A 115343-nucleotide genomic window follows, 5' to 3' on the forward strand; every position below is an offset into this window, starting at 1 on the left:
GCCAGAACCGCCGCCAGGCCGCCCGCGCCCGCCTCCCGCACCTGCCCGCCTGACCGGGCACCGGCCGACCGCACCACACGGTCCGCTGCAGGTGCCACCCGGTCTGCCAGACTGGCGCCCGTGATCGCCGACGCCCCGACCGCCCGCCGTCCCTGGCACTGGCGGACGCTCGACACCGCCGCCGGCGGGCTCGCCGTCGACCTCAGCCTCTACGCCGTCTCGACCATCTTCGCCGCGATCACCGCGGTCACGTCGACCCTCCTCCCGCACCGGGCCTGGGGCGCGGTCGCCGCCGTCGGATACCTGGTGGCGACGCTTGCGGTGCTCACCCAACTCCTGCTCCGCCGACACCACCCGACCGCACGGCTGGTCGGTCTCGGAGCCCGCTGGACGATCACCGGCCTCACCTGGGCAAGCACCGCACTGCTCCCCCTGCTCTGGCAGAGCATCGAGCGGGCCAACGGACGCACCGACCGGGCACAGGAAGAAGTCCTGGTCGTGGAGCACGCCGGCAACCGCCTCCTGGAGCACGGCACTCCGTACCTCGGACCCGACGCGATCGCCGCCCTGCCCCCCGGCGACCAACTGCTCGGCTACACCCCGTACCAACCCGGCATGGCGATGTTCGGCCTGCCCAGGGCACTGGCCGACACCTGGTGGACCGACTCCCGGGTCTGGTTCGCGGTCGGCACCGCGCTGGCGCTCACCCTGGCCGTGACCGCCCTGCGCACCACACCGGCCACCGCCCTCCCCGCCCCGGCGGCTCACCGGCGAGACTCCGCGCTGCTGCGCGGCGTCCAGGCCGCCACCGTACTGCCCATCTGTGCCCTCACCCTCGCCACCGGCGGCGACGACCTCCCCGTACTCGCGCTCTGCCTGCTGGCCCTCGCACTCGCCGCCGCCGACCGACCCGGCCGGGCCGGCCTCGCGGTCGGGCTCGCCGGCGCGTTGAAGCTCTTCGCCTGGCCGGTGGCGCTGGTCCTGATCGTCTGGGGCCTCACCCGGCGCGCCGGCACCCGGGTCGCCGCCGGCGCGATCGGCCTACCCGTCGCCGCCCTGGTCCCCGCGATCCTCGTCGACCGTGACGCGCTCACCGAGAACGTGCTGCGCTTCCCCCTCGGCCACGGCCTGGTCACCAGCCCCGCGCAGTCCCCCTTTCCCGGCTACCTGATCGCCACCGCGCTACCCGCCGGCCGGCTCGTCGCCGCCGCGCTGCTGGTCGCCGCCGGAGCGACCATCGCCGTCCGGCTCGCCCGCCGCCCGCCCCGCACCGCCGTCGCTACCGCGCTCATCTGCGGGTACGGGCTACTCGCCGCCATCGCCCTGATGCCCTCGACCCGCTTCGGGTACCTGCTCTACCCCATGGCCCTGCTCACCTGGGCACCCGCCCTGCACCGCCCGGTCGACACGCCGGCCACCCCGCTTCCCGACCTGCCCGCTCGGACCACATCGGCGTAACTGCTGGGCGGAACGCCCCGCCAGGGCGTAGACCTGAAGGCATGACGACGTACCGCGACCGGGCCGACGCCGGCCGGGTGCTCTCCGAACGGCTCACCGCGCTCGTCGGCGATCCGGACGTGGTCGTCCTCGGCCTCGTCCGCGGCGGCGTACCGGTCGCCCGGGTCGTCGCCGAACGACTCGGCGCACCACTTGACGTGCTCGTCGTCCGCAAACTCGGCATGCCGTGGGCCCGGGAGGTCGCCTTCGGGGCACTCGGGCCGGGCGGGGTCCAGGTGCTCAACGACGCGGTGGCCAGCCGACTCAGCAGCGACGACATCGCCGAGGTCAGCCAACGGGAACAGGCCGAACTGGCCCGGCGGGAACGGCTCTACCGAGGCGGTCGCGCACAACTGGACCTCACCGGCCGGACCGCGCTGATCATCGACGACGGCCTGGCCACCGGTGCGACCGCCCGCGCCGCCGTGCAGGTCGTCCGCCACCTCGGAGCACACCGGGTCGTGGTCGCCGTCCCGGTCGGCGCACAGGAGGCGTACGAACTTCTCGCCGCGGAGGCGGACCAGGTCATCTGTGCCCAACGCCCACCGGACTTCGGCGCGGTGAGCGTCTACTACGACGACTTCCACGAGGTCTCCGACGAAGAAGTCACCGAGGCGCTCACAGCAACTGCATAGGTCCACCAGGTACCGTCGGGCGATGAGTAGTCTCACCTGCCCCAAGTGTCACGGAGAAATGCGTCAGTACGAGCGCAGCGGCGTCGTGATCGACCAGTGCGGGGAATGCCGAGGCATCTTCCTGGACCGCGGCGAGTTGGAGAAGCTGTTCGAGGCGGAGGCCAACTGGAGCCGCCAACAGACCGGTGGCGCACCGCCGCAGCCCACCCACCAGCCGGCCGGCTACCCGCCTCCGCCGCCTCCGCACCAGCCCGGATACGGTGCCGTCCCGCCGCCGCCCCCGCCCGCCCACGGCTACCCGCCGCAGCCGGCCTACGGCCAGCAGCAGCACCACGGCTACCACGGCCACTACCGGCAGAAGAAGCGCAAGGGCTTCCTCGACGACATGTTCGGCTGATCCAGAACGGCCTTCCCGCCCGGGTCGATCCACGTGTCGGCCCGGGCACACCACCCGGGCCGTCGAACGTTGGCGGGCGCGATGGTTCATGCGAGGCTGAATCGCATGACCACGATCCGACCGGACGAGGCGCTTGCCCAGGCGTACGACGGGATCACCGCGGTGGTCCGCGACCTGGACGACGCCGACCTGCAACGAGCCACCCGCTGCCGGGGCTGGCTGGTCGCGGACCTGCTCCTGCACGTACTCGGCGACGCCCAGCGTGCGCTTGTCGCACTCGCCAGCCCCGTTGACGGGCCGGCCGACGTCGACGACGTCAGCTACTGGCGCGACTTTCCGGCCGGCGACGACGAGAGCAACCGGCACGCCTGGTGGGTCCGCCGGTCGGCCGCCGCATTCGACCGTCCGACCGGGATCGTCCAGCTCTGGCGGGACACCGCGCCCGCGGCGGTCCGCGCCGCCAGGTCGGCAAACCCCGAGGGGTACGTGACCACGCAGGGGCACGTGCTGCGCGTACCCGACTTCCTCGCCACTCTGACCACCGAGGCTGTCGTCCACCACCTGGATCTGACCCCGGAACTGCCCGCCGCGCCACCGCCCGGCCCGCTGGCCGCGCGGGTCGCGGTGACCACCATGGAGGGCCTGCTCAGCGACGACACGGTACGCCCCGTTGGTTGGGACGACCAGGACTTCCTGCTGAAGGCCACCGGGCGCGTACCGCTCACCGATCGGGACCGGCTGGAGCTGGGCGAGTCAGCGGGCTGGTTTCCGCTGCTCGGCTGACCGACAGCAGGTGCCGCGCCGGTCAGCCGATGGCCATGTCCACGAACCGCGACAGGTGCAACTGCGCCGCCACGGTCACGGTGTCAGTTGGTCCATTCCGATGCTTGGCAACAATGAAATCCGCCTCGCCCGCCCGCGGCGACTCCTTGTCGTAGTAGTCGTCGCGGTGCAAAAGAATAACAACGTCGGCATCTTGCTCAATTGATCCCGATTCACGCAAATCGGACAGCTGGGGTCGCTTGTCGGTGCGCTGCTCGGGGCCACGGTTCAGCTGGCTGACCGCGATCACCGGGCACTCGACCTCCTTGGCCAGCAGCTTCAGGCCACGGGACAGGTCCGCGACCTCTTGCTGGCGGCTCTCGGTGCGCTTCGGCGAGGTCATCAGCTGGAGATAGTCGACCACGATCATCTTGAGGTCGTGCCGCTGCTTCAACCGCCGGGCCTTGGCCCGGATCTCCATCAGGTTCATGCTCGGCGTGTCGTCGACGAAGAGCGGCGCCTCGCTGATCTCACCCATGCACCGGGCCAGCTTGGTCCAGTCGTCGTCGGAGAGCTGGCCACTGCGCAGCACGTGCAGCGGGACCCGCGCCTCGGCGGAGAGCAGTCGCATGACGATCTCGACCTTGCTCATTTCCAGCGAGAAGATCGCGGCAGCCTGGTTGGCGCGAATAGCAGCATTCCGGGCAAAGTCCATGCTGGCGGTGCTGTTGTGGGTGGGGATCATCGCCCGGCTGGCCAGGTACAGGTGGTCGTCGTTGTCGACGGTCACGCACCGCACCGGAACGCTGGGGACCGGTCGGACGTCGACGATGAACCGCGAGGTGGTTCGAACGTCGGAGGTGGTACGGCGACGTTCGGCGTGTGCGTCTTGCTTGCGCCTCAGCCGGAAGATGACATCGGGGGTGGAGAAGTTCAACGTGTACGCGATCGACGACTCGCGGGTGCGGCCGCGCACCGGCTTCGTGTTGACGGTGCAGCGGTAGCCGAGGCTGACGATGAGTTCGCGTACGTCGTCAGCCAGCCGCTTCGAGGTCGACGTGTACTGCAGGTTGCCGGAGGGAGCGACGGCTCCATCGGTGTCCATCAGCCCGGCGAGCAACGCCCTGCGCTGAGCCTCCGAGGCACGCAGATAGACGCCCGGGATGTGCTTGTTCCCCGCTACCCCGACCTGACGCAGGAGGCCGAGGAAGGAACCGTTCCGGTGACGGCAGTCGGCACACTTCCGGGTCGCTGAGTTCTCTCGCAACGCCCTGGTGGAAACGCCGCAGTCCACGCAGACACCGTTCCCCGGAGCAGCGGACGTGGGCTGCGGCAGAATGGTGTAGACCATCGGTCCGTTGGGCCGCACGACGAAGCCGTCCGCCTCCACGTGCGTGACCATCTCCGGATCTGCCGTTGTGAAGCGGCTGGCGTCGCTGTGCCCATCACCGAGCCACGTCCCCAAGGTGTAGGGCGGGACCAGCAGCTCACGGTCCGGAAGTTGGATGGGAGCGCAGTTCCGTACGGCATGGTTGAGCCGCCGCTGGGCGGTGTCGGTGCGCAGCGTGGCTGCGATCTCGGCGGTGGTGACGACGCCGTCGTGGTCGACCCGGCTGCCGGCGTTGACCTCCCGCTCGGCTCGTTCCAGGAGCGCGCCCAGGAGCGGACCAGCCGGATAGCCGGGCGCAGTCCAGTTCTGCGGCTTGCCGTTGCGAACGATGGGACGGCTGATCCGACCGACCGATCCGACCTCACGGGCCACGGTGTGCAGGACATGCCGAAACTCTGGGCCGACCTGTTCAATCGTGTCGAAGAGAGTGATCGGCTGATTCCGCAGGGAGCTCAGCCGCTCGTGTGCCGTGCGAACGTTGGTCAGCGCCGATTCGGACCAGTGCCGCCTCTGCCGCGCCGGCCCCTGCCGCCGGCTGGCCCGACTGGTCGTCTTCCACAGGTGTTCCGCGTCGGCCACGATGACCGTGCCGTCGGAGAACTCCACCTCGTAGCAGGGGCGGTCGTGCATGACGTCGAAGGCGTGTGTGACCGTGGTGGGTCTGCCGTCCGCCGCCAGAAGTTGATCGCCGGCCTTGACCTCACCCATGGTGGTCCAGCCATCCGGGGTCGGCAGTGGGGTGTCGAGCGCGAGCGCCTTGCCCAAACCCGGCCTGCCGGCCACGATGATCAATTGGCCGGCGTGCAGGCCGTTGAGCAGTCGGTCCAGGTCGCTGAAGCCGGTGGGGACGCCGGTCATCATGCCGCCGGTCGCGCCCACCGCCTCGATCTCGTCGAGCGTCGGCTGCAACATGTCGGCCAGGATCGCGAAGTCCTCGCTGACCCGCCGTTCGGTGACGTCGTAGACGGCCTGCTGGGCGAGGTCCACGACGTCGTCGACGTCACGGCTGCCGCCGCTGGCGGTGCCGTAGCCCAGCTGCACGATCTTGGTGCCAGCCTCGACCAACCGGCGCAGCACAGCGCGTTCGCTGACGATGCGCGCGTAGTAGGCCGCGTTCGCGGCGGTCGGCACGCTGGCGATGAGGGTGTGCAGGTAGGGCGCGCCGCCGATGCGGGCCAGATCGCCGGAGTCGGTCAGGGCGGCGGCCACGGTGATCGGGTCGGCCGGCTCACCCCGCCCGTAGATGTCGAGGATGATGTCGAAAATGGTGGCGTGCACCGGCCGGTAGAAGTCGTTGGTCTTGAGGATCTCGACGACGTCGGCGATGGCGTCCTTGGAGAGCAGCATGCCGCCGAGGACGCACTGCTCCGCGGCGACGTCCTGGGGTGGAGTCTTGTCGAACTGACCGTCGCGCGGCGCGGATGTCTGGCCGCCGCCGGATCGTGACTCCGCCCGCCTGTCGTCGGTGACCGACACGGGTCCCCCTCCAGTGCGTCGGATCTGATTCCAGCTCTACCGCTGGGGTCTGACACTTCCGTCCGACCGGGCCGGTCGATCGGGGGCCATCGCGCCGGCGGTCGGGGGCCAACCATACGGACCCCGAGGTCAGAGACTCAACAACGCCGGTGGACGAGCCTCGGGACAACCTGTGGATGCCGGGGGACATGATGTGCGCAGGGTGTGCACAGCCTGTGGATAACCATTGGGGAATTCTCGGCCCTAGGCCGCTGACCTGCTGGAACATACTCCCCAGCCTGTGGAGGAGAATATTTCGGTCGGGCCTGTGACACGATCGTCCCGTACTATCTCCAGCGAACGGCTACACCTGGACAGCGGATTCCGCTTTCGGTTCAGAAGGGTCACACTCCGGCCGTGAGTTACCGGGACTGGGGACGCGGGGATGGCAGCCCGCGCGAGCGCCAGCCGACCGCCTCGTGGGGTGAGCGCGCGGCGTCTCTTCCGGTTGATCCGTACGACGAGGACGGTCGCTACCGCACCTCCAGTCGACGGCGCGCATTGGACCGCGGCCAGGACGAGCCCGTCGACGCCTACCTGCCCCGGTGGGCTCTGGAGTCGGGTGTCCGGCACGCTGACGGCGGCGGTCGCCACGCGGCACCGGACGAGGATGAGGCCGAGCCCGAACGCGAGGCCGAGCCCCCGATTTCCGGTGCCGGAAGGCGGTCCATCGAGTCGTCGGGCAGTCGTCGGCGGGGCAGCGAGACGAGTTGGCGGGAGCAGGCGGCGATCGGCGCGGCCCCCGAGTCGGACCACACCCGGGAGTGGACGCTCGACCGTCCGCAGGACCAGGGGTACGCGGGCCGCCGACGCGCCAACGCCGGGGAGGACGAGCCGGTTTCCGGCGTTTTCCCGGACCGCCGTCCCCGCCGCGCGCCGGCTGGCCGTCCGCAGGTGATCTGGTCGGGCGGGGAGTTGGAGTCCGCTCCGAGCAAGCCGGTGCCGGATCCGGAGCCGACCCGACCCACCCGGCGCAGCCGTCGCGCGGCGGAGGAGTCGTGGTCCCGGCCGGCGGCCGACCCGTGGGCACGGGGGTCGGATCGGGTGGTCGAGCCGGAGCCGTCGTACCCGCCCGCGGTGGATCCGTGGGACGCCTCGGGGGTGCACGCGTGGCCGCCCGGTGCCGGTGCTGACGGCACGGATCTGAGCGAGCAGTGGTCGGCGGTGGAGAGCGTCGGTGGTTGGGAGCGGTCCGACCGCACCGGTCAATGGGAGCGGTCCGTCGTCGAGGACGACAGTTGGGACCGTACGCTGCCGCCGCGCTCCGATCGGGCTGCCGAGGCGGAGGGTTGGCCGGCCCGGGACGACAGCTTCTGGCCTGGCACCCGGCTGGCCGGCGATGACCCCCGCTGGACTGATCCGCTGCCGTCTGCGCCCCGCTCGCCGGTGGTGGGCTACACGGCCCCGAGGCCGCGCAGCGCGGCTGTGCCACCTGTGGGTGCGCCACGGCGTCGGGCGGACCGGCCGGCGGCCGGGGCGGCGTCGGTGCGTCGGCGGGTCGAGTCGGCGGCCACGGGCGCGTGGGCTCGCCGCTTGGAGGACGACCTGCTCGACCCGGATCCGGGTGGGCCGTTCCGGCCGTTGCTGTACACGGCGGCCTGTTACCTGACGCCGGCGGTGCTGATCTTCGTGTGGCTGTTGACGTTGGACAGTCAGGCGCCGGCTGGTTGTGTGACCGACATCAGCGGGGGCGGGTGTGACTCACCTCGGTCCCGTGCGTTGGGGTCGCTGCTCGCCGGCTCGCCGCGTTTCGGGTTGGCGCTGGTGAGCAGTCTGGTGGTGGCGGCGCTGCTGCGTCGGGTGGGCACGACGTGGCGTTCGGCGACCATCGCGTTGGCCGCGGCGGTGGTGGGTGGTGGCCTGTCCACGGTGCTGATCAGCGTGGTGACCGGTCAACCGATCGGGTGAGCGGCTGAGAGTCGGGGCCGTGTCGCGCGGGGACAGCACCTGAGCGTGGTGCGGACGACGTACGCACGAGGGCCCGCACCGATCGCTCGGTGCGGGCCCTCGTGGTGGTGTCGCGGACGTCAGCCCTGAAGGACGTTCAGGTTGAACGACGCGGTCACGTCGGGGTGCAGCTTGATCTTCACCGGGTAGGTGCCGGTCGACTTGATGTGACCGGGCACCTCCAGCCGGCGACGGTCGAGGACCGGGCCGCTGGCCGCCTTGACGGCGTCGACGATCTCGGCCGGAGTGACCGAGCCGAAGAGCCGCCCGCCGTCGCCGGCGCGGACCTTCAGGTTGACCTTGAGACCCTCGAGCTGAGCCTTGACCTCGTTGGCGTGGTCGAGGTCGCGGATCTCGCGGGCCCCACGGGCCCGCTTGATGACCGTGACCTGCTTTTCCGCGCCCTTGGTCCAGGCGATCGCGAAGCCCTGCGGCAGCAGGTAGTTACGGCCGTAGCCGTCCTTGACCTCGACGACGTCGCCCGGGGCACCGAGGCCGGACACTTCCTGAGTCAGGATGATCTTCATATCGGTGCCTCCTCTCAGCGGGTGGTGGCCGTGTAGGGCAGGAGCGCCATCTCACGGGCGTTCTTGACCGCACGGGCGATCTGCCGCTGCTGCTGCGAGGTCACGCCGGTCACCCGACGAGCGCGGATCTTGCCGCGATCGGAGATGAACTTGCGCAGCAGCGCGGTGTCCTTGTAATCGATGTAGGCGATCCCGTCCTTGTCGAGCGGGTTCACCTTCTTCTTCGGCTTGCGCAGTGCCGCAGCCTTGGCCGTTGCACGTGCTCCTGGTTTGCGATCGCGAGCGCTAGGCGCCATTAGAACGGTGGCTCCTCGTCAAAATTGGCGCCCGAACCGGCACGCGCGGGAGAAGGAGCAGCCGAAGCCCAGGGGTCGTCGAAGTTGCCTCCGCCGCCGCCCTGGTTGCCACCGCCACCGCCGCCACCGAAGCCGCCGCCACCGCCGCCGGAGCGGGACATCTTCTGCACCTTCGCCGTGGCGTAGCGCAGCGACGGGCCGATCTCGTCGACCTCAAGCTCGATGACAGTGCGCTTCTCACCCTCGCGGGTCTCGTACGACCGCTGACGCAGCCGGCCCGACACGATCACCCGAGCGCCACGCTGCAGCGACTCGGCGACGTGCTCGGCGGCCTGCCGCCACACGGTGCATGCGAGGAACAGCGGCTCGCCATCCTTCCATTCGTTCGACGCCTTGTCCATGAAACGGGGCGTCGAAGCGACTCGGAACTTGGCGACCGCAGCCCCGGAGGGGGTGAACCGCAACTCGGGGTCATCGGTCAGATTGCCGATGACCGTGATGGTGGTGTCTCCTGCCATGACCATCTCCTCGCGCACTCAGCGTCTCGTCGTACAGGCTCGCAGAGCCGTACGACAGAGTCGCGGAGGCTGATCCGGACGAACCGGGGTTGGATGCTCTAGCGCATTTCCGGTCGGATGACCTTGGTGCGCAGCACGGACTCGTTGAGCCGGAGCTGACGGTCCAGCTCGGCCACCGCAGCAGGCGTGGCCTGCAGGTCGATGACGGCGTAGATGCCTTCGGCCTTTTTGTTGATCTCGTACGCGAGGCGCCTGCGGCCCCACACGTCGGTCTTCTCAACCGAGCCACCCGCGGTCCGAATCACGTTCAGGTACGTGTCGAGCGACGGTGCGACGGTGCGCTCCTCGAGGCTGGAATCGAGGATGACCATTAGTTCGTAGTGACGCAAGACGTGCTCACCTCCTGTGGGCTAAGCGGCCACGGTCCTTCCGTGGCAGGAGGTCTTGTGTCGTTGCCCGCACGCGCCGAGGGAACCCGACCGGACGCGGACAACCTGACCAGGATACCCGGTCCGAACGATCATGCCCGGGGAGGTCGGGTCGGCACCCGGACAGGCTGACGGGGGTCCACCGTCCGACCGTGCACCGGTCGGTGGTGGACCCCCGTCCTACGAGGCCGCGGGGCGTCCCGTCCGCATTCCTTGGGTGGGACCTGGGGAGGAACGACCACACCGATGAGGTTGGACCGGAGACGCCCCGCGGAGCTTTATCGTGTTGTTATCTGACGATACAACAGCACTCGTACCTTGTCGGAGGAAAAAGCACAAATTTCCGAGATTCTTCAACGGTCGGAATCTGCCGGACGAGGGGGCCGCCCCCGCCGCGCCGGGCCGCGTGGCGGAGGCAACCTCGCTGTCGGCCGTCGACCCCGGTCGCCGTACGCGGCGCTCGCGCCGCCTGCTGACCGGGCAGTGGTCGCCGGTTCAATCCCATCAACGACCGTCGGTCCGAGCGGTGACGTCGACGACCCACGACACCGCCCCGACCGTCGCGGCGGCGGTCAGGGTCGCGACGTAGGCTCGCTCGCATGCGTATCGGAGCCCACGTCGATTCGACCGACCCGCTGGCGGAGGCGGCTGCCCGGTCCGCCGACACCGTGCAGTTCTTCCTCGCCGACCCGCAGGGGTGGAAGGCGCCCAAGCCTCGGGAAGACGCCGAGCGGCTGCGCGCGGCCGAGGTCGACCTCTACGTGCACGCGCCGTACGTCATCAACGTGGCGACCCTCAACAACCGCATCCGGATTCCGAGCCGGAAGCTGCTGCTCGGGCATGCCAATGCCGCGGCCGCGATCGGCGCCAAGGGCCTGATCGTCCACGGCGGGCACGTCAACGCCGGGGACGACCTGGCCGTCGGCTTCGACAACTGGCGCAAGACCTTCGCGTACGCCGCCGACTCCGGCGGCTTCGGCGTGCCGGTCCTGATCGAGAACACCGCCGGGGGCGACAACGCGTGCGCCCGACGACTGGACGCACTCGCCCGACTCTGGGACGCCATCGGTGATCACGAGGTCGGCTTCTGCCTGGACACCTGCCACGCGTACGCGGGCGGCGAGGAGCTGCTCGGGCTCGTCGACCGGGTCAAGGCGATCACCGGACGGATCGACCTGGTCCACGCCAACAACTCCAAGGGCGCGTTCAACTCCGGCCAGGACCGGCACGACAACCTGGGCGGCGGAACGATCGACCCGGAACTGGTGGTGGCGGTGATTCGGGCGGCCGGGGCGCCGGTGGTCGTCGAGACACCGGGAGGCGTGGCCGGTCAGGCCGCCGACATCGACTTCCTCCGTCAGCAGCTCGGGACGGAGAGCCGGGCAGCATGACGACCGGACAGCCCGGGACCGGTAAGGCCCAGCCCTCCTCCGCCGGCCCGGACGCCGGGAAGCGACCCGCCACCGCGTCCACGACGGGCAGCCCGACCCGGCCGACCGGCACCTCCGACGCCGACAAGACGCCCGCCTCCACCACCGCTGCGACGACCGCGGACAATCCCGGGCGACCCCCGCGATCGACCGACGGTGCGAAGCCCGCACCAGCGACGAACGGCAGGCCCACGGGTGCCAGCGCCGCCACCGGCGACATCGAACCCGGCCCCGCGAAGGACGACACGACCAAGACCGGCGGTACGGGCAAAGCCAGCGACGCGGCCGAGGTCAGCGGTACGGCCAAGACCAGCGACACAGCCAAGACCAGCGGTACGGCCGAAGCCAGCGGTACGACCCCGGACGTCGCCGGCACGGACGCGCCCAAGCGGGGCTGGATCAACCGCCTGACCCGACGCGGCAAAGCGGCCAAGGGGGAGAGCGCCAAGGCCGGTACCGTCAACGACGGCGACCCGGTCAAGGACGGCGATACCAAAGCAGACGCCACCAAGGTCGATGACGCGGTCAAGGACGGCGACACCAAAGCAGACGCCACCAAGGTCGATGAACCGGTCAAGGACGGCGGCACGAAGGACGACGCGACCAAGACCGGCGGTACGGCCAAGAATGGCAAGGCGGGCGACGCCGACGGTCCGGCACAGGCCGATGGCAAGACGAAGCCGGCCGACCCGGATCGTTGGGAGGCGTTCGCTTCCGCTCCGGAGCCGAAGCCCTCCATCCTCACCCGGTCCAGCCTCGCCGTCGGCCGGTTCCTGATCCACGAGTGGACCCTGGCCGCCCTCGGCGCGCTGGCACTGGCCGTGCTGATGACCTGGCCGACGTTGCGCTACCCGCGCTACACACTCCCGCAGGACTACTGGGATCCGAGCCTGCAGGCCTGGCAGATGGCCTGGTCGGGGCACATCCTGCTGACCGACCCGGCGCACCTGTGGCAGTCCAACACGTTCTTCCCCGAGCTGTGGAGCTTCGCGTTCTCCGACACGCTGCTCGGGTACGCCCCGGCGGGGATGCTCGGCAGCGGCCCCGAGGACGCGATCCTGCGCTACAACATCATGTTCGTGCTGGCGCACGCGCTCGCCACGTTCGGGGCGTACGCCCTGGCTCGGCAGCTCGGCGCCGGCCGGATCGGCGCCGCTGTCGCCGGCGTCACCTACACCTACGCGCCGTGGCTGCTGTCCCAGGCCGGGCATCTGCACGTGCTCTCCAACGGCGGGATTCCGCTGGCGTTGGCGATGCTGGCGCGCGGGCACGGCTGGTCACTGCGGCACGGTTACCGACCCGAGCAGCGGCACGACGGGTGGGTCTACGGCGGCTGGCTGGTGGCGGCCTGGCAGCTCAGCCTCGGCTTCGGCATCGGGCTGCCGTTCGCGTACTTCCTCGGCGGCACGGTGCTGGTCGCCGTCGTCCTCTTCGTCGTGCGGCGGCTGCGCACCCGCCAGGCCGTGCCCTTCGGTCGCCGGTTGATCGTCGCGAACGTGCTCGGTGGGGTGTTGTTCGCCGGTGTGGGTGTGCTCCTGGCGTTCCCGTTCTTCCGGGTCACCGAGCTGCACCCGTACGCCGAGCGCACCATCGACGACGTCAGCATCTTCTCGCCGCCGGCGTCGGGTTTCGTGACGGCGCCGGCGGAGTCGCGGATCTGGGGTGGACTGCACGAGGGTGCCCGTGCGGCGCTGCCATGGCACCCGGAGATGACCCTGTTGCCGGGCTACGTGCTCTACGCGCTCGCCCTGGGTGGGCTGTTCTTCTCGGTCTGGCGGCTGCGGCACCGGCTGCTGCTGCTCGCCGGGGTGCTGGTGACGATGGCCTTCGCGATGGGCACCCGTTTCTTCGACGGCACCTTCACCTACGTGCCGCTCTTCGAGCACGTGCCGGGCTGGAGTGCTCTGCGTACCCCTGGTCGGTTGATGTTGTGGACCACGTTGTTGCTGGGCCTGCTCGCGGCGGGAGCGGTCACCGCGCTCACCGACCGGGTTCGTGAGCTGACCGCGCAGCGGATCCCGTCGTGGCCGGGGCCGTGGCTGCGGATGGCCACGCTGCTGCCGCTGCTGCTGGTGACCGTCGAGGGCCTGAACAGCACCCCGCATCCGGTGGTGCCGACCCAGCCGGCCGCGCTGCGTTCGGCCGAGGGACCACTGCTGGTGCTGCCCAGCAGCCAGAACCTGGATCAGCACGTGATGCTCTGGTCGACCAGCGGGTTCCCCGATGTGGTCAACGGCGGCAGCGGCTTCACACCCCGTCAGCTTGACGACGTCCGTCGGGTGAGCCAGTCGTTCCCCAACCAGACAAGCGTCGACTACCTACGCACGCTCGGCGTCCGGACGGTGGTGCTGCTGCGCGACCAGGTGCCCGGCACGCCGTGGGAGATCACCATCGACGCGCCTGTCGAGTCGCTCGGCATCACCCGCCAGGAAGTCGGGGACGCGGTCGTCTATCGCCTGTGAAGCTTTAGGGCGGGTTTTCGGGGGAGCCCACCCGGCTCCGGGCGGTCAGGCTTGATCCCTGCGCCGGGCGGGCTCCCCCGAAAAACCCCGACGTGGTGCAGGCCGCGTTCGGCCTAATTGTCAGGTAGCTGCGGCGGGCTCGGGTCGGGGTTCGCTGCTCGTCTCTCTGCGGCGCCAGCGGTCCAGCCACGGCGCATCCGGTGCGCCGTCGAGGACGCCGCCGTCCGGGTCGTCCGGGTAGGTGGCCCGCACCACGTCCCGCTCGGGGTGCAGGATCTCCTTGATGACGAACACGCAGAGCACGACCACGGTGGTCAGCCGCAACGTCGAGGCCAGCACGAACACCCCCTCCGGAAAGACCGGGCGGGTGGTGGCCGCGCCGAGCAGCTCACCGTAGAAGGCGACGAAGTAGCAGACCTCGGCGATCTGCCAGGCCAGGAAGGCACCCCACTTGGGTCGGGCCAGCACCACCAGCGGCAGGAGCCACAGCACGAACTGCTGCGACCAGACCTTGCTGAAGATGAGGAACGCCGCGACCACCAGGAAGGCGAGCTGACCCAGCCGCGGTCGGCGCGGCGCCCGCAACGCAAGCACGGCCACACCGAGGCAGGCCAACCCGAACAGCGCGTACGAGAGGTTGTTGAGGGTGGGGATGTTGGCGTTCAGCCACTCGAACGGGCCGAGTTGGCCGGGGTCGTTGCCGACCTTGCCGTCCAGGTAGCGCCCGATGTACCAGAGGGTGCCCCAGTCGATCGGCCGGGTGGTGTTCAGCTCGAAGAACCGGTCCCAGTTGTCCGGGTAGGCCCGTGCGGCGGGCAGGTTCACCAGCACCACGGCGGCGACCGCCGTACCGGTGGCGGTGAGCGCGGCGCGGAGCCGGTCGGCCCGCAGCGCGAGAACGAGGATCGGCCCGAGCAGGAACAACGGCCACAGCTTCGCCGCGCCGGCCAGTCCGAGTAGTACGCCGGCGAGCGCGGGTCGTTTTCGGGCCCAGGCCAGCAGGCCGAAGGCGGCCAGCCCGATGGCCAGCAGGTCCCAGTTGACGGTGGCGGTGAGCACCAGCGCCGGGGCGAGTGCGAACAGCGCGGCGTCCCAGGGTCGTCTGCGGCGCAGCGCCAGGAGCACCGCCACCGTGGCCACCGCCAGCGCGCCCAGCACCAGCGCGTTGAGGTTGTAGAACCACTGGCCCTGGTTGATGCTCGGGTCGCCGGCACCGACGGCGTGCACCGGCAGGCCCAGCGCGCCCATGAAGTAGCCGGTCAGCACCGGGTACTCCACCGGGTGGTCACGGTAGGGCACCTTGCCCTCGTTGAGCCCTTCGGCGTAGTACAGGGCGAGGACGTCGGTGTAACAGAACCGGTTGTACTGGACGTTGTTCTGCCAGGCACCGTCCTGGCAGGGCGACTTCTGCACCCAGTGCAGCGCAAGGGTGAGGCAGGCCAGGGCCAGCACGATCCGGACGGCGGTCCAGAAGCGACGCTCCTGGCCGGCCGGCTGGTCCAGCGCGGTCGCGTGGTCGCCCAGTGGGCCGCCGATGGCGCCGGAGAGGCCGCGGACGAACCCGTCGGATCGGGACGGGTGGTCGGTGGTTCCGGCGTCGTCGATGCCGGGCGTCGACTGGGTGCTCATGAGAAGGCATCCTGCCGTATGACCGGGGTGGTCGTCCCGTCCCGACGCGGAGAGATCTGGGTACGGAAACGCCGCCGCCGGCCGAACAGATCGTCCGGCCGGCGGCGGCGTCGTGCGAAGTTGCGGGTCAGTCCCGGTTCGGTGGCACGCCGGGCAGCAGTCCACCACCGCCGCCGCCACCTGGTCCACCGGGTCCGCCTGGCCCACCGGGACCGCCGGGATTACCGCCCGGGTTGCCACCAGGATTGCCGCCGGGGTTACCACCCGGGTTACCGCCGGGGACCGTGCAGAACGGGTCGGTCAGCGGGTCGCAGCCCGGTTGGCCCGGGAGACCGGGCAGGCCCGGAGTGGGGGGCGGCGGCTCCTTGCCGTTGCCCTTCGTGGCGTCACCCTCGCCGGTGACGCTGGGTAGGGGGATCTCCTCCAGGCCCTTGAGGGCGGAGTTCATGTACTTCTCCCAGATGGGGCCGGGGAGCGTCGAACCACCGATGTCCTTGCCGCTGGCGAGCTTGATCTGCGGCTTCTTCGGGTCCCGGCTGCCCACCCACACCGCGGTGGCATTCTGCGGGGTGTAACCGACCGTCCAGGCGTGCGAGTTGTCCTCGTCGTCGTACTCCCAGGTGCCGGTCTTGGCGGCGGCCTGACGGCCGTCTTCCAGGGAGATGTCGTTGGGGCGCGGGATCTGCTTCAGGACACCTGTGACCTCGTCGGTGATCTTCTTGGGGATCCGCTGTTCCGGCTTGATGCGCTCGCTGCCGACGACCTTCCACTTCCCGGTGTCCGTGTCCTGCTGCTCCACCTTGATGACGAAGTGGGCCTTGATGTACTTGCCGTCGTTGGCGAAGGTGGCCATCGCGTTGGCGTGGTCGAACACGGTGATCGGGTACTTACCGAAACCGGTGTAGTTGTCGAACGGGTTCGGCCCCTTCTTCGACAGGTCGAAGGCCTGCGGCGGGTCGACGCCCCACATGGTGGTCACGCCAGCCTTGTGGGCCATGTCGACGACCTTCTCGACGCCGATTTCCTTGGTGACCCAATAGAAGGGCACGTTGTACGACTGGACCGTCGACTCCTCGAGGGTGCAGTACTTGCCGCACTTGAGGTTGGTGCGGCCCGCGTTTCCGATCGCCACCTTGGAGCCCTCGGGCTTGTACGGCGTGGGGTCCCAGTGCGACTTGACCGAGATGCCCGCCTCGATGGCCGCGGCCAGGGTGTACACCTTCATCGACGAGCCCGGCTGGTGGCCACCGGTCAGGTCGCCGTTCTTGTCGACGTTCTTGCCGGCGTAGTCGAAGTCGGCGCCGCTGTCACCGCCGTAGTAGGCGAGCACCCGACCCTTCGACGGGTCGATCGACACCACCGCCGCCATCAGGTTCTTCGGCTGGTCGTTGAGCTCGGAGCCCTTCTTGGACTGCATCGCCGTGTTCTCGGCGGCGGCCTGGAGCTTCGGGTCGATGGTGGTGGTGATCCGGTAGCCGCCGTCCCGCAGCGCGTCCACGCAGCTCGTCTTGCCCTCCGCGCCGCTGTCGGAGCAGAGGCCCATCGCGTCCATCTCTTCGCGGACGTAGTTGATGACGTTGCCCCGCGGGCTGTCGACACCGAACCCGTTCCCGCCCTTCTTCGGCGGCAGCACCTTCGGGTAGGCGGTCGGCGACGCGGGCTCCCCCGGGGCGTCGACCCAGCCTTCCTTCTTCATGCCGGAGATCACGTAGTCCCACCGTGACTTGGCGTCGGGCATGTTGACCGCGGGATCGAAACCCTTGTGGCTGCTGCTCGCCACCGGCTGCTTGATGACCGCCGCGAGCACCGCGCCCTCGCCCACGGACAGGTCCTTCGCCGCCTTGCCGAAGTACGTCTGTGCCGCGGCCTCGATGCCGTAGGCGCCGCGTCCGAAGTAGATGACGTTGAGGTAGTGCTGCATGATCTCCGGCTTGTCGTACTGCTCGCTCAGCTTGGAGGCGAGGATGGCCTCCTTCACCTTGCGGCCGTACGAGTCGTCCTGGAGGTTCTCGAACGCGTTGCGGGCGTACTGCTGGGTGATGGTCGAGGCACCCTGCTTGTCGCCACCGGTGATGTTGTTCCATCCGGCCCGGACGATGCCCTTGTAGTCGACGCCGGAGTGCCGGTAGAAGTTGCGGTCCTCGGCGGCAGCCACCGCGTGCTGCACGTGCACGGGGATCTGGTTGATGGTGACGAAGGTGCGGTTCTCGCTGCCCAGCTTGGCCAACGGCGTCCTGCCGTCCTTGGCGTACACCGTGGTGGACAGCGGCAGCGGCAACTCGTTGGGCATGACCACGTTCGTCGAGTAGTAGGTGAACCCGACCACGCCGACGCCAGCCAGCATGATGAAGATCGCGACGCCGGCGATCAGCAGGTTCATCCGCTTGCGCTTCTTCGAGCGCGCCGCGCCCGCGCCGCCCGCACCACGACCGCCCCGACCCGGGCCGTTGGGTCCACCGGGACCGTTGGGCCCACCCGGCCCACCTGATCCACCGGAGACCGGAGAGACGCTCGCCCGGGCGACCGCGGCCCGGCCACCCACCGACGCGGAGCCGACGCTGGCTCGACCCGCCGAGGCGGTACCGACCGAGGCGGCACCGACCACCGCCCGACCCGCCGGCGCTCCGGGTGCCGGGGACACCGGCACCGAGGCCCGTCCGGCGCCGGCACGTCCGGCAGCCGCGCCAGGTCCGGGCGACACCGGCACCGAGGCGCGTCCCGGTGCCGGCGACACCGGCACGGAGGCACGTCCTGATCGGCCCGGGGTCGCCGAGCCCACCGAGGCGGATCCGGCTGCCGCGCCACCCCGCGGCGGCACCGACGCCGATCCGCCCACCGTGGCCCGCCCGCCGGCGGCCGGCGGCGTCACCGAGGCGCGAGCCGGTGCTGCCGCTCCGCCCCCCGAAGCCGACCAGCCACTTCCGCCGGAGTCACCGCCGGGCCGGCGGCGCGCGTCGTCCGCGCCCGGCCCGGGGTCGCCCGCCGGGGCCGGGTACTGGGCCCGGCCGCGCGCAGAACTGGGATCGCCGTACGAGTTCATTCCTCACACCCTGCCGGTCGCGGTGGGGCGCGACTGCGCCGCCACCGGGTTGCCGTGAGTTGCTTCACCCGCGACGACGGCACAGGGGTGCCGCCTCGCCGAGGTCAATGCTGTATCAATCGGGCCAATCGGACCAACGAGCGGTCGGCCGTCCCGGGTTTCGTCGATGGCCCCGAGGCCGGTCCAACCTGCTGCGATCACCGTTGCGCCTCTCGCCTCCGCCGACCCGCACCTTCGGCGGCCGCGACACTCTGCTCGCCGGCACCGTCGCTGTCGCCGGTCAGACCATCCCGGCCGAGCAGGTACTGCTCGACGAGATGGTTCCAGTCGCAGCCGAGGCACACCTCCACCACGAAGACCTGAAACTCACGCAGTGTCATCGCCAGCACGGGCAACTCGGTGAGCGTCCGTGCCTGCCCGGCGGACTGCTTGAGCTCGTCGCCATAAATGTAGTGGACGAGGGTCAGGTTTTCACTGCGGCAGATCGGGCAGCGCCGGTCCGTCGGCTCTCCGTGGAACCGGGCGGCGTTCTTCAGGTACGGCGACGCGTCGCACACGTCGTACGTGCCGACCCGGCCGGCCAGGAGCTCACGCAGCACTGCTCGCTTCTGAAGCGAGTAGTCGACGACCTGGCGCTGCGTACGCATGCGAAGAAGGGTACGCGGTCCGGCCCAAGCAGGCGACCATGCTCACGATCCGTGACGACAGGGTCTCAGATTGGGGGGTTTGCCCTGGCCGGCGCAACCCGCTAACGTGCGATGTATCGGTCCGATACATCGCGGCGGTCACCGCTCCACGCCGGAGGGGAAAGAGAGGGTGGCACGTGCTCGAGTTCGCCATCCTCGGCCTCCTGCAGGAGTCTCCGATGCACGGCTATGAGCTGCGCAAGGAGCTGACCGCCAAACTCGGCGCGATCCGGGCGGCGATCAGCTACGGCTCGCTCTACCCGACCCTACGCAGGCTCCAGGCGGCGGGTTGGATCACCGAAGCTGCTGAGACACCCGCCACTGCCGAGGAGGTTCCCGCGCTGACCAGCCGACGAGGTCGGGTGGTCTACAAAATCACCGCGGACGGCAAGGAACGCTTCGCCCAGCTGATCGCACAGGCCGGACCCGAGACGTACGACGACACGGGCTTCGGGGTGCACTTCGCGTTCTTCGCCCGGACCGACCAGGCGACCCGACTGCGCATTCTGGAGGGTCGCCGCCGCAAGATCGAGGAGCGTCGCGAAGGGCTTCGTGACGTGCTGGGCCGGGCAGCCGAGCGCCTCGACGCTTACACCTTGGAATTACAGCGCCACGGCCTTGACGCCTGTGAGCGCGAGGTCCGCTGGCTGGAGGAGCTCATCGCCAACGAGCGCTCCGGCCGAGCCCCGACGGTCCCGCACACCGGGACGGCCGGTGGCCGACGAGAAGACAACAGCCCGCCTCCGCCTGGAGAGACCAGGAATGAGCGGCCGTGACAGAAAAGAAGGAGGCAGACGCTATGGGCTCCGTCCGCGTCGCCATCGTCGGTGTGGGTAACTGCGCCTCGTCCCTGGTTCAGGGCGTCGAGTACTACCGGAACGCCAACCCGAACGACCGCGTCCCGGGTCTCATGCACGTCGCCTTCGGCGACTACCACGTCAACGCCGTCGAGTTCGTCGCGGCATTCGACGTGGACGCCAAGAAGGTGGGCATGGACCTCGCGGAGGCGATCGTCGCCAGCGAGAACAACACCATCAAGCTCTGCGACGTGCCGCCGACCGGCATCACCGTCCAGCGCGGTCCGACCTTCGACGGTCTGGGCCAGTACTACCGCGAGATCGTCGAGGAGTCCGACGCCACCCCCGTCGACGTGGCGCAGGCGCTGCGCGACGCGCAGGTCGACGTCGTCGTCTGCTACCTCCCGGTCGGCTCCGAGCAGGCCGCCAAGTTCTACGCCCAGGCCGCGATCGACGCCGGCTGCGCGTTCGTCAACGCCCTGCCGGTCTTCATCGCCTCCGACCCGGAGTGGGCCCAGAAGTTCACCGACGCGGGCCTGCCGATCGTCGGCGACGACATCAAGAGCCAGGTCGGTGCCACCATCGTGCACCGCGCGCTGGCGAAGCTCTTCGAGGACCGCGGTGTCGAGCTGCTGCGCACGTACCAGCTCAACTTCGGCGGCAACATGGACTTCATGAACATGCTGGAGCGCAAGCGGCTGGTCTCGAAGAAGATCTCGAAGACCCAGTCGGTCACCTCGCAGATCCCGCACGAGATGAGCAAGAGCGACGTGCACATCGGCCCGTCGGACCACGTGCCGTGGCTGGACGACCGCAAGTGGGCGTACATCCGCCTGGAGGGCCGCTCGTTCGGTGACACCCCGCTGAACGCCGAGCTCAAGCTCGAGGTGTGGGACTCTCCGAACTCGGCCGGCGTCATCATCGACGCGGTCCGGGCCGCGAAGATCGCGCTGGACCGGAAGATCGGCGGCCCGATCCTGTCGGCCTCGTCGTACTTCATGAAGTCCCCGCCCGTGCAGTACGCCGACCACGACGCCCACCAGGCCGTCGAGGAGTTCATCGCCGGCGAGGTCGAGCGCTGACCCGCTGAGCGGCAAGTACGGCCGAGGGCCGGGTCCGTCGGGACCCGGCCCTCGCCGCGTTCGATGCCTCGCTTCGCGGTACGGCGGTCGAGCTACGCCCCGCTCGGCCTGTTCTTCATGGCCCGGGCCATCCGCTTCGCCTTGCGATCGGCCAGCGACTCGGCGCTGCGCCCCGTCGCGTTGACGGAGTACGGCAGGAAGTCCGTCTCGACCCAGCCGTAACCGACCACGAACGCCGTGACGTCGAGGACGACGTGTGTGGTCTGGAGCGCGTAGATGGAGATGGCGTCGGCGTCGTACCCGATGCCCGACATGAACGCGTTCGAGTAGACCCCGTTGGCCTCGTGGTTGAGCGACGCGAAGCTCGGCGGACGCGGGGTGCCGTACGGGAAGATCTGCAGGAAGCCCGGGCCGGCCGCGGACGTCGCGGTGACGATGCCGAAGAGCGCGTCACCGGCATGCACGAAGTCATCCAGCGCGACGTGAATCGTCTGACCGCCCCGCAGGCGGCCGGCCGAATCCAGGGTGGTCGCCGAGGCATTCGTGATCCGGCCGCGCCGACCCGCCTCACGGGTGTCGATGACCCGCTGCGGCACGACTGGCACGATCTGGTTCGAGTTGCCGGTGGTGAACACGTAGTCCGGGATGGAGATGTCGCCGTCCCGGAAGGAAATCACCTGGAAGTTGCCGCGCCGGTCCACGCCCATGGAGCCGACCGGCGCTTGTTCACTCAGAAAGTCACCGCTGGGGGTCAGCACGAGCGGCGGGCCGGCCAACTCGAATTCGCCGCTCGCCGCGAGGTTCGTGTTCTCCAACCGCAGGGTCGGTCCGACCGCCGGGTTGACCAGCGCGGTGGTGCCACCGCCGTTGACGACGTTGTTGGCAGCCTGGATCACCGGCTGACCCGGGTCGGCCTGAGCCTGGCCGGCGACTGCCGCACCGACCACCGTGGTGCCGGCGACGCCGGCGGCCACGGTGCCCGCGCGGCGCAGCAACTGCCGCCGGCCGACGGTCTTGTCCTGGTTTTCGGTCATGGGTACCCCCGCGAAAGTGGAAATGACGCCCGATCATGACCGTTCCGGTGACGTACCGACATCGACCGGTCGGCCGATAGTCAGGATCTGGCCCGCGACACCGTGGCCGGTCGGCCGATCAGGACCAGGCGTGACGCAGGGCGACCACGGCCTCCAGCTCCAACAGTTTGACCTTGCGCGGCAGGCCCCCACCGAACCCGACCAGCTTGCCGCCCGCGCCGACGATCCGGTGACACGGCACGATCACCGGCACCGGGTTGCGGTTGCAAGCCACACCCACCGCCCGGGCCGCCCCGGGATCGCCGACCCGCCGCGCCACCTCGCCGTAGGTAAGCGTCTCGCCGTACGGGATGCGCGTCATCTCCCGCCACACGGCCCGCTCGAAGTCCGAGCCGCGCGGCGTCGACACCGGAACGGTGAACGCGGTCAGCTCACCGGCGAAGTAGGCCCGCAGCTCGGCGACGACCTGCCGGGACAGCAGGTCGTCGGGTTCCTCGGTGGCTGCCTCGACCCGGCCGAAATGGGTGCCGCAGACGCTCGTGTCATCGGTGGCGACGGAGAACTCACCGATCGGTGAGTCGAGCACGGTCCAACGCATCGCCCCATTCTCCCCGACCCGGACGACACCGGGCGGACCCGTCGCCCGGCGGCGGCCCGCGTTGCGTGACGTCGATACCGTGCAGGTCGTGGCAACGGGGACGCTCATCTTTCTGATCATCGGCGGGGCGGGCATCGGGGTGCTCGCGCTCGCGCTGCTCGGCACCGAGCTGTTCCAGTTCGGGCACGCCGACGTGGACGGTCCGATCTCGCTCGAAACGGTTGCCGGCTTCGCCGGGGCGTTCGGGTTCGGCGGGGCCATCGTCAACGAACTGCTCGGTGCGCGTACCCCCGGCATGGTCGTCGGTGCGGCGGCCGGCGGCGTGCTCGCGGCCGTGCCCACCGCGTGGTTGGCGTCCCGACTGAGCCGGGCGGCGCGGAACATGCACACCGACCCCACCCCCACCCGCGACGACCTGGTCGGCGCGCTCGGCCTGGTCGTGACCCCGGTGCCGGCGCAGGGCTACGGCGAGGTCCGGGTACGCCTCGCCGGCCAACCGGTGAAGCTCAGCGCCCGCGCGGACCAGCCGATACCGATCGGCGCCCAGGTCTTCGTCGTGCAGGCGCTCAGCGAGACCAGCGTGCACGTCGAGACCTACTGATCTCCTCCTCGTAGACGGGACTCCTCATATGGCCCTGCTCATCGCCATCGGCGGCGCGGTTCTCCTCGCGCTCATCCTGGTGCTCTTCGTGCTCTCCCGGATCAAGGTGGCCGGGCCGAACGAGGCGTTCATCGTGACCGGCCGCAAGGGTCGCACCACGCAGACCGCCGACGGCGGCCGGTCGACCGACAACTCCGGGCAGAAGGTCGTGCTGGGCGCCTCGGTCTTCGTGCTGCCGGTGGTGCAGAAGCTTCAGTCCCTCGACCTGTCCAGCCGCCGGATCGACGTCGGCATCCGGGGCGCGGTCAGCAAGCAGGGCATCCGCGCCGACCTGCACGGGGTGGCGATCGTCAAGGTCGGCGGGACCGAGGACGCGATCCGGGCCGCCGCCCAGCGGTTCCTGCACCAACAGGACGAGATCGACAACTTCACCCGGGAGGTGCTGGCCGGCGCGCTGCGTTCGATCGTCGGCCGGCTCACCGTCGAGGAGGTCATCCGGGACCGGGCGGCGTTCGCCAGCGCGGTCGCCGAGGAGGCCGAGCACTCGATGACCAACCAGGGTCTCGTGCTGGACACCTTCCAGCTCCAGGACATCCTCGCCGAGGGCTCCTACCTGCAGGACCTGGGCCGGCCGGAGGCCGCCCGGGTGCTCAAGGACGCGGCCATCGCCGAGGCGCGCGCCCGCCAGCAGGCGGAGCAGGAACGCCTGCTCGCCGAGGAGGCCATCGCGGAGGCCAACCGGAACCTGTCCCTGAAGCAGGCCGGCATCCAGGCCGAGATCGACGCGGCGAAGGCGAAGTCCGCCGCCGCCGGGCCGCTCGCCCAGGCGGAACGGGATCAGGCGATCCTCTCCGAGCAGCAGAAGGTCGCCGAGCGCAACGCCGAACTCAAGCAGCGCCAACTGGACACCGAGGTGCGCAAGCCCGCCGATGCGGCCCGGTACAAGGTGGAGCAGGAGGCCGAGGCGTCCCGCGCGGCGGCGGTGCTGCACGCCGACGCGCAGCGGCAGTCGGTCATCGCGGCCGCGCAGGCCTCCGCCGAACAGGCGCGGCTCACCGGTGAGGGCGAGCGGGCCCGGCGTGCCGCGCTCGCCGAGGCGAACGCGATCGAGGGCGCCAAGGAGGGTGAGGCCGAGCAGCGCCGCCGTTCCGCGATCGCCGAGGCGGTGGAGCGGGAGGGTCAGGCCGAGGCAGCGGCCATCCTGGCCAGGGGTGAGGCCGAGGCGGACGCGATGGCGCGCAAGGCCGAGGCGTTCGCCGCGTACGGGGAGGCGGCGGTGTTGGACCTGCTGGTCAAGGTGCTGCCGCAGGTGGTGGAGGCGGCCAGCGCGCCGATCGGGGCGATCGACAAGATGACTGTCATCTCGACCGACGGCGCGTCGTCGCTGACGAAGTCGGTGGCTGGCAACGTGGCCCAGGGGCTCCAGCTCGGCAGTGACCTGACCGGGATCGACCTGGCCGGCCTGCTGGGCCGGCTCGGTGCGGCGTCGACCCCGGCCGGCAACGGCACGTCCGCCGGCAAGGGCACCGTCTCCGTCGACGGGACTGCCGTCGAGAGCCGCTGACGACGAACGCCGACGGCGCCGCTTCCGGTTCGGGAGGGGCGCCGTCGGCGTACGCCGGGATGATCGACTCGGTCTCCTGGAAGTCGGGCCATCCGAAAGTGCCGGGATGCCGCGACTTCTCCTAAACCGAGTCGATCATGGCGCGGGTCGCGACGCGACCCGGCGGGGTTAGGTGATCAGGCCCTCCGCGCGGGCCCAGCGCAGCAACTCGGCCTCGGCGGCGTCGCGGTCCAGCGGGCCGTGCTCGAGGCGCTGCTCCTTGAGGTGCTTCCACGCCCGCCCGACGACCGGCCCGGGCGGTACGCCGAGCAACTCCATGATCGCGTTGCCGTCCAGGTCGGGGCGGACCCGGGCCAGGTCCTCCTCGGCCTCGATCCGGGCGATCCGCTCCTCCAGCGCGTCGTAGTCCGCCGCGAGCTGGGCGGCCTTGCGCCGGTTACGGGTCGTGCAGTCCGAGCGGGTCAACTTGTGCAACCGGGGCAGCAGGTCACCGGCATCGGCGACGTAGCGACGCACCGCCGAGTCGGTCCACTCGCCCCGCCCGTACCCGTAGAAGCGCAGGTGCAGCGCGACGAGGGCGGTCACCTTCGCGGTGACGTCCTTCGGGTACCGCATCGCCTTCATCCGGGCCTTGGTCAGCCGGGCGCCGACCACCTCGTGGTGGTGGAAGCTGACCCGACCGTCGGACCCGACCGCCTTCGTCGCCGGCTTGCCCGCATCGTGCAGGAGGGCGGCCATCCGCAGGATGAAGTCGCAGCCCTCCTCCTCGTAGGAGACCGCGTTCTCGACGACCGTCAGGGTGTGCTCGTAGACGTCCTTGTGTTGCGCGTGCTCGTCGATCTCCAGCTTCAGGCCGGTCAGCTCCGGCAGGAACCGCTCGGCGAGGCCGGTGTCGACAAGCAGCCGCAGACCGGTGATCGGGTCGGTGCCGCAGAGCAGCTTGGTGAACTCGTCCCGGATCCGCTCGGCGGTGATCCGGTCCAGGTCGGCGGCCATCTCACTCATCGCCAGGTGCACGTCCGGGTGCACGGCGAAGCGCAACTGGGCGGCGAACCGGGCGGCCCGCAGCATCCGCAACGGGTCGTCGCCGAACGACTCACCCGGGGTGCTCGGAGTCCGGATCACCTTGGCCGAGATGTCCTCCAGGCCACCGTGTGGGTCGGTGAACCGGTGCTCCGGCAGGCTGACCGCCATCGCGTTGATCGTGAAGTCGCGCCGCTTGAGGTCCTCGTCGAGGCTGGTGCCGTACACCACCACCGGATTGCGACTGACCTGGTCGTACGACTCGGCCCGGAAGGTGGTGACCTCCAGCCGGAGGCCGTCGCGCTGCGCGCCGATGGTGCCGAACTCGCGACCGGTCTCCCAGATCGACTCGGCCCAGCCCTTGAGGATCCGCAGCGTCTCGTCGGGATGCGCGTCGGTGCAGAAGTCGAGGTCGTCACCGAGTCGGCCGAGCAGGGCGTCCCGCACCGAACCGCCCACCAGGTGCAACTCGTGACCGGCGCGGACGAACCGGCGGCCCAACTCGTCGGCGACCGGAGAGACCCGGAGCAGTTCGGCGACGGCGTTGCGCTGCGCGGCGGTGAGTTCGCGGCGGTCGGCGGCGTGGGGAGCGGAGGCGTCGGACATGGGATCGCCAGCTTATCGGGCCGGGGTGTGATCCGATCCGCCGGGCGCGGGGTAACGGGTGGGGGTTGACTATGGTCTGTGGCGTGCGGGTCGGTGTCCGGCTCGACGTACCCCTGGGAGGCTGGAGATGAGCGGCGGGCTCTACCGCAGCGCCAACGCCACGCCGGACGGTAACGTGCCGCCGGCTGACGGGGCGATCTTCATCTCCGCGGAGCCGCTGAACCAGCCCGGGGTGGAGGCCACGGCGCCCCCGCCCGAGGTCGTCGGCGAAACCAGCGCCGCCGCGAACAGCGCGGTCATGGCGATCGGCAGCCTGGTGAGCCGGGGCACCGGGTTCATCCGGAACCTGATGATCGGTGCCGCCCTCGGCAACCTGATCGGCAACGCCTACACGACAGCCATCTTCCTCCCCAACCAGGTGTACGAGTTCCTGCTCGGCGGGGTGCTGACCAGCGTGCTGATCCCGGTGCTGGTCCGTCGACGCAAGAGCGACGCGGACCGGGGCGAGGCGTACGCCCAACGGCTGCTCAGCCTCGCGGTGCTGGCGCTGGCCGCGGCAGCCCTGATCGCCGTGGTGTCGGCGCCGGTGCTGACCACCATCTACGCCAGCGGCAAGGACGAGGCCTACACGAAGCTGATCACGCACCTGTCGTGGCTGATCCTGCCGATGCTGTTCTTCACCGGCGTCAGCGCGTTGATCGCCGCGGTCCTGAACACCCGGGGGCACTTCGCCGCGCCGATGTGGGCGCCGATCCTCAACAACCTCGTGGTGATCGGCGTCTTCGGTCTCTACATCCTGGTCTACGGGGCGAAGGGACTACAGCCGTCGGAGATGGGCCTCGGCCGGATTCTGCTGGTGGGTGGCGGCACCCTGCTCGGCGTGGCGGTGCAGACCGCCGGCCTGCTGCCGGCACTGCGCAAGGTCGGCTTCCGCTGGAAGTGGCGGTTCGACTTCCGCGAGCTGGGGCTGCGCGAGCTGGCCAAGCTCGGCGCCTGGATGTTCTGCTACGTGGCCGTCAACCAGCTCGGCCTCTTCGTGGTGGTCAACCTCCTCACCCGTGCCGCGGGCACGGACCAGGCCGGCATCCTGATCTACAACAACGTCTTCCTGTTGCTGATGATGGCGCACGGCATCATCGCCGTCTCGATCATCACCGCGCTGATGCCCCGGATGGCCGCCGCGGCAGCGGACGGACGGTTCCACGACGTCACCGCCGACCTCTCGCGGGGTGTCCGGATGGTGACAGCGGTGCTCGCGCCGATCGCGGTCTGCTACGCCGTGCTGTCCACCCCGATCTCGGTCGTGGTCTTCCGGTACGGCGCGTTCACCGCCGAAAACGCGACGGCGACGTCCACCGTTCTGCTGGCCGCCGCGCTCGCCCTGGTGCCGTTCGCGATCAGTCAGCTCTTCACCTTCGCCTTCTACGCGCTGCCGGACACCCGCACCCCAGCCCTGATCAACATCCCGGTGGTGGCGCTGCGGGTGGGCGTACAGATCGTGCTGTTCGCCGCGTTCGCCGCGCACTTCGCGGCCGCCGGCATGATGATCGGCAACGCGGTCTCGTACGTGGCGGCGGCGGTCGCCTCCGCCTGGTTGCTGCGGCCCCGGGTCGGCCGGATCGGGCTGGGCGCCATCATGCGCACCCTCGGCCGGGTCGTGGTCGCCGCCCTCGGCGCGGCACTTGTCGGATGGTTGGTGATCAGCCTGCTGCCCGGCGGCGACCGGCCAAGTTGGATCGAGGCGGCGATCCAACTCGTCATCGGCGGCGCGGTGGTCGGCGGCAGCTACCTGGGCCTGGCCATGCTGCTGCGGATCGGCGAGATCACCGAGGTGGTCGGCATGGTCCGCCGCCGCCTTGGTCGCTGACCGACAGTGATCGATTACAAAAGTTTGCGAACACACGGAATGTGACCACGGATCACCAGGCTGGGGACACAGCTGTGGATAACTCCGCGATTCGCCGGTCAACCACCGCATCAGCCTGTGGATAACCAACCGTACGGCTGAGGGTGGCCAGCCAATCGGCGGGAACAGGCACGGTGGCGGGAGCGCCACACCAGTCCAGCCCCGGCGTCGGTTACTTGCGGTGAAGCCGTAGATTAGCTAGTACATGTGCCAGCAACGTGGCTGACAACGGTCGTAACCGGACGAGTTCTTCGACTGCCGGAAGCCCGTCGGGTACGGCGGGAAGATGACATGTCGGGGAGACGGGCAACCCGGGTAAGGTCGCTCTCGACGGGTACGGCAGGGGCCGACGCTGCGCGTCGACACCGGTCGGCCGGTTCCTTCAACGGCAGAGCGGGAAGCCACATGCCCAGCAGTGCGGGTCCATCGATCGACACGATCACCGAGGGAGGACGGGTGACCCAGGTCGGCGAGGGTCAGGAGGCGGACGAAAGCGCTCCTCCGGTCATGACCTTCGGTGCTCCCACGGCCGGTGAAGTCCTCGCCGAGCGATACGAGCTGGTTGAGCACATCAACAACGACAGCGCGGGTCGGCTGGTCTGGCGCGGGGTCGACGTCATCCTGCGCCGTCCCGTCGCGGTGGTGCTGCGCTACCCGGGTGGCGACTCCGCCACCGAGATGCTCCAGGCCGCCGTCGCGGCGAGCCGGGTCATCCACCCCAACCTGGTCGGCGTCTACGACGCGATCGACGAGGCCGAGCGGGCGTACGTGGTGCGCGAGTGGGTCGACGGGCAGTCCCTGCGCGACCTGGCGGCCGACGGCCCCCTGGACCCGGCCCGCGCCACCGCGATCGGCAACGCCGTCGCGAGCGCCCTCGCCGCCGTGCACGCCACCGGCATGGTCCACGGCAACGTCCACCCCGGCACCGTCATGATCAGCGACGAGGGCCGCGTGGTCCTGGCCGACGCACGCACCGATGGCGCAGACAGCCAGGAGAACGACATCCGGGCGGTCGGCGGCATCCTCTACTTCGCCCTCACCGGCTCGTGGCCGCACGCCGAGGCACCGCTGCACGGCGCCACCGCCGGTCACGGCCGGGCCGCCATTCCGGACGCCGTTCGGGACGCCGGTGGTGGCATCGCGGCACCACGTCAGGTCCGGGCGGGCGTGCCCGCGTACCTGGACGACCTGACCATGGATCTGCTCGACGCCGAGATCGCGCCGCCGTCCTCCGATGTGCTCGCCGCCGAGTTGGCCCGACTGGACGTGCCGGCCGAGGAGGAGCACTACCTCGACAACAGCGGCCCGCTGCGGTTCGCCGGCGAGACCGGAGAAGAGCCGTCGCCGTTGGCCGCGGCCGGCGGTCGTAAGGTCGCCATCGGCATCGCCGGCCTGCTGGCGGTGGCCCTGGTCGGTCTGCTGATCGGGATCAGCACGCTCGGCGACAAGGAGCCGCAGGCGGGCCAGAGCCCCGTTCCGTCGTCGAGCGCCCCGGCCAACGAGACCACTCCGGCCGCCGTCGCGGTTCGCAAGCTCCCTGTGAAGGATGTTCGGATCATCGACCCGGACAGCCAGGTGCGCGACGAGCTGGACGGCGCCAAACAGGTGACCGACGGCGACCCGGACAAGGTTTGGGGCACCGACACGTACACGACCGCCAAGTTCGGCAACAAGAAGCAGGGCATGGGGGTCTGGCTGGACCTCGGCGCGCCGCACACGGTCAAGTCGGTGCAGGCCGTCCTCTCGGCCCGCGGCGCGTCCGCCCAGCTCCTCACCGGCACCATCAACCCGCCGTCGACCTCCGACGGCGACAAGCAACTGATCACCAACTACAAGACCGAGAAGACCACCATCGGGCAGCCCTTCCAGGACCACGACGGCACCACGATGGCGTTCGACGGCTTCGACGCCGACGCGAAATACCAGTACCTGCTGTTCTGGATCACCGAGTTGCCGGCCAGTGAGCGGGGCTTCCAGGTCGACGTCCAGGAGATCACGGTCCAGGGGTCGTGATCCTGGCAGCTCCGTCGTGGCACCGCATCCGCAGGACGTGGTGATGGACGGGCGCGCCGACGCTTCGGATCTGGAGCTGCTGCGCGCCCACGTCGACGGCGACCGGCAGGCCTTCGCCGAGCTGTTCCACAGGCACCGCGACCGGCTCTGGGCGGTCGCCCTCCGTACGCTCGGCGATCGTGAAGAGGCCGCCGACGCACTCCAGGACGCGCTGCTCAACGCGCACCGGGCCGCCGCCCGCTTCCGTGGTGACTCCGCCGTCACCACCTGGTTGCACCGGATCGTGGTGAACGCCTGCCTGGATCGGATCCGTCGCCGGCAGGCGCACCCGACCGTGCCGCTGCCGGACGGCAACCGCGCGGGGGACGGCTCGGGCACCGGCGGTATCGAGCCGGTCGCGCCCGCACCGGACCACGACACCGCGCTCGTGGTCCGCGAGGCGCTTGCCGCGCTGCCCCTCGAGCAACGTGCCGCGCTGGTGCTGGTGGACGTGCAGGGCTACCCGGTCGCCGAGGTCGCCCGCATCCTCGGTGTCGCCGAGGGGACGGTGAAGAGCAGGTGCGCCCGGGGGCGGGCGCGGCTGGCCGTGCTGCTCGGGCATCTTCGGCCCGCCGGCACCTTGCCGCCGTCGGCCCGCCCGGACCCACCCGGCCCGACCGGGGAGGTGCCGGGCGTCACGCCGGGGAACCCGGGCCCGGCCGAGGGCGTCGGATCGGGGTCGGGTCGATTCCGGCGGGACGCCAACCAGGAGGACACGTGACGACCGAGGGGTTCCGGGAGGTCGACGACGACCTCCTCGCTGACTACCTCGGCGGGGCGTTGGACGGCACCCCGCAGCAGGAGGAAGTCGCCCGGCTGGTGTCCACGGACCCGGCCTGGGCCGAGGCGTACGCCCTGCTGGCACCCGCGCTCGCGGAGGTCCGCGCGGACCTGGACCGCTGGGCCGAGCCGTCGCCGCGGATGCCGCAGGCGATCTTCGACCGTCTCGCCACCGCGCTTGTCGACGCGGGGCCGCTGGTGGAAGACACCACGACCGACGAGGCTGCCGACGTCGACCGCCCTACGACATCGCCTGTCGTACCGGTGCAGGGCGGGTCCGGTCGATGGGCAGCCATCCCCGCACCGGTCCGTTCTGGTCGCCGGGCATCCACCGGCCCAGGTCGTCGGACCGGTTGGCTCCGCCGTGGTGCGCCGGTGGCTGCCGCCGCGATCGCCGTCGTCGCGCTCGCGCTGGGCCTCAACCAGCTGTCGATGCGCGCGGGCGACGACTCCGGCACCAGCGCCCTGGAAGAACCGGTCCGCGCGCCCGCGGACGCCGCGGCGGCCCGCACCATCGGCCCGACACTGCGCAGCGGTACGGACTACACCCCGCAGACCCTCGGCAACGCGCCGAACGTCGACCGGCAGACCACACCCGGCCGGACGAGCGGTGCCGCCCCCGGCTCCCAGCCGGGCGTGGCCACCGAGCAGGAGCGACGCTCGTCGCCCGACGGGCTGGACCAGTTGGCCCGGCTGACCACCGAGGCGGCACTGAGCACCTGCCTGGCCGAGGTGGCGGCGGAGCACGGATCCGCTCCACTGGCGGTCGAAGTGATCGACTACGCGCGTTTCCAGGGCGAGCAGACGCTGATCATCCGTTTCACCGACGCGACCGGGGCCCGCTGGGCCTGGGTGAGCGGCCCGGAGTGCGGAGTGCCGGGGTCCGGCGCGGACAGCCGGTATTCGGCGCGGGTAGGGTGAATCCACGGTCATCGGCACGATGACCACCCACGTGACCTGACCCACCAGATGCCCGTCTCGGGAATCCCCGCTTCGTACGATGACGTTCTGGAAGTCAGCTGTCGACCCCACCCAGGCGTCGGCAACTCGGATCAGCATCGGTGCGCTCACCGGCGCTGAACACACACACTCGGGAGACGGCAGTGGACGAGGTCCGCAACCTGATCATCATCGGCTCCGGGCCGGCCGGCTACACCGCGGCGGTCTACGCCGCACGCGCCAACCTGAAGCCCCTGATCATCGAGGGCGTGCAGTCCGGTGGTGCCCTGATGACCACCACCGAGGTGGAAAACTTCCCCGGCTTCGCCGACGGCATCCTCGGCCCCGAGCTGATGGACAACATGCGCAAGCAGGCCGAGCGGTTCGGTGCCGAGTTCCTCACCGACGACGTGACCCGGGTCGAGCTGGTGGACACCGGCGACGCCGGTTCCGGCGCGGTGAGCACCGTGTGGGTCGGCGAGACCGCCTACCGGGCCCGATCCATCATCCTCTCCACCGGTTCGGCCTGGCGTCCGCTGGGCGTGCCCGGTGAGCAGGAGTTCCTCGGCCACGGCGTCTCCTCCTGCGCCACCTGCGACGGTTTCTTCTTCCGCAACCAGCACATCGTGGTCGTCGGCGGCGGCGACTCGGCGATGGAGGAGGCCAGCTTCCTCACCCGCTTCGCCGAGTCGGTCACCATCATCCACCGCCGCGACTCGTTCCGGGCCAGCAAGATCATGGCCGAGCGGGCGTTGAGCAACGAGAAGATCAAGGTCGAGTGGAACAGCGCCGTCGAGGAGATCCTGGGCGACGACGGCAAGGTCACCGGCGTACGGGTCCGCAACGTGCACACCGGTGACACCAAGGTGTTGGACGTGACAGGTGTGTTCGTGGCCATCGGTCACGACCCCCGCAGCGAGCTCTTCCGTGGTCAGGTCGACATGGACGACGAGGGCTACGTGAAGGTCCAAGCCCCCGGCACCCGCACCAACGTCCCCGGCGTCTTCGCCGCCGGTGACCTGGTCGACCACACCTACCGTCAGGCGATCACCGCGGCCGGCACCGGCTGTGCCGCCGCGCTCGACGCCGAACGGTTCATCGCGACGCTCAGCTGAACCAAGTAACACATCCCGGAGGAGGGGCACAGTGGGAAATACCAAGGCGGTCACCGACAAGAGCTTCGTCGCTGACGTACTGCAGGCCGACAAGCCGGTTCTGGTGGACTTCTGGGCCGAGTGGTGCGGCCCCTGCCGCAAGGTGTCGCCACTGCTCGAGGAGATCGCCGGCGAGATGGGCGACCGGGTCAGCATCGTCAAGCTCAACATCGACGAGAACCCGGAGACCGCACGCGCCTACCGGGTCATGTCGGTGCCGACGCTCACCGTGTTCAAGAACGGCCAGCCGGTGCAGTCGATCGCTGGTGCCAAGCCGAAGGGCGAGCTGGTCCGGCTCATCGAGTCGGCTCTCTGACCAGCAGAAACATTCACCGAACCCCGTACCCGCTCGTCGGGTGCGGGGTTCGGTGTCTTTCCGGCCGACGTTTTTCCCGGCCGTGCCACCTCGCCACCCCGAAACGCATAGCCTCAACCCTGGGCCGCCCGGCCAGCCAGTGTCGTGCAGAGGGGGTCGTGCCGTGCGTCCGATCCGATCCGGTGACCGGGGACCCGCGGTCACGGAGATCCGCAGCATCCTGACCGGCCTCGACCTGCTCGCCGCCGCCGGACCGGCCGCCGACGAATTCGACCTCGACACCGAGCGGGCGGTCCGCGCGTTCCAGCAGTCCCGGGGCCTCAGCGTGGACGGCCGGGTCGGGGCGGAGACCTGGCGCGCCCTGGACGCCGCCCGCTGGCGGCTCGGCGCCCGCACCCTCTACCACGCGGTCCCCGACCCGCTCACCGGCGAGGACGTCCGGTCACTGCAGGAGCGGCTGCTGGAGATGGGGTACGACGTGGGCCGGGCCGACGCCATCTACGGCATCCGGACATCCCGGGCGGTCGCCCAGTTCCAGCGTGAGGTCGGCCTCACCCCCGACGGATCCTGCGGCCCGCACACCATGAACGCGTTGCGCCGGATCGGCCGCAAGGTCGTCGGTGGCCGACCGCAGTGGCTGCGCGAGTCCGACGCGATCCGGCAGTCCGGGCCGGCGTTGGTCGGCAAAACGGTGGTCGTCGACCCCGGGCACGGCGGCACCGACCCCGGGATGGTGGTGCCCGACGGGTCGCTGCGCTGGACGGAGGCGGACCTGATGCACGACCTGGCCAGCCGGCTGGAGGGGCGACTCGCCGCGACCGGGGTACGGGTGCAGCTCACCCGCGGCCCGTCGCCCGACAGGTGCCTGCCGGACACCGACCGGGCGCTGCTGGCCAACTCGCTGGGCGCCGACGTGTTCATCTCGCTGCACCTGGACGGCCACGCCAACCCCGACGCGGAGGGTGTCGCCACCTACCACTACGGCACCGACAACGGCGTGACGTCGGCGACCGGTGAACGCCTGGCCGGGCTGGTGCAGCGGGAGATCGTGGCCCGCACGGGGCTCCGGGACTGCCGTACCCACGCCAAGACCTGGGACCTGCTGCGGCTGACACGGATGCCGGCCGTCCGGGTCGAGGTCGGCTACCTCACCTCGCCCACGGACCGCGCCCAACTGGTCGACCCTCGGTTCCGCGACCGGGTGGTGGAGGCGATCGTGGCGGCCGTGCAGCGGATGTACTACCCGATCGAGCGGGACGTGCCCACCGGCTCGCTCGACGTCAGCGAACTGCGGGCCGTCGTCACCGCCGGCACGGTGATCGACTGATCCGCCGGTTCGGCGATCAGGTGTTGGTGGAGCGGGTGGCCGGAGCGGGCCGGACCGGGCGGAGCAGCGTCTCCGGGCTCATCGAGCCGAGCAGCTTCTCCAGCGCGTACTCGACGTCGGACTTCCAGCTCAGCGCGGTCCGCAGCTCGAGTCGCAGCCGGGGGAAACGCGGATGCGGACGGACGGTCTTGAACCCCACGGAGAGGAAGAAGTCGACAGGTGCCACGCAGCCGCCCACGGGGTCGTCCGCGTCGCCGAACTTGGCGTCGCCGAACGCCTCGATGGCCTTGATCCCCCGCTTGGTCAGGTCCCGGGCGACGCCCTGCACCAGCATCCGGCCCAGCCCGCCACCGGCGAACGCGGCGACCACGTTGGCGGTCATCAGCAGTGCCGCGTCAGCGGAGACCGGCGAGGTCGGGAATGCCATCGAGCGGGGCACGTAGGCGGGCGGCGCGTACGTCACGAAACCCGCCGGCATGCCGTCGACGTACGCGAGTTTGCCGCAGGAGCCCCACTCCAGCAGCGTCTGGGAGACCCACGCCTCCTTCTCCAGGCCCGGATCGCCGGCGGCGCAGGCCCGGTCCGCGGAGACCGGATCAAGCTCCCAGTAGACGCACTGCCGGCACGGGCGAGGGAGGTCTTCCAGGGTGTCGAGGGTCAGGCTGACCAGACGTCGCGACATATGGCGCATCCCCACAATAGGCTCGGTGGTAGGAGCGGCACGCAACGACAGCGCCGCCTTCCTGCTCCGACGAGCGATCGTACGCCGCCGATCGGCGATCCGGGAGGGGACGCGCAGATGCCCACCAGATCGGGGGACGCCGACGAGGGTCCGCCATGTGGTCGATCCGCTTCGGTACGGCGACGACACGACACCGGCGGATTAGGATCGACAATCGGTGTCCCTTCCGCCATGGTCATCAGGGGATGGGGTACCCCGGGGCGGCAGCCACCCGAGCAGCGATCGAGGTGAGGTCATGACCGGCACGACACTCGACGACTACACCGACCGGTACGCCCGGCGGGTACGCGGAATGACCGCCTCCGAGATCCGAGCACTGTTCGCGGTCGCCAGCCGTCCAGAGGTCGTCTCGCTCGCCGGTGGCGCACCGTACATCGCCGCCCTTCCGCTGGACGCGGTCGGTGAGATGCTCGGCCGGCTCGGCTCGGAGCACGGCGTGACCACCCTCCAGTACGGCATCGGCCAGGGCACCCTCGAGCTGCGCGAGCGGATCTGCGAGGTGATGTCCCTCTCCGGGATCGACGCCGCGTGTGGTGCCTCCCCCGAGGACGTCGTGGTCACCGTCGGCGGGCAGCAGGCACTGGACCTGGTGGCCCGACTCTTCCTCGACCCGGGTGACGTGGTGCTCGCCGAAGGCCCGACGTACGTCGGTGCGCTCGGGGTGTTCCAGGCCGCCCAGGCGCAGGTCGTGCACGTGCCGATGGACGCGGACGGGCTGATTCCGGAGGCGCTGGAGGCGGCCATCGCCGACCTGGCCCGCGCCGGGCGGCGGGTGAAGTTCCTCTACACGATTCCCACCTACCAGAACCCGACCGGCGTGACGCTGAGCGAGGAACGCCGCGAACGGGTGCTCGACATCTGTGAGAGCGCCGGCCTGCTCGTCGTCGAGGATGACCCGTACGGTCAGTTGGGGTTCGAGGGTGACGCGCCGGCGCCCCTGCGGGCCCGTCGCCGGGACGGGGTCTTCTACCTCAGCACCTTCTCCAAGACCTTCGCGCCCGGCCTGCGGGTCGGTTGGATCCTGGCGCCGCACGCGGTCCGCGACAAGCTGGTCATCGCCAGCGAGGCGCAGATCCTCTGCCCCAGCGTCTACGCCCAGACCGCCGTCTCGACCTACCTGGGCACGATGCCCTGGCGGCAGCAGCTCAAGGTCTACCGCGAGGTCTACCGGGAACGCCGGGACGCGCTGCTCGACGCGATGACCGACCTGATGCCCGAGGGCACCAGCTGGACCACGCCGGCCGGTGGTCTCTTCGTGTGGGCCACCCTGCCCGACGGGCTCGACTCGAAGGCGATGATGCCCCGCGCGGTCGCCGCCCGGGTCGCCTACGTGCCCGGCACCGGCTTCTACGCCGACGGCACCGGCACCGGCGCGATGCGCCTGAACTTCAGCTTCCCGCCGCCGGAGCGGATCCGCGAGGGCGTCCGCCGGCTGGCCGGTGTGATGGAGCAGGAGATCGCCATGCGCCGGGTCTTCGGCGCCGTGGGTGGCGGCGCCGCCGGCCGACGCGGCCGGGCCGGCTCCGACGTGCCAGGGCCCGACTTGGCATGATGCCGGCATGGGTACGACCGCCGCCGAGCGCCTCCTCGTGACCGATCCCGCCGTTCCGGCCGACCTGCGGGTCGTCGTGCTCGCCGGTGGACTCTCCTACGAACGGGACGTGTCACTGCGCTCCGGTCGCCGGGTGCTCGACGCGCTGCGCGCCATCGGCGTGGAAGCCGAGCTGCGGGACGCCGACGTGGCCCTGCTGCCGGCGTTGGCCGCCGACCCGCCGGACGCGGTCGTCATCGCACTGCACGGCGCCACCGGTGAGGACGGATCGCTGCGCGGCGTGCTGGACCTGTGCGACATCCCGTACGTCGGTTGTGACGCCCGCGCCTCCCGGGTCGCCTGGGACAAGCCGTCGGCCAAGGCGGTGCTCCGCGAGAACGGCATCCCCACCCCGGACTGGGTGGCCCTCCCACACGACCGCTTCTCCGAGCTCGGCGCGGTCGCCGTACTGGATCGGATCGTCGACCGACTGAGCCTGCCGCTGATGGTGAAGCCCGCACAGGGCGGATCGGGGCTGGGGGGCGCGGTGGTCCGGGACGCCGCGGCGCTGCCCGCCGCGATGGTGGGCTGCTTCGCGTACGACTCCACCGCCCTGGTGGAGCGGTACGTGCCCGGGATGGACGTCGCGGTCTCCGTGATCGACCTGGGCAACGGACCGCAGGCGCTGCCACCGGTGGAGATCGTGCCGCGCAACGGCGTGTACGACTACGCGGCCCGCTACACGGCCGGGCGCACCACCTGGCACGCTCCCGCCCGGTTGGACCCGGAGGTGTCCGCCACCGTCGCCGACGTGGCCCTCGCCGCGCACACCGCGCTCGGTCTGCGGGACCTCTCGCGGGTCGACGTGATCGTGGACGCTGCCGGGCAGCCGCACGTGTTGGAGGTCAACGTCTCGCCGGGCATGACGGAGACGTCGCTACTGCCACTCGCCGTGCAGGCAGCGGGGCTGGACTTCGGCCGGCTCCTCGGCACCCTGGTCGCCCGAGCGGCGGCCCGCGTCACCACTGCCTGACCCACCCGCCACCGCCTCGGTGCGACACGGCTCGCGGGCCGAACCGTCTCGGTTGCGACACGGCTCGCGGGCCGAACCGTCTCGGTTGCGACACCGCTCGCGGGCCGAACCGTCTCGGTTGCGACACGGCTCGCGGGCCGAACCGTCTCGTGGTGCGACACCGCTCACGGGCCGACCACAAGGTTTGCCCGGCTGCCGCGAGCCCGGACCGCCGCGCCACCCTCCTGGTCGGTCCCTGCTCAGCGAGCCTTACGTACGTCGGATGCGTCCGGGCCGTTGCCGTGGGCGGGCACGGCAGGTGAAGCACCCGCAGTGTCGCCGTCCGCAGCCCCGCTGTCCGGGTCGGCCCTGTCCGGGTCAAACTCTGGGGCGGTCTCGTTGACTGCGTTGGGGGCGGCTTCGACATCGGTGTTGCCCGCCCGCTCACGAAGGGCTGCGGCACCGCCGAGGTTTGCGGACCCGCCGGGAGCCGACTCGTCGGTACCAACGGCGCCGGCCGCTGAGGCGCCGGATGTGGGCTCGCCGACTGCTCGGGAGCCGGCTGCTGAGGTGCCGGCTGCTGGGTCGGTGGTTGCACCGGGTGGCTCATTGCTGGCGGATGCCGGTCGAGCGGATCCACCCGTCGGTTCGGTATCGACCGACGAGCCGGCGTCCGAGCCCAGGACGACGGGACCGGCTGTGGATGCTCCGTCACCACCGGTCTGATCGGCGCTGGCGTCGGGCTCCGGCGCTGGTTCCGGGATTTCCTCTGCTGCCTCGATGACCGAGGCAGCCAAAGCTGCCTCCGCCGATGCTGCCTGGGCGGCGGCAGCGGCGTCTGCAGCGGCGGACTGGGCCAGCAGACTGGACGGTGCCTGCCATTGAATCCGGGGTGGCTCGGCAAGCGGACGGCCGCCGAACTCGGCAAGCCAGGCCGCGACGAGCGCCAGATTCTCCCGCCACTGTGCCTCGGAGATCGGCGGCAGGATCGAATCCCACAGTGACAGGAAGGTGCCCCGCAACTGGAGGCGACCGTACGGTCGGGCGAGGAACCACATGTGCAGGTGGGCCGAGCCGTCTCCCCACCGGTTGACGTGCACCCGCGCCACACCGTCGAGCGACCGGATGGCCCGTTCCAGCCGTACGGTCATCACGCCCAGCTCGGCGGCGAGCAGGTTCGGCAGGTCGCCGAGGTCGAGGTGGGTTCGCGATTCCAGGATGAGCACCATGGGCAGGCCGGTGGGCCGGTCCATGGCACGGACCCGCCACCGCTCGCCGACCCAGATATAGGCCTCGTCGGGTGCGTTGCAGGCGGTGCATTCCCGGAGACCCTCGCCCTTCCGGGGCGGCTCGACCGGGACCGGATCATCGAGTTGCTTCACGTGGAGGTCCCCCTCGAAGGGAAACGACGGCCACTGCGTGAAGTCCGGGACTGAGGGAGGGGTGTCGTGCACGACGCTGACCCTAACCGAGTCTGGCACCGCTGTCCCTACCTGTTTGACCGCTCCCGACCGACCAGATCAGTGGCCTCGGTCGGCCACGTGTGCCACGTCACCACCGAGCGGTGAACCGATATCCACAGGCTGCCGAGATCCCCAATACAGGCCGTCATCCACAGGCTCACACCCGCTCTCACGCGCTGTTTCACGTGAAACAGGGGGTGCCTGTGGACAAAGGGTGTGGATAACTTTTCGGCCGGTCGGTCGTTGTCCGCGGGTTGCTGGACGAGCGGCAGCAACTGCTCGACTGCGCCGGCCAGATCCGGCCGAACTGCCGTCCGTTGCCGCTGCGGAAGCTGACCTCAGCAACCGCCTACGCCGGCCGCTGGACGCGCCGGCAGTCCTGGTGTCGGTATCGGCAGCGGATAGGTGGTCGACACCCATGGGAAGGACGGGGGTTACGGCGGGCGGCGGCCTCCTCCCGGAGACGATCTCCGTGCCGTGCCGTCGCCCCCCGAGGGTACGTCCACGCCGACACGTCGCTGCGAGGTCGCCGCGCTTCCGCGCGGCGAGCGCCGCGGAGTGAGGGCGAGTGCCGCGTTGGACCGAGGCACGTGGGGCAGCGTCGGTCGCCTGACGCCGCGTCCACGCCTCGGGGAGCGGAGGCCCGCGATCACGGGCGTGGAGCGAGCCGCCTCCGCAACGGACCGATGATGCGTGGCGCATCAGCAACGTCGGAAGCCGCCGGAGATCGGGGAAGCGCGCGGCAGCACCCGGACGACGACGGAGGTGCCGGCCGAGCGTCAAGCACCAACGATCGGAGCCCTCCGCCGAACCTCGGGCACCAACGGCCGGGAAGCCCTCACGGTCATGCACCGACGACCGGATGCCTCTCGCCGAGCCTCAGCGCACCGGCGACCGCATGCCTCTGCCGAGCCTCACCGGTCGGGCACCAACCGCCGGAGCACCTCGCGGGCCGTCGGACAACCGCCGGAGGACCTTGTCCACCGTCAGGAACCGGCGGCAGGCGTACGACGCCAAGTGTCAACCACCGACGGCCGGCGACCCCCGGCCTACCTCAGACCGACCTGAAGGCACCGCCGCCGAGCACCGGAAGGAACGATCGGTGGCAGCAGCCACACGTCGAGCGGTAGAGCGGGGAGTCGCGGCAGAGCCCTCTGAGGCCGCATTCGCGTCGAGAGGCCTGCACGGCGGCGTGGGCCGATGGGAGGTCACCCTGCGGCACGCGAGGCCGCAGCGAGCCACTCAGCGGCCGCAACGACGCCTCATGGTCATTCCCGGGTGGGCCCGAGGGCGTTCCCGTCCAGCGATCTCCGTTTCACGTGAAACGAGCCCGGCCCGGTCCGCCCCGGGCCGACGCCGCACCCTGCACGCCGAGCCGTAGCCCTACCTCGCCCGGATTCGCCGAGCGCCGACTGCTGGCTGGTCCCGGGGGCGCTGACAGGTGACGGCGCGGGGTATCGCGGTCGGCCTCGCGGCGGGGGTCACCGACAACGCCAGCACAGCAGAAACCCGCGTCCCGGAAGCGCGTGAAACGGCGGCCGTTTCACGTGAAACGCGGTGAGCCGGATACGGAACGGCCGCGCTACCCGGAGGGGTGCGCGGCCGTCGGTGGAGAGGGCGGCACTCAGTCGCCGCTCTCCTCCTGCTGCACTCCGATGATCCCGACGATCCGCTCAAGGTCGTCCACGGTCGCGAACTCGATGGTGATCTTGCCCTTGCTCCGGCCGATGTCGACCTTCACCCGGGTGTCGAACCGGTCGGACAGTCGATCGGCAAGATCGGTCAGGGCCGGCGCGTGCGCCTTCGGCCGGCGCTTCGCCGCCTGCCCCTTCGCCGGCCCGTCGTTGAGCGTCAGGGCGACAATCTCCTCGGTCGCCCGAACCGACAGGCCCTCCGCCACGATCCGCAATGCCAACTGCTCCTGCGCCTCGCTGCCGTCGAGGCTCAGCAGCGCGCGGGCGTGGCCCGCCGACAGGATCCCCGCGGCGACCCGGCGCTGCACATGGGCCGGCAGGTTCAGCAGCCGGATCGTGTTGGAGATCTGCGGGCGACTCCGACCAATCCTGCGGGCCAACTCTTCGTGGGTGGCCCCGAACTCCTCCAGCAGTTGCTGGTAGGCGGCGGCCTCTTCGAGAGGGTTCAGATTGGCTCGGTGGATGTTCTCCAGCAGGGCGTCGCGGAGCATGGCGTCATCACGGGTGTCCCGGATGATCGCCGGAATGCTGTCCCGCCCCACCGCCTGGGCGGCCCGCCAACGCCGCTCGCCCATCACCAGCTCGTACTTCTCGTCGTCGAGCTGCCGGACGACGATGGGCTGAAGGAAGCCGACCTCCTGGATGGAGGTCTTGAGCTCCTCCAGTGCCTCCTCGTCGAAGACCTGGCGGGGCTGCTTCGGGTTGGGCAGGATCGCGTCGACGGGGATCTCGGCGAATCGCGCTCCGGGTACCGGACTGAGCGTGGGCTCCGGCTCGTGCACCGTCGGCTCGACGGGCACCGTCGAGACGGCCGCAGTGCCGGTGTCGTCCGCGTACTCGTTCTCCGGCTCCGCCATGACGGTGCCGGCGGCACCCGGAACCGGCCCGGTCGGGATCAGCGCTCCCAGGCCCCTACCCAGACCGCCCCGAGGACGGTTCTTCATGCCTCGCCTCCCAGCGACTCGTCCGCACTACGCATTCCGGCCCACCGGCTCCTTGACGCCTCGCTCGGCAATCTCCTGGGCGGCCTCGAAGTAACTCGTGGCTCCCCGCGATCCGGGATCGTAGGTCATCACCGACTGGCCGTAGCTGGGTGCCTCGGAGACCCGGACGTTGCGGGGGATGACCGCCTGGAGAACCTTGTCGCCGAAGTGGTTCCGGACGTCCTGCTCGACGGCGTCAGCCAGCCGGGTACGCCGGTCGTACATCGTCAGGAGGATCGTGGAGACATCGAGCTTCGGGTTGAGGTGTTGGCGCACCAGGTTGATGTTGTTGATCAGCTGGTTGAGCCCTTCCAGGGCGTAGTACTCACACTGGATCGGGATCAGCACCTCCTGCGCCGCAACCAGGGCGTTGACCGTGAGCAGGCCGAGCGACGGCGGGCAGTCGATGAAGACATAGTCGAACTCGCCCGGGTAGGCGGCGATCGCCCGGTCCAGGCGCGACTCCCGCGCCACCACCGACACCAGCTCGATCTCGGCGCCGGCCAGGTCGATGGTCGCGGGTACGCACCAGAGATTGGGGATGCCCTCGACCGCCTGGGCCACTTCGGCCAGGGGCACGCTGTTGATCAGACAGTCGTAGACGTCCGGGATTCCGGTGTGGTGCGGGACGTTGAGCCCGGTGGAGGCGTTGCCCTGCGGGTCGAGGTCCACCACGAGCACCCGGTTGCCGTGCAGGGCGAGCGCCACCGCAAGGTTGACGGTGGTCGTGGTCTTGCCCACGCCGCCCTTCTGGTTGGCGACGCACATGACCCGGGTCCGGTCGGGCCGAGGCATGGTCACCTCGCCACTGGGATTCAGGATCTGCACGGCGCGCATCGCCTCCATAGCCAACGGTGGGTCATCCTCTTCGCGCGTCGGGGTTTCACGTGAAACGTACGTGGGGTCGGCCGCCACGGCAGCCAACGACTCGGTCGAAGCGACAGGTGGGTCGGCGATCACCGGAGCGGCGTCCCGGACGGCCGCCGCGTTGGGCTGGTGCGGAACCGCCGGCTCGAAGCGAACCGCTCTCGCGGTGTTGCGCCGTCCCAACGTCTGCCGCACCTCCGCGACATTGGCTGGTCGGCTCGACCCCTCCGATGTCCGTCGAGCCGCCGCCGGGTCCACGACCTCGGGCCCGGTCTGTTGAGCCGCCGGCTCTCCGCCGAACACCAGCGGATCGCCGTCCGCGGGTCGGGTCGCCGGCCCGGTCGCGTCCGGCGACCAGCTCGGGTAGTCGGTTTCACGTGAAACGGGATCGCCTGTCGACCCGGTCACGCGTGGATCGTCGTACCTGCCGTCGTCATGCACCTGTCATCCCTGCCCGCTTCGGATGGTCGGTCCGCGCCCCGGTCAACTTGGCCACACCCACGCTCGCAACCCAGAGCGTACGGCTCACGGGAGCGGTCGGAGACCCGCGACGTCCGTCGCCCGCTCCACACTATCGACGCGCGGTCAGCCTACGGCGGACGGGCGCGGCCGGTCCACGTCGGGTTCTCATCCCCTTGTCCATCCGCACCGGTACAACGAGGCAACCCACCCGCCGGAAGCCCGATGACGCGAAGTGTCAGCGTCGACGAGGGCGACCGCTGCGGGAGCGCTTGTTGGCCGCCACGCGTGCCGGGCCGACCATCCGCTCGCGCACGATCTCCACGACGGTGGTGGGTGGATCGATGACCCCGGTCCCACAGAGGTGCACCGCCGGCTCCCCGCCACCGAGTCGCGCCACCACCTCGGCGTGCTCCTCGATCTCGGCCGCCGCGGACGAACCCTTCAACGCCAGCAGCCGGCCACCACGGACCGCCAGCGGGAGACTCCAGCCCGCCAGGCGATCCAGCGGCGCGACCGCGCGGGCGGTCACCACGTCGCCGCTTATGGGTTCCCGACCGCTCGACCCGGTAGCCGCCTCATCCGCCCGACCACGGAACACCCGCACCGACTTGGCCAGACCGAGTCGTTCGACGACCTCGATCAGGAATGACGTGCGTCGCGCCAGCGGCTCGATCAGGGTGACCGTGAGATCCGGGCGCGCGATGGCCAGGACCAGACCCGGCAGGCCGGCACCGGACCCGACGTCGAGGACCGACGCGCCGGACGGGATCCGCTCGGCGACCGCTGCGCAGTTGAGCAGGTGCCGGTCCCAGATGCGAGGTGCTTCCCGGGGGCCGATCAGACCGCGGACCACCCCGTCGGTGACCAACAACTCGGCGTACGAGGCAGCCAGGTCGAGACGATCGCCGAAGAGGGAGAGTGCGGCCGGGGCCAGTTCGGGCGGCAGCGCCGCGTCGGCGGGCGACGGGGTGGTGCCGAGTCGATCTGGGTCGGCACCTTCCCCATCGGGCTGGACAGCGGACGGCCCGAGCGGCGTACCGCCCGGGCCGGTCACGGCGTCGGCCGTGTTGTCGTCGTGGGTCACCCGGTCAGTCCGCTGGCCGTACGACGATGCGCCGGTTCGGCTCCACGCCCTCGGACTCGCTCGCCACCCCGGACATCGCGTTGACCACGTCGTGTACGCACTTGCGCTCGAACGCGGACATCGCCTCCAGGCGGACCGGCTCGCCGTACTCCTTGACCTTCTCGACGGCGTTCTTGGCGACCGCGGCGAGTTCCTTGCGGCGGTTCGACCGGTAGCCACCGACGTCGAGCAGCAGCCGGCTCGGCGTTCCGGTCTGCCGGAAGACGGCGAGGCGGGTCAACTCCTGGAGCGCTTCCAGGGTGGCTCCCCGCTGGCCGACCAGGTTCTGCAGCCGCTCGCCGACGACCTCGACCATCGGGCGCCCCGCGGCGACCAACTCGTCGATGTCACCGTCGTAGTCGAGGATGTCGAGCAGCCCCTCGACGTAGTCGGCCGCGATCTCGCTCTGCCGGAACAGGTCGCTCTCGCTCACTGCCTTCTTCACCCTGCCGCCGGCAGCGGTTTCGGTGTCGTCGTCGGCCGCGCTGTCGTCGTCGGTCTCGGTGTCGTCACCGTCCACCGCGAGCGTTGCGGTCTCCTCCTCGTCCAGGGCCTGCTCGGCGCGGGGGATGCTGGTCTCGGTCACGGTCTCATCTCCGTACTCGCTCGGCCGGACCCTCGGGTCCGACTGGTTTCCCGGGGCCGGCTGGAGGTCGCCGGTGCCCGCGGGCACGTCTGTACGGGCAGTGTCGCCCGTGGCCGCACGATGCGCGGTCGGTTCCGCTCGGCGCCACCGGACGGCGGCTGCGCGGTGCGGAACGGGCCGCCGCCGGTCACCCGGCGACGGCCCTCTGAGCTCAGCCCTGCCGCTTGGCGGGACGGCTCTTCTTCGGGTTGTTCGCCGGCTTGGCACCTGGCTTCGGCCCGGCCACCTTGGGCGCGGTCGCCTTGACCGGCGCCGGCGGGGCCGCCTTGCCGCGACCGAACAGACCACCGGACTTGGCGGGCTGCACCGGGTTGCGGGTGGCCGCGGGGGCGACGGCCTTCTTGGCGGTCACCGGCGGCGGGAACTTCCGCAGCACCCACTGCTGCTGGCCGAGGGTGAAGAGGTTGTTGGTGACCCAGTAGATGATGACGCCGATCGGGAAGATCGCGCCGGAGATCAGCAGCGACGCCGGGATGCCGTAGAGCATCAGCCGCTGGATCATCCGCTGCTGCGGGTCCTCCGCCCAACCGGTCTTGAGGATCATCTGACGGCTGGTCAGGTAGGTGGTCGCGATCATGACCAGAACCAGGATGCCAGCAATGATCTTGACGGTGCTGCCGGTGGCGCCGAGCCGGGCCAGCTCGTCGGCCGTCGAGCCGAACTTGCCGGCGATCGGGGCGGTGAAGAGCTTCGCCTGCGAGGCGCTCTCGAACTGGTCGACGCTCCACCCGTACAGGGTCTTGCCCTGGTTCGCCGGGTCCAGTCGCTTCAACGTGTGGAAGAGACCCAGGAAGACCGGGATCTGAAGGAACATCGGAAGGCAACCCATCAACGGGTTGGCCTTCTCCTTCTTGTAGAGCTCCATCATTTCTTTCTGGAGCGTCTCCCGGTCACCCTTGTGCTTCTCCTGAAGCTCCTTGACCTTGGGCTGGAGCGCCTGCATCGCCCGCTGGGACTTGATCTGCTTGACGAAGACCGGGAACAGGATCACCCGGACGGTGACCACCAGGAAGATGATGGACAGGATCCAGGCGAAGTTGGTGCCGATCACCGCACCAACCGGCACCCCGATGGCGTCCCAGGCGGAGTGCCAGGTCAGCAGGATCCACGAGATCGCGTAGTAGATCCAGTCGAGGCTAAAGTCCACTCTCAGGCTCCAGTCACATCAGCACGACGGCGGCCGCCCGGCTCCGGCACCGGGTCATACCCACCAGGGTGGAAGGGGTGGCAGCGCAACAGCCGCCGGACCGCCAGCGCGGCTCCCCGGAGCGCGCCGTGCCGAGCGACCGCCTCCTGGGCGTACGCGCTGCACGACGGGTAGAACCGACAGCGGGCCGGCAACGCCGGACTTATCCACCGACGGTACGCGATGATGGGCGCGATCAGCACCTTGGCACCGGTTGTCGACGCGCGTGGACTGGTCTTCTCGGCACCGGTCATCGGGACCGCCGCTCGCGGGGGGACCGGGCGACCGCGATGGCGGCATCCAGGTCGGTGGCGAGGCGGGGATACGACGCCTCTGCCGCTGCGGGCAGCGCCCGGACGACAAGCGTGCTGCCGGCGGGCAGGGCGGTCAACCGGTCCTGGACCAGTGCCCGCAGCCGACGCTTGACCCGGTTACGGATCACCGCGTTGCCGACGGCCTTGGACACGACGAAGCCGGCGCGGGGCGACGCGGATGACTGCTCCGCACTGTCGTCCCGCACCGGCTCCGACGAGGTCGAAAGGTTGGGGTCGGCGAGCACCGGCACGGTCAGGTGGACCACGACGGCGCCACGTCCGGCGCGTCGGCCACCGCGAACCGCTGCGGCGAAGTCAGTGCTGCGCCGCAGTCGCTGCGCGGCGGCCAGCACGACTGCCCACGTCCCCTGACCGGCCCGGTCGGCTCAGGCCGACAGGGTGGTGCGACCCTTGGCGCGACGGCTCGAGAGGATGGCACGGCCGGCACGGGTGCGCATGCGCAGCCGGAAGCCGTGGGTCTTCGCGCGCCGGCGGTTGTTCGGCTGGTAGGTGCGCTTGCTCACGTCAGGCTCTCCGTTTTCGTACGCGCCCCGCGCGACGGGATCGCCGGGGTCGTGTGGTGGTGTCCAGGCCACCTCGACGGTGGCCCCCGATCGGTGCTGTCCGGCGGGGCGAGACCTCGACGACGCGGGGCATGCGACCGCGGACAGCAAGCACCCATCACCCTAGCAGAGGGCGAGAAAGCAGCCGTTCCAGCCTACGCAGGGGGGCAATGACCGTCAAACACCCCGAGGAGCGGCCAACAGGACGCGCCCGGGGCAGGAGGGTGGTTTTCGCTGATGCCGAGAAGGGTGCCGCCGCGTCGCCGGTTGATGGCGCAGGGACAACGCTGTTACCGTGCCCGATTGCGGTGAGCGTCGGAAGCTCCGGTCGTCGCACAGGCAAGACCGGACAAGGTAGTGAATCGTTCGGCACGGTGAACCCGCTTCAGCGCCCGGTCAGGCAGGGGGCAGGTCCCACCCGAGTCCGGCAGCGGCCACAATCGGTCGGTACACAGGCTGTGGATAACTTGTGGATGACCACCGGTCGATCGTCCGGGTGGGGTGTTGTTCCACCCGCGAACGCGGCGGGCCCGGGACGGCCGGCTGGCAGACAGCGGCGGCCGGGAGCAGAGGCGAGGGGGTGGCACGACGGTGGCCGGTACGACCGACCTTGCCGCAGTGTGGTTAGCGGCGACCGACGAGCTTGCCGACGAGATCATCTCTGCTCAGCAGCGCGCCTACCTCCGACTGACCCGGCTGCGGGCGATCGTCGAGGACACCGCGCTGCTCTCCGTGCCGGACGCGTTCACCCGTGACGTGATCGAGTCACGGCTGCGCCCGGCGATCACCGAGGCCCTCACTCGCCGGCTCGGCCGGCCGATCCAGGTGGCGGTCACCGTTCGGGTGGCCGAGGATGCCACGGGCCGACCGGCCGGCACCGTCTACCGCAGCGCCCCGGAGCCCAGCCCGTTCGAGGTCGAGGGTCCGACTGCCGCGCCCTTCGACACCGACCACGGCGCACGAGCGCACGCCGACACGATGATCCCCGAGCAGTCACACGCGCCGCGTACGCCCGAGCCGGTCGCGCCACCCGCACCCACGGGTCCGCCGCTCGCGCCGAGCGTCGACTCGCATCGTCCCGGGATGATCCCCGCCAGCAGGGACGGGCAGGAGGCGTTGTTCAGCGCCTCCTTCGCGGAGCCGATGCGGTCGTCCCGACCGGGAGCGGACCGGCGTGGCTACGACGAGCAGGCCGGTCGCCTCGACCCACCCGGCCCGGACACCCGGCCCTACGAGCCGCGCTACCGGGAAGATCCGGGGTCGCCGCGCGACCAGCACGTGATCCGCGCGATGCCCCGCGACGGCGGCACGGACAGCGGCCCGGGGCGCAGCGGAGTGGACCACCGGGCGGGTGGCCGCGACGACCGCCGGCTGCCCGGCGCCGACACCGGCGGCAACCGACTCAACCCGAAGTACATGTTCGAGACGTTCGTCATCGGGTCGTCCAACCGGTTCGCCCACGCGGCGAGCGTGGCGGTGGCGGAGTCACCGGCGAAGGCGTACAACCCGCTGTTCATCTACGGGCACTCCGGGCTGGGCAAGACGCACCTGCTGCACGCCATCGGGCACTACGCCACGACGCTCGGCAACGCCCGCTCGGTCCGGTACGTCTCGACCGAGGAGTTCACCAACGACTTCATCAACTCGCTCCGGGACGACAAGACCAGCGCGTTCCAGCGGCGCTACCGCGACGTCGACATCTTGTTGATCGACGACATCCAGTTCCTGGAGAACCGCGAGCGTACGCAGGAGGAGTTCTTCCACACCTTCAACACCCTGCACAACGCCAACAAGCAGATCGTGATCACCTCCGACCGGTCGCCGCGTCAGCTCGCCACGCTGGAGGACCGGATGCGAACCCGGTTCGAGTGGGGACTGCTCGCCGACATCCAGCCACCGGACCTGGAGACACGGATCGCGATCCTGCAGAAGAAGGCGGCGCAGGAGCGGATGTACGCCCCGCCGGACGTGTTGGAGTTCATCGCCTCCCGGGTGTCGAACTCGATCCGGGAACTGGAGGGCGCGCTGATCCGGGTGACGGCGTTCGCCAGCCTGACCCGGTCGACAGTCGAGCTGTCCCTGGCCGAGGAGGTGCTCCGGGACTTCATGCCCGACGGCGCCGGGCCGGAGATCAACGCCGACCAGATCATGGCCTCGACCGCTGACTACTTCGGGGTGAGTCTGGAGGACCTGCGCGGTCAGTCCAGGTCCCGGGTGCTGGTCAACGCCCGCCAGGTGGCCATGTACCTGTGTCGGGAGCTGACCGAGCTGTCGCTGCCCCGGATCGGGCAGGCCTTCGGCGGCCGGGACCACACCACGGTCATGCACGCCGACCGGAAGATCCGTCAGCAGATGGCGGAGCGTCGCTCGCTCTACAACCAGATCGCCGAGCTGACCAACCGGATCAAGCAGAACAGCTGAGGCGTACGCCGCCGTCGCGGCGGCACGCGGCCCAGGAAACGCCCGACCGGGTCTCCGGTCGGGCGTTTTTTCGGGCCTGGGGCTGGACTCTCGACATGGTGTAGGCCACACATTGAGGCCGTGACCGCCTCGACTCCCACTCGTTGTCCACAGCTCGTTGTCCACCGTCGGTGGATAACTACGGTCCGTCCCTCGCCGGTTACCCACAGGCTGTGGAGAAACCCTGTGTACGGAGCTGTGGACGCCTGGGGACAACCGTCGAGTTATCCACCGACAACCGTCCACCTGTGTACGAGCTGTTGAAGGTTCTGGGGATGACGGCAATGGTGATCTTCATCGTCATCCACAGGCTTGGGGAGAAAGTCGGTGGATTACCGGTGGACAACCGGTGGACAACGGTGGACAACCGAGCGCCGAGATCGGCCTGTGGACAGGCAGGCCGGTTGTACCCCCGGTTCTCCACAGCCAATTCACCTGTAGATAAGGTGTCTGAGCTGCGCAGACTCGGGTTTTCCACAGTTTGCACAGGTGCGATGAAGACGATGAGTTATCTCTTCTAAGAGAACAAAAACCAATCATCACCGTTGGGCTTTCTGTGGATCGTGCCGAACGCTGCCCGATCGACAGGTCAGCACCGACACGAACCATGGGGTCGGGCGCACAGCCGATACCCCCGCGCCCTAAGGTGCGATGGGTACCCGCACGGTCGGGCGGGACGGTAGGCAGCGGTCGGCATGAGAGAGTTGTCGCTGACGTCGACGCGGAGGCATTGATGAAGTTCCGAGTGGAGCGCGACGCGCTCGCCGAGGCCGTGGCGTGGACCGCGAAGAGCCTGCCCAACCGGCCATCCGTACCGGTGCTCGCCGGGGTGATGCTCCGGGTCACCGACGGCAACCTGCGGGTTTCCGGGTTCGACTACGAGGTCTCCAGCCAGGTGACCGTCGAGGTGCAGGGCGACGCCGACGGCGCCGCGCTCGTCTCCGGCCGCCTGCTCGCCGAGATCACCAAGGCGTTGCCGGCCAAGCCGGTGGACATCGCCGCGGTCGGCGCGCACCTTGAGCTGGTCTGTGGCAGCGCCCGGTTCACCCTGCCCACCATGCCGGTGGAGGACTACCCCGCGCTGCCCGAGATGCCGCAGAGCGCCGGCACTGTCGACGCGGCAGCGTTCGCCACCGCGGTTTCCCAGGTGGCCATCGCCGCCGGTCGGGACGAGACGCTGCCGATGATGACCGGCGTCCGCGTCGAGCTCTCCGGCAACACGCTGTCGATGCTCGCCACCGACCGATACCGGCTGGCGCTGCGCGAGATCCAGTGGCAGCCGGACGACCCCGAGGTCAGCATCAACGCCCTGGTGCCGGCCCGCACCCTGAACGACACCGCCAAGGCTCTCGGCCCGCTGGGCGGCGAGGTCACCCTCGCCCTCGCCCAGGGCGCTGCCGGCGAGGGAATGGTCGGTCTGGCCGGCGGCACCCGGCGTACCACCAGCCGCCTGCTCGACGGCGCCAACTACCCGCCGGTGCGTTCGCTCTTCCCGGCCACCCACAACGCCGCCGCCCGGGTTTCGGTGAGCACCCTCATCGAGGTGGTCAAGCGGGTCGCGCTCGTCGCCGAGCGGACCACTCCGGTGCTGCTGAGCTTCAGCGCGGACGGTCTGGTGGTCGAGGCCGGCGGTTCCGAGGAGGCACGAGCCAGCGAGGCGATGGAGGCCACCTTCACCGGTGACGCGCTGACCATCGGGTTCAACCCGCAGTACCTCATCGACGGCCTGGCCAACCTCGGCTCGCAGACCGCCGTGCTCTCGTTCGTCGACGCCTTCAAGCCCGCGGTGATCTCGCCCGCCGGCGAGGATGGAGAGGTCATTCCGGGGTACCGGTACCTCATCATGCCGATCCGCGTCTCGCGCTGATCGCGCCCAGCAACACCCAGATCCACGGAGGTAGAAACACATGCAGCTCGGCCTTGTAGGACTCGGCCGTATGGGCGGCAACATGCGGGAGCGGTTGCGCACCGCTGGTCACGACGTTGTCGGCTTCGACCACAATGCGCAGATCAGCGACGTAACGACCCTCGCGGGCCTGGCTGAGAAGCTCGAGTCGCCCCGCGCGGTCTGGGTCATGGTGCCCGCCGGTGTCACCGACGCCACCATCGACGAACTGGCCGAGGTGCTCGGCGAGGGCGACATCATCATCGACGGCGGCAACTCGCGCTTCAGCGACGACGCACCCCGGGCCGAGCGGCTCAACGAGCGGGGCATCGGCTACATCGACGTCGGCGTCTCCGGCGGCGTCTGGGGTCGGCAGAACGGCTACGGGTTGATGGTCGGCGGCGCCCAGGAGCACGTGGACCGGCTGATGCCGATCTTCAGCGCGCTCAAGCCGGAGGGAGAGTTCGGCTTCGTGCACGCCGGGCCGGTCGGCGCCGGGCACTACTCGAAGATGGTGCACAACGGCATCGAGTACGGCCTGATGCACGCCTACGCCGAGGGCTACGAGCTGATGGCGGCCTCGGAGTTGGTGACCAACGTGCCGGGCGTCATCAAGTCCTGGCGGGAGGGCACCGTCGTCCGTTCCTGGCTGCTCGATCTGCTGGACCGGGCGCTCGACGAGGACCCGGAGCTGGCCGATCTGAGCGGCTACACCGAGGACACCGGCGAGGGCCGGTGGACCGTCGACGAGGCGGTCCGGCTGGGGGTGCCGCTCAACGTCATCACCGCCTCGCTGTTCGCCCGGTTCACCTCGCGGCAGGACGACTCGCCCACCATGAAGGCCGTCTCCGCGCTGCGTCAGCAGTTCGGTGGCCACGCCGTCCACAAGCGCTGAGCGGTATCCACAACCTGTGTATGTCCACCGGCTGGAACTTGTCGACTTCCGCTCGTACGAGCGGGTGGCCGTCGACCTCCAGCCGGGGGCGAACGTCCTGACCGGCCCCAACGGCGTCGGCAAGACCAATCTCGTCGAGGCGCTGGGCTACGTGGCGACCCTGGACTCACACCGGGTCGCCACCGACGCGCCGCTGGTCCGGATGGGCGCCGCCGCCGCGGTCATCCGCTGTGCGGTGGTGCACGACGGCCGGGAGCTGCTGGTCGAGTTGGAGATCGTGCCCGGCAAGGCCAACCGGGCACGGCTGGGCCGCTCACCGGCGCGGCGGGCGAGGGACGTGCTCGGTGCCCTGCGACTCGTGCTCTTCGCCCCGGAAGACCTCGAGCTGGTCCGGGGAGACCCGTCCGAGCGCCGCCGCTACCTGGACGACCTGCTGGTCAACAGGCAGCCCCGGTACGCGGGAGTGCGGGCCGACTACGAGCGGGTCGTCAAGCAGCGCAACGCCCTGCTGCGTACCGCGTACCTGGCTCGCAAGACCGGCGGGTCGCGAGGCGGTGACCTCGGCACCCTCGCCGTCTGGGACACCCACCTGGCCCAGCACGGCGCGGAGCTGCTCGCCGGCCGACTGGAACTCGTGGCCGCGCTCACCCCGCACGTCGCCAAGGCGTACGACGCGGTGGCCGCCGGCCGGGGCGCGGCGAGCATCGCCTACCGACCCTCGATCGAGCTGGCCGAGCCGACCACCGACCGGGCCGCGCTGACCGACGCGCTGACCACCGCACTGGCCGCGTCCCGCTCCGCCGAGATCGAACGGGGCACCACCCTGGTCGGTCCGCACCGGGACGAGCTGGCGCTGACTCTCGGCCCGCTGCCCGCCAAGGGGTACGCCAGCCACGGCGAGTCGTGGTCGTTCGCGCTCGCGCTGCGGCTGGCCGGGTACGACCTGCTGCGCGCCGACGGTATCGAGCCGGTGCTGGTGCTCGACGACGTCTTCGCGGAGCTGGACACCGGCCGTCGGGAGCGACTGGCGGAGCTGGTCGGCGGGGCGAGTCAACTGCTCGTCACCTGCGCGGTGGACGATGATGTGCCAGCCGCTCTGCGCGGTGCCCGCTACCAGGTCGGCGAAGGGACGGTACGCCGTGTCGGATGAGCCACGCCCCAAGCGACCGGAGGCCGGTAAGGGCGACGCCGCTGGCGCGCGTACCCCGGGGGTGGAAGCGGCGGGCGGTGCGGAGGCCAGCGGTCCGGAGCTGGCTCGGGCGGTGCTCGACGCGGCGCTGTCCCGGCGGCAGGCGGCGGCCCGCGCCCGGCGTACCCCTGGCGGTGCGGGCGGCGACGCGGCCGGCGGGTCGGGACGGCGGTTGCGCGGTTACTCCGGCCCCGGCCCCGACCCGCGCGACCCGCAGCCGCTCAGCGCGGTGCTGAACCGGCTGGTGAAGGCGCGGGGCTGGCAGCAGCCGGCGGCCGAGGCCACCGTGTTCGGCGCCTGGGAGCGAGTCGTCGGCGCGGAGGTCGCCCAGCACAGTCGCCCGGTCAAACTGGAGAACGGCGAGCTGACGGTGGAGGCACGCTCGACCGCGTGGGCGACGCAACTGCGTCTGCTCGCCGGCTCGCTGCTCAAGCAGATCGCCAGCGAGGTCGGCCACAACGTGGTGCGCAAGCTGCACATCCATGGCCCGGCCGCGCCCTCCTGGGGCAAGGGGCCGCGCCGGGTACGCGGCCGGGGGCCCCGCGACACGTACGGCTGAGTCGGGCTCCTCAGCCCTTTCCTGCCTCGCGGGCCGCTCGCCTGCGTTCGCGCTGTTCCCGGGTGTAGCGCTTGCGTTCGGCCAGGTCGCGTTTCCACGCCTCGCGAGCCTCGGTCGAACCGCCCTGAACCGCACCCTGGACACCCTCGGCCGGGCCGGCGAGGTGCCGGAAGGCCCAGCTCAGGAGTCGGCCGCCCTCGCCTGGCGCCCTGGTGACCGCACCGTCCTCGCTCATCTTCCGCCCTCTCCCGCCGCGTGTCCGTCCGCCCGTTCCACGAGCAGATGGTTGGGGCACCAATGATTGGTACACCAATGATCGGTAGAGTAGTCACCGTGGCTGGTACGAGCAACCGATGAGCGATCGACCGGATCGCGACGACCCGTTGGCGCTGGAGCAGCAGGTCTGCTTCGCCCTGTCGGTGGCCGCGCGCAGCGTGGTGGCCGTCTACCGGCCGCTGCTGGAACCGATGGGGCTGACCCACCCGCAGTACCTGGTGATGCTGGCGCTCTGGCAGCACGCCCCGCTGTCCGGTCGCGACCTCAGCCGACTGTTGCAGCTCGACCCGGGCACACTCTCACCCCTGCTCAAGCGGCTCGAAGCGGCCGGCTACCTGCGCCGCGAACGCGACCCCGGCGACGAGCGCAGCCTCGCCGTCACGCTCACCGCCAGCGGCGCCGCCCTGCGGAGCCAGGCGGAGCTGATCCCGGCCGCGATCGTGCAGCGGCTCGGGCTGCCGGTCGAGGACCTGCAACACCTGCACGCGGTGCTCACCCAGGTGATCGCCGCCGCCAACCGACCGGCCGCCTCGGAGGCCGACGCGGCGGGTCAGACGTCGGCGTAGACGGCGAACCCGCGCTCCGCGCAGCGCCGGTAGAAAGCGGCGAGCACGCCCATCTCGGCGCAGGTGAAGTTCCACTGCGGCGGGTCGCCGCGCTCGTCGCGCAGCGCGTCGAGGCGGCTCTCCAGCCACCGCAGCTGCTGCTCGGCCAATCTGCCGTCGCCGAGCAGCGAGCGCAGCACCGTACTCACCGACTCGAAGGTGACCACCTCACCGTGCGGGCGGTGCCCGGCCACGAACCGCTCGATGCCGCTGGCGATCCAGGCGCAGCCGTCCGGGTCGATCACCGGGTCCTCGTCCTCGGCGGCGGCATCTGTGGCGTACAACACACCTTCCAGGCCGAGGAGCAGATCCACCAACTCGGTGTACGCCGTGGCCCGGATGGTGCCGGTCTTCGCGATCAGCTCGGCCAGCGCCGCCGTCGGCGCGGAGATCCGTGGCAGATCAACGATCTCGCCGAAGTCGACGAACTCGGCCGGCGCGACCGGATCATAGAAGCGGCCGGTCCGCGGCCAGTGCACCGCGACGTTGTCCAGCCCCATCTGTCACCTCTTAGAGAGCACGTGTCGGGTCGATCGGGTCGATCGTCCCGGTTCCGGCCGGTAAAGATCAAGCCTGGTTCCGGAGCGCCGCAAACGTACGGCACGGGGGCTTCGGCCGCGACCCCCGACCCGCCCGAGCGCGGGTCAACCCGTTCGGGGACGGCGCGTGCGATCGGACCCTGGCGTGTGGGGGGAGTCGCGGGCAACGGGGTTCTGCCGGCTACGGACTTCTCAGCCGCCTCTCTGAGGGTGCCGAGTGGTGGTTCTGTCCCCCGCGCACAGTAGGATTGACAGCGAGACGAAGACCCGGTGCGGGAGAGGGACGGGGCCGGTGGCCCCAGGTTCATTCTCCACGTCGGGTTGAGCCGATCGCGATCCGCGGGCAACCGCGGCGACCGGCGCGTTCGACCCGCTGTCCGGAGGTCTCCGGCACCGGTCCACGCGCCGACGTCGCGTCCTGTCCGCCGAACCCGCGCCCGCCGCGCCCTACCGGCGCGGCTGACGCGAGAAAGTGGCCGAGGGTGGCAGCGCAGGACAAGCAGGAGTACGGCGCAGAGTCGATCACCGTTCTCGAAGGGCTGGAGGCAGTTCGCAAGCGGCCCGGTATGTACATCGGGTCCACCGGCGAGCGCGGTCTGCACCACCTCGTCTGGGAGGTCGTCGACAACGCGGTCGACGAGGCCCTCGCCGGATACTGCGACACCATCGACGTGGTGCTGCTCGCCGACGGCGGCGTCCGGGTCACCGACAACGGCCGTGGGTTCCCGGTCGACCTTCACCCGAAGCTCAAGAAGCCCGGTGTCGAGGTCGCGTTGACCATCCTGCACGCGGGTGGCAAGTTCGACGGCAAGGCGTACGCGGTCTCCGGCGGTCTGCACGGCGTCGGTGTATCCGTCGTGAACGCGCTCTCCACCAAGATGTTCGTCGAGATCCACAAGTCCGGCAACGTGTGGCGGCAGCACTACACCAACTCCAAGCCGAGCCCGCTGGAGAAGGGCGAGACCACCGACAGCACCGGCTCGGCGGTCTCCTTCTGGCCCGACCCCGACGTCTTCGAAACCGTCGACTTCGACTTCCAGACCATCTACCGGCGCCTGCAGGAGATGGCCTTCCTCAACCGCGCCCTGCGCATCCACCTGCTCGACGAGCGGGTGGCCGAGGAGGAGGACGGCCGGCAGCGCGAGGTCACCTTCTACTACGAGGGCGGCATCGCGGACTTCGTCCGGCACCTCAACGCCTCGAAGAGCCCGATCCACAAGACCGTGGTCGAGTTCGAGGCCGAAGAGGAGGGCATGTCCCTCGAGATCGCCATGCAGTGGAACGAGTCGTACGGCGAGTCGGTCTACACCTTCGCCAACACGATCAACACCCACGAGGGCGGCACCCACGAGGAGGGCTTCCGGTCCGCGCTGACCAGCGTGGTCAACCGGTACGGCACCGACAAGAAGCTGCTCAAGGGCGACGAGAAGCTCTCCGGCGAGGACATCCGCGAAGGGCTCGCGGCGATCATCTCGGTCAAGCTGGCCAACCCGCAGTTCGAGGGGCAGACCAAGACCAAGCTGGGCAACACCCCGGTGAAGAGCTTCGTGCAGCGGGTCTGCAACGACCGGCTGGTCGACTGGTTCGACCGCAACCCGGCCGAGGCCAAGATGATCATCACGAAGGCGTCCCAGGCGGCCCGGGCGCGGATCGCCGCGCAGCAGGCGCGCAAGCTGGCCCGACGCAAGTCGCTGCTGGAGTCCGGCTCGATGCCGGGCAAGCTGGCCGACTGCCAGTCGACCGACCCGCGCGAGTCCGAGGTGTTCATCGTCGAGGGTGACTCGGCCGGCGGCTCGGCCAAGCAGGGCCGCGACCCACGGACCCAGGCGATCCTGCCGATCCGCGGCAAGATCCTCAACGTGGAGAAGGCCCGGATCGACCGGGTGCTGAAGAACAACGAGGTCCAGGCGCTGATCACCGCGCTGGGCACCGGCATCCACGACGACTTCGACATGGAGAAGCTGCGGTACCACAAGGTGGTGCTGATGGCCGACGCGGACGTCGACGGCCAGCACATCCAGACGCTGCTGCTCACCCTGCTGTTCCGCTTCATGCGTCCGCTTGTCGAGATGGGGCACGTCTACCTGGCCGCCCCGCCGCTCTACAAGATCAAGTGGAACAAGAAGGGCGACGACGCCCAGTACGCGTACTCCGACCGCGAGCGGGACGGTCTGATCGTGCTGCGCCAGCAGAAGAAGCCGAACGCCAAGCCGGACGACATCCAGCGCTTCAAGGGCCTCGGCGAGATGAACTATCCCGAGCTGTGGGAAACCACGATGAACCCGGCAACGCGTACCCTGCGTCAGGTCACTCTCGACGACGCGGCGACCGCCGACGAGTTGTTCAGTGTGCTGATGGGTGAGGACGTCGAGGCGCGCCGGTCGTTCATTCAGCGCAACGCCAAGGACGTGCGGTTCCTGGATATCTGACGGACTGCGGTGGATCGGCCGGGCAGTGCCCGGCCGATCCGGCGGTCCACAGAGTTATCCACAGCTTGGCCGGTATCCACAGCGGTTATCCACAGCACGAAAACGACTCTGAGTCTGATAAGGGTATACAGTGACCGATTCTCCCGAGTCCACACCGAACGAGCCCGAGGTCCCCGCCGAGGCCATCGCCGCCGTGGTCGCACACGACCGGATCGAACCGGTCGGGCTCGAGGTGGAGATGCAGCGCTCCTACCTCGACTACGCGATGAGCGTCATCGTCGGGCGTGCGCTGCCGGACGTCCGGGACGGCCTCAAGCCGGTCCACCGCAAGATCCTCTACGCGATGTTCGACTCCGGCTACCGCCCGGACCGCGGCTACGTGAAGTGCTCCCGGGTCGTCGGCGACGTGATGGGCCAGTTCCACCCGCACGGCGACTCGGCGATCTACGACGCGCTGGTCCGGATGGCGCAGCCCTGGTCGCTGCGCTACCCGCTGGTCGACGGCAACGGCAACTTCGGCTCGCCCGGAAACGACCCGGCCGCCGCGATGCGTTACTGCGTCACGGCAGATGTCCGTATTCGTACCGCCGAGGGCAGCGTGCGGATCGCCGACGTCGTGCCGGGCGCGGAGCCGTCCAGCGAGACCGACGTCGACCTCAAGGTCCGCGACCGCAACGGCGACCTGGTTCGCGCATCGAAGTTCTTCCACTCGGGCGAGCACCCGACGCTGCGGCTGCGTACCCGCGAGGGGTACGAGCTGACCGGCACCCACAACCACCCGGTGCTCTGCCTGGTGGACGTGGCCGGTGTGCCGACCCTGCTGTGGAAGCTGCTCGCCGAGATCTCCCCGGGCGACCGGGTGGTGCTCCAGCGTTCGGTGCCGGACGAGATCGGCTACCCGATGCTGGAGCACGTCGAGGCGGCGGTCCTCGCCGGCGCGTTTGTCAGCGAGGGCTTGGTCTCCCCTGGGCGGGCCGGGTTCAACAACGTGGACCGGGATTTCTTCGTCCGCGTCCTCGCGGCCTACGACCTGGCGGTGGGCGGCCCTCGTTACGTCAGCGAGCGGGTCATCGCCTCCGGCAGCACTCTGCACGAACTCGACGTGCAGGACCTCAGCGCGCTGCGCAAGAGCCTCCTCGGTGACCTGCTGGGCGCCCGCAGCGCCGCGAAGTTCGTCCCCGAGTTCGTCTGGCAGGGGCCGGCCGCGGTCAAGCGGGCCTTCCTCCAGGCGCTCTTCGAGGGCGACGGCTCGTCCTCGCTGCTGCCGCGCAACACGATCCAGGTCTCGTACTCCACGCGCAGTCAGCGGTTGGCCCGCGAGGTCCAGCAGTTGCTGCTGGAGTTCGGCGTGATCAGCCGGCAGACCCGCTACGACGACGGCGAGATCAAGGTCGTCGTCACCAACCGCCGCGACGCCCGGATCTTCGCCGCGCACGTCGGCTTCCTCGGCCGCAAGCAGGCCAAGCTGGAGGCGGAGCTGGCCCAGGTGCCGGCGAGCAGCACCGCGCTCTCCAGCGACCACGTACCGCTGGTCGGTGAGTTCATCCGCGAGCACGGCGCGCAGCGCTGGACCGAGCGGGACTGGCTTCGCCGGCACAACGTCGACCGGGTGGAGCGGTGGGAGCGGGACCGCGACGAGATCGCCGCCCGGATCAGCAACACCGAGGTGCTCGACGTGGTCGAGCCGTTGGTCGACGGTCGGTTCTACTACGCCGAGGTGGCGGAGATCACGGATGCCGGTGTGCAGCCGGTCTACAGCGTCCGGGTCGACACCGACGACCACTCGTTCGTCTCGGACGGGTTTGTCAGCCACAACACGGAGTGCAAGCTCGACCCGCTGGCCATGGAGATGCTGCGGGACATCGACGAGGACACCGTCGACCTCCAGGACAACTACGACGGCCGGGCCAAGGAGCCCACGATCCTGCCGTCGCGGATCCCCAACCTGCTGGTGAACGGCTCCGAGGGCATCGCGGTCGGCATGGCCACCAAGATCCCGCCGCACAACCTGCGGGAGATCGGCACGGCGGTGCAGTGGTGCCTCGACAATCCCGAGGAGGACGAGGAGACCACCCTCGAAGCCCTGCTCGGCATCGTCAAGGGTCCGGACTTCCCGACCTACGGCCTCATCGTCGGCCAGACCGCGATCCAGGACGCGTACCGCACGGGTCGTGGCTCGATCCGGATGCGCGCCGTGGTGGAGGTCGAGGAGGACAAGCGCGGCCGTCCCTGCCTGGTCGTCAGCGAGCTGCCCTACCAGGTCAACCCGGACAACCTGGCCGAGCGGATCGCCGAGCTGATCAAGGAGGGCAAGCTCGCCGGGATCGCCGACATCCGCGACGAGTCCTCCGGCCGTACCGGTATGCGGATCGTGCTGGTGCTCAAGCGCGACGCGGTCGCGAAGGTCGTGCTGAACAACCTCTACAAGCACACCCAGCTCCAGGAGACCTTCGGCGCCAACATGCTGGCCCTGGTCGACGGGGTGCCGCGCACGCTCAACCTGGCCCAGTTCATCCGCTACTACGTCGAGCACCAGATCGAGGTGATCCGTCGGCGGACCGCGTTCCGGCTGCGCAAGGCCGAGGAGCGGGCGCACATCCTGCGCGGTCTGGGCAAGGCGCTGGACGCGCTGGACGAGGTGATCGCGCTGATCCGGCGGTCGCCGACCGTGGACGACGCCCGGCAGGGCCTGATCCGGCTGCTGGAGATCGACGAGATCCAGGCGACCGCCATCCTGGACATGCAGCTGCGCCGTCTCGCCGCGTTGGAGCGGCAGCGGATCGTGGACGACCTGGCCAAGCTCGAGATCGAGATCGCCGACTTCAAGGACATCCTGGCCAAGCCGGAGCGGCAGCGGAAGATCGTCTCCGAGGAGCTCGGCGAGATCGTCGCCAAGTGGGGCGACGACCGCCGGACGCAGATCATCCCGTTCGACGGTGAGGTCTCGATGGAGGACCTCATCGCCCGCGAGGATGTGGTCGTCACGATCACCCGGACCGGGTACGCCAAGCGCACCAAGGTCGATCTCTACCGCTCGCAGCGACGCGGGGGTAAGGGCGTCAGTGGCGCTACGCTGCGGCAGGACGACATCGTCAGCCACTTCTTCGTCTGCTCGACCCACGACTGGATCCTGTTCCTGACGAACAAGGGCCGTGTGTACCGGGCCAAGGCGTACGAGTTGCCGGAGGCCAGTAGGGTAGCCAAGGGCCAACACGTGGCCAACCTGCTTGCCTTCCAACCCGACGAGCAGATAGCGCAGATCATTGAGATCCCGAACTACCAGGTAGCCCCCTATCTGGTACTGGCCACGAAGAACGGCCTGGTGAAGAAGACGCGGCTCGAGGAGTTCGACTCCAACCGTTCCGGCGGCATCATCGCGATCAACCTGCGCGATGAGGACGAGCTGGTCGGTGCTGCGTTGGTTGCGCCGGAGAACGACCTGCTGCTGGTCTCCAAGAAGGCGCAGGCGATCCGGTTCAACGCCTCGGACGAGGCGTTGCGGCCGATGGGCCGAGCCACCTCGGGGGTGATCGGCATGCGCTTCACGGACGACGACGTCCTGCTGGCCATGGAGGTCGTTCGGGAGGGTCTGGACGTTCTGGTGGCCACGAACGGGGGATACGCGAAGCGGACCCCGATCGAGGAATACCCGGTGCAGGGCCGGGGAGGTAAGGGCGTGTTGACTGCAAAGATCACCGAACGGCGCGGTGGTCTGGTCGGCGCGGTGGTGATCGATCCGGACGACGAGCTGTTCGCGATCACCAGCAACGGTGGTGTCATCCGGACTCCGGTGAAGCCTGTACGCCGTACGCGTGACCGGAACACAATGGGGGTCAAGCTGATGGACCTCCCGGACGGCGTGACTATCGTGGCGATTGCTCGCAATGCCGACGAGCCTGACGAACAGGACTAGTTGAATGACGGAGACACAGGCGAAGTCGGGGAACACGGGGACCTCGGCCAACCCGGTCGACGAGGAGGCCGCCAAGGGCGGCACACCAGCGACCGGCCGCGCGGCCGTAGGCCGGGCGACGGTCCCCGCCGACGCGCCTGCCCCGAAATTCACCAGGGCCCCGGGCATGACACCCCCGCCTGAGCCGACCAGCGATGACGCTGGCAAGGGTGACAAGACCGAGGCGTCCGGAGCCGAGGCGCCGACGTCTGCCGCCACACCCTCGGGTTCGGCGACACCCTCGGCCCGACCGGCGACCACCCAGCCGATCAACGTCCGGCCCGGCCAGGCCGCGTCGACCGGGGCCACCGGCACCCAGCCGCGGATCACACCCGGCATGACCCAGCCGCCGTCGGACGGTGCGCGTACCTCCGCTGGCGGCCGCCCGGTCAGCGGCGGTGGCCTGCCGCCGGGCATCGGCAACGCGTCGGCCGTCGGGGCCGCCCGTGTCGGTGACGCGGTACGCGCGGCACGTACGTCGGTCAGCTCGGCTGCGTCCCGAGGACCCCGCCGGGCTCGGCTGAACCTGAAGCGGATCGACCCGTGGTCGGTGATGAAGTTCGCGTTCGCCGTCTCGGTGGTGCTCTTCATCGTCGTGGTGGTCGCCACCTCGGTGCTCTACCTCGCGCTGGACGCGATGGGTGTGTTCAAGAGCGTCAACGAGAGCCTGAGCGACCTGGTCAACGCCGGCGGTGGGCAGAGCACCAGCGGCTTCCAGATCACCGCCAAGGGCGTGATCCTCAGCTCGGCGCTGATCGGTCTGGTCAACGTGGTGCTGTTCACCGCGCTGGCCACGCTGGGAGCGTTCGTCTACAACGTCTGCGCCGACCTGGTCGGCGGGATCGAGCTGACGCTCGCCGAGCGGGACTGAGCGACCGGGACGCCGGGGCACCGCGAAACGCGGTCGCTCCGGCGTCCCGTACTCGGGTAGGTTTTGGCAGGTGACGACGGCCCGGCTCGTGGGCGCGGACCCCGATTTGGGGCCGGCGCAGCGGATGGGTTAATCTTGCTCGTCGCAACGCGGGGCTATAGCTCAGTCGGTTAGAGCGCAGAGCTGATAACTCTGAGGTCGATGGTTCGATTCCATCTAGCCCCACCGCACGGTCGTCCGACGTTAGTCGAGCACGAGGGGTCGCCCCAATGTTCAAGAAGCTGCTGATTCTGGCTGGCGTCGTCGGCGTGGCCGCCGTCGTGTACAACAAGATCAAGGCCTCGAGCGACGAGCGTGCCCTCTGGCACGAGGCGACCACCGCACCCGACCTGCGCTGACCTCTGAGGCGGCGACAAGCGGTCGTCCACGGGGCCCTAGCTCAACTGGCAGAGCACTGCCTTTGCAAGGCAGGGGTTAGGGGTTCGAGTCCCCTGGGCTCCACCAGCACTTCCCCCGGTTGATCTCGGTCCTGAGGGCAGCCACGCGGTCCTGTCGTCCCCTCCTCGCCCTGATCGAGTAGGAGCGAGGCGAAGGCGTGCCGCAGCTCGTCCCGCTGTGGACCGCTTCCGCTCGCTCTTGGTCGACGTACTTCCGTTTCCGCTCCCGTCGATCCGACGAGGCGTCGACCACGGCACTGTCAGCGCCTACCGCCACGTGCCCGGCGCGCGAGGTGCTTGAGCCTTAGTTGACTAGTCGGCCGACCATGGCGGCGAGCTGATCGGGATGCTCATCGGTGACCAAGTGGCCGGCGCTGAAAATAATGTCAGGGTCAACATGGAGCCGCTGTTGTGCCCCTGATCGCAATCGGTTCGGCGGCAAGAACACGTCCTGGTCTCCGCTAGCGATCACGACCGGCACCGTGCGCGTTACCGGCGGGACGAGATCATCGGAACTCACCGGACGGGTGTGTCGGGCGACCAACGTCATCCACTCCACCAGGTCTGCGCGGGGCGCTCGGCCGGTAGCAGACAGGATTCGCAGCAGACGAAGACTCGAAGCAGATCGTGGCCGTACCAGCCAGCTCAGGAACGCCAACAAGACACGGGGAGTGACCCTGAGTCGGCACAGCCCTCCAGGAGCCACCGCGACCTTGCCGTGAATCCGCGAATGATCTGCCGTGAGCGCGACAGCGCCGCCGAACGAATGCCCGAACACCACGACCGGCCCGCTTGTGGATTTCTCGATGACCTCTTCCAGCCAGGAGCCGTACCAGGTGAGCCGGCCGCCGGCGGCATCCGCTTCACCGGAACTCAATCCAGGCTGGCCCGGAACGTCGGCAGCGACCACCCGGTACCGCTGAGCCAAGGTTGTGAGCAACGGCAGGTAGGCGGCCGTGCTGAAGCGGTCCTCAGCGACGAATACGACAGTCAGTGGGCCTCCGCCAGCGGTGAATACGTGTGTGTCTTCGCCTTTGGCGCGAATCATGCGTCGATCGTGTCGGACCGGCCACGCACTCAACTGCTCCTCGCACCACTGGCGAATGCTGTCCCTGCCCGCAGGAGTCCGATAGATCGACTTCACCGCTGCATCCTGCACCAGGACCATCGGAAGTACCACGCCACCAGCTCGAGCATCGTGAGGATCATCGGCGCCCGTCATACGGCCATCCGCACAGCCAAGCCCTCGTCACCGTACGGTGAAACCCCCGTGGCTGACGGTCTCTCTCAACCAGTCAAGCCAGGCCGCCCACAGGTCATCCCCATCCAACTCTGCACGGACGCTCGGCGACGAAGCCTGATAGCAGTCGAGCGCTTCGTCGATCTCCCTCGCTCCAACCAGCCAGGGACCATTGCTCGTCAGCTTGAACTCTGGGATACCAAGCATTCCAGGGACCGTCTGGGCCGACGCCGCCCGTTCGGCCTCGTTGTACGCGTCGCGCCGACTCTGATCAGCAGACTGCCAGTCGTCGATGCCCTGGAACGGCCAGGCGGGGAAGGGCTGCGGGGCTCCGTGGTAGGTCATGCCGGTTCGGCGCATACCGTCGCGGCAGAGGCCCATGCCGGCGATGTTCAGATGGAACTGATATGCAGCCGCAAGCGTCTCGTACTCGTGCAGGCATGGAGGAGCGTGCACGCACAGGTCCCGCAGCTCAGAGCACGCTTCGAAGCGCGAGCGGGCAGTGGCAGCAGGTTCGGGTAGGTCAGTCCACTCAAGGTCGTAGCTCACGAGACCCCTTCGCTGCCGCGCATCAGCCAGCGCCCGGCGTCATGACATTCGCCGAGCAGCATACGGCGGTTCGTCAGGCAGGTCCTGACACCGATCGGTCACGCAGGTCACGAGACCGGACAGGTCGCCGGAGGTGATGTCGACCAAGGGGTCCGTACGTCTTCAAGGCGGCCCGCGACGGGCAAAACGCGCCGCCAACCCTCACCCTCGACTCGTCGCCGGTCACCCGGAGGCATCGAAGTTCGCTTGACGACGAAGCGGGCCGGTGGCCCGCCTCCCGAAGGGCGGTCGGTTGCATACGGGTGGGCATCGCGGGTAGTCCGGGCGGGGGCTGAGGTTTGAGGTCTGTTGCCCTTCAACAAGCCGGGGTCATGCCAAGGTTCCTGAGGTCCGACGGCGGGGAGGCACAGTGGTGCGCATCGACGTGAACGAGCCGAGGGCTGCCGAACGGTTCTGGGAAGGGATGCGGGAAGTAGCCAGTGCTGCCGCCCGGCATCGCGATCCACAGTTGTACGAGTCGATCGTCAAGATCGGCAGGGCCGCGCTTTCTCAAGGTGTTGAGCTAGTGCCCTCAAGTGGGCTCTTTCTCCAGTGCCCCGTCTGCGGCGTCTCCCCAGGTCAGCGCTGTATCAGCGCGCCCAGGAACCCTCTACAGGACAACGTCCTCCACCCGGCTCGTATGGAGCTGGCCGAGAAGGCGCTCAAGGGAGATGTCCCCCTTCCTGCTCCACTTCGTTAACTGCCCCCAACACGACCAGGAGCGGGTTGGGAGGGTCGAGCTAGCGGGTCAGCGTGCTAAGCGCGGACGCCGCGTGACACCTGGCCTTCGGCCGCTGTCAGCCAGCGTCGATACCAACTGCCGAACCCGAGCGATGTCCCGTCGTCGTCGCGCCGGCGACCCTCCTCTGGGGCTGGACCGCCTGACGACAGGCCGACGCTGAGATCCGCTCTCATCGACCAAGGAACCGTACGATCGCGTCGCGAAGAGGCCGGTCCAGGTCGCGAGGCTCATGGTCAGGGGCGGACGACGGGGTACCGGCAATGAGCTCAGTCAGAACAGACTCCAGCCGCTTCCGCTCCGGTCGCAGGTCCGACCAGGCCGTGTCGGGTAGCCGCAGCACGTTGGCGAGCAGGTCACCTGGGTAATAATCTCCCTCGGCCAACGGATCGCGGAGCAGGACCTGTATCGCGAGAGGCAGCAGTGCGGGTACGCCAATCTCTTGCCCGAGCATGATGCGCAGGTCTTCGACCGTGAACTCGGTCAACGGCGTGCGTCGCAGCTCCGTGCACCGTCTCGTCAGAGACGTGGCGTCCGGGCCGAGGTCCGGCCGCACGTCCCGTTCAAGCTGCTCGATGGTCGTCATGGCGGTCAGGGTAGTTCGCACCCGGCACCCTGGGCCGGCCGGAAGGTTGGCGGCCGTCCACGGGTCGCCGCTGGCCGACGAGGATCCGGCGAAATCTTTCCGGTGGGGCGTCGAATCCGGAACGAGTCGTTCGTAGAGGAGACGAGAGGTGGCCGAAGGTGGCCGCCGGGACAAGGAGTCACGAGGATGGCGCGATACCTGATCTCGTTCAACGACGGCGCGATGGACCACATCCCCGCTGAGGAGATGCCCGACGTGGGCAAGGCCGCGCACGCGGTGGTCCAGGAGGCCGTGAACGCCGGCGCGTGGGTGTACGGCATCGGCCTCGAAAGGCAGCAGGCGAGCATCGTGACCCCCGACGGGACGGTCACCGACGGCCCTTACCCGGAGACCAGGGAGGTCATCGGCGGTTTCGTCGTCGTCGACGTGGCCACCCGCGAGGAGGGATTGGCGTGGGCTGCCAAGATTGCCGCTGCCTGCCGCTGCGCGCAGGAGGTCCGGGAGCTCATGCCCGATCCCGAGACGGAGGCGATGCTCGGTCGCGCCGACAGTCGGGGGTGACACCACCGACGGTGCCCGGTCAAGGGACGCCGCCCTTTGTCATGATCCGTGCATGGATGAACAGTCGGTGCTCGTCACCGACCCGGCGGCGGTCACCGGTCACGCGGTCGCCGACCGGCGTGCGGCGGACATCGACTGGTCCACAGAGGAGACCTGGAGACGGCGGTCAAGGAGCTCCGATCGGACCTGGCGACCTCCGTGTCGAGCATCGTGGACATCAGCCAGCTGGTCGACGGCATTCCGGGAGTGGAGTTTCGCGGGGGCCTCTGCTGGGCCGAGCAGGGCCCGTCCCGGGACCCCTTCGCCCGGACGCGGGGTGACGACTCGGGCGCGGTGAGGTGAAGGCGGGCGGCATGGCCGTGGCCGACCGGGGTAGGAGAAACGGCAACAACCCCCCGGAAGTGAGGTGTCTTACCAATGCCTACGGCACGCGAGATCATGACGAACGACGTGACCTGTGTCCGCGAGCAGGACGACCTGAAGTCGGCCGCGAAGCAGATGGCAGAGCTGGGGGTCGGCGCCCTGCCGATCTGCGGCGAGGACAACCGGCTGAAGGGCATGCTGACCGACCGTGACATCGTGGTGAAGGTGCTTGCGGAAGGCCGCGATCCGGCCAACGTCACGGTGGGCGAGCTGGCCCAGGGCGAGGCGGTGACCATCGGCGCGGACGACGACGCGGCCGAGATCCTGCGCACCATGGGCCAGCACAAGGTACGCCGGCTGCCAGTGATCGACGGGCATGAGCTGGTCGGCATCGTCGCCGTCGCCGACGTGGCCCGTTCCCTGCCGGAGCGGCCCGTGGGTGACCTCATCGAGGCCATCTCCGAGCGCGGCTGACCGTCGCATCCGTCCTCGATCGCCGCCCCGGGTGGGCGGCGATCGCCGTGTCGGGGGTCTGCGCGAATCGGTGGTCAGTCGGGCGGGGTGAGGGATGCGGTCTCGCCGCGGGCGATGGTGCGTACCTGCTTCACCCAGCCCCGGCGGCGGGCCTCGTCGACGAAGTGCGCGAGCGGGGACCGGAACACCGGGTAGTCGTCGTAGTGGATCGGCACGGTCAGCTTCGGGCGGACCAGTTCCGTCAGGTCGGCACCCTGGCTGGCATCCATGGTGAGCAGCACCCCGGCGACCCTCGTGCCGCCGAGGTGGATGAGCATGGCGTCGATGTCCGGGTAGCGCTCGGGGATGGCGGTGAGCAGCGGCCGGTTGAGGGTGTCGCCGGTGACGTACAGCCGGAACTCTCGAGCACCGGCGCGTTCCACGTCGATCATCGTGCCCATGACGTCGGGCATCAGCAGGTCCAGGGCACCCGGGCCGTGTTGGCCGGGCATCGAGGTCAGGCGCAGTGTCGTACCGTCGCGGTGCAGTTCCCGGGACGACCAGGTCGGCAGGCCCTGGGCGGCCTGGAAGCCCCAGCGACGCAGGCGGCGTTCGGCCGCTGGCGTGGTGACGATGGGCAGGTCACGGTCCAGTTCGCGGCGGGCCACCCGGTCGAAGTGGTCGCCGTGCAGGTGGGAGAGGACCACCGCGTCCAGCTCCGGGAGCTGGGCGATCCGCAGCGCCGGGTCCGTGCGTCGGCGCGACCACAAACCCTTGCCCAGGTACGCCCGCTGACCCCGATGCAGGAAGTTCGGGTCGGTCAGCAGGGTGAACCCGCCGATCCGCAGCACCGTCGTCGCGGTACCGATGAACGTCACCTGGGGTTGCTCCACCATCGTGCCCACCTCCTCCGGCTCCGGTACCCCGGTGGGCGGTGGGCATGCGGCTCAGCTGTCCGTGGGCGCGGTGTTCGGCCGGGCCTGGGGCACGTGTTCCATCAGCCTGGTGAGCGCGCCGTTGGCGAAGGTCGCGCCGAGCGCCGAGCCGGCCCCGATGGTCCAGCCCACCGGTCCGAGTGGGGTGCAGCCGAAGAACTGGCTCACCCCCGGCGTCTGCACCACCACGACGAGCACGCCCAGTGATGCCGCCGTGGACGCCAGCACGGCGGGGCTGGTGCCGCCGGCCAGGATGGTCTGCCCGAGTTGGGTGCCGACCAGGCTGACCAGGGCGACCGTCCCGGCCCGCTGACGGCGTCCGGTGTATCGGGCCAACGTCCAACCCGCGGTCGCGCCCAGCGTGGTCGCTGCCGCCCGGAGGCCGATCTCCCTGGTGAGGCTCTCACCGAGCGCCGTGTCCGGACCCTCGCGGAGCAGCGCGTCGGTGCGGTCCGACGCGGGTGGCCGGACCGCGATGGCCAGCGCCGGCGCCAGGTCGGTGAGCAGGTTGACCAGCAGCAGTTGTCGTCCGGTGAGCGCGGAGCGGCCGGTGGCCGCGGCGGTCAGCACACTGAACGCGATCTCGCCGAGGTTGCCACCGACCAGGATGCTGAGCGCGTGCCGCACCGACGACCACATCGCCCGCCCCTCGATCAGGGTGGCGATGATGGTCTCCAGCCGGTCGTCGGTGACCACCAGGTCGGCTGCGGCGCGGGCGGCCGGGGTGCCCCGCTGGCCGAGGGCGATGCCGACGTCGGCCAGCCGGATCGCCGGGGCGTCGTTGGCGCCGTCACCGGTCATCGCGACGGTCCGCCCGCACTTCTGCAACGCCTGGATGATCCGCACCTTGTGCGCCGGGGTGCAGCGGGCCACCACATCGGTGTTGGCCAACCGCTCGGCGAGCGCGTCGTCGTCCAGTTGGTCCAGTTCGCCGGCGGTGACCACCCGCTGTTCGTCGTGCTCGCTGATGGTGGCGGCGATCGCCTCGGCGGTGGCGGGGTGATCACCGGTGATCATGATGGTGTGCACACCGGCCTGCCGGATGCGGCGCACCGCCGGGGCGGCGCTCTCCCGGACCCCGTCGGCGAGGGCCAGGAAACCCACGAAGGTCAGCCCTCGGACGTCGTTGTCGGTCACCTTCGGGTCGTCCACCTGGCACTCGGCGACGGCGAGGATCCGGTTTCCCGCTCCGGCCCGATCGGCGAGCATCCGCTCCAGCTCCGCGCGCCCGGCGTCGTCGAGCGGCTCCTGACTGCCGTCGGTGCGCCGGGCCGAACAACGCGGCAGCACCGTCTCCGGAGCGCCCTTGACACTCAACAACAGGCGGCCGTCGGTCTCCCCGACGCTCGCGTGATAGCCACGGGACGGTTCGAACGGCAGCCCGCCGGCAGCCCGCCAACCAGCCGCGCCGGTCTGCTCCACCACCCCGGCCACGCCCGCGCCCCGCCGCACCGCCCGGTCGGTCTGCAACGCCAACTCCTCCGGGTTGGCCGCGGCGGGGGTGGCGCGCAGCGCGGCGGCCAGCGTCAACTGGAGCCGGTCGTCGAGCCGGTCCACCGGGGCGTACCGGTCGCCCACGCCGTCGCCGACCCCGGCGAGCAGCAACTGGCCCTCGGTGAGGGTGCCGGTTTTGTCGAAGCAGAGCACATCCACCCGACCCAGCGCCTCGATGGTGCGCGGGTTGCGGACCAACGCGCCGTGCTCGGCCAACCGCCGGGCGGCGGCCAACTGCGCCGCGCTGACCAGGAACGGCAACCCCTCCGGCACCGACGCCACGGCGAGGTTCGCCGCGGTCGCCGCCGTCTCGGCCAGGGGTACGCCCCGAAGCAGGCCCGCGCCGGCCACCGCCACCGCCGAACCGGCGGCCAACGGGATGGCGGCGCTGGTCAACGAACCGAGGCGGGCCTCCACCCCACTTGTTGGTGGGGCCTGCCGGACGAGCGCCAGGCTGCGGCCGGCTTCGGTGTCCGACCCGGTCGCGACCACCACGGCAGTGCCGTGCCCGGCGGCGACGGTGGTGCCCTCGTAGAGCATCGAGTGTCGATCGGCGATGGCGGCGGCCACCACCGGCCGGTTGGACTTGGCGACCGGCAGTGACTCACCGGTCAGTGACGACTCGTCCGCCTCCAGGCCCACCGATTCGAGGACGCGGCAGTCGGCGGGCACCGAGTCACCCGGCTCCAGGGCGATGACGTCACCGAGGACCAGGTCCTCGGCGGCGAGAACCTGCTCGCCACCATCTCGGCGGACCCGCCCGGTCACCGCCGAACGGGACAGCAGTTCCGCGAGTGACCGTTCGGTGTTGCGTTCGTGCACCGCGCCGATCAGTGCGGATCCGCCGACCACGCTGCCCACGAGCGCGGCGTCGACAAGCGAACCGAACGACGCGGACAGCACCGCCCCGGCGGCCAGGACCGGGGTCAGCGGGTTGGACAACTCGTCCACGAAGGCGCGCAGCAGACCGCCGCGTCCCGGTCCGGCATCGCCGTTCCCGCCACCGTCGTGGTGCCGGCGCTGCGCTTCCGCGCTGGCCAGACCGTCCGGCGTGGTGTGCAGGTGGTCCAGCACGGTTCGGACCGGCATCAGGTGCCAGGCGGTCGCCACCGGTGCCGGGGTGTCCGACTGGTCGCGTAGCCGGCGGGCCTGCCAGACCCCGTTCGCGAAGGCCAACCCGGCCGCGCCGTTGACCGCGACGAGCGCCTTGTGCGGCAGTTGGGTCGGCGGAGCGGTGAACGCGCCCAGTGCCCCGAGACCGGTGCCCGCCATGGCCAGTCTGATGTTCTGCTGGGCCGTACGGCGGGCCACGCCGGTCGCCTCGACGACGAGGGCCACCACCCGCAGGTCGGCGCCCACCAGCAGGTGTGCGCCCCACGGCGGCAGTTCCTCCGGCGCGGCGAGCCCCAGACCGCAGTCGGACGCGCCGAGCGCCCTGCGGTCCGCCGAGACCAGCATCACCACCGCGCCGTCGCGCTGCAACGCGCGTACCGACTCGGTCAGCTGGTCGCCGCCGGGCAGCATCGCGTCGGCGAAGCCGTACCGCTGCTCGTCGCCGCCGGCCACCACCAGCCGCAGGCCAGCCTGCCGCGCGGCGGCCGGGAGGCCGTCGACGCCGGGCGCGGGTTCCGGCTCGACCCGCAGGAGCGCGGCGAGCCGGTCGCCGTGGACGAGACCGAGCAGTTGGCCACCGGCGGAGCGCAGCCGGTCGCCGTCCGGGATGTCAACCGGGTCGGTGCCGGGCAGCTGATCCAGCGGTCCGAGCCGCCAGCCGTCCGCCGTGCGGGAAGCAGCCGGATCGTCCGGGTTGAACAGCGCGAAGGCCTGCTCCGCCACCTGGTCGACGTCCGCGCCCGGCGCCGGCGCCAGATCGGCGAGGACACCCCGGTCCGAGCCGAGCACGGCGGCGTCCAGCACGAGCGTGTCGATCCGGTCCAACTCCCGCAGCACGCTGCGGTCCATCGCGATCACTCCGCGCCGGGCCAGCATCCAGCCAAGTTGCGCGGCGTACCCTTCGCGTCCGCTGCCGGGCGCCTTCGGCAGCGTCGACAAGCCCACCGCGATGGCCCGTTTCGGCCCGGCGAACGGCATCGCCGCCGCACCAGCCGCCGCACCCGCGCCGAGCATGCGGTTGACGTACCGCTCGACCGGCCCGTCCGGCTTCGGCCGGGGACGCTCGACGACCGGCCAGCGGGCGGTGGCTCGATCCGCCTCGCCGGTCAGATGCGGTTCGGCCCGTTCCCAGGCGGCGAGTTGCGCCCGCGCCTCGCCCCACTGCACCACCCGCTGGGCACCGTCCAGGACGATCCCGGTCCAACGGCCGGTCAGGCCCTGCACCACCGCTTCGGCCAGCGGAAAGAGGATGTCGGCGCGGGGGTCGGAGCGCAGCCGTTTGCCGATGAACCCGTGCAGCTTCGGCTGTAGATCGACCGCGGCGAGCACGCCGGCCACCTCACCGGGCAGCGGCGCGAACGGCAGGATCCGGGTGGCCGCCGAGATGGTCAGGCCCAGGGCATCGGAGGCGAGCGCGCCGAGGGTACGGGGGGTGCGCGGCCCCTCCTCCGGCGGATGCGGTGGTGGGATCTCCGGGTCGGGTTCGTGGTCACAGGTCCGCTCGACCCGGCTGATCGTGGCGATCAGGTCGCGCAACGCCGGCTCGGGGGTCTCGACGGCAACCACCACCCGCCCGGACGGGGCGTTGACCCGAGCCCAGGCGACGCCGGGCAGACGCTCCAACGCGCCCTCCACCTGACGGGCCAGCCGGTTTCCGCCGTCCTGGCAGACACCGTGCACCTCGATGTGGTGTCGGCCCGGCCGGGACCAGACCCGCCGCCGCGTCAGCCCGGCCGTCCGGGCCAGCCGGGTCGCCGCCGAACCGACAGTCCGGGACGCCTCGCCGACCAGGTGCGGCATGCCGAAGGACGGCAGGATGCGGCCGGCTGCGCGACCCGCCGCCGTCATCGAGGCGTACGGCTGGACGGACGCCGGTCCGACTCCCTGTTGCTGCTGGTCCTGACCTTGGCCATTTCGTCCTCCCACCGCACTCACGTCCGGCGGCCTGGCTTCCCGACCTGCCATCCGTTATGCCCCCCGAGCGGCGGAATTTTGCGTGGCCGCCGGTGCATGGACGGGGTGGGCCGTGGAACCCGACGACCATCACCGGACATGGGGAGGCCGACATGAGCACGCTGACGCGACATCTGAACGGCTCGGGGGAGAACGTCCGGATGTACAACCGGCAGGTGGCCTTACCGGTGCTGGGTGACGTGGCGGTGCCGCCACCGGACAAGGTCGCCTACTACGCGGGGCTCGGTGTGCTCGCCGCACTCCAGGTCATCGAGTGGCCGATCGCCCTGGTGATCACGGCCGGCCACCTGCTGGCTGACCAGCATCTGTCGGGAGTGGTGCGCGGGGTCGGGCAGGCGCTTCAGGACGCCTGAGGAGAGCCGGGTCACCGGCGATTGACCTGAATCCAGGTTGAAGTCGCATGCTCGGGTCATGCCGAGCACAGTCGCCACCGACGCACCGGCCGTACCGGGGTTGTTCGCACCCCGGTTGCGCGCGATGACGGTGGGCAGCGTCGCCTTGATCTCGTTGCTCGCGTTCGAGGCGCTGGCGGTCGGTACGGCGATGCCGACCGTCGCCCGCAGCCTCGACGGGGTGGCGCTGTACGGGATCGCGTTCGGTGGCCCGTTCGCCACGGGCGTGCTGGCCATGGTGGTCTCCGGCATCTGGTGTGACGCCAGAGGCCCCCGAGGTCCGATGTGGCACGGGGTCACCTGGTTCGTGGTCGGGTTGCTGATCGCCGGGACCGCCCCCGTGATGAGTGTGCTGGTCGTCGGGCGGGTGGTGCAGGGATTCGGCTCCGGGCTGCTCTCGGTGGCGCTCTACGTGATCGTCGGGCAGGCGTACCCGCCGGAACTGCACCGGCGGATCTTCGCGGCGTTCGCGGCGGCGTGGGTCGTACCGTCGCTGGTGGGGCCGGCGGTGGCCGGCCTGATCGTGGAGTACCTGGACTGGCGGTGGGTCTTCCTCGCGGTGCCGGCGGTGGCCGTGCCGGCGGTGTTGTTGATCCATCCCGGCCTGCGGTCGCTGGGGCGGAGCGCGGTTACCCGGCTACCGGCCGGCGCGGCGGGACGGATCGGTTGGGCGTGCGGGGCCGCGGTGAGCGCCGCTCTGTTGCACATCGGGGGGCAGCAGCGCGGCGTTCCCGCCCTGACGCTCATCGCGCTTGCCGTGGTCGGCCTGCTGGTCTGTGCCCCGCGCCTGCTGCCGGCCGGGTTCCTGCGGGCGGCCCGGGGGCTTCCCACGGTGGTGGGCCTGCGCGGGCTGGCGTCGGCGGCCTTCGTCGGCGCCGAGGTGGTCATCCCGTTGATGCTCTCCCGGGAGCGGGGCCTCTCGCCCACCGCCGCCGGGCTGGTCCTCACGGTCGGCGCGCTGGCCTGGTCGGCCGGCTCCTGGTTGCAGGGCCGGATCCCGGTGCCGGCGTCGCGGGCCAGCCTGCCGCGCGCCGGGTTGAGCTGCATCACGGTCGGCACGGTCACGGTGGCGCTGGCCGTCTGGCCGGAGTTGCCGGTGGCTGTCGCCGTGCTCGGGTGGGCGGCGGCCGGCCTCGGCATGGGGCTGCTCTACCCGTCGTTGTCGGTGCTCACCCTGGAGCTGTCCGCCCCCGGCGAACAGGGCCGCAACAGTTCCTCCCTGCAACTGGGCGACTCCCTCTTCGCGGCGACGGTGCTCGCGTTGACAGGTGCCGTGCTGGCCGCGGGGAGCGCGCCCGGCCCGGCCAGTTACGCGGCGACTCTGGCGGTGACGGCGGGCCTGGCACTGCTCGGGGCCCTGTTGGCCGGCCGCGTCGTGGTGGGCGGTACCGCCCGGCCGGGCGGGTGATCCGGGGATTCGGTCGCGGCCGGCCCGGTTGGGCCAGGAGGATGGCGGGCGAGATGCGGGAGTGGGCCGAGGGTCATGCCTGGATCGTCAACGAGATCGTGATCTCGTTCTTCGCACTGCTGACCGTGCTGGACCTGATCCGCTCGGCGTGAGCCGGGGCAGAGCCGGTAACGAACCGCCACGTCGTCTCGTCCATACCGCGTGCGCCGACGGCGTGCCGTGGTCCCCAGCAGGAGAGGAGGAGGACGAGATGAGGGTTCTGGTCACCGGAGCGGGCGGTCGCCTGGGACGTGCGGTGCTGGCCCGACTGCACAGTGCCGGGGTGGGTGTCCGGGCCACCAGCCGACGCCCGCACGCCAGGTCCGAGGCCGAGTGGGTGGTGGCGGACCTCGCGACGGGCCGCGGGCTGTCCGAGGCGCTGTCCGGGATGGACGCGGTGCTGCACCTGGCGTCCGCACCGAAGGGCGGGCAGACCTATCAGGTGGACGTGTTGGGCACCCGCCGACTGGTGGTGGCCGCTGGCGCGGCGGGGGTGGGACACCTCGTCTACGTCTCGATCGTCGGCGTGGACCGGGTGCCGATCCCGTACTACCGGCACAAGCTCGCCGCCGAGGAGGTGGTCGCTGCGGGTCCGGTGCCGTGGTCGGTGCTGCGGGCCACCCAGTTCCCGCAGTTCCTGGACGACCTGCTCGCCTCCAGCGCGCGGCTGGGGCCGGTGATCGGGGACCGGGCGGTGCTCGCCCAACCGGTCGACCCGGGTGAGGTGGCGGCCCGGCTGGCGGCTCGGCTGGTCGCCGGCCCGCTGGGCGCCGTCGAGGAGTACGGCGGACCGCAGGTGCTGCGCTTCGACGAGGCGGCCCGGGCGTGGCGGGAGGCCCGAGGCTCGCGTCGACCGCTGCTGCCGGTACGGATCCCCGGCCGGCTCGGTCGCGAGTTGCGCGCCGGTGGCCTGGTCACCGAGGCACTGCCCCGGGGTGCTCGTACCTGGGCCGACCACCTCGCCGACACGTACGGGGGAACGGGGCGGAAATGAGAGCAACAACGGTTCACGTTCGTCTTACGGTGACGCCATGTTCGCTGTCGTCACCACGGTGATCCTCTACGTCTTCGGTTTCGTCTTCCTCTACGGCGTGATCCGGCTGGGAGTCCGGCACGCATTGGAGGACCTGGAGTTGCAACGGGCCAGGGCCCGGCGCGAGGAGGAGTTGGCAGCCGCCAGGGACCAGTCGTTCCTGCGCGACAACGCGTTCCTCGCCGGCAGTTGAGCACCGGATCGGTTCGGCCCGGGCCGGTGGCGTCCCGAAACGGACCGGGAGCCGTCGGGCGGTTCAGCGTGGCGGATGCGAGGATCGCACCCGTGATGGGAACGCTGAAGACCGAACCCGCCCGCGCCCGCCTGGACCTGCTCGCCCCGCCGGTGGCGGAGGCCATCGCGCAGTGGCCCGCCGAGGCGCCGGTGGACGTCAACGACGTGCTGGTCGCGCCGATCGACGCCGAACTCGCCGACACCGCCGCGTTCTGTGCGGCGTACGAGGTGGGACTGGACGTGTCGGCCAACTGTGTCGTGGTGGCGGGCAAGCGTGAGGGTGTGGTCCGCTACGCGGCCTGCATCGTCCTGGCCACCACCAGGGCCGACGTGAACGGGGTGGCCCGTCGGGCGCTCGACGTCCGCAAGGCGAGCTTCGCCCCGATGGCCGACGCGGTCGAGTTGACCGGGATGGAGTACGGCGGCATCACCCCGATCGGGCTGCCGGCGCAGTGGCCGATCCTGGTGGACGCACGGGTCATCGCCACTCCGCACGTGATCATCGGATCCGGCGTACGGCACAGCAAGATCGCGCTGCCGGGGCCGGCGTTGGGCGCACTGCCGGGCGCGCAGGTCGTGGAAGGGCTGGCCAGGCCAGCCTGAACAGACACCGGCATCGATGTTGTTGCACGTGAAACATCGTGATCATCGATGCCGGGTGCCCGGGTGCCCGGGTGGCTCAGCGTGCCGCTGCCTCGCGCTGCTCGCCTTCCGCTGCCTCGCGCTGCTCGACCTCGCTGAGCGCGGCGAGCAGGGTCTGCACCTCCTGTGCGCCGCTGACCGCGTACTTCCCGGCCAGGACGAAGGTCGGCACGCTGGTGATGCCGAGGTCCCGGGCGGTGGCCAACTCGGCCGCGACCTCGGTGACGCGCTCGTCGGAGTCGAGGAAGCGGCGTGCGTCGGCCGCGTCCAGGCCGATCGTGCCGGCCAGGGTGGCCAGCGCCTCCCGCGAGCCCACGTCGAGCCCGTTGTTGAAGTGCGCCTGGTAGAGCGCCTCCACCATCTCGGCCGCCCGACCGTGGTCGGTGGCGTAGGAGACCAGCCGGTGCGCGTCGAAGGTGTTCGCGATCACCGCGCGGTCGTAGTCCAGCCGAAGCCCGTCCGCGGCCGCGACCTGGGTCACGTGCGCGACCATCTGCTGGGCGCGCTCCGGCCCGCCGAACTTGCCGGCCAGCGCCTGCACCAGCGGGAGCGGCTCGGCGACCGGCGACGGGTCGAGCTGGAACGGCCGGTAGCGGACCGTCACCTCGCCCGGGTAGCTGGCGAGAGCCTCGTCCAGGCGGCGCTTGCCGATGTAGCACCACGGGCAGATGACGTCCGCGTAGATCTCGATCTCCATGATCGGTGGCAACCTCGCGGTCAGGCGAGTTGTTCCCGCACCTGACGCTTGAGCCGGCCCAGGATCGCCGTGCCACCGCGGATCCGCAGCGGGCTGATCGCCTGCGCCAGGCCCATCCGCTGGTAGAGGTCGTCCGGCACGGCCAGCACCTCCTCCGGGCTGGCCAGGGCCAACCCCTCGGCGAGGATCCCGGCGAACGCCCGGGTCGTCGGCGCCTCCGGCGGGCAGTCGAAGATCGTCGTCACGGTGCCGTGCGGGGTCACCTTGGCGCGCAGGAAGAACGACGTCTGACACTCGGGCACCTGCTCCATGCCCTCGCGTTCGACGGTGCCCTCCGGCAGCACCGGGATGACGTCCGCGTACTCCAGGAGCATCTCCAGCACCAGGTCGCGCGGCGCGGCAGCGAACTCGTCGACGATCTCGGCCAGTCGGGCCGGCATGTCAGCCATGCGTCGAGGCTACCGCCGGCCATTCGCGAACAGGTCGGCGGCGCATACCGAGCCCCCGACCCGTTCGTCACACCGTCGGAGACTGCTCGCTGATCTCGCTGAGCGCGCTCGTGGGGTCGAGCTGCATGGCCAGGTCGCCGAGCGAGACGATCCCGACCAGCTTGCGATCGCTGTCACAGACCAGCACCCGGCGGATGCCCCGGTCCCGCATGAGCGCCGCCGCCTCGCCCGCCGTGCAGTGCTGCTCGATCATGACCACCTCGCGGGTGACGATCGAGCCGATGGTGGTGGCCGCGGGCGAGCTGTTCTCCGCCACGGCCCGCACCACGATGTCCCGGTCGGTGAGCATGCCGGCGAGGCTGGCGCCGTCGGTGACCACCACGTCACCGATGTCCGCCTCCTTCATCACCCTGGCCGCTTCGTCCAGGGTGGTCTCCGCCGGCAGGTACACGACTTGCTTGGTCATCACGTCACTGACCCGGTAACCGGTCATGAGAGCCTCCGAAGACGAATACACCCGATCGAACTGATCTACCCGGTGACGCGGTAGCTACACCAGGTTTCCACGTTCCTGACGTACCTCGTGCACGAGTCGGGCCACCAGACCGTCAAGTGGCACCTCGGCGCGCCCGTCGCCGGCCCGTACGCGCAGCTCGACGTACCCCTCGGTGAGTCGGCGGCCGACCACGACGGCCCGGGGGATGCCGATCAGCTCCGCGTCGGTGAACTTGACCCCGGCCGAGACGTGCGTGCGGTCGTCGACAAGCACCCGCAGGCCGGCGGCGGCGAGACGTCCGCCCAACTCCAGCGCCGCGTCGAGCTGCGGCCCCTTGCCCGCAACCACCAGATGTACGTCGCACGGCGCGATCGCGGCCGGCCAGACCAGACCCCGGTCGTCGTGGTGCTGCTCGGCGATCGCCGCGACCGCCCGGGACACTCCGATGCCGTAGCAGCCCATGGTCGGCCGGACCGGCTTACCGTCCGGTCCGAGCACGTCGACCGCGAACGCGTCGGTGTAGCGGCGACCGAGCTGGAAGATGTGGCCGATCTCGATGCCCCGCCGGATCGTCAGCTCGCCGTCGGCGCAGGCCGAGCAGCTGTCCCCGGCGCGCACCTCGGCCGCCTCGATCGTCCCGTCGGGCGTGAAGTCCCGCCCGCAGACCACGTCGGTCGCGTGCCGGCCCGGCTCGTTCGCCCCGGTCAGCCACGCCGAGCCGGGCACCACCCGGGGATCGGTCAGGTAGCGGATGCCCAGCTTGTCGAGCACCTGCGGCCCGAGGTACCCGCGGACCAGCTCGGGATGCTCGGTCCACTCGTCGAAGACAGCCACCTGGGCCGGCGCCAGTGCGGCGCTGACCCGCTTCAGGTCGACCTCCCGGTCCCCGGGCAGCCCGATCACCAGCGGCTCGGCCCGGTCGGCACCCGGCTGCCGAACGGACAGCACCACGTTCTTCAGGGTGTCGGCGGCGGTCCAGCCGTCCCGACCGCCCAACCGGCGGGCGTTCGCCAGCTCCACCAGACCGGCGATCGTCGGGGTGTCCGGGGTGTCGTGCACCTCGACGGCCGGCTGCGTGGTCGGGTCACCGGCGGCCGGCGCCCGGGTGACCACCGCCTCGGTGTTGGCCGCGTAGTCGCAGGCGGTGCAGCCGACGAAGGTGTCCTCGCCGACCGGTGTCGCCGCCAGGAACTCCTCCGACGCGGAACCACCCATCGCCCCGGACATCGCGTGCACCACCGTGTAGTCCAGGCCCAACCGGTCGAAGATCCGCCGGTACGCCGCGCGATGCCGGGCGTACGCGTCCCGCAGCCCCGCGTCGTCCAGGTCGAAGGAGTACGCGTCCTTCATCAGGAACTCCCGGCCGCGCAGCAGTCCGGCCCGGGGTCGGGCCTCGTCGCGGAACTTCGTCTGCACCTGGAACAGCGTCAGCGGGAAGTCCCGGTACGAGGTGACCAGGTCCTTGACCAGCAGCGCCGCCATCTCCTCGTGGGTGGGTGCCAACAGGTGCTCGGCGCCGCGCCGGTCGGCGAGGGTGAAGATGTCGTCGCCGTACTCCGTCCACCGCCCGCTGGTCCGGTACGGCTCGGCGGGCAGCAGCGCCGGGAAGTGCACCTCCTGGTCGCCGATCGCGAACAACTCGCCACGCACCACGTCGGTGATCCGGTCCAGCACCAGCTTGCCCAGCGGCAGCCAGGTGTAGCCGCCCGGCGCGGCGCGGCGGATGTAACCGGCGCGCAGGAGAAGCCGGTGGCTCGGCACCTCCGCGTCGGCCGGGTCCTCGCGCAGGGTCCGGAGCAACAGGGTCGACATGCGTAGCAGCATTCGCGCAGCCTAGAGCGTGTGCGCCCGGCCCGACGATCCAATTCGGCCCGACGGGGGGCGTAACTGTCGAAGTTGGCGCCCAGGGCGGCAACCATCGGCGATCAGCGCGACGTCTGGAAGGGCATCAAGTTCGCCGAGCAGGCCGAGCCGGCGAGCCTGCGGGACATGCAGATCATCAACGCGCTCGACTGACCGGTGCGCCCGACGTTACTGATGCCTGTGAGTCATCACGATGACTCACAGGCATCAGGCTCATCAGGGCAGGGTCGACCGGCCGGAGGCCCAACCCGCGACTGCGCCGGACGATCCGGCCCGCCAATGACCTCCGCCACGTCGCCCGATCGGGGCACTACCCGCCGCGCCCGCGGTGACAGACTGGTCGCCGCAGGCAACGAGCGGTGTGAGGGGGCGCGGGTGCGCTGGCGCAGTTTTGTCGCGGTCGGGGACAGTTTCACCGAAGGCATGGATGACGCGTACCCGGACGGCACCTTCCGGGGCTGGGCAGACCTGGTGGCGACCCGCCTCGCCGCCGAGGCGGGACCCGACTTCCGGTACGCGAACCTGGCCATCCGGGGTCGGCTCTTCCCCAGCGTGGTAGCCGAGCAGGTGCCGTCGGCCGTGGCGATGAAGCCGGACCTGATCAGTTTCGCGGCCGGCGGCAACGACGTGCTGCGCCGTACCTTCGATCCGGACACGCTGGTGTCCCGCTTCGACGAGGTGGTCCGGCAACTGCGTTCGGGCGGCGCGGACGTGCTGCTCTTCCGGTTCGCCGACGTGATGGCCCGACTGCCCGGCCAGCGCCTCGTCGCCCCCCGGGTGCAGTTGCTCAACCAGGCCGTCGGGGAGACCGCCGAGCGGCACGGCGCGATCATGGTCGACCTGTACGCCGACGACGTGTTCCTCAACCCGATGCTGTGGAGCACCGATCGGTTGCACCTCTCCCCGGCAGGTCACCGGCGGGTCGCGGGGCAGGTGTTAAACGCGCTCGGGGTCGGTTGCGACGAGGAGTGGCTGATGGTCCCGCCGCACCCGGCGCCGTCGCCGTGGTTGGCGGCCCGTGCCGCCGACGTGCGGTGGGCCGGTCGGCACCTCGCACCCTGGGTGAAGCGACGGCTGACCGGCCGGTCGTCCGGCGACACCGTGACGGCGAAGCGCCCGCTGCTCGGGCCGATCGTCGACTGACCGTGCGCACGCTGCACACCGCTCCACTGCTGCGACGTACCGCCGATGGTGCGTCGCAACCCGATCACGCCGTGCTGGTGAGCGGGGACCGCATCGAGGCCGTCGGACCGCTGGCCGACCTGCGCGCGGCGTACGCGGATGTCCGGGTCCGCCGGTGGCCCGGCACCCTGGGGCCGGGCCTGCTGCACGACGCCCCGCTGCCGGCAGCGCCCACCCCACGCGAGCGGGTGCACGCGTTGCTGCGGACCGGGGTGACAGCGGTGCTGGCAGAGCACCTGGCCGACCCGGCGCTGCGGGTCGCCGTCGACCGGGGCGACCTGCTCGCGCTGCCCGCCGCGGTGCCGCCCACGCTGCGTCCGGGTGAGCGCGCCGATCTCGCGGTCCATGCCGCCGACGGTGTCTGCCTGGTGACCGTGGTCGCCGGCCGGATCGCCCACCGCCGCGCCTGAGGCCCGTCACGTGCGCTCCGTCGCACCCCGATGGCCGTTCACCGGCCCGGGTTACGGCGTAGTTTGGGGATCATGTCTGTGCCGAACGATCCTGATCCCCGCCTTCAGTCGTACGCAGATCCGCAACGGCTGGTCACCACCGAGTGGCTGGCCGAGCACCTGGGCGACGAGGGCCTCGTGGTTGTCGAGTCCGACGAGGACGTACTGCTCTACGAATCGGGTCACATCCCCGGTGCTGTCAAGGTCGACTGGCACCTGGAGCTGAACGACCAGGTGACCCGCGACTATCTGGATGCCGAGCGCTTCGCCGAGTTGTGCGCCGCGAAGGGCATCGGCCGGGATGACACGGTCGTCTTCTACGGCGACAACTTCAACTGGTGGGCCGCGTACGCCCTATGGGTGTTCTCGCTCTTCGGCCACGCCGACGTGCGGCTGCTCGACGGCGGCCGGCAGAAGTGGATCGCCGAGGGGCGCGAGGTGACCCGCGACAAGCCGGCCCGTCCCCGCGCCGACTACCCGGTGCCGCTGCGCGACGACGCGCCGCTGCGGGCCTACCGTGAGCAGGTCATGGCGCACATCGCCGCCGGCCGGCCGCTTGTCGATGTCCGGTCGCCGGGTGAGTACACGGGCGAGACGCTGCACATGCCGGACTACCCGCAGGAGGGCGCGCTGCGGGGCGGCCACATCCCGGGCGCGGTCAGCAAGCCGTGGAAGTCGGCCGCCAACGAGGACGGCACGTTCAAGTCGGCCGACGAGCTGAAGGCGATCTACGCCGACCAGCTCGGGCTGAGCCCCGACGACGACGTGATCGCGTACTGCCGGATCGGCGAGCGGTCCAGCCACACCTGGTTCGTGCTGCGGCACCTGTTGGGCTACCCGCAGGTACGCAACTACGACGGCTCGTGGACCGAGTGGGGCAACCTGGTCCGGGCACCCGTCGTCAAGGGCGACCAGCCCGGTGGCCTGGCCGCCTGACCGGCCGGTATCGGTGTGGACCGTCCCCGCGCGATGCCCTGTCGCGCGGGGACGGTCGTTCAACCAGCGACTGCGATCACGCCACGCAGATCGCGGATGATGCCGGTGACCTCACCGGTCTCCGGGTTCCAGCGGGCCAGCGCGGCCGGTTCCAGCCGGAGCAGCACCGCACCCTTGTTGTCCCAGCCCAGCACCTCGCAGCAGCCCTTACTGCGCTCCCGGCCCAGGTCGAGCAGGTGGGACACGGCACCGGTCCGCGCGTCCAGCACCGCCGTCCCCTCGGCGCCGTCGATCTCACCGCTGGTGATCCATGCCGCGCTGGCCAGCCGCCCGCCGTGCAGCCAGCCCCGGCCGTAGAACTCGTTGATCTGGTACGGCGAGGGCAGTCCGTCGGTGGTGATCCGCTGTTCGGAACGGATCGTCGCCTCGCGGGCGGTCCGGGTACGCAGTTCCAAGCCATCTCGTTCGCCGATCAGCTCGACCAGCGGCGCCTCCCGACCCGCCTCCGGGTCGGGCGCGGCCAGGACCCAGGTCGACACGTCGATCCTGCTCGCCGCCCCGGTGGCCCGGTCCACCGCGTACGTCCGGTCTTCGCCGCCGACCAGCACCCGGTCGTTCGCCCAGACAACCAGCTCCAGATAGCCGTCGAGGGGGATCCGGCGTACCTGCGCGGTGGTGAGGTCGACGATGACCAGTTCCTTGGTCTGCGCGAACGCCGCCGACTTGCCGTCCGGCGACAGCACTCCCGGCTTCACGGCGGGTGCCTCGTTGTAGCCCGCATCCCGGGTGGGTTGCAGCGTCACCACGTCGAGGCTGCGTACCACGCCGTCGTTGCCGAGCACCCGCACCGGACCGTCCGCGCGATTTTCCTCGTTCGTCGGCTGGAACAGTGCCAGCGCCCGCTGGACCGGTCGCTCGGAGAGCGCCACGGTCGCCGGGCCGCCGAGCCGGGCGAGTGGATCGGGTGCGAAGGTCAGCTCGGCGGGTGGGTGCTGCACGGGATCGCCGTGCGTGGGGACGGTGGTCGGGGTTGGCGCCACCGTGAGATTCGGTGGTGGATCGGGCGGTCGTAGGGCCGCCACCACGCCGCCGCCGACAAGTGTCACGGCCAGGGCGACAATGCCGACGGCCCGTCGGGTCCGTCGCCTGCGCCGAGCCCGGTCCCAACCGGCCGTTGCCGGTTGGCTGGGCAGAACGTCCTCGACAGTGATGGTCAGCAGCCGCCGCAGGTCCTGTTCGTTCACGGGTTCACCTCCAAGCCGGCGGCCAGATCGGCCGTGCCCTGCCGTGGCCGGGCGTCCCGGGCGAGGTCCGGGGCGACCTCGCGGAGGCGGCGCAGCGCCGCATGACACTGGCTCTTCACGGTGCCGACGGTCACCCCGAGTGCTTCGGCGGTGGCGACCTCGGTCAGATCCTCGTAGTAGCGCAACACCAGGACGGCCCGCTGCCGGGGCGGCAGCAGGCTCAGTGCGTCGTGCATGGTCAGCCGTAGCGCGCCGTCCCGGTCGTGGGTCACCCGGTCCGGTGGTGTGGCGCTCAGCCATTCCCGCCGTCGTCGACGCCACCACGACACGGCATCCCGGTAGAGGATGGCGCGCACGTAGGCGGAGGGGTCGCCGTTCTGGACCGACGTCCAGCGCAGCGCCAGCTTGAGCAGGGCGTCCTGGAGCAGATCCTCGGCCTGATGCTGGTTGCCGCAGATCAGGTAGGCCGCACGCAGCAGCCGGTGTTGGTGGTTTTCCACGAAGGCGAGGTAGCCGTCACGGCCGTCGTGTCCCGTCGGTGCCATCCGCCCCCTCCCGGCCGTCGCGTTGGGCGTCACCTGCCAGACGCACGGGGAGGGGTAAAAGGTTGGGTCAGTTTTCCGGCACCCCGGTCAGGTAGCGCTGCAGAGTCGGTGCGATCCAGGGGACCAGCTCCTCGGCCGGCGCGTCCACCATGGGTGGCAGGCGGACGATGTACCTGGTGAAGGCCAGGCCGAGGATCTGGCTGGCCACCAGACCGGCACGGCGGGCGGTCGTCGCGGGATCGGTGCCGAAGCTGGCCACGGCGGCGGCGAGCTGATCGACGAAGATGCCGCGCATGCGCTCGGCGGCGCCCGGGTTGGTGCTGGCGGCCCGGAGTAGCGCCACGAGCGTCTCGTCGCCCTCCCAGCGGGCGAGGAAGTGCCGGATCAGCACCTCGCCGAGGTGAGCGGGCGGCACCGCGGCCAGATCGGGCAGGCGGAGGTCGAACTCGGCGGCCGCCGCGAAGAGCCCCTCCTTGCTGCCGTAGTAGCGCATGACCATCGAGGGGTCGATTTGGGCGTCCGTGGCGATGGCCCGAATCGTGGCGCGCTCGTATCCGTCCGCCGCGAAGCGTTCCCGTGCCGCCCGCAGGATCGCCGCCCGGGTGGCGTCGGAGCGGCGGGGGTGGGTCGGTTGGGTGGACGCGGTCATGCCGACGACCGTATGCCAACAACTGTTGACACACAATCAGCAGCGCCATAGCGTTGCCAACAAGTGTTTGCCAACGCCTGTTGGCAACGGTTCTCCGGAGGTGGCCATGCTGCCCGAGAGCACGGATGTGCTGGTGGTCGGCGCTGGTCCGACCGGTCTCGCCACCGCGCTGACGCTGGCCCGACGCGGGATCGAGGTGACCGTGCTGGACCAACTGGCCGTGCCGCCGACGACCTCCCGTGCGGCGGTCGTGCACGCGTACACCCTGGAGGTGCTGGACCGGGTCGGCGCCGCGGCGCCGCTTGTCGCCCGGGGGATCCGGTCGCCGCGTTTCACCGTCCGCGACCGGGACCGGGTGTTGCTGACGGTGCCGTTCCACGAGTTGCCCTCCCGCTTCCCCTACGCGCTGCTGGTCTCGCAGTCGGTCACCGAGGAGGTGCTCACCGCGCAGTTGGCCGCCCTCGGCGTCCGGGTACGACGGCCGTCCCGGCTGACCGGCCTGAGCCCGACCGACAACGGGGTGCTCGCGCGGATCGACGGGACCGAGCTGCGCGCCCGGTACGTCGTCGGTGCCGACGGCTTGCACAGCACCGTCCGGCAGGCAGCCGGCATCGGCCTCACCGGCCCCCGCGACGAGGAATCCTTCGTGCTCGCCGACGTGCGGGTGGACAGCGTCCTGCCCGGCGACGAGGTCGCGCTCTTCCTGGCCCGGTCCGGCCCGCTGATCTGGGCGCCGCTGCCGGACGGAGTGGTCCGGCTGGTGGCCGCAGTGGCGACGGCTCCGGCGGATCCGGATGCGGCGTTCCTCCAGGCGCTGCTCGACGAGCGCGGCCCGGCGCGACGACCCGACCGGGTGACCGAGGTGCTCTGGGGCTCCCGGTTCCGGGTGCACCACCTGATCGCCGACACCTTCCGAGCCGGATCGGTGCTTCTGGCTGGGGACGCCGGGCACGTGCACAGCCCGGCCGGCGGTCAGGGCATGAACCTCGGCATCTGCGACGCGGTCGCCCTCGGCACCGCCGTGGCGGACGTGCTCGACGGAGGCCCGGAATCGCTGCTCGACGATTACAGCGCCGGGCAGCGGCCGATGGCCGAGGACGTGCTGAGTTTCGCCGCCGGGCTGACTCGACTGGCGACCGTCTCCCCGGCCCGCCGTCCCGCCCGGGACGTGCTGATCCGGCTGCTCGGCGCGCTGCCGCCGGCCCGCCGGAAGGTCGCGCTACGCCTGTCCGGGTTGTCCCACCGGCAGCCGGCGTCCGGCTAGGCGGCCCCGCTGGGGCTCGGCACGCTGGGCGCGGTCCGCAGTGTCCGCCACGCGGCCACTGTGACAAGTGCGAACGTCAGTGCCGCCGCGCCGACCACCGGCACCGTGCCGTACGCCGCGGCGGCCAGGCCGGCGAGCACCGCCCCGACCGGTGCGGTGAGCAGACCGACCATCCGCTGGGCCGCACCGACCCGGCCGAGCAGCCCGGCCGGCACGTACCTCTGCCCGTACGACGCGCACAGGCTGTTCCACACCACGGTCCCGGCGGCGAAGACGGCCAACGCGAGGCCACCGAGCACCGGATCGCGGGCCAGCGCGAACCCGGTCAGCGCCACCGTCTGCGCGGCGAGCACGGCGCGCAGCGCCGGCAGGGTGCCGACCCGGGCGGCGAGCCGGCCGGCCCCGAGCGCCCCCGCCACACCGCCGACGATGGCGGCCGCGGCGAACAACCCGTACCCGGCGGGTGGCACCCGCAGCACGTCGAGCGCATAGAGCACCTGCACCGCGATGATCCCGCTGATCGCCAGGTTGCTGGCGGCGGCGAGCACGGTGACCCGCCACAGTGTCCGGTGGCCGCGCAACCAGCGCACCCCCTCGGCGATCTCGCTCCCCACCGACAGGCGTCGAGTGCTCGCGCGGGGAACCGCGACCGGAAGCGGCGCCAGGGCCAGCACGAGCAGGGCGGCGGCGGCGAAGGTGACGGCGTCGAGGGCGAACGGCAGGGCCGGGGCGACGGCGAAGAGGACACCGGCGGCGGGTGCGCCGAGGAAGCCGCCGGCCACCGCGGACCCCGCCTGAAGCCGACCGTTCGCCCGGGGCAGCGCGTCCGGGGGCACCAGCGCCGGAAGCAGGGCGAATGACGCCGAGTCGAAGAGCGTGCCCAGCGCGGCGAGGAGGAACGCGGCCAGCAGCAGCACCGCGACGCCGACCCGGTCGAGGGCGACCGCCACGGCCAGCGCCGCCACCACGGTGGCGCGTACCCCGTCGACCAGAGCCATCGTCCGACGGCGGTCCCAGCGGTCCGCGTACACGCCCCCGAGCAGGCCGAACAGCAGCGGCGGCAACTGACCGGCCACGGTGACCGCCGCGATGATCCGCGGGTCGCGGGTCACGGTCGCGGCCAGCAGGGCCAGTGCCGGCGTACGCAGCGCGTCCCCGAGCCTCGACGAGACGGCGGCGGACCAGAGCAGCCGGAAGTTTCGGCCGAGAGGAGGGGAGGTCATCCGGTGACCGTGCGGGTTCGACCGGGTCGAGGGTCAAGCCGCCGGACGAAAGAGGGACGCGCCTGTCGGTGATCATCGGTACGGTGAGCGCCGGCATTGGACCGGGGAGAAATCAGTCGTGGACCACACTTTCCAGGTCGACCTACGTGGCGTGGTCGATCTGCTCAGTCATCATCTCTACGGCAGCCCGCGGGTCTACGTCCGCGAGCTGCTCCAGAACGCGGTGGACGCGATCACCGCCCGACGTGCGGTCGAGCCGGACGCGCCGGCGTTGGTCCGCATCGAAACACCGGACCGCACCGGGGACGGCACGCTGCGGGTACACGACACCGGCATCGGCCTGACCGAGGCGCAGGTGCACGAGCTGTTGGCCACCATCGGCCGCAGCTCGAAGCGCGACGAGCTGGGGTTCTCCCGGCACGAGTTCCTCGGCCAGTTCGGCATCGGCCTGCTGTCCTGCTTCCTGGTGGCCGACGAGATCCAGGTGCTCACCCGGCACGGCGACGATCCGACCGTTCGCTGGACCGGGTACGCCGACGGTCGCTACGCGGTGACGCTGGCCCCGCCGGAGGCCGCCCGCGCCGAACCGGGCACCACTGTGACGTTGGTGCCCCGCCGCGACGCCGACCAGTGGTTCACCACCCCGACCGTCACCGACCTGGCCCGACTCTTCGGGGCGCTGCTGCCGGTCACCGTCCGCGTCGGCGACGTCGTCACCACCACCGGGGCACCGCCGTGGCCGACCACGCCGGGTGCGCCGCTGGACCGCGCGGCGTTGGTGCGGTACGCGCGGGAGACGCTCGGCGTCGACCCGTTCGACGTCCTGCCGCTGGCCGTGCCGGAGGCCGGGCTGACCGGCGTCGCCGTCATCCTGCCCACCCCGGTGAACCCGGCGGCCCGGGCCGGGCACCGCGTCTACCTCAAACGGATGCTGCTCACCGAGAACGCCGACGGGCTGCTGCCCGAGTGGGCGTTCTTCGCGCACTGCGTGGTGGACGCGACCGAGCTGCGTCCGACCGCCAGTCGGGAGGCCCTCTACGAGGACACGCTGCTGACGGCGACCCGGGAGGCGCTCGGCGACCAGGTGCGCGGTTGGCTGGTCCGGCTGGCGCGGCACGACCCGCACCGGCTCGCGCAGTTTCTCCAGGTGCACCACCTCGGCGTGAAGGCCCTGGCGTTGCACGACGACGAGATGCTCCGGCTGGTCGACAGGTGGTGGCCCATGGACAGCAACGTCGGCACGCTCACCCTCGCCGAGTTCCGCGAGCGCTACGGCGTGGTCCGCTACGCGGCCAGCCTCGACGAGTTCCGTCAGCTCGCCGCCGTGGCCGCCGCGCAGGACCTGGCGGTGGTCAACGCCGGCTACACGTACGACACCGAACTGATCGAGCGGCTGCCGGTGGTGGACCGCTCGGTGCTGATCGAGCGGCTGGAACCGAGCGACCTCACCACCCGCTTCGACGCACTCGACCCGCAGGTGGAGTTGGCGCTGCGCCCGTTCCTCACCGCGGCGCAACGGGCCGTCGAACGGTCCGGCTGCGAGGTGGTCATCCGGGCGTACGAGCCGGTCTCGCTGCCCGCGCTCTACCTGGTGAGCCGCACGGCCGCGTTCAACGACCAGCTCGCGGCCAGCCGGGACCGGGCCGACGACCTGTGGGGCGGGGTGCTCGACGCGCTCGCCGCCACCGCGCCACCGGACCGCCCGCAGTTGGTGCTCAACCACCGCAACCCGCTGGTACGACGGGTGGCCTCGCTGACCGACCCGGAGCTGGTGGGGCTCGCCGTCGAGGCGCTCTACGGGCAGGCGCTGCTGCTCGGGCACCATCCGATCCGCGCGGCCGACGCCGCCCTGCTGAACGATTCCTTCCTCGGCCTGCTCGGCCGGGCCGTGCCAGGACAGGAGTGACCATGAGCGACGAGGATCTGTGGCGGGTGCTGCGCGGCATCACCGACATGCCGTACGGGGCGGGGCAGATCGCCGCGCTGGAGCAGTTGCTGCGTCGGGTCGACGCCGCCGACGACCGGCACCTTGCCTTCGTCACCCGGATGCAGGCCACCGAGGGCTACATCTACGGCGGCGAGCCGGCGAAGTCCTTCGTGACATTCTCCTGGTGCCTGTCCGAGTTCGACCAGGATCCGCAGCCCTACCACCAGCGTCACCTGCACAAGCTGCTCTGGCACTTCAAGTACATGGTCAACGGCCTGCTGAACTTCCCGGAGGTGCCGCTCGACCGCACGTACGCCGTGCTGGACGACATGGAACGCCGCTACCGGGAGGGCGGGCACAGCCTGCGGACCGTCCACAAGTACCGGTTCCGGATCGCCGACCACGTGGGCGACGCGGAGGCGGCCGCGCACTGGTACCGGCTCTGGCAGACCACCCCGAGCGACGACCTCTCCGACTGCGCCGGCTGCGATCCGACGAGTCAGGTGGAATACCTCGCCGACACCGGGCGGGACGCCGAGGCGGTGGAGCTGGCCGAGCCGGTGCTCGCCGGCCGGCTCAACTGCAACGAGCAGCCGCAGGCGATCCTCACCGCGCTGCTCCTGCCGTACCTGCGGACCGGGCGGGGCGACGAGGCGCGGGACGCGCACCGGGAGGCGTACCGCCGGTTGCGCGGCAACCTCGCCGACCTGTGGGAGATCGGCGACCACGTCGAGTTCTGCACGGTGACCGGCAACGGGGCGCGGGCGGTCGAGCTGGTCGAGCGACACCTGGACTGGTTGGACCGGCCGCCGTCGCCGGCCGCCGCCATGCACTTCGCGGCGGCCGCCGCCGCAGCACTGCGTCAGGCCGGCGAGTCGACCGTGTACCGCCGGGCCGCCGAGGGCCGGCCGGCCGCCGAGGTGTCCGCGGCGGCGCTGGCGGACGAGCTGGCCGAGACCGCGACGAGTCTGGCCGTCCGCTTCGACGCCCGTAACGGCACCGCCCACCAGTCGGAGTGGGTCGCCCGTCGGCTGGCGGTGCGGGCGAGCGGGGAGCATCTGCCGCTGTCGGCGAGCGTCCGACGCCCGGTCGGTCGGACCGCCGACCGGGCGGAGCGGGTGCGGTCCGGCAAGGGTGAACGACCCACCGTCGACCTGCCCGCCGACGCCGGCCCCGACGACCTGCTGGACCTCGCGGACCAGAGCTGGGGTCGACACGACCAGACCACCTTCCGGGCGGCGCTTGTCGCCTTCGACGAACGGTTCGGCTCCGCCGAGCTGCCCGCACGTACGTCCGCGCACCGGTTGGCGCTGCGGGCGGGCGAGCGTGCCGACGAGGAAGACCTCGAGAGCGCCGTCGAGCTGAACCGGGCGGCGCTGAAGTTGTACCGGGAGGTGGGCGAGGACGTGCCCGCCCAGGTGGTCGCCGGGCGGCTCGGCGTGCTGTTGGCCCGGTCCGACGAGGGCGCCGAGGAGGGGCTGATGCTGGTTCGCGAGGCGGCCGAGGCCCTGGACCGGTCCGGCGACGCCCGGGAGCGGGCGGGCGGACACGTCCGGTTGGCGTCGGCGCTGCTGCAGCGGGAACGCTGGGCGGACGCGCTCGCCGCGCTCGACCGGGCACCGGCCGACGCGGGCGGCGACCGGCATCTGCTGGCCCGGATCGCGACGTACCGGGCGCACCTGCTGGAGCAGTTGGACCGCGTCCACGAGGCTCGCGCCGCCGTCGACGAGGCTCGCCAGCTCGGCCGTGAGCTGGGTGTCGGCGAGGTGATCGTGACCGCCTGCCTGGCCCACGCGCGGATGGCGGACGATCCGGCGGACGCCGTGGCTGCCTGCGACGAGGCGTTGGAGGCGGCACCGGCGGACGCGGAGCTGCCGGTCCGAGTCGCCCGCGCTCGGGCCTTGCAGTCGGCCGGCCGGGCCGTCGACGCGGTGGACGACTTCGTCGAGGCGGTGACGCTGTGCGTGGAGCAGGGTGCCGGGGGGGATGCGATCCTGCGGTGGGAGCTGGCGAACGCCTACCAGATGGTGGGCCGGCTCGCCGAGGCCGCCGAGGTCGCCGAGGAGGCCGTGCTCGGTCTGGACCGGATGGGCGCCCAGGCCGAGGCCGACCGCTGCCGACACCTGTTGGCCGGCGTCTATGCCGGGCTCGGCGAGGTTGACCCGGCGTTGGCACTGCTGGAGCAGTTGGCCGTCAACCTGGACGGACCGGACAACCTCCCCTACCGGGCTCAGGTGCTGGAGGAGGCCGGCGGGATCCTCTTCGACGCCGACCGGGACGCGGTGGCGGGTGAGCGGTTCGCCGCCGCGGCTGAGGAGTACCGGCGTGGCGAACTGCCGCTGGACGAACTGCGCGCCCGGCGACGGGAGGCGTACGCCTGGTTCTGGGCCAACGACCGGGACGCGGCGGTGCGGGCCGTCGAGGTGGTCGACGCGGTGGCGGCGACGTTGGCCGGGCAGGCCGAGCCACCGGTGACGTACGAGCTGGCGATGGCAGCCGAGGTCGGAGCACGGGTGCTCATCGGGGAGGGTCGACTGGACGAGGCGTTGGGCCGGCTCGACGGGGTGCCCGACCGGTTGCGGTCGATCGGGGCGTTCAGTGAGGCCGCCATGGCCGAGCGCCTCGCCGGTGAGCTGCTGCTACGCCTGGACCGCCCGGCCGAGGCGGAGATGCTCCTGCGCCGGGTGCTCGGTGGGTTGCCGGTCGACGCGCAGCCGGTCCGCCAGACGGCCTGGCTGCTGGCTCGTGCGCTGGATCTGCTCGATCGGCCCGCGGAGGCCGCCGCACTGCGTGCGGAGCACGACCTGGACGAGGACGACTGACCCGGAACGGGCCGCCCCCCGGCCAGGTCAGGGGCGGCCCGACCCGGTGCGAGCGAAACTCACCGGCAACCACCACTGCCGGTTTGCGGTCTAGGCTTGCCCGGTGACGGTGGAGCAGCAGGCACGGGGCGCGGCGGGTGCGGGCCGGCGCAGGTCCCGCAAGGACGAGATTCTGGAGATCGCGGTTGGTCTGTTCGCCGCCCGTGGCTACCACGGTGTGTCGATGGATGACATCGGCGCGGCCGCTGGGGTCACCGGTCCGGCGCTCTACCACCACTTCGCCGGCAAGGAGGCGATGCTGGCCGCCGCGCTCATCCCGGTGAGTGAGGGGCTGCTGGCCGGCGGGCGGGAACGCGCGGCCGGGCACCCGGACGCTCCGCGCGAGGTGCTGGAGTCGCTGATCGACTTCCACGTCGAGTTCGCGCTGGCCAACCCTGCGGTGATCGCGTTGCACCTGCACGAGTTGGACCGCCTGCCGGAGGAGCCGCGGCGACGCATCCGTCGCCTGCAACGGCTCTACGTCGAGGAGTGGGTGACAGTGCTCACCGCGCTGCACCCGGGCATGCCGGATGGGGAGGCGCGGGTGCTCGCGCACGCCGCGTTCGGTCTGATGAACTCGACCCCGTTCCTCGGTGGCGAGGTGGACCGGCGGCGTCGCGCCGAGCTGCTGCGCGGGGCGGCCCTCGCCGCGCTGCTCGCCTGAGCCGACTCGTCAGAAGCAGGCCGGTCATGATTCCCTGACATCGTCCCACCATCCGGACGCCGGGAGGAAACATGATCGAGTCACTGTTGGTCGCCAATCGGGGCGAGATCGCCCGCCGGATCATCCGTACCGCCAAGCGCCTCGGCATCCGCGCGATAGCGGTCTACTCGGAGGCGGACGCCGACCTGCCGTTCGTCGTCGAGGCCGACGAGGCGGTCCTCATCGGCCCGCCGAACCCGGCGCAGAGCTACCGCAACACCGAGGCGATCCTGGCCGCCGCGAAGTCGACGGGTGCCCAGGCCATCCACCCCGGGTACGGCTTCCTGTCGGAGAACGCCGAGTTCGCCCGTACCGTCGAGGCGAGCGGCCTGATCTGGGTCGGACCCGGCGCGGACGCGATCACCGCGATGGGCGACAAGATCAATGCTCGGAACCTGATGGCGGCGGCCGGCGTCCCGGTCGCGCCCGGCACCACCGACCCGGCGGCCGACCTCGACGCGGCCGTGACGGCGGCGGCCGAGATCGGTTACCCGGTGATGGTCAAGGCCGCGGCCGGCGGTGGCGGCATGGGCATGGGCGTGGCCGTCGACGAGGCCGCGCTGCGCACCGAGTACGACAAGGTACGCGCGTTCGCCGAGCGGATGTTCGGCGACGGTTCGGTGCTGATCGAGCGGTACTTCCCCCGGGTACGGCACGTCGAGGTCCAGATCCTCGGCCTGGCCGACGGCCGGGTGGTGGCGCTCGGCGAGCGCGAGTGCTCGGTGCAGCGGCGCAACCAGAAGCTGGTCGAGGAGTCCCCGTCGCCGGCGGTCTCACCGGAGCTGCGGGAGCGTTTCCTGGCGGCGGCGGTGCGCGCGGGTGAGGCGGTCGGCTACCGCAACGCCGGCACCGTGGAGTGTCTGCTCGATCCAGCCACCGGCGAGTTCTTCTTCCTGGAGATGAACACGCGGTTGCAGGTGGAGCACCCGGTGACCGAGTACGTCTACGGCATCGACCTGGTCGAGGAGCAGTTGCGGGTGGCGTCCGGGCTGGCGCCGACGTTCGACCCGGACGCGTTGACCGCGCGTGGCCATGCCATCGAGATGCGGATCAACGCGGAGGACCCGAAGCGCTTCCTGCCCGGCCCTGGCGTGATCAGGACGTGGGTGGAGCCGACGGGCGAGGGGGTCCGGGTGGACTCCGGCTACACCGAGGGCAACACCGTCACCCCGTTCTACGACAGCCTGCTGGCCAAGCTGATCGTCACCGGTGCGACCCGGGACGAGGTGCTCGAACGGGCGAAGACGGCGGTCGCGGCCTTCCAGATCGAGGGGCCGAAGAACAACGTCCCCTTCTTCAGTGAGCTGCTGGAGAATGCGGAGTTCCGCTCCGGCGTCTACGACACCGGCATCGTCTCCCGCATGCGCTGACCCCTTCTTGATCAATGTGACCGTTGGTCGGGTGGCATGCTGGGAGACGTTGAGGTTGGTGGCTGCACAAAGGGGTGGGCCTTTCATGGTTGATCTACCGGATTCGGTCTCGATTCGTGAGGTCGGGCCACGGGACGGGTTGCAGAACGAGGACCCGATCCCGACCCATGCCAAGGTGCGGCTACTCGACGCGCTCTCCGCCACCGGCGTCCGCCGGATCGAGGCGGTGTCGTTCGTGCACCCGTTGGCGATTCCGCAGATGGCCGACGCCGACGAGGTGTGGCAGCGGGCGGTGAAGGCCGACGGGGTGCGTTACTCGGCGCTGGTGCCGAACACCCGGGGCGCCCAGCGGGCCCTCGCGGCCGGCTTCACCGAGATCGAGGTGGTGGTCTCGGCCAGTGACACCCACAACCGGCGCAACGTCAACCGATCCACCGACGAGTCGCTTGACGACATCGCCGAGTTGATCGACCTGCTGCACGGGGCGTCCGCGCGGGTCGAGGTGATCGTGGCGACCAGCTTCGGCTGCCCGTACGAGGGGGACATCGATCCGCGGCGGGTGGCCGGCATCGTCGACCGGGTGGTCCGCGACGGCGCGGACCGGGTGGCGTTCGGGGACACCACCGGAATGGGCACTCCGCGTCGGGTTCGCGAGCTGCTCACCGCGGTACGCGACCGCAACGCGCACGTCCCGGTGCTGCTGCACTTCCACAACACCCGGGGTACCGCCCTGGCCAACCTGTTGACCGCCCTGGAATTGGGGGTGACCGAGTTCGACGCCAGCGTCGGTGGCCTCGGTGGTTGCCCGTACGCGCCGGGGGCGAGCGGCAACCTGGCCACCGAGGAGGCCGTGCACATGCTGCACGACATGGGCATCGACACCGGCATCGACCTGGCCGCCCTGATCGAGGTGGCGGAGTTGGCTGAGGAGTTGCTCGGCAAGAAGCTGCCGTCCGGTGTGCTGCGGGCCGGTCCGCGTACCCGGCTGACGCCGCTGCCGAGCTGACCGCCCGGAGACGCGGAGAGGGGCCGGCCCGGAGGCCGGCCCCTCTGACGTGCCTGGTCGATCAGCTCACCGGGGTGAGCACGCTCGGCCAGCTGTCCCGGAAGATGTCCGCCCCGGCGCTGTCCGTGCTGCGCTCGGTGGCGATGCGGGTGCCGGCGAACAGGTTGCTGACCCGGTTCGCCTCGGCGCTGCTCGGGTACGGGTTGGTGCAGCCGGTGCCGGCGCTGCCGCCGGACATCAGGAGGGCGCAGTTGCCGTTGTAGTTGTCCGGCAGGCCGAGGATGTGCCCGATCTCGTGGGTCATGATCCGCAGTGGGCTGTACTGCGCGGCCTGCTGGGTGTCGATGTAGACCCGGCCGTTGCCGAGGCTGGTCCGCACGGCGTAGGAGCCGCCGCCGGTGATTTGGTAGATCCGCAGGTTGGAGCCGCAGTTCGCGGAGAGCGTCAGGTTGACTGTGGCGTTGTTCCAGATCGACGCGGCCTGGCTGGCGGTGCCGGCGTAGCTGCCTGCCTGGCTGGTGTTGTAGCAGATGGTCATCGCGGCCGACGCGGGTGCCGGGTTGGCGACCGTGACGGCGAGGGTGGCACCTGCGGTCGCGAGCATCGCTACCGCGATTCGACTGAGTCGTGAGGTCATCGCTGACTCCGATCTGGAAGGGGGTGCCAGGAGCCTAGCCATAGATATCTGTAAATATCAATGCCTGTTTCGTTGATGCCTGGTCACCGCCCATCCGGATCAGTGCCGCTACTGCGACCACCAGGTCGGCTGCCGGGACCAGCGGTGCCGACGCAGCGTCGCCAGCACCTCCGGCTCCAGCGGCTTCCCGTCGCTCACTGCGATGTTGCTCTCGACGTGCGCGATCCGTCGCATCCCGGGGATGGTGGTACAGACCCGGGGGTCCGCCAGGATGAAGCGCAGCGCCGCCTCCGGCATCGGCATCCCGGGCGGCAGGTCCTCGCTCAGCGCCTGCGCTCGGGCGACGCTCTCGGCCAGGTTCTCCGGCACGAAGTACGAGTTGCGCCAGTCCCCCTCCGGCCACGTCGACTCCAGGGTCAACGTGCCGGTCAGGGTGCCCTCGTCGAACGGAACCCGGGCGATGACCGCGACGTCCTGTGCCGTGGCCGCCGGAAACAACTCGTCCTCGGGATCCTGGTCGAAGATGTTGTAGATGACCTGGACGGCATCGATCAGCCCGGTCTCGATCGCCCGTACGCCGTTCCACGCCTCCCAACGGTTGACCGAGATGCCGATCCCACCGATCAGGCCCGCGTCCCGCAGCCCGGTGAGCGTGTCCCGCCAGCGCGGGTCGTCCGTCCAGGAATCCTCCCAGACGTGCAGTTGCAGCAGGTCGATCGACTCCAGCCCGAGATTGTCCAGGCTCTTGTGCACGTACTCCTCGATGTGCTCCGGGGGGAAGACGTCATCGAGGGTGGAGTCCCGGGTCGACGGCCACTTCATGTCCTTCGGCGGCACCTTCGTGGTCACGTACAGCCGGGTGCCGGGGTTGGCCCGCACCAGGTCGCCGAGCACCTGCTCGCTGTGCCCGCGCCCGTACACCCAGGCCGTGTCGAAGAAGTTGCAGCCCAGGTCGACGGCCCGCTGGAGGGCGGCGAACTTCTCGTCGTCCTCGACACCGGTCCAGCCGTGGAGGCCGCCGCCGACCCCCCACATGCCGTACGAGATCTCACTGACCTGCCAGCCCAGCCGACCGAACCTGCGATAGTGCATGGTCACCTTCCTGCTGTGAGGGGATGGTGGGGACGGGACCGCCCCAGGTCCGCACCGCCTGCCGGTAGTCCGAGCCGTCGATCGCGAAGGCGCGCGTCAGCTCGTCGGGGATGTCCACCGGAGGCCGGACCAGGCTTGCCGTCCACCTCGGCTCGGCACCCCGGGCGCGCTTGGCGCCGTAGGTGCCGGCACCGAGGTGCACCAGGGGCAGGCCGCGCTCCGCGGCCAGGCCCCGTGGGCGGTACATGGTCAGGTTGAAGTACGAGTACGCCGCCGCCAGCGGGTCGAAGCCGGCCGCGCGGACGTACACCCCGTCGGGCCACAGGTAGTTGAGGCTGAACCCGACCACGTCGTCGCCCGCGAATTCCAGGAGTACCAGGCTGTACGCGTCCAGCGCCGGCACCTGGGACGCGAAGTAGCGGTGCATGTCGGCGTCGGTGTCCGGGCCGCCGTACTTGCGCTGGGTCGCGCCGAGCAGCGGCGCTATCACGTCCACGCACTCGGAGAGGCGGACCGTCTCCATCCGGTCCACGGCGTCGTCGTACCGTCGGCGTTCGCGTCGCCACTCCCGCCGGTCCGCCGCCTCGGCGGCCCGGTCGGAGACCTCGCCGCCCGGGGCGGGCAACACCGCCTCGGCCGACAGCATCGCCGCCACCGGACCGCGGCCGGCCGGGCCGACCGCCCGATGCCAGGCCGCCTGGTACGCGGCCACGTGCTCGGCAGGGGTGTAGAGCAGCGCGACACTGGCCGCCCCGAGCCGCCCGGCGAGCGCCTCCACCTCGGTGAAGAGGGCGGTCAGCACGGCGTCCCGCCGGTCGCCGGGCAACTCCTTGGAGATCGCGACAGCGCCGTGATAGCCGGCCCGCGAACCCACGAGCAACGCGGGCAGGAACGCCGCGTGTTCCTCCGGCGACAGCGGCCGCTCCAGATTCTCCTCGGCGATGTGACCCGGGCTGTACGCCAGGTTCATCGACGGCACGCTCGCGCCGGCCCAGAGATAGGTCGCCACCGCCGCCACGGTGGCACCCGTGGCGTCCCGGGCCACCAGATAGGTGGTGACGAACGACGGGTCGGTCTCGGCCCAGGCCATCCACGGGTAACCGAGGTAGAACCCCTCACCCTCGGCGAGGCCGTTCCACACCAGCTCGCCGATCTCGCGGACGGACCGCAGGGCCGTGACCGACACGTCGTCGCTCATCAGCCGTCCCGGTCGCTACCGTCGTCGAGCAGCTCCAGCGCCACCAGGTCGTCGTATGTCTCCCGCCGACGGATCAACGAGACCTGGTCGCCGTGCACCAGCACCTCGGCGGGGCGCAACTGGCTGTTGTAGTTGCTGGTCATCGACATGCCGTAGGCGCCAGCCGTGAAGATCGCGAAGTGGTCGCCGGCCTTCAACGCCGGCAACGACCGGCCCCGGGCCAGGTAGTCGCTCGACTCGCAGATCGGGCCCACCACGTCGTACGTCGTCAGACCCTCGATGCCGGACACGTCGCGGGAACTGGGGATCGCCTCCGCGGATGGCTGCACCGGCCACATGAAGTGGTAGCTGTCGTACATCGCCGCGCGGGCGATGTGCGTCATGCCGGCGTCGATCACGGCGAGTTGCTGGTCACCGGCCTGCTTGAGATAGCGGACCGTGCTGAGCAGAATTCCGGCATTGGCGGCGATGGTGCGGCCCGGCTCGAATATGACCTGACCGCCCTGCCGGGTGAACGCGGTGAGCCGGTGCACGATCACTTCGGCGAAATCGTCCCAGCTCGGTGCGGTGCGATCGATGTATTCGGCCGGAAAACCGCCACCCAGGTTGAGCGTCGTGATCCGGTGCCCGGCCGCCTCCAGTCGGGCGACCAGGGCGAGCAGCCGATCCAGGGCGATGGCGTAGACCTGCGGGTCGAAGATCGGGCTGCCCAGGTGGATGTGGAAGCCCTCGATCCGCAGCGCGTCGTCGGCGGCGGCACGAGCGAACAGCGCGCCGGCCCGCTCGATGTCGACACCGAACTTGCCGCCCCGGGTGCCGGTGGTCGTCCGGGCCGGGGTGCGCTGGTCAGGCGCGACGTCGGGGTTGACCCGGATCGCCAGCCGAGGACGTACGCCCTCCTCCCGGGCGATCCGTGACAGCAGCTCGACCTCCGCCTCGGACTCGACGTTGATGCAGCGGATGTTGCGGCGGACCGCCTCCCGAAGCTCGGCCTCGGACTTGCCCACCCCGGCCAGCACCGTCCGCTCGGGATCGATCCCTGCCACCACCGCCCGGTGCAGCTCGCCCCCGCTGACCGCGTCGATGCCGGCGCCCTCCCGGCCCAGCAGCCTGAGCAGGTGGACGTTGCCCAGCGCTTTCGCGGAGAAGCAGACCAATGGGCTGACCGCGTCGAAGGCCTTGGCGAATCGGCGGTAGTGATCAATCAGGGTGCTCGCGGAGTAGACGTATGTGGGTGTGCCGTACTGCTCGGCCACCGAGGTCAGCGACACCCCTTCACACCAGAGGGAACCGTCGCGATAGGTGAACTCATCCATAAAATCCTCATTCGGGAGATCAGCGCTCAGGATATCGCCCACCCAACGAAGATCTACCCCTTATCTGTACTCGTACAGGTCCTTCTGTTCGAGGGCACGAATCCGCTGGTAGTCGTCCTCCAGCTGGCTCGGATCCTCCGCGATCAGGTAGAGGTGGCCGGGCGAGGTGAACAGGTCGATGGTCCGGTGCACCGGGGTGCCGGGCAGCAGATCCAACGCCGACCCGCAGAAGACCGAGGGAATCTCGGCCAGCCGCTGCGCCGCGCCCTCGGCGACCGTGCCGTCGTGGGGCGCCACCAGACAGACGACCATCAGGGCGCGCTGCCGCTGGTAGCCGGCGCCGATCCGCCGGGCGAAGCGGTCCGGGTCGGTGTACCGCTCGACGGTCAGCGACAACTGACTCACCCCGGTCGCCCGCTCCGGCCCGGCCGGGGTGACGCCACCCTCCAGCCGCGCCCCGGACTCGATCAGGACCGGCCCCCGGTCGTCGACCAGCAGTTCCGTGTGCGCCGGGCCGGTACGCACACCGAGCGCGTCCAGCACCCCCTCGACGAACGGGCGGAGCACACCTTCGATCGCACCGGTCCCGTCCAGCAGGACCTGCCTGTCGTACACCGGGCGGCCGTCGATGAAGAAGCGGTCGTCGCGCCAGATCTCGTGTATGTGGTGGCGGCCGTCGAGGCTCACGCTGTTGACGAAGTACTGCTGGCCGACGAGCTGCTCCTGCACCAGCAACGAGTCGTTCGGCTGGCCCATGGCGTTCGTCGCGCCGAGCAGCTTCGCGGTCGCCGCCCGCGCCTGGGCCTCGTCCGTGCAGAAGTACACCCCTTCGGAGCCGGCGCTGGCGGCCGGCTTGACCACCACCGGCAACACCCGGCTGGTCGCGAGCCAGTCGTCCAGCTCCTCGACGCTGCCCACCTTCGCGCCGAGCGGCACCCGCAACCCCGCGCCGGCGACCGCGTTCATCATCGCGGGCTTCTCCCGCCGGGGACGGTCGGCCGAGCGGACGTTGCCGGGCAGCCCCAGCAGCTCCGCGAGGTCGTCGGCCACGTTGACGCCCCACTCGCTGCCCGCGATCACCTCGACCGGACGCATCGGTGCGAGCATCTCGGCGGCCGCGCCGAGGGCCTGCGGGGATTCGCCTCGCACGGTCAACACGGTCCGGAAGTCGTCGCGGCGCAGACCGGCGGCGTACCGCTCGTTGATGGTGCCGGTGAGGACCGCGACGCAGCGCCGACCCTGCCGGTTGAAGGCGGGTGCCAGCAGCGCGCCGGTCGAGAACGGGTCGACGATCACGACCACCTCGCCCGCGGCCGCCCTGGCGCCCGGCGGAGTCACGACGGTCTCCGTGACGAAGGAGGCCCGGTACGGGCGCAGGTCGAGGCCGTGCGCCGGGCTGAGTACGTCGAGCCGCATCGGCAGCGGATCCGCCCAGGTGCCCGGCCGATCCGGTGGCCGGGCGTAACAGAGGCTCAACGCCGGCTCGCTGAGCCGTTCGGTGTTGAGCACCAACTCGGCCTCGTCGCAGCCGTCGTCGTTGGGGTCGAGGTGGTGCAGCGGCACCGGCACGAACCCGAGTCGGCTCTTGAAGGTGAACAGTCCGGCCTGGGCGATGTGGCCGTACAGGGTGGGGTCGGTGCCGAGCGAGATCCAGGCGAAGTCACGCCGGCGGGCCTCCTCGAACGCGGCCAGGTAGAGCGCCCGACTGATCATCGCCTGGCGGACCTGCGGCCGCGCGGCGGAGAAGGCGATCCGCATGGCCAGGTCGGACGCGGCGACGCGGCAGACGACACCGGCGATCAACTCGTTACCGGCGCGCGCCGCGACGAGGAAGAAGTCGGCGAGCCCGGCCTCGGTGGGGTCGACCCCGTGCGCCGCCGGCAGACCGTGCGGCATGGCGGCGATCTGCGCGTCGTAGACGGCGAGGAACTCGGCGAACAATTCCGGGGTGAGCCGGGCGTGCACCTCGATGGTGAGCCCCTGCGTGTCGACGTACCGGCGCACGTCCCGGAAGTTGCGGCGCTCCGCCTTGGAGAGCCCGGCGAGGAAGTCCTCCGCGCGGGCCGGGGTGGGTCGCCCCCAGGTCACCCACCCTGGCTTGATCCGGAAGCCGGCGGCCTGAAGGCTCGCCCAGTGCTCCCGGGGTGGGTCGGGCACGACGACCACGTCCGCGTCGTCCGCCCACCGTCGGTCCAGTGCCTCCTGCGCCGTCACGATGCATCTGCGCAGGCCGTAGTAATCTTCCGCGCCGTTTCCGGACACGTGTCCCCCCGCCTTTGCGATCCCCACCCCCCGGGCGTTCTTCGACCTCGCTGTCCCGTCACGCTCCGCTGTCGGCAGTGACCATTGAATCGACGCTGCTCAGCGTAGCCCGCATCGACAAGACGGCCGCCAACGCGATCAGGGCGGCCATCGGGGACAGCAGCCGCGCCTCGGTGGGGCCGAGCCAGCCCAGGACCGCGCCCGCCGCAAGCGTCCCGGCCGCGCTGCCCACCGCCATCATCGTGGCCGCCAGAGCGAACGACTCGTTGATCACTGTCTTGGGCACCAGGCTGCCGAGCAGGCCGAACTCCTCCGAGCTGAGCGCCGCCAGGGGAAGACCCGCGAGGAACAGGCACACCGCGAGCACCGGGACCGACGTGGCGAAGACCAGCGGCACCATGCACGCGAACGCCACCGCCAGCAGCACGAGGTAGCGGTTGACCGGCAGCCGGGTGTGGTGCCGCGCGCCGTAGACCAACCCGCCGAGGACGCTGGCCGCCGGGGGCAGGGACAGCAGCGCCACGCCGGTCGCCGCGGCGTCGCCGTGCGCCGACACGGTCGCCGGCACGGTGACCTCGAGTACGGCGAACGCCGCGGCCGCCCCGCCGGCGGCCACCAGGATCGCCACCACGCCGGGAATGCGCCACGGCCTCCGCCCGCCCCGGGCGGTGCTGCGCCCAGCGTCGGGTGCGCCGGGCTCGCTGGTTTCGGCCTCCCTGCGCATCGTCGAGACGGCCGGTGCGGTGCCGTAGAGGAGGGAGCCGACGACGAGCATTCCGCCGGCCAGCAGCGTCGTGGTGAGGGCGCTGAACACGCCGGTCAACAGGCCGGTCAGGGCGGGGCCGATCACGAAGAAGACCTCGATCAGCACCGCCTCCAGGGCGTTGGCGGTGTTCAGTGTCGGTCCGGGCGGCAGGATCAGCGCCCAGGCCGCGCGGACGGTCGAGCCCACCGGTGCCATGGTGAGCGCGACGGGCGCGACGGAGGCCACCAGCAACCAGGTCGGGCCGCTGCTCGCGACGACGAAGAGGGCCAGCGCCACCGCGTGCAGCGCCGCCAGTGTCAGCAGCACGACCCGCAGCCCGCGTCGGTCGATCAGCCGGCCGTGCAGCGGCCAGGCGACGGCCAACGCCGCCGAGAAGACGCCGAGGGCCGTCGCGCCGGACGTGTAGGAACCGGTTTTGGCGCTGATGTGCAGGAATATCGCGAGCGGTTCGATGGCCACCGGTAGCCGGGCGAGCATCGCGGGCAACATCACCCGGGGAACGCCGGGCGTACGCCACAGTGCGGCGTAACGCCCGACGGCCTCACCCAGCGACATCAGTCACCAGTTCAGACAACGGGGACGGACTCCTTCTGCGTGCGCGGCCGGTAGATGCCGTCGTACTGGTCGATCAGCGAGCCGTTCAGCGCCTCGGTGAGTCGCAGGCGTTGCTCGAACAGCTCGTAGTAGGAGAGGTGGTTCGACGGCATCGGCGAGAGGTAGACGCTGATCACTTCCGGCGTCTCCTCGATGTCGAACGATAGTCGGTCCGCCTTCTTCCGGAAGTCCGCGGTGCCCGGTAGCAGAGTCCGGTTGAAGACATTGAAGTAGTTGGTGGCCTCGGTGCTCGCCTCGTTGAGTCGGGCCTTCAGCTGCAGGCACCGGTCGAGGTACATGTCGATCATCGCCTGGTCGTCGTCGTCGTGCCCGATCAGCATGTTGAAGGTCAGGTACCGGACGCCGAGGTCCAGCATCGACGTGACGATCTGCAGCTGCTCCTGGAAGGGGCGCAGCTTGTTGAACTTCTTGGTGGGCTCGTCACCGAGGTACTCGAGCGGGATCTGCACCCGGTAGCAGCCGACCCAGCGGTCCCCGCTGGTGTCGTTCCAGAACAGGGTCTCCATCAGCTCCCGGTCGACCTCACCCAGGTCGAGGAACTTGCCGAACTCCAGTCCGTTGGCGAACTCCCAGGAGAACTCCATCTCGCGGGCGATCCGGAAGATCTCCAGAGTGTCCTCCCGCCCGCTGTCGTGCAGCAGCGTCCCCCGCCCCGAGCGCTGGATCCGGGACAGCGTGTTGTCCTCCTGGAACAGGATGTTCGAGATCCCCATCGACTTCAGGTACTCGAAGTGCCGCCGCACCACGTCCGGCTTCATGTAGCGGTAGTGCCCACGCATGGGGGTCGCGCAGAACGAGCAGGTCCGGTAGCAGCCGCGCGAGGTCTCGAAACAGGTGAACGGCGCCCGTACGGTCATCGGCGGCTGGCCCTCGCCGGTGTCGTCGTACACCGACAGGTCGTCGATCAGGTCGAGTGCCATCGGCGGCAGCTCGGCCAGGTTGAGCTGGGCGCCACCCATGATGACGAGCCCGTCGCCGACCCGCCGCGTCATCACCATCCCCTCGATGGGCTGGCCGGTCGCCCGGGCCTGGATCAGCTTGGCGAAGGTGAGCTCACCCTCGAGCTGGATCACCACGTCGAAGCCGTTGGCCAGATACCAGTCCGGTCGGGCGGTGACGTCCATCCCCCCGCCGACGATCAGCGCGTTCGGGTTCACCTGCTTGAGGAAGGTGGCGAACTCGGTCACCACCCGGGCCGAGTTGGTGAAGTTGTTGGAGATCCCGATGATGTCGGCGGCACGCGCCTCGTCCGCGTACGCCTCGAACGGGCCGCCGTAGCGATGGCAGTCGATGGTGCGCGGCCCGTACTGGAACGAGGCGTAGTGCAGCGGCTCGCCGTCGTCCACCTGGGTGTCGACGATCTTGAACTCCGCGTCGACCCCCCACTCGCGCAGGTAGGCGCGAGCACCGGCCGCCAACGTGACGAGCGCGCTCTTGGGGTTGCGGACCCGCACCGGGCTGATGGTGGTGTCCTCGTCGCGGAACGACTGCCCGGGGTACGGGGCGTACAACAGGGTGACACGCATGGCCCTAACCTCCTGGTCAGCCCGCGTAGATGCCGTCGTAGAGACGGTGCATCTCGCGATCGTTGAGCATGGTCGTCATCTCGAGACGCTTCTGGTAGATGTCCCAGTACGTGAAGTGGTCGGTGTTGATCGCCGACAGGAAGATCCCGATGACCTCCGGGTTCTCGTCGATGTCGAACTGGAGCAGGGAGTGCAGGGTGGTCCAGTCCCGGGCTCCCGGCAGCAACGACAGGTTGAACACGTTGAAGTACGGCTTGTACTTCCCCTGCCCGACGGCCGTGAGCTCGTCCTTCAACCGGAGGCAGTAGTCGGTGAACATGTCGATGCCCTCGCGGTCGTGCTCGGGATAGCCGATGAACAGGTCGTACGTCTGGTGGCCGACGCCGTGGTCGGTGAGCATCGTGGCCAGGACGTCCACCTGCTCGTCGAAGCCGAGCAGCTTGGGGAACCGGCGCTTCTTGACGTTCATGTTGTCCAGCGGGATCTGCACCCGGTAGCAACCGACCCACTGGCCGTCGACCATCTTGCTGCCGAGCAGCGCGTCGGCGAGTTCGTGGTCGAATCTGCCGTTCTGCATGAACTTGCCGAACTCGATGCCGTTGGCGAACTCCCAGGCGAAGCCGTAGTCCCGGAACATGTGGAACATCGCGAGCACGTCTTCGCGCCCGGAGTCGTACAGGTAGCGACCGGTGCCGTTCTGTTGGATCCGGGACAGCGGGTTGTCCTCCTGCCACACGATCGTCTTGATGCCGTACTCCTGGAACGTCTTGAGGTGCTTCTCCATCGTCGGCAGGCTCATGTAGCGGTATCCGCCGCGGGACGGGGCCGTGCAGAACGAGCACCGCCACGCGCAGCCGCGGGACGTCTCCCAGCAGATGAAGCTGCCCTGCACGCCCTCCGGCGGCGGACCCTCCGCCGTGTCCGTGTAGACCGACAGATCGGGGATCAGGTCGAGGGCCATCGGCTCGATCGAATCCATCGGTATGGTCTCGCCGGTGTCGACCTTCGTGGGGATCAGCCGGCCCTGCAGCGAGATGTTCGGCACGGTGCCCAGGTCCTGCTTGCGGTTGAGCGCGTCGATGATCCGGGCGAAGGTCAGCTCGCCCTCACCACGCACCACCACGTCCGCGCCCCGGGACAGGTAGTACTGCGGACGGGCGGTGCAGTCGACACCGCCCACGACGACGATGGCCTTCGGGTTGACCCGCTTGATGTGCTGCGCGAGGTCGCTGACGATGTGCGCGCTGTTGGTGAAGTTGCAGGTGATCCCGTGCACCTCGGCCGAGCGGATCTTCTCGTCGGCCTCCTCGAACGGGGTGCCGTACCGGTAACAGTCCATGATCCGAGGGCCGTACGGCAGCGACTTGTACTTGACCCGCTGCCCACCGAGTTGGAGATCGATGATCTCGATGTCGCAGGAGTAGCCAAAGTGCGGTGCGTACGCCCGCAGCCCGGCGGCGATGGTGGTCAGCGCGCTCTTCGGGTTGAGTGGCCGCTCGGTGTTGATCGGCTCGCTCTCCCCCTGGAAGATCTGTGAGGGGAACGGGGCGTAGTAGAGGTTCACCTTCATGGCGTCTCCTGGGCCGTTAGGTCGCGGTTCACTGGACTGTCGCGGTGGACAGGTGCGGACGGTTCACTGACAGGAAGGTCCTCGCGAGACGGTCGACCATCGTGTCGACCCCCACGTCCCGACTCGTGCCCCAGTTGAGGCCGAGATCCCGAGCCAGCCGGGCGGCGCGGACCGTGTCGGTGCCGACCAGGGCGTCGTGGCACACCCCGGTCAGTGCGTCGGTCGCCGCGGCGCTGCGGGGCCGAAGAACAGCGAGACAGCGGGCTGTCTCGTCATCGCCGACCAGGTCGGCGGCCCGGTCGAGGAACCGGTCGTACGGGACCTCCGGCAGCGCGCCCGCCTCGGCGCGGAGCAGGGACAGCAGCTCGGTCACCGGCACCGACGTCGGCGCCACCACGTTCAGCACGGTGCCCGGCAGCACCGGGTGGTGCGGGTCGGTCAGCGCGGCGACCACCTGGGCGACCAGGTCGACCGGGGTCCAGTCCACGTGCAGGCGGGTCGGCGGCCGTACGCCGAGCCGTAGGCAGAGCCGCAGGATCATGGTGACCGAGGACCGGGGGTTGGCGTGCCCGGTCCGGGAGTGGGCGGCGACCTCCCCGAGCCGGACGACGGCGGCGGGGACACCCTGCTCGCTGGCCGCCCGCAGCAGTTGCTCACCGACCCACTTGGACTGGCTGTAACCGTCGGGTGGCAACGTCGACCAGGGCGGCAGGAACGACTCGGTGAGCGGTGTGCCGGGGGCGTGCCGCACGGTGGTCGTCGACAGCGAGATGATCCGCTTGCGGACGTGGGTGCCCGCGAGGTGAATGAGGGTACGCAGGCCGTGCACGTTGGTGGCCCGTAGGTCGACGTAGTCGCGGAGGGTGTCGACCCGACCGCCGGCGTCGACGATGGTGCCGACCTGTCGACAGAGCCGCCGCCAGTCGGCGGCCACCAACCCGAGGTGGGGTTTGTCGAGGTCACCGGCGAGGGCCGACCACCCGGTCAGCTCCGCCGGCCCGTAGCCGCCGGCCGACAGCGCGGACCCGACCCGGTGCCGGGCCGCCTCGTCGTCGGTGGCGCGGACCAGGCAGACGACCGGTCGACCACCCTGCGCGGTGAGGGCGGCCAGCACGTGTGAACCGATGAAGCCGGTCGCGCCGACCAGCAGGATCGCCCCCGGGTCGTCGGGCCGCCGGACCCGCACCCGGCCCAGCTCACCGAGGCGCAGGTCGTCGGCCAGTTCGTGTGGCGTGACAACGGGCGGGGGCAGCGGGCTGCCCCGGCGGACCAGTTCGGCCTGTGCCGCGATGGTGGTCGAACGGATCAGGTCGCGTACGTCCAACCGGATCGCGAAGGCGCGTTCGAACTCCACCGCGAGCCGGGCGGCGCCGAGTGACGTTCCACCGAGGCAGTAGAAGTCGTCGTCGTTGGCGTTGAAGCCCAGCACCCGCGTCCAGATCTCGGCGATCCGCGCCTCGACGCTGTCCGCCGGGTAGGCGGCGTCGGTGTCGGTGGCCCTCGGTGCGGCACCGGCCAGTCGGCGGCGCAGTCGCTCCTGGTCGACCTTGCCGTTGGAGAGCAGCGGCAGGGTGGCGAGGCGGACGAATCTGCCGGGCACCAACGCGGCGGGCAGCGCGGTCCGGGCGTGCTCACGCAGCGCCTCCTCGGTCACGGCCCGCTCGGCCGAGTAGAAGCAGACCATCGTGGCCGCCGCGCCGGCCTCGTCGACGATCACCTTCACCTGGTGCACGTCGGGCAGCGTGGTGAGCGCGTGCTCGATCTCGCCCAGGTCGACACGTATCCCGGCGATCTGGACCTGGGCGTCCCGGCGGCCGCTGAACATCAGCAGGCCGTCCTCGCGCACCCAGCCGAAGTCCCCGGTGCGGTAGAGCAGGTCGCCTTCGACCTCGTCGTACGGGTTCGGGACGAACACCTGCCGGGTGCGCTCCGCGTCGCCGTGGTAGCCCGCGCCCAGGCAGACGCCGGCGAGGTGAATCTCGCCGATCTCGCCCCGGGGTGTCGGCTGACCGTCCTCGGCGAGGAGCAGCACCGAGGTGTTGGGCAGGGGTAGGCCGAGGGGAATGACCTGGTGGTCGTCGTCGTGCACGGCGTGGAAGACCGAGCCGATCGACGCCTCGGTCGGACCGTAGGTGTTGGTCACCCGGATGTCGGCGAACATCCGTCGGAAGGCCTGGACCGTGTGCGGTTTCGCGGCTTCGCCACCGATGAAGACCTGGCGCATGGACGCCAGCAGGTGCCGGTCCTGTGGCCGGTGCTCGAGGCGTTCGACGAGCAGGTCGAAGATGCTGGGGACGAAGTCCGTCATGGTGACGCCGTGCCGGTGGATCTGGGCCAGCGTCGCGTCGAAGTCGAGGATGCCGGTGCGGTCCGGGATGACCACGGTGCCGCCGCGGGTCAGCGGCCAGAGCAGCTGCCAGATCGACGAGTCGAAGGTGTGCGCGGAGTTCTGGAGCACCACCGCGCCGTCGGCGGCGAACCGCTCGGTCATGGACAGGAAGCGGTTGACCAGCCCGTGGTGCAGGTTGACCGCGCACTTGGGCAGACCGGTGGAACCACTTGTGAAGAAGGCGTAGATGGGGTCTTCCGGCCGGGGACGGTCGGTGGCGGGCGCGGGGCTCCGGTGTGTGGTCGGCTCCGTCCGCACGTCGATCACCGGCAGGGCGGGTGCGCCGTCCGGCGGCGACCCGACGGTGGCGACCGGGCTGAGGCCGTCGAGCATCCGGACCTGGCGCAGCGCCGGCCAGGCGCGGTCGAACGGCACGAACGCGGCACCCGACCGCATGGTGCCGAGCATGGCGACGAGGAGCCCGACCCGGTCGTCGAGCAGGAGCGCGACGAAGTCACCCCGCCGGGCGCCGACGGCGAGCAGATCGGTGGTGACCGCGTCGGCCAGCCGATCCACGTCCCGATAGGTGAGCGTGCCGGTGGGATGGACGATCGCGGTGGCGTCGGGATGCCGGCGGATCGTCTCGTCGATGAGGTCGGCGACTGTCTGGTGGATCGGACGTGGCCGGACCGGCCCGTTGAGGAGAGCGCCGACCTGGGCAGGACTGGGGCGCAGGCGCTCTGTTCTGGTGACGGTCAAGGTGTTTCTGAGGACACCACGGAGGCACCTCTCCCGAGCAGTTCACAATATGCCGTTGCGGCGGCACCGTGGACAGGGTGGATAGTCCCCGTTGACTGCATCGCATCGTAACTGCGAACTTTTGAAATTGTCCATGCATCGACAGCGGTAATTTGCCACCGACGAACAGGGCGAAGCGTCGAAATCGGTCAGCGTCGAATGATCTCTGGTCGGCCGCGACGGCGGGTCCACGAGCCGGGGTGGGGGCCGACCCCGCTGACGTCCGGCAGCTAGCAGGGAAATCCCAGTGCCGTCAACGATTCTCACGACTCGGGATCGACGACTTCGGGGTGTCACCGCCTCGTCTGAGCGGACCCACTGGTCAGTGCCTTTGGATCTAGTCGGCAATCCGGGTAATCAGGTACGGTCCCTCTGCCATCACCCTGTCCTGCCGTTACTTCGGGGAAACAAAGGGGCATAACTGTGAATATCTATAAGCCGGTCCGAACCATCGGTCTTGTTGTTACTGTCGGTGCACTTGTCCTCAGTGCCGGATGTGCCAAAAAGGATCAGGGTGAGGTCCAGACCAGCGGGGTCAAGCTCATCAAGGCGGGCACCCTGACCATCTGCACCCATCTGCCGTACCCGCCGTTCCAGTCCAAGGACGCCAGCGGCAAGGTGGTGGGGTTCGACGTCGACGTGATGGATCTCGTCGCCAAGAAGTTGGGCGTCGAGCAGGCGATCGTCGACACGCCGTTCGAGGGGATCAAGTCCGGTCAGGATCTCAACACGGGCAAGTGTGACGCCGCCGCCGCGGGCATGACGATCACCGAGGAGCGGCAGAAGGTGATGGACTTCTCCGCCCCCTACTTCGATGCGACGCAGGCGATGCTGGTCAAGACCGGCAAGTCGTACAAGTCGCTGGATGACCTGAAGGGTCGGAAGGTTGGCGTGCAGGCGGCGACCACGGGCCGTGACTACGCCCGCAAGTTCGAGAAGGAGAAGAGCCTCCAACTCGTGGAGTTCGAGGACCTCGCCGCCGAGCAGCAGGCTCTGGCCACCGGGCAGATCGAGGCCGCCATCAACGACCTGCCGGTCTGGGCCGAGTACATCAAGGAGAACCCGGGCGGCTTCGAGGTGGCGGCCGAGTTCGACACCGGCGAGCAGTACGGGATCTCGGTGAAGAAGGACGGCAACCCGGAACTGCTCAAGACGATCAACGAGGAGCTGGCCAAGGCGAAGCAGGACGGCACGTACGACGCGCTCTACGAGAAGTGGATCGGTCAGAAGCCGCGCGTCTGACCCGATCCCCGGCCGCTCGGCCCCCTGGTCGGCGCTCCACCTCCGGCCTGTCGTAACCGGCGGTTGGGTCGCCGCGACCCGTCCGGGTACGTTAGCCTAACGATCGTTTAGGTCGGTAGGTGTGCCCGGACGGGCCGCCGGCCGGGGGTGGCGGCAGTAGGGGGTCGGCGTGACGCTCGACGGTGAGGCACTGGAGCAGCTGCGCAAGCGGGCCCGGTCCGGTGGTGCGGACAAGTACCACGCGGCCAACGCGGCCAAGGGCAAACTCTTCGCCCGGGAGCGGGTCGCGCTCCTGGTCGACGAGGGCTCGTTCGTCGAGGACGGCCTCTACGCCAACGCGCTCGCCGAGGGGCTGCCCGCCGACGGCGTGGTCACCGGCACGGCCACCATCGACGGCCGACAGGTCTGCCTGATGGCCAACGACTCCACCGTCAAGGCCGGCAGCTGGGGCGCCCGCACCGTCGAGAAGATCATCCGGATCATCGAGCGGGCGTACGGCGCCGGCGTGCCGATGGTCTACCTGGTCGACTCGGCCGGTGCCCGGATCACCGACCAGGTCGATCTCTTCCCCGGCCGGCGTGGCGCCGGCAAGATCTTCTGGAACCAGGTCCGCGCCTCCGGCTCGATCCCGCAGGTCTGCGCGCTGTTCGGCCCGAGCGCCGCCGGAGGGGCGTACATTCCGGCGTTCTGTGACGTGGTCGCCCTGGTCGACGGCAACGCCAGCATGTACCTCGGCTCCGACCGGATGGTCGAGATGGTCACCGGGGAGAAGACCACCCTGGAGGCGATGGGTGGGGCCAAGGTGCACACCACCGAGTCCGGCGTCGGGCACTTCCTCTGCAAGACCGAAGCGGACGCGCTCGACGTCGTGAAGACCTACCTGTCGTACCTCCCGGCGAACTGGACGCAGGCGCCGCCGGCCGCGCCGGCCGTCGCCGCCCCCGCCAAGGCCGACCTGGCCGCGCTGGTGCCGGCCAGCGAGCGGCAGGCGTTCGACATGCGTCGGTACGTCAAGGGCCTGCTCGACGAGGGCTCCTTCTTCGAGATCCAGGCGCTCTGGGCCAAGGAGTTGACCATCGGGTTCGGCCGGCTCGACGGTCAGGTCGTCGGGGTCATCGGCAACAACTCGATGTTCAAGGGCGGCGTGCTCTTCGTCGACTCGGCCGACAAGGCCACCCGGTTCGTGCAGCTCTGCGACGCGTTCAACGTGCCGCTGCTGTTCCTCAGCGACGTACCCGGGTTCATGGTCGGCAGCGTGGTCGAGAAGCAGGGCATCATCCGGCACGGCGCCAAGATGATCACCGCGATCTCCGAGGCGACGGTGCCGAAGATCTGCGTGGTGGTGCGCAAGGCGTACGGTGCCGGCCTCTACGCGATGGCGGGCCCCGGGTTCGAGCCGGACGCCACCATCGCGCTCCCCAGCGCGAAGATCGCGGTCATGGGCGCCGAGGCCGCCGTGAACGCGGTCTACGCCAACAAGATCGCGGCGATCGAGGACGAGGCCGAGCGGGCCGCCTTCGTCGCGGCCAAGCGCGCCGAGTACGAGCAGGACATCGACGTCGTCCGGCTCGCCAGCGAGCTGGTGGTGGACGCCATCGTGGAACCGCACGACCTGCGCACCGAGTTGGTCCGTCGCTTCGCGGCGGCGCGTACGAAGGATCGGCACTTCTCCCGCCGTCGGCACGGCGTCACCCCGGTCTGATCACCCACCCAGACCCGCACCGCGACCCGCTTTCGGCGTCACGAGCGCCGGGACGGACCGTCCTTACAGGAGGATGAGATGGACTTCCGGCTCACCGACGAACAAGCGGCGCTGCGCGAGAGCGTGCGGGACTTCGCGCGCCAGGTGGTCGCCCCGGTCATCGCCGAGCACTACGAGCAGCACACGTTCCCGTACGAGGTGATCCGGCAGATGGGCAAGATGGGCCTGTTCGGCCTGCCCTTCGGTGAGGAGCACGGCGGCATGGGCGGCGACTACTTCGCGCTCTGCCTGGCCCTGGAGGAGTTGGCCCGGGTCGACTCCAGCGTGGCCATCACGCTGGAGGCGGCGGTCTCGCTGGGCGCGATGCCGATCTACCGCTTCGGCACCCCGGAGCAGAAGGCGACCTGGCTGCCCCGGCTGCTCAGCGGCGAGGCGCTGGCCGGGTTCGGGCTCACCGAACCGGGCACCGGCTCGGACGCCGCCGGAACCCAGACGCGGGCCGTGCTGGACGGCGACGAGTGGGTGATCAACGGCTCGAAGGCGTTCATCACCAACTCGGGTACCGACATCACGGCCATGGTGACCGTCACCGCGGTGACCGGCACGAACCCGGACGGCTCCAAGGAGCTGTCGACGATCATCGTGCCGACCGGCACGCCCGGGTTCACCGTGGCGCCGGGCTACTCGAAGGTGGGATGGACGGCCTCGGACACCCACGAGCTGACGTTCGACGACTGCCGGGTGCCGGCGGCCAACCTGCTCGGCGAGCGGGGCCGGGGTTTCGCCCAGTTCCTGCGGATCCTCGACGAGGGCCGGATCGCCATCGCCGCGCTGGCCGTCGGCCTCGCGCAGGGCTGCGTCGACGAGTCGATCAAGTACGCGAAGGAGCGGCACGCCTTCGGCCAGCCGATCGGCGCCAACCAGGCCATCCAGTTCAAGATTGCCGACATGGAGCTGAAGGCGCACACCGCTCGCCTGGCGTACTACGACGCCGCCGCGCGGATGCTCGCCGGTGAACCGTTCAAGCGGCAGGCCGCCATCGCCAAGCTGCACGCCAGCACGATCGCCGTGGACAACGCCCGGGAGGCCACCCAGATCCACGGCGGGTACGGCTTCATGAACGAGTACCCGGTGGCCCGTTTCTGGCGGGACTCCAAGATCCTGGAAATCGGCGAGGGCACCAGCGAGGTGCAACGCATGATCATCGCGCGGGACCTGGGTCTCTGAAGGTCCGCCGCGTAGGCCTACCGATCGGCCCGGCAAGGCTGCCCGTAGGGCTGTCGGATTATCGGCGAACGGGCGTCGGCAGCCCGACGTTCGGCTGCCGACGGTCGTAGTTCATCCGTACTCTTCGTGGCCATGACTCCGGATCATGAAGGGTCACGGAGCCCGGCTGGTCGTACCCCCCTGCCGGAGCTGCTCCGCGGGCATCGACGCGCCGCCGGCCTGACCCAGGCCGAGCTGGCGTCCCGGGCCGGGGTGGGCGTGCGGACGGTGCGTGACCTGGAGCGTGGCCGGTCGGTCCGGCCGCAACGCACCACCGTCGAGTTGCTCGCCACGGCGTTGGCGCTGACCGGCACCAGCCGGGCGGCGTTCCTGGCCGCCGCCCGCGGGCACTCCGGCACCGAGTCACCCGGGCCGGACGCCACCCCGACGGCGCTCGGGACCGGCGACCGGACGACCTCCCAGTCGCTCTCCACCAACCCGCCGGCCACCCTCCCGCCGCCGATCGCGCTTGTCGGCCGAGATCGCGACCTCGCCGAGCTGGCCGAGATGCTGACCGCGGAGCGCGGGCCTCGGCTGGTGAGCCTGGTCGGGTTGGCCGGGGTCGGCAAGACCGCGCTGGCAACGGCGGTGGCACATCTGGTGGCTGTCGACCACCCGGGCGGTGTGGCCGGAGTGCTTGTCGCTGAGGGCTCGGACGGGCCGGACGTGTTCGCCGCCGCGATGGCCGTACTGGGCGCGGCACGGCTGCCGGACCTCCTGACCCGGCTCGCCGGACAGCCGGCGC

96 protein-coding genes, 2 tRNA genes and 1 pseudogene (2 of these 99 only partly in view) are annotated in these 115343 nt (G+C 70.4%); 54 read left to right on the top strand and 45 right to left on the bottom strand.

From position 1 onward, the window contains the following. The 5 genes from AB0O48_RS13260 to AB0O48_RS13280 all read left to right on the top strand — a co-directional run. Positions 1–53, top strand: partial view of a bifunctional diguanylate cyclase/phosphodiesterase gene (locus tag AB0O48_RS13260; protein WP_365065405.1) — the end only. It extends 2476 nt beyond the left edge of the window; the window shows 53 of its 2529 coding nt (coding positions 2477–2529); its start codon lies off the left edge, out of view; the stop codon is at positions 51–53. Positions 54–120: 67 nt separating this feature from the next. Further along, positions 121–1458 carry a glycosyltransferase family 87 protein gene (locus AB0O48_RS13265; RefSeq protein ID WP_365065407.1) on the top strand — a complete coding sequence of 446 codons (1338 nt, stop codon included), beginning with the start codon at positions 121–123 and terminating at the stop codon, positions 1456–1458. A gap of 41 nt (positions 1459–1499) precedes the next feature. After that, positions 1500–2132, top strand: coding sequence for a phosphoribosyltransferase (locus AB0O48_RS13270; RefSeq protein WP_357242901.1), 633 nt, complete (start codon positions 1500–1502; stop codon positions 2130–2132). Positions 2133–2154: 22 nt separating this feature from the next. Next, the gene (locus AB0O48_RS13275; RefSeq protein WP_357242904.1) at positions 2155–2529 is read left to right on the top strand and encodes a zf-TFIIB domain-containing protein; all 375 of its coding nucleotides are present in this window, start codon (positions 2155–2157) and stop codon (positions 2527–2529) included. A 105-nt stretch (positions 2530–2634) separates the two neighbouring features. Next, complete coding sequence (locus tag AB0O48_RS13280; protein ID WP_365065409.1) at positions 2635–3312, top strand: maleylpyruvate isomerase N-terminal domain-containing protein; 678 nt, start codon at positions 2635–2637, stop codon at positions 3310–3312. A 22-nt stretch (positions 3313–3334) separates the two neighbouring features. Here AB0O48_RS13280 and dnaB read toward each other — a convergent pair whose 3' ends face one another. Next, entirely contained in the window at positions 3335–6157 is a 2823-nt protein-coding gene (gene dnaB, locus AB0O48_RS13285) for a replicative DNA helicase (protein WP_357242910.1), read from the bottom strand. Positions 6158–6553: 396 nt separating this feature from the next. Between dnaB and AB0O48_RS13290 the strand changes: the two genes are divergently transcribed. Further along, complete coding sequence (locus AB0O48_RS13290) at positions 6554–8104, top strand: hypothetical protein (protein WP_357242913.1); 1551 nt, start codon at positions 6554–6556, stop codon at positions 8102–8104. Between the two features lie 119 nt (positions 8105–8223). Here the strand turns inward: AB0O48_RS13290 and rplI are convergent, their stop codons facing one another. From rplI to rpsF, 4 genes are all read right to left on the bottom strand, one after another. Further along, positions 8224–8670 carry a 50S ribosomal protein L9 gene (gene rplI / locus AB0O48_RS13295; RefSeq protein WP_357242916.1) on the bottom strand — a complete coding sequence of 149 codons (447 nt, stop codon included), beginning with the start codon at positions 8668–8670 and terminating at the stop codon, positions 8224–8226. 14 nt (positions 8671–8684) lie between these two features. Continuing rightward, positions 8685–8966 (bottom strand): 30S ribosomal protein S18, encoded by a 282-nt coding sequence (gene rpsR / locus AB0O48_RS13300; protein ID WP_051723758.1) that lies wholly within the window; start codon positions 8964–8966, stop codon positions 8685–8687. Beyond that, on the bottom strand, positions 8966–9502 hold the full coding sequence (locus AB0O48_RS13305) for a single-stranded DNA-binding protein (protein WP_181518404.1): 537 nt from the start codon (positions 9500–9502) through the stop codon (positions 8966–8968). The genes rpsR and AB0O48_RS13305 overlap by 1 nt, the downstream gene beginning before the upstream one ends. 80 nt (positions 9503–9582) lie before the next feature. Next, positions 9583–9873, bottom strand: coding sequence for a 30S ribosomal protein S6 (gene rpsF, locus AB0O48_RS13310; RefSeq protein ID WP_036391391.1), 291 nt, complete (start codon positions 9871–9873; stop codon positions 9583–9585). Positions 9874–10511: 638 nt separating this feature from the next. On the opposite strand from rpsF, the gene AB0O48_RS13315 reads away from it, so the two are divergent. Both AB0O48_RS13315 and AB0O48_RS13320 read left to right on the top strand, forming a co-directional pair. Next, on the top strand, positions 10512–11303 hold the full coding sequence (locus tag AB0O48_RS13315; RefSeq protein WP_357377257.1) for a deoxyribonuclease IV: 792 nt from the start codon (positions 10512–10514) through the stop codon (positions 11301–11303). Further along, positions 11300–13804 (top strand): hypothetical protein, encoded by a 2505-nt coding sequence (locus tag AB0O48_RS13320; RefSeq protein WP_365065416.1) that lies wholly within the window; start codon positions 11300–11302, stop codon positions 13802–13804. Before AB0O48_RS13315 ends, AB0O48_RS13320 begins: the two co-directional genes overlap by 4 nt. 120 nt (positions 13805–13924) lie before the next feature. Here AB0O48_RS13320 and AB0O48_RS13325 read toward each other — a convergent pair whose 3' ends face one another. Together AB0O48_RS13325 and AB0O48_RS13330 are read right to left on the bottom strand one after the other, a co-directional pair. After that, positions 13925–15433, bottom strand: a complete 1509-nt coding sequence (locus tag AB0O48_RS13325) for a glycosyltransferase 87 family protein (RefSeq protein WP_357242925.1) — start codon at positions 15431–15433, stop codon at positions 13925–13927. Positions 15434–15560: 127 nt separating this feature from the next. Then, on the bottom strand, positions 15561–17813 hold the full coding sequence (locus AB0O48_RS13330) for a transglycosylase domain-containing protein (RefSeq protein ID WP_365065420.1): 2253 nt from the start codon (positions 17811–17813) through the stop codon (positions 15561–15563). Here AB0O48_RS13330 and AB0O48_RS13335 point away from each other — a divergent pair. Next, positions 17776–18531: a hypothetical protein gene (locus AB0O48_RS13335; RefSeq protein WP_357571594.1), complete on the top strand. Its 756-nt coding sequence runs from the start codon at positions 17776–17778 to the stop codon at positions 18529–18531. The two genes, AB0O48_RS13330 and AB0O48_RS13335, sit on opposite strands and share 38 nt — an antisense overlap. 139 nt (positions 18532–18670) lie before the next feature. Here AB0O48_RS13335 and AB0O48_RS13340 read toward each other — a convergent pair whose 3' ends face one another. Then, positions 18671–19120: a DUF5318 domain-containing protein gene (locus AB0O48_RS13340; RefSeq protein WP_357242934.1), complete on the bottom strand. Its 450-nt coding sequence runs from the start codon at positions 19118–19120 to the stop codon at positions 18671–18673. A 176-nt stretch (positions 19121–19296) separates the two neighbouring features. Between AB0O48_RS13340 and AB0O48_RS13345 the strand changes: the two genes are divergently transcribed. Both AB0O48_RS13345 and AB0O48_RS13350 read left to right on the top strand, forming a co-directional pair. Then, positions 19297–19935, top strand: a complete 639-nt coding sequence (locus AB0O48_RS13345; RefSeq protein ID WP_357242937.1) for a PadR family transcriptional regulator — start codon at positions 19297–19299, stop codon at positions 19933–19935. Positions 19936–19958: 23 nt separating this feature from the next. Beyond that, on the top strand, positions 19959–21038 hold the full coding sequence (locus AB0O48_RS13350) for an inositol-3-phosphate synthase (RefSeq protein ID WP_357242939.1): 1080 nt from the start codon (positions 19959–19961) through the stop codon (positions 21036–21038). Positions 21039–21130: 92 nt separating this feature from the next. Here the strand turns inward: AB0O48_RS13350 and AB0O48_RS13355 are convergent, their stop codons facing one another. Then, positions 21131–22072: a hypothetical protein gene (locus tag AB0O48_RS13355; protein WP_357242942.1), complete on the bottom strand. Its 942-nt coding sequence runs from the start codon at positions 22070–22072 to the stop codon at positions 21131–21133. A 118-nt stretch (positions 22073–22190) separates the two neighbouring features. Further along, positions 22191–22670 (bottom strand): methylated-DNA--[protein]-cysteine S-methyltransferase, encoded by a 480-nt coding sequence (locus AB0O48_RS13360; protein WP_357242945.1) that lies wholly within the window; start codon positions 22668–22670, stop codon positions 22191–22193. Positions 22671–22749: 79 nt separating this feature from the next. Here AB0O48_RS13360 and AB0O48_RS13365 point away from each other — a divergent pair, with 79 nt between their 5' ends. Both AB0O48_RS13365 and AB0O48_RS13370 read left to right on the top strand, forming a co-directional pair. Continuing rightward, the gene (locus AB0O48_RS13365) at positions 22750–23271 is read left to right on the top strand and encodes a hypothetical protein (RefSeq protein ID WP_357244051.1); all 522 of its coding nucleotides are present in this window, start codon (positions 22750–22752) and stop codon (positions 23269–23271) included. 28 nt (positions 23272–23299) lie between these two features. Beyond that, positions 23300–24835, top strand: coding sequence for an SPFH domain-containing protein (locus AB0O48_RS13370; protein ID WP_357242948.1), 1536 nt, complete (start codon positions 23300–23302; stop codon positions 24833–24835). Positions 24836–25003: 168 nt separating this feature from the next. On the opposite strand, the gene AB0O48_RS13375 is transcribed toward AB0O48_RS13370, so the two are convergent. Beyond that, positions 25004–26464 carry a CCA tRNA nucleotidyltransferase gene (locus tag AB0O48_RS13375; RefSeq protein WP_357242951.1) on the bottom strand — a complete coding sequence of 487 codons (1461 nt, stop codon included), beginning with the start codon at positions 26462–26464 and terminating at the stop codon, positions 25004–25006. Between the two features lie 127 nt (positions 26465–26591). On the opposite strand from AB0O48_RS13375, the gene murJ reads away from it, so the two are divergent. From murJ to AB0O48_RS13410, 7 genes are all read left to right on the top strand, one after another. Continuing rightward, positions 26592–28331 (top strand): murein biosynthesis integral membrane protein MurJ, encoded by a 1740-nt coding sequence (murJ, locus tag AB0O48_RS13380; RefSeq protein WP_365065429.1) that lies wholly within the window; start codon positions 26592–26594, stop codon positions 28329–28331. A gap of 444 nt (positions 28332–28775) precedes the next feature. Beyond that, positions 28776–30383, top strand: coding sequence for a protein kinase family protein (locus tag AB0O48_RS13385; protein WP_365065432.1), 1608 nt, complete (start codon positions 28776–28778; stop codon positions 30381–30383). 43 nt (positions 30384–30426) lie between these two features. Further along, positions 30427–31143: an RNA polymerase sigma factor SigM gene (gene sigM, locus AB0O48_RS13390; protein ID WP_365065887.1), complete on the top strand. Its 717-nt coding sequence runs from the start codon at positions 30427–30429 to the stop codon at positions 31141–31143. Next, entirely contained in the window at positions 31140–32123 is a 984-nt protein-coding gene (locus tag AB0O48_RS13395; RefSeq protein WP_365065435.1) for a hypothetical protein, read from the top strand. The genes sigM and AB0O48_RS13395 overlap by 4 nt, the downstream gene beginning before the upstream one ends. Positions 32124–32305: 182 nt before the next feature. Continuing rightward, positions 32306–33256 carry a thioredoxin-disulfide reductase gene (trxB, locus tag AB0O48_RS13400; protein ID WP_357242963.1) on the top strand — a complete coding sequence of 317 codons (951 nt, stop codon included), beginning with the start codon at positions 32306–32308 and terminating at the stop codon, positions 33254–33256. A 31-nt stretch (positions 33257–33287) separates the two neighbouring features. Further along, positions 33288–33611 (top strand): thioredoxin, encoded by a 324-nt coding sequence (trxA, locus tag AB0O48_RS13405; RefSeq protein WP_053651673.1) that lies wholly within the window; start codon positions 33288–33290, stop codon positions 33609–33611. Positions 33612–33774: 163 nt separating this feature from the next. Continuing rightward, the gene (locus AB0O48_RS13410; protein WP_357242966.1) at positions 33775–34938 is read left to right on the top strand and encodes an N-acetylmuramoyl-L-alanine amidase; all 1164 of its coding nucleotides are present in this window, start codon (positions 33775–33777) and stop codon (positions 34936–34938) included. Between the two features lie 16 nt (positions 34939–34954). Here the strand turns inward: AB0O48_RS13410 and AB0O48_RS13415 are convergent, their stop codons facing one another. After that, complete coding sequence (locus tag AB0O48_RS13415; protein ID WP_357242969.1) at positions 34955–35620, bottom strand: GNAT family N-acetyltransferase; 666 nt, start codon at positions 35618–35620, stop codon at positions 34955–34957. Between the two features lie 295 nt (positions 35621–35915). Between AB0O48_RS13415 and AB0O48_RS13420 the strand changes: the two genes are divergently transcribed. Both AB0O48_RS13420 and AB0O48_RS13425 read left to right on the top strand, forming a co-directional pair. Further along, a complete protein-coding gene (locus AB0O48_RS13420; RefSeq protein ID WP_357242972.1) occupies positions 35916–37232 on the top strand; it encodes a PLP-dependent aminotransferase family protein in 1317 nt (438 codons plus the stop codon). Positions 37233–37239: 7 nt separating this feature from the next. Next, positions 37240–38244 (top strand): D-alanine--D-alanine ligase, encoded by a 1005-nt coding sequence (locus tag AB0O48_RS13425; RefSeq protein WP_357242975.1) that lies wholly within the window; start codon positions 37240–37242, stop codon positions 38242–38244. A 239-nt stretch (positions 38245–38483) separates the two neighbouring features. Here AB0O48_RS13425 and AB0O48_RS13430 read toward each other — a convergent pair whose 3' ends face one another. From AB0O48_RS13430 to rpmH, 9 genes are all read right to left on the bottom strand, one after another. Further along, positions 38484–39452: a hypothetical protein gene (locus AB0O48_RS13430; RefSeq protein ID WP_365065889.1), complete on the bottom strand. Its 969-nt coding sequence runs from the start codon at positions 39450–39452 to the stop codon at positions 38484–38486. 1858 nt (positions 39453–41310) lie between these two features. Beyond that, a complete protein-coding gene (locus AB0O48_RS13435) occupies positions 41311–42324 on the bottom strand; it encodes a ParB/RepB/Spo0J family partition protein (protein ID WP_365065441.1) in 1014 nt (337 codons plus the stop codon). Positions 42325–42351: 27 nt separating this feature from the next. After that, positions 42352–43671, bottom strand: coding sequence for an AAA family ATPase (locus tag AB0O48_RS13440; RefSeq protein ID WP_357242984.1), 1320 nt, complete (start codon positions 43669–43671; stop codon positions 42352–42354). A gap of 256 nt (positions 43672–43927) precedes the next feature. Next, a complete protein-coding gene (gene rsmG / locus AB0O48_RS13445; protein WP_357244057.1) occupies positions 43928–44638 on the bottom strand; it encodes a 16S rRNA (guanine(527)-N(7))-methyltransferase RsmG in 711 nt (236 codons plus the stop codon). Between the two features lie 142 nt (positions 44639–44780). After that, entirely contained in the window at positions 44781–45401 is a 621-nt protein-coding gene (locus tag AB0O48_RS13450; RefSeq protein ID WP_357571605.1) for a R3H domain-containing nucleic acid-binding protein, read from the bottom strand. Between the two features lie 211 nt (positions 45402–45612). Next, complete coding sequence (gene yidC / locus AB0O48_RS13455) at positions 45613–46608, bottom strand: membrane protein insertase YidC (protein ID WP_357242990.1); 996 nt, start codon at positions 46606–46608, stop codon at positions 45613–45615. 2 nt (positions 46609–46610) lie between these two features. Beyond that, entirely contained in the window at positions 46611–46901 is a 291-nt protein-coding gene (gene yidD / locus AB0O48_RS13460; protein ID WP_357242993.1) for a membrane protein insertion efficiency factor YidD, read from the bottom strand. After that, entirely contained in the window at positions 46898–47314 is a 417-nt protein-coding gene (rnpA, locus tag AB0O48_RS13465) for a ribonuclease P protein component (protein ID WP_357571606.1), read from the bottom strand. The genes yidD and rnpA overlap by 4 nt, the downstream gene beginning before the upstream one ends. 33 nt (positions 47315–47347) lie before the next feature. Continuing rightward, a complete protein-coding gene (gene rpmH / locus AB0O48_RS13470; protein WP_007453904.1) occupies positions 47348–47485 on the bottom strand; it encodes a 50S ribosomal protein L34 in 138 nt (45 codons plus the stop codon). A gap of 630 nt (positions 47486–48115) precedes the next feature. Between rpmH and dnaA the strand changes: the two genes are divergently transcribed. From dnaA to AB0O48_RS13495, 5 genes are all read left to right on the top strand, one after another. Further along, positions 48116–49945, top strand: coding sequence for a chromosomal replication initiator protein DnaA (gene dnaA / locus AB0O48_RS13475; protein WP_365065446.1), 1830 nt, complete (start codon positions 48116–48118; stop codon positions 49943–49945). Between the two features lie 772 nt (positions 49946–50717). Next, on the top strand, positions 50718–51851 hold the full coding sequence (dnaN, locus tag AB0O48_RS13480; RefSeq protein ID WP_357243002.1) for a DNA polymerase III subunit beta: 1134 nt from the start codon (positions 50718–50720) through the stop codon (positions 51849–51851). A gap of 40 nt (positions 51852–51891) precedes the next feature. Further along, entirely contained in the window at positions 51892–52764 is an 873-nt protein-coding gene (gene gnd, locus AB0O48_RS13485; protein WP_357571608.1) for a phosphogluconate dehydrogenase (NAD(+)-dependent, decarboxylating), read from the top strand. A 16-nt stretch (positions 52765–52780) separates the two neighbouring features. Continuing rightward, complete coding sequence (gene recF / locus AB0O48_RS13490; RefSeq protein WP_365065451.1) at positions 52781–53914, top strand: DNA replication/repair protein RecF; 1134 nt, start codon at positions 52781–52783, stop codon at positions 53912–53914. Between the two features lie 61 nt (positions 53915–53975). Further along, positions 53976–54512 carry a DciA family protein gene (locus tag AB0O48_RS13495; protein WP_365065894.1) on the top strand — a complete coding sequence of 179 codons (537 nt, stop codon included), beginning with the start codon at positions 53976–53978 and terminating at the stop codon, positions 54510–54512. 10 nt (positions 54513–54522) lie between these two features. On the opposite strand, the gene AB0O48_RS13500 is transcribed toward AB0O48_RS13495, so the two are convergent. Next, the gene (locus AB0O48_RS13500; protein WP_357243012.1) at positions 54523–54747 is read right to left on the bottom strand and encodes a hypothetical protein; all 225 of its coding nucleotides are present in this window, start codon (positions 54745–54747) and stop codon (positions 54523–54525) included. Between the two features lie 118 nt (positions 54748–54865). On the opposite strand from AB0O48_RS13500, the gene AB0O48_RS13505 reads away from it, so the two are divergent. Further along, a complete protein-coding gene (locus tag AB0O48_RS13505; RefSeq protein ID WP_357243015.1) occupies positions 54866–55354 on the top strand; it encodes a MarR family transcriptional regulator in 489 nt (162 codons plus the stop codon). On the opposite strand, the gene AB0O48_RS13510 is transcribed toward AB0O48_RS13505, so the two are convergent. Further along, positions 55339–55893, bottom strand: a complete 555-nt coding sequence (locus AB0O48_RS13510) for a hypothetical protein (RefSeq protein WP_357243018.1) — start codon at positions 55891–55893, stop codon at positions 55339–55341. The genes AB0O48_RS13505 and AB0O48_RS13510 overlap by 16 nt on opposite strands. A gap of 521 nt (positions 55894–56414) precedes the next feature. Between AB0O48_RS13510 and gyrB the strand changes: the two genes are divergently transcribed. The 6 genes from gyrB to AB0O48_RS13540 all read left to right on the top strand — a co-directional run bounded on the left by gyrB (position 56415) and on the right by AB0O48_RS13540 (position 63688). Beyond that, complete coding sequence (gene gyrB, locus AB0O48_RS13515) at positions 56415–58361, top strand: DNA topoisomerase (ATP-hydrolyzing) subunit B (protein WP_357243021.1); 1947 nt, start codon at positions 56415–56417, stop codon at positions 58359–58361. 193 nt (positions 58362–58554) lie between these two features. After that, positions 58555–62274, top strand: a complete 3720-nt coding sequence (gene gyrA, locus AB0O48_RS13520; RefSeq protein ID WP_365065896.1) for an intein-containing DNA gyrase subunit A — start codon at positions 58555–58557, stop codon at positions 62272–62274. A gap of 4 nt (positions 62275–62278) precedes the next feature. Further along, the gene (locus AB0O48_RS13525) at positions 62279–63184 is read left to right on the top strand and encodes a DUF3566 domain-containing protein (protein ID WP_357243024.1); all 906 of its coding nucleotides are present in this window, start codon (positions 62279–62281) and stop codon (positions 63182–63184) included. Between the two features lie 151 nt (positions 63185–63335). Then, positions 63336–63409, top strand: a tRNA-Ile gene (locus AB0O48_RS13530). Positions 63410–63453: 44 nt separating this feature from the next. Then, a complete protein-coding gene (locus AB0O48_RS13535) occupies positions 63454–63582 on the top strand; it encodes a DLW-39 family protein (protein ID WP_357243027.1) in 129 nt (42 codons plus the stop codon). Positions 63583–63612: 30 nt separating this feature from the next. Further along, positions 63613–63688 (top strand) — tRNA-Ala (locus AB0O48_RS13540). A gap of 237 nt (positions 63689–63925) precedes the next feature. Here AB0O48_RS13540 and AB0O48_RS13545 read toward each other — a convergent pair. From AB0O48_RS13545 to AB0O48_RS13555, 3 genes are all read right to left on the bottom strand, one after another. Further along, complete coding sequence (locus AB0O48_RS13545; RefSeq protein ID WP_357571609.1) at positions 63926–64789, bottom strand: alpha/beta hydrolase; 864 nt, start codon at positions 64787–64789, stop codon at positions 63926–63928. Positions 64790–64870: 81 nt separating this feature from the next. Beyond that, positions 64871–65410 (bottom strand): hypothetical protein, encoded by a 540-nt coding sequence (locus tag AB0O48_RS13550; RefSeq protein ID WP_357243032.1) that lies wholly within the window; start codon positions 65408–65410, stop codon positions 64871–64873. Between the two features lie 950 nt (positions 65411–66360). Continuing rightward, entirely contained in the window at positions 66361–66774 is a 414-nt protein-coding gene (locus tag AB0O48_RS13555; RefSeq protein WP_357243035.1) for a contact-dependent growth inhibition system immunity protein, read from the bottom strand. A gap of 186 nt (positions 66775–66960) precedes the next feature. Here AB0O48_RS13555 and AB0O48_RS13560 point away from each other — a divergent pair, with 186 nt between their 5' ends. Together AB0O48_RS13560 and AB0O48_RS13565 are read left to right on the top strand one after the other, a co-directional pair. Next, complete coding sequence (locus AB0O48_RS13560) at positions 66961–67335, top strand: YciI family protein (protein ID WP_357243038.1); 375 nt, start codon at positions 66961–66963, stop codon at positions 67333–67335. Positions 67336–67752: 417 nt separating this feature from the next. Then, positions 67753–68172, top strand: a complete 420-nt coding sequence (locus AB0O48_RS13565) for a CBS domain-containing protein (RefSeq protein ID WP_357243042.1) — start codon at positions 67753–67755, stop codon at positions 68170–68172. A gap of 74 nt (positions 68173–68246) precedes the next feature. On the opposite strand, the gene AB0O48_RS13570 is transcribed toward AB0O48_RS13565, so the two are convergent. Together AB0O48_RS13570 and AB0O48_RS13575 are read right to left on the bottom strand one after the other, a co-directional pair. Next, positions 68247–69047 (bottom strand): MBL fold metallo-hydrolase, encoded by an 801-nt coding sequence (locus AB0O48_RS13570; protein ID WP_357243045.1) that lies wholly within the window; start codon positions 69045–69047, stop codon positions 68247–68249. 51 nt (positions 69048–69098) lie between these two features. Next, positions 69099–73541: an HAD-IC family P-type ATPase gene (locus AB0O48_RS13575; protein WP_365065899.1), complete on the bottom strand. Its 4443-nt coding sequence runs from the start codon at positions 73539–73541 to the stop codon at positions 69099–69101. Positions 73542–73703: 162 nt separating this feature from the next. On the opposite strand from AB0O48_RS13575, the pseudogene AB0O48_RS13580 reads away from it, so the two are divergent. The 5 genes and pseudogenes from AB0O48_RS13580 to AB0O48_RS13600 all read left to right on the top strand — a co-directional run bounded on the left by AB0O48_RS13580 (position 73704) and on the right by AB0O48_RS13600 (position 77376). Further along, positions 73704–74020: pseudogene (locus tag AB0O48_RS13580) on the top strand (hypothetical protein). Positions 74021–74078: 58 nt separating this feature from the next. Then, entirely contained in the window at positions 74079–75467 is a 1389-nt protein-coding gene (locus tag AB0O48_RS13585; RefSeq protein ID WP_365065462.1) for an MFS transporter, read from the top strand. 250 nt (positions 75468–75717) lie between these two features. Further along, positions 75718–76500 carry an NAD(P)H-binding protein gene (locus AB0O48_RS13590; RefSeq protein ID WP_365065465.1) on the top strand — a complete coding sequence of 261 codons (783 nt, stop codon included), beginning with the start codon at positions 75718–75720 and terminating at the stop codon, positions 76498–76500. 37 nt (positions 76501–76537) lie between these two features. Next, the gene (locus tag AB0O48_RS13595; protein WP_357243056.1) at positions 76538–76732 is read left to right on the top strand and encodes a hypothetical protein; all 195 of its coding nucleotides are present in this window, start codon (positions 76538–76540) and stop codon (positions 76730–76732) included. A 95-nt stretch (positions 76733–76827) separates the two neighbouring features. Further along, on the top strand, positions 76828–77376 hold the full coding sequence (locus tag AB0O48_RS13600; RefSeq protein WP_357244069.1) for a YbaK/EbsC family protein: 549 nt from the start codon (positions 76828–76830) through the stop codon (positions 77374–77376). A 76-nt stretch (positions 77377–77452) separates the two neighbouring features. On the opposite strand, the gene AB0O48_RS13605 is transcribed toward AB0O48_RS13600, so the two are convergent. From AB0O48_RS13605 to AB0O48_RS13620, 4 genes are all read right to left on the bottom strand, one after another. After that, complete coding sequence (locus AB0O48_RS13605) at positions 77453–78112, bottom strand: DsbA family oxidoreductase (RefSeq protein WP_365065469.1); 660 nt, start codon at positions 78110–78112, stop codon at positions 77453–77455. 20 nt (positions 78113–78132) lie between these two features. Then, on the bottom strand, positions 78133–78561 hold the full coding sequence (locus AB0O48_RS13610; RefSeq protein ID WP_357243062.1) for a SufE family protein: 429 nt from the start codon (positions 78559–78561) through the stop codon (positions 78133–78135). Between the two features lie 67 nt (positions 78562–78628). Continuing rightward, on the bottom strand, positions 78629–79054 hold the full coding sequence (locus tag AB0O48_RS13615) for a CBS domain-containing protein (protein ID WP_030487636.1): 426 nt from the start codon (positions 79052–79054) through the stop codon (positions 78629–78631). A gap of 57 nt (positions 79055–79111) precedes the next feature. Continuing rightward, entirely contained in the window at positions 79112–80881 is a 1770-nt protein-coding gene (locus AB0O48_RS13620) for a proline--tRNA ligase (protein WP_365065473.1), read from the bottom strand. Positions 80882–81295: 414 nt separating this feature from the next. Here AB0O48_RS13620 and AB0O48_RS13625 point away from each other — a divergent pair, with 414 nt between their 5' ends. From AB0O48_RS13625 to AB0O48_RS13635, 3 genes are all read left to right on the top strand, one after another. Continuing rightward, on the top strand, positions 81296–82063 hold the full coding sequence (locus tag AB0O48_RS13625) for an SGNH/GDSL hydrolase family protein (protein WP_357243071.1): 768 nt from the start codon (positions 81296–81298) through the stop codon (positions 82061–82063). A 2-nt stretch (positions 82064–82065) separates the two neighbouring features. Beyond that, positions 82066–82512 carry a hypothetical protein gene (locus AB0O48_RS13630; protein ID WP_357243074.1) on the top strand — a complete coding sequence of 149 codons (447 nt, stop codon included), beginning with the start codon at positions 82066–82068 and terminating at the stop codon, positions 82510–82512. A 72-nt stretch (positions 82513–82584) separates the two neighbouring features. Then, positions 82585–83487, top strand: coding sequence for a sulfurtransferase (locus tag AB0O48_RS13635; protein ID WP_365065478.1), 903 nt, complete (start codon positions 82585–82587; stop codon positions 83485–83487). Positions 83488–83546: 59 nt separating this feature from the next. Here AB0O48_RS13635 and AB0O48_RS13640 read toward each other — a convergent pair whose 3' ends face one another. The 3 genes from AB0O48_RS13640 to AB0O48_RS13650 form a co-directional block, all read right to left on the bottom strand. Further along, positions 83547–84731, bottom strand: a complete 1185-nt coding sequence (locus AB0O48_RS13640; protein WP_365065481.1) for a hypothetical protein — start codon at positions 84729–84731, stop codon at positions 83547–83549. Continuing rightward, positions 84728–85276 (bottom strand): SigE family RNA polymerase sigma factor, encoded by a 549-nt coding sequence (locus tag AB0O48_RS13645; RefSeq protein WP_365065484.1) that lies wholly within the window; start codon positions 85274–85276, stop codon positions 84728–84730. The genes AB0O48_RS13640 and AB0O48_RS13645 overlap by 4 nt, the downstream gene beginning before the upstream one ends. Positions 85277–85343: 67 nt before the next feature. Continuing rightward, on the bottom strand, positions 85344–85925 hold the full coding sequence (locus tag AB0O48_RS13650; protein WP_357243086.1) for a TetR family transcriptional regulator: 582 nt from the start codon (positions 85923–85925) through the stop codon (positions 85344–85346). A gap of 106 nt (positions 85926–86031) precedes the next feature. Here AB0O48_RS13650 and AB0O48_RS13655 point away from each other — a divergent pair, with 106 nt between their 5' ends. Then, positions 86032–87189, top strand: a complete 1158-nt coding sequence (locus tag AB0O48_RS13655) for an FAD-dependent oxidoreductase (protein ID WP_357243089.1) — start codon at positions 86032–86034, stop codon at positions 87187–87189. Here the strand turns inward: AB0O48_RS13655 and AB0O48_RS13660 are convergent. After that, entirely contained in the window at positions 87186–88412 is a 1227-nt protein-coding gene (locus AB0O48_RS13660; protein WP_357243092.1) for an MFS transporter, read from the bottom strand. The genes AB0O48_RS13655 and AB0O48_RS13660 overlap by 4 nt on opposite strands. Positions 88413–88530: 118 nt before the next feature. Here AB0O48_RS13660 and AB0O48_RS13665 point away from each other — a divergent pair, with 118 nt between their 5' ends. The 5 genes from AB0O48_RS13665 to AB0O48_RS13685 all read left to right on the top strand — a co-directional run bounded on the left by AB0O48_RS13665 (position 88531) and on the right by AB0O48_RS13685 (position 96279). Continuing rightward, entirely contained in the window at positions 88531–90318 is a 1788-nt protein-coding gene (locus tag AB0O48_RS13665) for an HSP90 family protein (RefSeq protein ID WP_357243095.1), read from the top strand. A gap of 2 nt (positions 90319–90320) precedes the next feature. Continuing rightward, the gene (locus tag AB0O48_RS13670; RefSeq protein WP_365065490.1) at positions 90321–93161 is read left to right on the top strand and encodes a hypothetical protein; all 2841 of its coding nucleotides are present in this window, start codon (positions 90321–90323) and stop codon (positions 93159–93161) included. Positions 93162–93264: 103 nt separating this feature from the next. Then, positions 93265–93864: a TetR/AcrR family transcriptional regulator gene (locus tag AB0O48_RS13675; RefSeq protein ID WP_357243101.1), complete on the top strand. Its 600-nt coding sequence runs from the start codon at positions 93265–93267 to the stop codon at positions 93862–93864. A 71-nt stretch (positions 93865–93935) separates the two neighbouring features. Beyond that, complete coding sequence (locus AB0O48_RS13680; protein ID WP_357243104.1) at positions 93936–95273, top strand: biotin carboxylase N-terminal domain-containing protein; 1338 nt, start codon at positions 93936–93938, stop codon at positions 95271–95273. Positions 95274–95358: 85 nt separating this feature from the next. Then, on the top strand, positions 95359–96279 hold the full coding sequence (locus AB0O48_RS13685) for a hydroxymethylglutaryl-CoA lyase (RefSeq protein ID WP_365065495.1): 921 nt from the start codon (positions 95359–95361) through the stop codon (positions 96277–96279). A 61-nt stretch (positions 96280–96340) separates the two neighbouring features. Here AB0O48_RS13685 and AB0O48_RS13690 read toward each other — a convergent pair whose 3' ends face one another. From AB0O48_RS13690 to AB0O48_RS13730, 9 genes are all read right to left on the bottom strand, one after another. Continuing rightward, positions 96341–96916 (bottom strand): snapalysin family zinc-dependent metalloprotease, encoded by a 576-nt coding sequence (locus AB0O48_RS13690; RefSeq protein ID WP_357243110.1) that lies wholly within the window; start codon positions 96914–96916, stop codon positions 96341–96343. A gap of 108 nt (positions 96917–97024) precedes the next feature. Beyond that, a complete protein-coding gene (locus AB0O48_RS13695; RefSeq protein WP_357243113.1) occupies positions 97025–98008 on the bottom strand; it encodes an aldo/keto reductase in 984 nt (327 codons plus the stop codon). After that, entirely contained in the window at positions 97965–99206 is a 1242-nt protein-coding gene (locus AB0O48_RS13700) for a GNAT family N-acetyltransferase (RefSeq protein WP_365065499.1), read from the bottom strand. Before AB0O48_RS13700 ends, AB0O48_RS13695 begins: the two co-directional genes overlap by 44 nt. Beyond that, a complete protein-coding gene (lysA, locus tag AB0O48_RS13705) occupies positions 99206–100522 on the bottom strand; it encodes a diaminopimelate decarboxylase (RefSeq protein WP_365065502.1) in 1317 nt (438 codons plus the stop codon). Before lysA ends, AB0O48_RS13700 begins: the two co-directional genes overlap by 1 nt. A 60-nt stretch (positions 100523–100582) precedes the next feature. Then, entirely contained in the window at positions 100583–102784 is a 2202-nt protein-coding gene (locus AB0O48_RS13710; protein WP_365065505.1) for an ATP-grasp domain-containing protein, read from the bottom strand. Between the two features lie 58 nt (positions 102785–102842). Then, positions 102843–104105 carry an MFS transporter gene (locus AB0O48_RS13715; protein WP_365065508.1) on the bottom strand — a complete coding sequence of 421 codons (1263 nt, stop codon included), beginning with the start codon at positions 104103–104105 and terminating at the stop codon, positions 102843–102845. Between the two features lie 11 nt (positions 104106–104116). Then, positions 104117–105691, bottom strand: coding sequence for a cobalamin-dependent protein (locus AB0O48_RS13720; protein ID WP_357243128.1), 1575 nt, complete (start codon positions 105689–105691; stop codon positions 104117–104119). Positions 105692–105707: 16 nt separating this feature from the next. Next, positions 105708–107261, bottom strand: a complete 1554-nt coding sequence (locus AB0O48_RS13725; protein ID WP_365065512.1) for a cobalamin-dependent protein — start codon at positions 107259–107261, stop codon at positions 105708–105710. 28 nt (positions 107262–107289) lie between these two features. Then, on the bottom strand, positions 107290–110349 hold the full coding sequence (locus AB0O48_RS13730; protein WP_365065515.1) for an amino acid adenylation domain-containing protein: 3060 nt from the start codon (positions 110347–110349) through the stop codon (positions 107290–107292). A gap of 462 nt (positions 110350–110811) precedes the next feature. Here AB0O48_RS13730 and AB0O48_RS13735 point away from each other — a divergent pair, with 462 nt between their 5' ends. The 4 genes from AB0O48_RS13735 to AB0O48_RS13750 all read left to right on the top strand — a co-directional run. Beyond that, positions 110812–111630: a basic amino acid ABC transporter substrate-binding protein gene (locus AB0O48_RS13735; protein ID WP_357571628.1), complete on the top strand. Its 819-nt coding sequence runs from the start codon at positions 110812–110814 to the stop codon at positions 111628–111630. Positions 111631–111799: 169 nt separating this feature from the next. Next, a complete protein-coding gene (locus AB0O48_RS13740) occupies positions 111800–113332 on the top strand; it encodes an acyl-CoA carboxylase subunit beta (protein WP_357571629.1) in 1533 nt (510 codons plus the stop codon). Between the two features lie 78 nt (positions 113333–113410). Then, entirely contained in the window at positions 113411–114559 is a 1149-nt protein-coding gene (locus tag AB0O48_RS13745; protein WP_357243143.1) for an acyl-CoA dehydrogenase family protein, read from the top strand. Positions 114560–114691: 132 nt separating this feature from the next. Then, on the top strand, positions 114692–115343 hold the 5' end (the start) of the coding sequence (locus AB0O48_RS13750; RefSeq protein WP_365065520.1) for a helix-turn-helix domain-containing protein. Its footprint extends 1991 nt past the window's final position; the window shows 652 of its 2643 coding nt (coding positions 1–652); it begins with the start codon at positions 114692–114694; its stop codon lies off the right edge, out of view.

This window comes from Micromonospora sp. NPDC085948 (assembly GCF_040686315.1).
Lineage (GTDB): Bacteria > Actinomycetota > Actinomycetes > Mycobacteriales > Micromonosporaceae > Micromonospora.

Bases quoted from the DNA above. Each gene is read 5' to 3' on its own strand.
- AB0O48_RS13570 (WP_357243045.1), bottom strand. From the start codon at position 69,047: ATGGTGGAGCAACCCCAGGTGACGTTCATCGGTACCGCGACGACGGTG.
- AB0O48_RS13715 (WP_365065508.1), bottom strand. From the start codon at position 104,105: ATGTCGCTGGGTGAGGCCGTCGGGCGTTACGCCGCACTGTGGCGTACG.
- AB0O48_RS13350 (WP_357242939.1), top strand. From the start codon at position 19,959: ATGGGCTCCGTCCGCGTCGCCATCGTCGGTGTGGGTAACTGCGCCTCG.
- AB0O48_RS13315 (WP_357377257.1), top strand. From the start codon at position 10,512: ATGCGTATCGGAGCCCACGTCGATTCGACCGACCCGCTGGCGGAGGCG.
- AB0O48_RS13680 (WP_357243104.1), top strand. From the start codon at position 93,936: ATGATCGAGTCACTGTTGGTCGCCAATCGGGGCGAGATCGCCCGCCGG.
- AB0O48_RS13330 (WP_365065420.1), bottom strand. From the start codon at position 17,813: ATGAACCTGCTGATCGCCGGCGTCGCGATCTTCATCATGCTGGCTGGC.
- AB0O48_RS13690 (WP_357243110.1), bottom strand. From the start codon at position 96,916: ATGACCTCACGACTCAGTCGAATCGCGGTAGCGATGCTCGCGACCGCA.
- yidD (WP_357242993.1), bottom strand. From the start codon at position 46,901: ATGACCGGTGCCGAGAAGACCAGTCCACGCGCGTCGACAACCGGTGCC.
- AB0O48_RS13510 (WP_357243018.1), bottom strand. From the start codon at position 55,893: ATGGGGCTGGACAACGTCGCGGTGCACTGGCCGCGGACCGGCCGCTTC.
- AB0O48_RS13650 (WP_357243086.1), bottom strand. From the start codon at position 85,925: ATGACCGCGTCCACCCAACCGACCCACCCCCGCCGCTCCGACGCCACC.
- AB0O48_RS13670 (WP_365065490.1), top strand. From the start codon at position 90,321: ATGAGCGACGAGGATCTGTGGCGGGTGCTGCGCGGCATCACCGACATG.
- AB0O48_RS13335 (WP_357571594.1), top strand. From the start codon at position 17,776: ATGATGAAGATCGCGACGCCGGCGATCAGCAGGTTCATCCGCTTGCGC.
- AB0O48_RS13620 (WP_365065473.1), bottom strand. From the start codon at position 80,881: ATGCTGCTACGCATGTCGACCCTGTTGCTCCGGACCCTGCGCGAGGAC.
- AB0O48_RS13695 (WP_357243113.1), bottom strand. From the start codon at position 98,008: ATGCACTATCGCAGGTTCGGTCGGCTGGGCTGGCAGGTCAGTGAGATC.
- AB0O48_RS13280 (WP_365065409.1), top strand. From the start codon at position 2,635: ATGACCACGATCCGACCGGACGAGGCGCTTGCCCAGGCGTACGACGGG.
- AB0O48_RS13660 (WP_357243092.1), bottom strand. From the start codon at position 88,412: ATGACCTCCCCTCCTCTCGGCCGAAACTTCCGGCTGCTCTGGTCCGCC.
- AB0O48_RS13685 (WP_365065495.1), top strand. From the start codon at position 95,359: ATGGTTGATCTACCGGATTCGGTCTCGATTCGTGAGGTCGGGCCACGG.
- AB0O48_RS13590 (WP_365065465.1), top strand. From the start codon at position 75,718: ATGAGGGTTCTGGTCACCGGAGCGGGCGGTCGCCTGGGACGTGCGGTG.
- AB0O48_RS13725 (WP_365065512.1), bottom strand. From the start codon at position 107,261: ATGAAGGTGAACCTCTACTACGCCCCGTTCCCCTCACAGATCTTCCAG.
- AB0O48_RS13555 (WP_357243035.1), bottom strand. From the start codon at position 66,774: ATGACGACCATCGAGCAGCTTGAACGGGACGTGCGGCCGGACCTCGGC.
- AB0O48_RS13610 (WP_357243062.1), bottom strand. From the start codon at position 78,561: ATGGCTGACATGCCGGCCCGACTGGCCGAGATCGTCGACGAGTTCGCT.
- AB0O48_RS13575 (WP_365065899.1), bottom strand. From the start codon at position 73,541: ATGACGGCGGCGGGTCGCGCAGCCGGCCGCATCCTGCCGTCCTTCGGC.
- AB0O48_RS13320 (WP_365065416.1), top strand. From the start codon at position 11,300: ATGACGACCGGACAGCCCGGGACCGGTAAGGCCCAGCCCTCCTCCGCC.
- AB0O48_RS13360 (WP_357242945.1), bottom strand. From the start codon at position 22,670: ATGCGTTGGACCGTGCTCGACTCACCGATCGGTGAGTTCTCCGTCGCC.
- AB0O48_RS13700 (WP_365065499.1), bottom strand. From the start codon at position 99,206: ATGAGCGACGACGTGTCGGTCACGGCCCTGCGGTCCGTCCGCGAGATC.
- AB0O48_RS13720 (WP_357243128.1), bottom strand. From the start codon at position 105,691: ATGCGTGTCACCCTGTTGTACGCCCCGTACCCCGGGCAGTCGTTCCGC.
- AB0O48_RS13645 (WP_365065484.1), bottom strand. From the start codon at position 85,276: ATGGCACCGACGGGACACGACGGCCGTGACGGCTACCTCGCCTTCGTG.
- AB0O48_RS13500 (WP_357243012.1), bottom strand. From the start codon at position 54,747: ATGAGCGAGGACGGTGCGGTCACCAGGGCGCCAGGCGAGGGCGGCCGA.
- AB0O48_RS13370 (WP_357242948.1), top strand. From the start codon at position 23,300: ATGGCCCTGCTCATCGCCATCGGCGGCGCGGTTCTCCTCGCGCTCATC.
- lysA (WP_365065502.1), bottom strand. From the start codon at position 100,522: ATGGATGAGTTCACCTATCGCGACGGTTCCCTCTGGTGTGAAGGGGTG.
- AB0O48_RS13595 (WP_357243056.1), top strand. From the start codon at position 76,538: ATGTTCGCTGTCGTCACCACGGTGATCCTCTACGTCTTCGGTTTCGTC.
- AB0O48_RS13385 (WP_365065432.1), top strand. From the start codon at position 28,776: ATGCCCAGCAGTGCGGGTCCATCGATCGACACGATCACCGAGGGAGGA.
- AB0O48_RS13560 (WP_357243038.1), top strand. From the start codon at position 66,961: ATGGCGCGATACCTGATCTCGTTCAACGACGGCGCGATGGACCACATC.
- AB0O48_RS13605 (WP_365065469.1), bottom strand. From the start codon at position 78,112: ATGGAGATCGAGATCTACGCGGACGTCATCTGCCCGTGGTGCTACATC.
- AB0O48_RS13545 (WP_357571609.1), bottom strand. From the start codon at position 64,789: ATGGTCCTGGTGCAGGATGCAGCGGTGAAGTCGATCTATCGGACTCCT.
- AB0O48_RS13425 (WP_357242975.1), top strand. From the start codon at position 37,240: ATGGGTACGACCGCCGCCGAGCGCCTCCTCGTGACCGATCCCGCCGTT.
- AB0O48_RS13420 (WP_357242972.1), top strand. From the start codon at position 35,916: ATGACCGGCACGACACTCGACGACTACACCGACCGGTACGCCCGGCGG.
- gnd (WP_357571608.1), top strand. From the start codon at position 51,892: ATGCAGCTCGGCCTTGTAGGACTCGGCCGTATGGGCGGCAACATGCGG.
- AB0O48_RS13435 (WP_365065441.1), bottom strand. From the start codon at position 42,324: ATGAAGAACCGTCCTCGGGGCGGTCTGGGTAGGGGCCTGGGAGCGCTG.
- rplI (WP_357242916.1), bottom strand. From the start codon at position 8,670: ATGAAGATCATCCTGACTCAGGAAGTGTCCGGCCTCGGTGCCCCGGGC.
- AB0O48_RS13415 (WP_357242969.1), bottom strand. From the start codon at position 35,620: ATGTCGCGACGTCTGGTCAGCCTGACCCTCGACACCCTGGAAGACCTC.
- AB0O48_RS13340 (WP_357242934.1), bottom strand. From the start codon at position 19,120: ATGCGTACGCAGCGCCAGGTCGTCGACTACTCGCTTCAGAAGCGAGCA.
- rpsR (WP_051723758.1), bottom strand. From the start codon at position 8,966: ATGGCGCCTAGCGCTCGCGATCGCAAACCAGGAGCACGTGCAACGGCC.
- AB0O48_RS13745 (WP_357243143.1), top strand. From the start codon at position 113,411: ATGGACTTCCGGCTCACCGACGAACAAGCGGCGCTGCGCGAGAGCGTG.
- AB0O48_RS13635 (WP_365065478.1), top strand. From the start codon at position 82,585: ATGTCTGTGCCGAACGATCCTGATCCCCGCCTTCAGTCGTACGCAGAT.
- AB0O48_RS13375 (WP_357242951.1), bottom strand. From the start codon at position 26,464: ATGTCCGACGCCTCCGCTCCCCACGCCGCCGACCGCCGCGAACTCACC.
- AB0O48_RS13565 (WP_357243042.1), top strand. From the start codon at position 67,753: ATGCCTACGGCACGCGAGATCATGACGAACGACGTGACCTGTGTCCGC.
- AB0O48_RS13505 (WP_357243015.1), top strand. From the start codon at position 54,866: ATGAGCGATCGACCGGATCGCGACGACCCGTTGGCGCTGGAGCAGCAG.
- AB0O48_RS13430 (WP_365065889.1), bottom strand. From the start codon at position 39,452: ATGGTGCTCATCCTGGAATCGCGAACCCACCTCGACCTCGGCGACCTG.
- AB0O48_RS13655 (WP_357243089.1), top strand. From the start codon at position 86,032: ATGCTGCCCGAGAGCACGGATGTGCTGGTGGTCGGCGCTGGTCCGACC.
- AB0O48_RS13615 (WP_030487636.1), bottom strand. From the start codon at position 79,054: ATGACCGGTTACCGGGTCAGTGACGTGATGACCAAGCAAGTCGTGTAC.
- dnaN (WP_357243002.1), top strand. From the start codon at position 50,718: ATGAAGTTCCGAGTGGAGCGCGACGCGCTCGCCGAGGCCGTGGCGTGG.
- AB0O48_RS13325 (WP_357242925.1), bottom strand. From the start codon at position 15,433: ATGAGCACCCAGTCGACGCCCGGCATCGACGACGCCGGAACCACCGAC.
- AB0O48_RS13275 (WP_357242904.1), top strand. From the start codon at position 2,155: ATGAGTAGTCTCACCTGCCCCAAGTGTCACGGAGAAATGCGTCAGTAC.
- AB0O48_RS13525 (WP_357243024.1), top strand. From the start codon at position 62,279: ATGACGGAGACACAGGCGAAGTCGGGGAACACGGGGACCTCGGCCAAC.
- AB0O48_RS13355 (WP_357242942.1), bottom strand. From the start codon at position 22,072: ATGACCGAAAACCAGGACAAGACCGTCGGCCGGCGGCAGTTGCTGCGC.
- murJ (WP_365065429.1), top strand. From the start codon at position 26,592: ATGAGCGGCGGGCTCTACCGCAGCGCCAACGCCACGCCGGACGGTAAC.
- AB0O48_RS13600 (WP_357244069.1), top strand. From the start codon at position 76,828: ATGGGAACGCTGAAGACCGAACCCGCCCGCGCCCGCCTGGACCTGCTC.
- AB0O48_RS13270 (WP_357242901.1), top strand. From the start codon at position 1,500: ATGACGACGTACCGCGACCGGGCCGACGCCGGCCGGGTGCTCTCCGAA.
- sigM (WP_365065887.1), top strand. From the start codon at position 30,427: ATGGACGGGCGCGCCGACGCTTCGGATCTGGAGCTGCTGCGCGCCCAC.
- AB0O48_RS13585 (WP_365065462.1), top strand. From the start codon at position 74,079: ATGCCGAGCACAGTCGCCACCGACGCACCGGCCGTACCGGGGTTGTTC.
- AB0O48_RS13535 (WP_357243027.1), top strand. From the start codon at position 63,454: ATGTTCAAGAAGCTGCTGATTCTGGCTGGCGTCGTCGGCGTGGCCGCC.